Genomic DNA, 111409 nt, shown 5'->3' on the forward strand with positions numbered 1-111409 from the left:
GTCCTGGCCGTAAACAATGTCTGCTAGGTGTGGCTCCCACTACGAGTGGGTGCTGTGCCGTAGGGAAGCCGCTAAGCAGACCGCCTGGGAAGTACGTCCGCAAGGATGAAACTTAAAGGAATTGGCGGGGGAGCACTACAACCGGAGGAGCCTGCGGTTTAATTGGACTCAACGCCGGACATCTCACCAGCATCGACTGTAATAATGACGACCAGGTTGATGACCTTGTCCGAGTTTCAGAGAGGAGGTGCATGGCCGCCGTCAGCTCGTACCGTGAGGCGTCCTGTTAAGTCAGGCAACGAGCGAGACCCGCACCCTTACTTGCCAGCAGTACCGCGAGGTAGCTGGGGACAGTAGGGGGACCGCCGTGGCTAACACGGAGGAAGGAACGGGCAACGGTAGGTCAGTATGCCCCGAATGTGCTGGGCAACACGCGGGCTACAATGGTCGAGACAAAGGGTTCCTACTCCGAAAGGAGACGGTAATCTCAGAAACTCGATCGTAGTTCGGATTGTGGGCTGCAACTCGCCCACATGAAGCTGGATTCGGTAGTAATCGCGTGTCACAAGCGCGCGGTGAATACGTCCCTGCTCCTTGCACACACCGCCCGTCAAAGCACCCGAGTGAGGTCCGGATGAGGCGTTCCACGAACGTCGAATCTGGGCTTCGCAAGGGGGCTTAAGTCGTAACAAGGTAGCCGTAGGGGAATCTGCGGCTGGATCACCTCCACCGACCCGAGACTCGCCCTCTGGGCGAGCTCACCTTACGACCGTCACCACGACGGTCACTACTCATTCGCATTGGCCTGTGTACGTCCGCCCACCCATCGGCTTGGACACCTTAGAACGACCACGGCTCGCAACACAAACGCGACACACACCAGACCTTCCCCTCGCGGGAAGGTGGGCTCATAGCTCAGCGGTAGAGTGCCTCCCTTGCAAGGAGGATGCCCTGGGTTCGAATCCCAGTGAGTCCATGTCCGTTCGGTCCGAATCCGTCCCCTTATATGGGAGACGCGACTCGGATCGAACACGACGACCGATGCACCATCCCGGGAAACCGCGGATGGGAAGGGTTCGACGAACGCCCCGTCACACCCGGGGCGATTCAATGACAACCGTGTATACGTGCGATCCAGACGTCCACTGAACTCATCCGAGTTCGTGGAACGTCAGTGAACCATATACAGTCGGGTGACACTATGTCACTTGACACCGTCAGCACTCTCTTCTGGAGAGTTGGCTGACACACTACTGGCTACTGTGCCAGCTGGTGAATGGCTCGGCTCGAGAGCCGACGACGGACGTGCCAAGCTGCGAAAAGCTCGTGGGACCCGCATGGAGGGAAAGAACACGAGATCTCCCAATCGGAATCCGTTCAACAATTGCCACGCGCAATAGGGAACGCCCTGAATTGAAACATCTCAGTAAGGGCAGGAAAAGAACGCAAACGCGATGTCGTCAGTAACCGCGAGTAAACGCGACACAGCCCAAACCGAAGGTCTTCGGACCAATGTGGTGTTCGGGTTGACAATCAAAACGCGACACTCTCTCAGAAGTCTCCTGGAACGGAGCGTGAAACAGGGTGACAACCCCGTATGAGAGAACAGTACCGTTGGCGTCAAATCCAGAGTAGCAGGGGTCGGATATCCTCTGTGAACATCTCAGGCATCCCCTGAGAAGGCTAAACACTCCTCGAGACCGATAGCGAACAAGTAGCGTGAGCGAACGCTGAAAAGCACCCCGAGAAGGGCGGTGCAATAGGGCCTGAAATCAGCTGGCGATCGAGCGACAGGGCGTACAAGGCGATTCTCGAAACGACCGAGGAGCGATCCTCTAGTAGGAAGAGAGTCGAGCCGGCGTCGTGTCGTGCGTTTTGAAAAACGACCCAGGGAGTGCACTTGATTGGCGAGTCTAACCCGTGAACCGGGGAAGGCGCAGGGAAACCGATACGGCCGCAGCACATTCGTGCGAGGGCCACCGTGTTCAAGCGCGGGGAGTCAATTGGGTGCGACCCGAAACCAGGCGATCTACGCGCGAGCAAGGTGAAGCGTGGCGAAAGCCACGTGGAGGCCTGTTAGAGTTGGTATTCTACAATATCCTCTCGTGACTCGTGTGTAGGGGTGAAAGGCCCATCGAGCCTGGCAACAGCTGGTTCCAACCGAAACATGTCGAAGCATGACCTCTTCCGAGGTAGCCCGCGGGTAGAGCTACCGATTGGATGACCCGCCTCCGAGAGGAGTCGGCCATCCTGTCGAACTCCAAACCCGCAGGCGCCGCAGACGAAGGGAGTCCGGTGCGCGGGGTAAGCCTGTGTACCGTGAGGGGAACAACCCAGAGCCGGGTTAAGGTCCCAAAGTGTAGATTAAGTGCGATTCGAAGGTGGTCTCAAGCCCTAAACAGCCGGGAGGTGAGCTTAGAAGCAGCTACCCGCTAAGAAAAGCGTAACAGCTTACCGGCCGAGGTTTGAGGCGCCCAAAATGATCGGGGCTCAAATCTACCACCGAGACCTGGCCGTGCCCTTGACAGGGGCAACCGCGTAGGTTGGCGTACTGGTCGGATGGAAGCCCGGGCGAGAGCTCGTGTGGACCGTCCAGTAACGACAATCCTGGTCACAGTAGCAGCGATAGTCGGGTGAGAACCTCGACGGCCTGAAGAGCAAGGGTTCCTCGGCACTGCCGTTCAGCCGAGGGTTAGCCGGTCCTAAGGTGTACCACAACTTGACTACACCGACGGGAAGCTGGTTAATATTCCAGCGCCATCGTGCAGTAAACGCCGACGCCGTGTGGAACGCTGAGCCGGGCACTCGCCCGGTCGAATCGTGGAAACTCGTGGACGCCGTCACGGCACGAAGCGAGCGAAACGCGAGATAGCGAAAGTCAGCCGTACATAGGGCCCGTGAAAAGGCAAGCATGATGTCCGTACCGAGATCCGACACAGGTGCTCTGCCAGCGCAAGGCAAGGCCTGTCGGGAGAACCGACGTTAGGGAATTCGGCAAGTTAGTCCCGTACCTTCGGAAGAAGGGATGCCTGCTCTCGACGGAGCAGGTCGCAGTGACTCGGGCGCTCCGACTGTCTAGTAACAACACAGGTGACCGCAAATCCGCAAGGACTCGTACGGTCACTGAATCCTGCCCAGTGCGGGTATCTGAACACCTCGTACAAGAGGACGAAGGACCCGTCAACGGCGGGGGTAACTATGACCCTCTTAAGGTAGCGTAGTACCTTGCCGCTTCAGTAGCGGCTTGCATGAATGGATAAACGAGAGCGCCACTGTCCCAACGTTGGACCCGGTGAACTGTACGTTCCAGTGCGGAGTCTGGAGACCCCCAAGGGGAAGCGAAGACCCTATAGAGCTTTACTGCAGGCTGTCGCTGAGACGTGGTCGCCGATGTGCAGCATAGGTAGGAGACATTACACAGGTACGCGCGCTAGCGCGCCACCGAGTCAGCATTGAAATACTACCCGTCGGTGACTGCGACTCTCACTCCGGGAGGAGTACACCGGTAGCCGGGCAGTTTGACTGGGGCGGTACGCGCTCGAAAAGATATCGAGCGCGCCCGAAGATCATCTCAGCCGGGTCGGGAATCCGGCGAAGAGCGCAAGAGCACAAGATGGTCTGACAGTGTTCTTCCCAACGAGGAACGCTGACGCGAAAGCGTGGTCTAGCGAACCTACGAGGTTCCGGAATGGGACCCGTAGATGACAGAAAAGCTACCTTAGGGATAACAGAGTCGTCACTCGCAAGAGCACATATCGACCGAGTGGCTTGCTACCTCGATGTCGGTTCCCTCCATCCTGCCCGTGCAGAAGCGGGCAAGGGTGAGGTTGTTCGCCTATTAAAGGAGGTCGTGAGCTGGGTTTAGACCGTCGTGAGACAGGTCGGCTGCTATCTATTGGGGGTGTGAGGTACCTGACGTGAACGAACGTATAGTACGAGAGGAACTACGTTTGGTCGCCACTGGTGTATCGGTTGTCCGAGAGGGCAGATGCCGAGTAGCCACGCGACACGGGGTAAGAGCTGAACGCATCTAAGCTCGAAACCCACATGGAAAAGAGGTACCACAGAGGTCACTCGTAGAAGACGAGTTCGATAGACTCGGGGTGTACGCACCGAGGCAACGAGGTGTTAAGCCCACGAGAACTAACAGACCGAGCCACATTCATTGGCGCTGACGCGCCACGACTCGCATGAGTTCAGGCGGTATCTGGATCGCACGTATACACGGTTGGTATCGAACCAGACCGACACAGGAGTCTCACTGTAGGAGATACAGTGAGTCTCGGTTCAACTCCGAGAGTCGGCATGAAGGCGGCCAGAGCGGTAGGGAAACACCCGTACCCATTCCGAACACGGAAGTTAAGCCTACCAGCGTATCGTGAAGTACTGGAGTGAGCGATCCTCTGGGAACCACGAGTCGCCGCCTGCCCACTCATACGGGAGTATTCCCACCAAGCCCACGGACGTTGTGTCCGTGGGCTTTTTTCATATCCAGCGACCCACCGCGCTCGCATTTTACTCGCGTTCACAGACTGTCGACCGACGGTCTCGCTTGCGTGGTCCGCAACCGTTGCGAATTTACTGATCCTAGGGCTCGGTCGGGTCGGCACTGGTCCGCGGACAACTCACCGCGCTCGGCTGATCGTCTCGCGGGACGGCGTATCAGTACTAATAGTTCCATCCGTAAGTTTATCACTTTTGTCGATGAACCCAACGTATCGTGGATAGATCGAACGGTACGGTACGACTGTTCTGTGGCGACCAGCCGTCGGTTCGCGACGGAGTCGCCTCGGAGCGTGTCGTGTCCGTGTTGTTCGGAACCGACGTTGAGGCGTGGCGGAGCGGATGGGAGCGAAGGCCGGCGGGGCCGCCGACGCGGGAGGCGGTGGTGGACGTGAGCGGCGTCGCTCGGAGCGGGGCCGCCGCGTCGACGCAGGTAGTACCGAACAACGGGCTCGCGTACACCGTACTCGGCCGCGACGCCGAGAGCGAACGAATTCTCGACGCCGTCGACGATAACCTCGACGGAGTCCCTTCGGGAACGGTCGACCTGGTAATCGACGACATCGCGCCGGTCGCCGCTCGGGATGGCGTCGATGCCGCCGTCGCGTTCGCGGACCGGCTCCTCGGCCGGTTCGGGGACCGAGCGAACCGGGTCGCGATCGGGTGTTCCTTCGAGGGGCCCGTGGAGTTGCTGTCGCGCGTCGGCGATCGCGTTGACGCCGTCGTCGGTGCCGACGCGGACGCCACGGCGGCGGTCGAACGGCTCTCCCGCGACGACCCCACGACCTTCGGATACGTGCGCCGTCACTGGGCCGAGGCCATGCGCGGCATCGAGACGTGCGACCGGAACTATCCGCAGTCGAAACAGGTCCACGCCGCGCTGACCGACCCGGAGACGACACCGCGGACGCTGGGGGCGACCCTGTCGGGACTGGTCACGCTCGGCGCGCTGGAGACGTGGGGAGACACCGTGGGGCCGACCCGATACGACCTCACCGCGTACCGGCCGGAGCGGGCGTGGGCAGTCGGCGCCGCGCTCGAAGCGGGCGCCTCCGAGGAGTGAAACGGCCGCGGCGCTGACTCGGACCGTCAGTCGCCCGCATCGTCCCGACCGTCGGGCGGCGCGACGCGGTTGAGGTCGGTCTCGACCACGGTGCCGTCAGGTTCGAGCGTCACGCTCCCGAGAGCGGCAGTCTCGCCGGTGTCGTACCGCGCAGCGACGGCCTCAAGGGTCGGGCGGCGGTTGAGTTGCTCCCACACGGCCTCCGCGACCAGCGACTGGAACGCCTCGGGATCGGTCCACCCGGCGTCGATATCGGAAGGGACGCCGACGACGACTCGGAGCTCCGTCTCGGCGACGCGGATGCCGACGCCGAACGTGTCCGCACACATGAGCGGTGGTTCGCGCCGGGGTGTGAAATCTCCGTCGGCGTCGTCCATTGGCGTCGTCCGTCGGGGGAGAGCGAGAGGAGTACCTCGCCGTGCCGGCGGGTCAGCTCTCGAAACCGGTAAGCGCCTGTCGCTCAAACGACCACGAGATCCGATGAGTTCGAAGCCGGCGGTGTCGCCGAAGGCGGGACTGGCGGCCGCGGTCGTCGCGGTGAGCGCGGGCGCGATCCTCGTCCGTCTGAGCGACGCGCCGAGCTCGGTCGCCGCCTTCTACCGGGTGCTGTTCACGACTCTGCCGCTGGCTGCGATAGCGGCGTGGCGGTACCGCGGGGAGTTCGCGCGGATCCGGTCTCGCGACCTCGCGTTCGCGGTGCTGTCCGGAGTCGCGCTCGCGGTCCACTTCGCGGCCTGGTTCGAGAGCCTCCGGTGGACGAGCGTCGCCGCGAGCGTGACGCTCGTTCAGGCGCAGCCGGTGTTCGTCTCGATCGGCGCGTGGCTCCTGTTGCGCGAGCGCGTCACGCGCCGGATGGCCGCGGGCATCGCGGTCGCCGTCGGCGGGATGGCGTCGATGTCGCTCGGTGACTTTCTCGCCGGCGTGGCGGTCGGTCCTCGTCCGCTGTACGGCAACGCGCTGGCGCTTGCGGGCGCCGTCGCCGCCGCGGGCTACGTGCTGGCCGGTCGCTCGCTTCGGCAGCGGATCTCGCTGATCCCGTACGTCACCGTCGTGTACGGCGTCTGCGTGGTCGTTCTGCTCGCGTTCGTCCTCGCCGCGGGACACCCCCTCACGGGATATCCCGCTCGGGAGTGGCTCCTGTTCGCCGGGCTCGCGGTCGGACCGGGCCTGCTCGGTCACACCGTCCTCAACTGGGCGCTCGCGCATCTCGAGTCGAGCGTCGTCTCGGTCTCGCTGCTCGGCGAACCGGTCGGTGCGACGCTGCTCGCGTTCGCCTTGCTGTCGGAGACGCCGACGCCGATAACGATCGCGGGCGGATGCGTCGTCCTCGCCGGTATCTACGTCACTGCGACGGCGGCTCAGTCGTAGCGTTTTCAGCACCGATATTTTGGGGTGAACGTTGAAGCCATCCGAACGAGTGAACCGGATATGGACCGGCGAACGGTCGTCGCGTTCGTGGGCGAGGACCCGAGCGCGAGCGAACGCGTGTCCCGAGCGGTCGACGCCGTCTGGGGCGGCCCGAGGGGACCAGAACTCCGCGTGTTCGTTCCGACGGACTTGGACGACGACCGCGACGGCGAGGATCCGCTGAACGAGACGTGCGGCGTCGTCGTCACCGCTGCGGCCGCGACCGAGGACCGGGTAACGGAGCGGCTCGCAGCGCTCCCGTCGAACGTGCCAGTGATCGCGCTCGTCGAGGACGCGACGCCGACGACGGTCAGGGCCCTGCTCGCGGCCGACGCAGACGACATAGTCGACGCCGGCGACTGGGCGTCCGATCCAGACGAGATCGACGCGACCCACCCGCTCGCCGAACGGCTTGCGGGCCGACTGGACCCCGACCGCGTCCGACTCGGCGGCGACGATGTCGCCCGTCTCTCAGAGGTGTTGCTTGACGCCGGAACGACGCTGATGAGCACCCGCACCGACGAGGTCGGGACGAAGATCGAGTGGACGATGGAGAACGTCGGCGAACACGCCGAGCTCGATCGGATCGTCTGTTACCGGGAGGATGACGGGCAGTTCGTCCCCGCGTACGGCTGGTGTCCCGACGGGTCCGAGCCGGAACCGAGGCCGTTCGAGGCGTTTCCGGACCCCGAAACGCTGTCGACGTTCGGTAACGTCGCGCGCGGATCCCTCCCCGCCGGGAATGCGGACGGCGAAGGCGACGAGGTTCAGGTCGCGGAATCGCCGGCGACGGTTCACGTCCCGCTCGTCGTCGACTGGGAGCTGAGCGGGATCGTCGCGTTCGAGTCCGACGACCCCCGCGCTTGGACGGACGACGAGGTCGATCTGTACCGCACCCTCGGCGACCTGATCGCGCACACGATCGCGCGCAACGACCGCAGGACGGCGCTCCGCCGGCAGGCGGAACAGCTGGAACAGTTCAGCGCGGTCGTCTCACACGACCTGCGGAACCCACTGAACGTGCTCTCGGGCTACCTGTCGCTCTCCGAGGACGAACTCGCTCCCTCGCGGTACGACGCCATGAGCGGCGCGGTCGACCGCATGGAGACGCTGATCGACGACCTGCTCATGCTCGCGCGGCGAGGAGAGACGATCGGGGAGACCGAGCCGGTCCCGATCGCTGCCGTCGCGGAGGAGGCGTGGGGGTCGGTGCGCGCGCCCGACGCGACGCTCACGATCGCTGGCGAGGTCGGCCGCGTCGAGGCCGACCCGGGTCGGCTCCGGCAGGCCTTAGAGAACCTCTTCCGGAACGCCGTCGACCACGGCGGCCCGGAGGTGTCGATAGAGGTCGGCCCGCTCACCGCGAACGGCGGCGTCGGCGGGATGTACGTCGCGGACGACGGGCCCGGGATCCCGGTCGAACTCGCCGACACGGTCTTCGATTCGGGCGTCTCGTCGGCAGACAGTTCCGGGATCGGACTGGCTATCGTCGACCGGATCGTCGAGGCGCACGAGTGGGATATCGAGGCCCGAAACGACGACGGCGCCGTCTTCGAACTCACGTTCGGCGCTGACGCGACCCGGGTCGCGGCGCCGTGAGGATCGGACGGTCAAGCCGCCGCGGCGGTGTTCAGCTCTCGGAGAACCGCTCGACCGTCCGGCGGTGCCGGTCGCGGAACATCCCCTCGAACCCGACCTTCGCCATCGGTCCGACCGCGTCGCCGAGCGGGCCGAGCGGCAGCCGATAGGCGACCGTGTCGACGAGGAGGGTCTCGTCGCCGTCGGCGTAGAACGCGTGGGTGTGTTCCCACCGCCGGAACGGACCGCCTTCCATCTCGTCGACGAACCGAGCGGACCGCTCCGGCGACGCCGTGCCGTCGGGCTCGCGCTCGACGATCCGCGAGGTCCACCGCTGGCGCGGACCGGCCCCGAACGGCCGGATCGACATCGCTATCTCCGAGCCGGCGACGAGGACCTCGGGGTCGGGCGACCCGTCCGGTCCCTCGACGCCACCCACGCGGAGCCGCATCCAGTCCGGAGTGAGCTCTCGCAGTCCGTCGACCGTGGAGTGAAACGCCCACACGTCTTCGATCGGGGCCGGCACCCGAGTCGTCCGCCTGTACGTCGGCATACGTCAGATACGGGTCGCGCGGACAAAAACCCGTCCTCGGCGGCGGTTCGGGAGCGCGCCGATCGGTTACCGCGGCGGGACCGAAACCCGCATGCCCGCGGGCCTCCTGTCCCAAGACGATGGAACGCGGGGCGATCGACGTCGGCGACCTGGCTGGACCGTTCGACCTACAGGCGACCCTCGAGAGCGGCCAGAGCTACCTCTGGAACCGCGCGGACGGCGAGACGTACGCCGATCTCCACGCACACGGCGGCGACGCGTGGTACGAGACGGTCGTCGACCCGATCCCCGGCGTGACCGAGGAGCGCGTCGCGGTCCGAGTCCGACAGGAGGGCGGCGTCCACGACGGGACGCTCTGCTGGGAGGCGTCGACGGACGCCGAGCCGCTGTTGACGCACCTGCTCCGGCTCGACGACGACCTCGACGCAATCTTAGACGCCACGCCGGACCTCCCGCTCCTGGAGCGCGCGTACGACGCCTACGAGGGAATGCGGCTGACCCGCGATCCCGTCTTCCCCTGTCTGATATCGTTCATCTGCTCGGCGCAGATGCGGGTCGCCCGCATCCACGGGATGCAGCGACGGCTCCGGGAGACGTACGGCGACGCCGTCGCGCTCGGCGACGAGACATATCGGGCCTTCCCGACGCCCGAGCAGCTGGCCGCGCGCACCGAGGAAGAACTCCGCGACCTCTCCTTAGGCTACCGCGCGCCGTACGTCCGACGGACCGCGGAGATGGTCGCGAGCGGCGAGGCCGACCCCTTGGAGGCGGCTGACCTCCCCTACGAGGAGGCCCGGGAGTCGCTCACTCGGTTCGTCGGCGTTGGGGACAAGGTCGCCGACTGCGTGCTGCTGTTCTCGCTGGGGTTCCTCGAAGCGGTGCCGCTCGACACCTGGATCCGAACCACTATCGAGGAGTATTACCCCGACTGCGATCGCGGGAGCTACGCCGAGACCTCCCGGGCGATCCGCGAGCGGTTCGGCGGGGAGTTCGCCGGCTACGCGCAGACGTACGTGTTCTACTACCTCCGCGCCGGCGGTGAGTGATCGGGGTCGAGACGGCCGGCTCTCGGCCCGCCGAGGCCGATCCGGTCGCGGCCGAAGTTTGATACTCGTTCGCGTGGTATCCGCACGCGTGATGGACTGTCGAGTCGTCGTCGAGGCCGCGGTTCCGGTGTACGACGTGGAAACCGCCGACGAGGCGGTCCGGATCGCCATCTCGAAGACCGGCGAGATGCTCAATCCGGATCTCAACTACGTCGAGATCGACACCGGGACGCGAACGTCGCCGAGCGGCGAGGAGCTCGACCCGGCGTTCGTCGCGGCCGACGAGGCGCTCGTCGCCTTAGAGCTTCAGATGGACGTGTTCAACGTCGACCGCGACGAACACGCGAGCCGCGTCGCGCGCAAGGAGATCGGCAAGCGCCTCCGCAACATCCCGCTGAAAGTGCTTTCCGTCACCGAGATCGATTCCGAAGTGAGCGACCGCACGGAGGGAACTGGGGCCGCGGAGGAGGCCTCGTCCTCGGAGGAAACGTCCGAGTCGGACGGCCTCGGGGACGACGCCGGACACGGTACCGGAGAGGACGCCCAGTACTGAGCGACGGTCGCGACGCTGGTCGTCGATTGTGCGGTCAGCGAGGAGCAGCGCGCAGTAGACGTCTCAGTCGGCCGTCGGGGCCAGCGGCTCCGATTCGGACGATTCCATCGGCTCGGTGATTCCCTCTGTCAGCTTGAAAACGGCCGCTTTGTGGTCGGTCTTCGATTTGTGAATCGATGTCGGCTTCACGCCCAGTTCCTCGTAGGCTTCGAGGTCGACGTCGTCGTCCCAGAACTCGCACTGTTTTCGTACCTCCGCGAGGAGACCGTGAAGATGGATGAGCTCCTGCTTCTTCATGAGTACCAGTCCTTTGCTACCGGAGGTTTATATTATTATCTTGAGTCACGTTACCACATCGTTCGCGTATTTCGCGAGTAGCGGGGCGGAGAAGTGTGTTCTCGATAGATCGATCAGGATCGTTTTCGGAGGTTCGCGGCGACGCGCGAAGCGAGCGAAAGGCGTCACTGCGCAGTCAGTGAGTTCTCGATCTGGAGGGCGGCCCGTGGTCGGTTCGGCGGCGGCTGGCTCCGCCGCGCGTCACTGGAACTGCTTGACGGCCTCGAGGTCGCGTTCCGTTCGCATGAACTCGGTCAGGCGACGCGTCGCGTGACACGCCGGACAGCTGAAGTTAGACCGAAGATCCTGAAGTTCGGCGGGATTGTCCTGCCACTCCTTGCCGCACTCCGGACAGACGAGTCTGACGAACGCGTCAACCATGTCACCGTGTACAGCCGGCCGCGTTAAAAACGTAGGTGCCGACGAGGTGCCGGCCGTCGCGGCGAGGTCCGAGCGTCGAACATCCGACGTCGAATCGGCACGTTGCGGCGCGTCAGGCGTTCACGGTACCGCTCGCCTCGAGCAGCTCCTTGTATCGGTTCCGGATGGTGACCTCCGAGACGTCGGCGACCTCGGACACTTGGCTCTGGGTCACCTTCTCGTTCGACAGCAGCGCCGCGGCGTAGACGGCGGCGGCGGCGAGTCCGACCGGCGACTTGCCGCTCGTGATCCCCGCGCTCGCGGCGTCGTCGAGCAGTTCGCGGGCGCGCCGTTCGGTCTCGTCCGAGAGGTCGAGCCGGGAGACGAACCGCGGGACGTAGCTCGTCGGGTCCGCGGGCTGGACGCGCAGTCCGAGCTCGCGAACGACGTAGCGGTACGTCCGGGTGAGCTCCATCTTCTCCACCCGGGAGACCGCCGTGAACTCGTCGAGGCTTCGGGGGTTCCCCACCTGCCGCGCGGCGGCGTACAGCGCCGCGGTCGCGACGCCCTCGATGGAGCGTCCGGGCAGGAGGTTCTCGCTCAGCGCGCGGCGGTAGATGACGGAGGCGGTCTCGCGGACGTTGTCCGGGAGGCCGAGCGCGGAGGCCATCCGGTCGATCTCGCCGAGGGCCTGTTTCAGGTTGCGCTCCTTGGAGTCGCGGGTGCGGAACCGCTCGTTCCACGTCCGCAGTCGCTGCATCCGACGTCGCTGTCGCCCCGAGAGCGACTTGCCGTAGGCGTCTTTGTCCTGCCAGCCGATGTTCGTCGAGAGCCCCTTGTCGTGCATCATGTTCGTCGTCGGGGCACCGACCCGCGACTTGCTGTCCCGCTCGCCGGAGTTGAACGCACGCCACTCCGGGCCGCGGTCGACCGAGTCCTCCTCGACGACCAGCCCGCAGTCGCTGCAGACCGTCTCGCCGTGTTCCGTGTCCGTCGCGAGCCGGCCGTCGCACTCGGGACAGGTGGTGATCCGCTCGCGCTCGCTCTCCGTGCGCTCCTCGACGTCCGCCGACTCCTCTTCGGTCGCGTCCGCCCGCGTTCGCGTACGCTCGCCGTTCGCGGACGCGTCGCCCGGGTCCGCGAGTCGCTCTCGTTCCGTTCCGCCGTCGCTGTAAGTGTCTGTCTCTGTCATGGGTGTGGCTCCGACGATCCCCCGACGAAAATACAGCGAGGTCCGCAATCGCCAGTCTGTTAACGTATAGTTAGTCTCGAGGGAATATAAATGTATCTATTATATCGGGCGCGGATCTGGTCATCGAAAAAACCCACGAGAGGCGTTTTGCGGTCACAACCGCCGAAAACGGCCACGGATCCGCCCCCACCGAGACGGAGTGCCGTCCGGCGACCGAGACGGACGAGCGCATATATACTTCACTCCCGGATCGAGCCGGAGTAGTGAGTCCGGCTCGTGACCGCACTCGTCCCCGTGTCGAGGACACCGCCGCTGACGACCTATCGGCTCCGACTCACCGGGAACGCCACGCGGTCCGGGTTGTCGTTGAACCGCTCCAAGATCCGCTTGTACAGCCGGTTCTTCACGCGCTGCCCCCGCCTCGGGTGGGTGAGGTACCGGACGCGGAGTTCGACCCACGACTCCTCCTGCCGGACGTTGACCGTCGGGCCGTCGTGGACCTCCAGCTCGACGGGCGTCTCCGCGAGCGCCTCGCGGTAGGCGGCGATTCCCTCAGCCATGTCACGGCCGATCAGGTCGGTCGCCTCCTCGACCATCACCGAACGCGCGAACTCCAGGTCGGTCTCGTAGGCGACTTGGACGGAGACCTCGTTCCAGACGTACGGCGACCCGCCGCCGCCGAAGTTGACGACGTTCGACGAGAGGACGACGCTGTTCGGGACGGTGACCACCCGCCCGGAGGGCTGGTTCGTCGTCACCAGTTCGCCGTTGATCTCCCACAGCGTCGTCACCAGGAAGTCGACCCCGATCACGTCGCCCTTCGCGTCGTCGATCTTGACTCGGTCGCCGACGCCGAACGGCTGCTTGACGGCGATGTACACCCACGCGATCAGCGACAGGAGCGGCTGCTGGAGCGCGAAGGTGACCGCGAACCCGATGACGCCGAGCGAGAAGAGGAGGCCGATCCAGTTCTCCGTCGCCACCGCGAGCGTCGCCACCGTCCCGACGACGCCGAACGCCAGCCGCAGCAGGTTCCGGACGTTGTGCGCGCGGCGCCTGTTGGCCGACCGCGTCAGCACTCGGACCGCGAGCAGGTAGGCTCCGTACACCAGTCCCGCGACGGCGACGACGAGCAGCGACCGGCCGACGACGGTCGTTGCGGGGTACCCGCCGATCGGCGGCCAGTTCGCGAGCGCGTCGGTCGTGCCGGCGACCGTTCCGGCGACCCCCGCCAGCAGTCCAACGGCGAGCGACGCGAGTCCGAGCGGACGTCTCACGCTCGTCGCTCGCGGCGGACCGGCAAAACGGTTGTGCCGTCGCGGAGTTCGATGCCACCTGCGCGAGCGACCCTCACTCGCCGTCCGCGACCCGCGCGAGCGCCCCGGCGAGCACCTCGGTCGCGGCGGCGCAGTCGGCCCAGTCGGTCCACTCGCGGGGGTTGTGGGAGATCCCGTCGCGAGAGGGGGCGAAGAGCAGCGACGCGTCGGTGACGCGCGCGACCCGCATCGCGTCGTGGGCGGCGCCGGAGTGGAGGTCGATCGCCTCGCGCCCGGCCGCGTCGGCGGCGGCGTGGGCGGCCTCGCGGAGGCGGTCGCTCATCGGCGTCGGGGCGACGTCGAACGGCCGCTCGAACTCGGTCTCGATCCCTCGCTCGCGCTCCAGCCGGGCCAGCGAGTCGCGCGCGGCGTCGACGATCGCCTCCATCGACGCGGCCTCGACGTCGCGAATATCGACGCCGGCCTCGACGCGACCGGGAACCACGTTCGTCGCGTTCGGCTCGACCGACAGCGACCCGACGGTGCCGACCGCCGAGGGCGACGACGACTCGACGACCTCGTTCGCGGCGGCCTCGACGTCAAGCACGAACTCGCTCGCGGCCGCGAGCGCGTCCGTCCGTTCGTCCATCGCGGTCGCGCCCGCGTGGTTCGCCTCGCCCTCGACGGTCGCCTCGCAGTGGGTGATCCCGGTGATCGTCGTCACGACGCCGGCCGCCGCGCCCGCGTCCTCCAGCGTCGTGTCCTGCTCGACGTGGAGCTCGTAGAACGCCGCCCACGACGCGGGATCGAGCGTCGCAGGGTCGCCGTCGGCGTCGGTCGGCGTGGCGGCGTCGACCGCGCTCCCGCCGCGGTAGCCGATCCGGTCGAGCGCCTCGCCGAGCGTCTCCCCTTCCGGATTCGTCAGCGTGAGCGCCTCGTCGAGCGCCAGCTCGCCGGTCGCGACCGTCGAGCCGAGCAGGCCGTTGCCGAATGTCCCGCCCTCCTCCTCGGTGAAGCTCACGACGCCGACCGGGCGCTCGGGTTCGAACCCGTCGTCGCGCATCGCGCGAACGGCCTCCAGCGCGGCGTAGACGCCGAGCGGGCCGTCGAAGATTCCGCCCTCGGGGACGCTGTCGAGGTGGCTCCCCGAAACGACCGGCGCCGCGTCCGGGTCGGCGCTCTCCGGCGTCCACGTCCCGAGGACGTTCCCGACGGCGTCGACCGTCACGTCGAGGCCGGCCTCGCGGAGGCGTTCGACGAGCCGGTCCCTCGCCCGGCGATTGGCCTCGGTCCCCGTCCGATTCGTTCGCGCGTGCGCCTCGGCGTCGTCTGTCTCGACCCGACCGAACGCCGCGTTCGCCTCGATGTCCGCGCGGAGCCGGTCCGCGTCGACTGGGAGCGTCATACCGGCACCGGGCGCCGCGGGATCAAAACGGTTCGGTCTCCGGCGGGGCTCTGCGGGCCGCCCGGAGCGATGCCCGGCCCGGGTCCGCTACTCACCGCGCCGCGCGAGCCAGTAACCGGCCGACCCCGCTCCGAGCCCGGCCGCGAACGAACGCTTCGACGCCGGATCGTCGACGGATCGGTCGACCGCGACGCCGATCGCCGTCCACGCCAGCGCGACACCGACGCTCCGTACCGGCCCGCTCCGGAACCGCCGACAGCCCGCGACCGCTCGCGCGTGGCGGTAGAGGTAGCCGGTCGCGAAGCCGACCGCGAGCGGGACGGTCCGCACCTCGGCGTCGGCGGCCGCCGACACAGCGAGCAGAACGCCGCCGAGACACTCGCCCGCGGCGCCGACCGCACGCACCACGTTATTCATGTGACACGTTCGCACTCGACGCGAAAAGCGGTTTCGCCGAGTGCCCGGTGAGGATCCGAAAACACTTATCGGAGGGCGTGCTGATATCGGGCGGCATGTCCCCGTTGCTCCTCCAAGGCGCGGCCGCCGGGATCGCCCTCCTGATCAGCCTCCTCTTCCTCGCCGTCCACCTCGCGATGATCGTGTGGACCTACTCGGACGCGGAGTCGCGCAGCGACCACCCGCCGGTCCTCTGGGCGCTCGTGGTGTTCTTCGCGCCGATCCTCGGCCTGCTGCTGTACCTCATTATCGGTCGGAACTCCTACTGAGGAATCGCCGTCCGGCGACCGTCGGAGCGAGACCGCTCGTGCCGGGCCTCACACACCCTTCAGCACGCTCGTCGCCCCGATCGTCTCGGCGACGACCCACGCGACGAACAGCCCGTAGGCCGCGAGCAGCGCGTACGATTCGCGATCGGTGAGCGCGAGGCTCGTCCGCAGGGTCACGAACAGCAGGACGGTCGCGGCCGTCAATACGCCCAGCATCGGCACCGCGGTCGAGAAGTTGACGGCCACCTCGCCGACGATCAGCACGCCGAGCGGGATCGCGACGAGCAGGTCGAAGGTGTTCGACCCGAGGACGTTGCCGAGGCTCGTCGCGCCGCGGTTCTCGCGTGCGGTCCGGACGCTCACCAGCGCGTCCGGCAGGCTCGTCGCCGCCGCGACGACCGTGACGCCGGCGAGGAACTCGGGGACTCCGAACGTGGCGCCGAGCGATTCGACCGACGCGACGAGCCGCTCGACGGTGACGACGATGAGCCCGAGCCCGGCCGCCAGCTTCCCCCACTCGCGGCGGACGTCGACCTCGTCGCGCACAGGGTCGATCGCCGCGTCGTCGACGTCCTGGACCTGAATGAACAGGTAGAGGACGTACAGCGCGAGCGGGATGACCGCGAGCGAGCGCGGCATCGTCCCGACGATCGGGTCCGCCGAGACCGGGAAGTAGATGACCGCGAGCGCGAACGTCACGACCAGCGCCGACACCGCGAGCATGTAGAACTGCGCCTCCTTGTACACGATCGCTCGGTTGGCCTCCAGCTCGTCGTCGGCCCCGAGCCCGGCGACAGCGGGGATCACGAGGACGTTGAAGATCGCCGATCCGACGAGCGCGCCCACGCCCATGTCGAAGACGCCGGTGAGGGCGGTGACGAGCACGCTCGTCAGCTCCGGGAAGCTCGACCCGACTGCGACGACGATCGACCCCTGAACCACCGCCGGGAGCCCGTAGTACCCGGCGAGCGTCTCGGCGGCCTCTTCCAGCCAGCCGCTCCCGAGCCAGATGAGGCCGGTCGCCGCGGCGATCACGAGGACGTGGACGACCGGCGCGTCGGGCAGGGGTCCGATCACGGGTCAGCGCACGTGTTTCCCGCTCAGCTCCCATAGCCGGTCCGCGATTTCGTCGTCAAGCGCGTCGCGGGCGACGCGCCACTCCCAGTTGCCGTCGAGGGTGCCCGGCTCGTTGAACCGCGCCTCGCTGCCGAGCCCGAGCAGGTCCTGAAGCGTCGTCACCGCGAGGATGGCGTCCGAGCCCCACACCGCGTCGATGATCGCCCACTCGCTCGGCTCGTCGGGGTCGGAACCGACGTTGTACCGGAAGCAGTCCCGCTGCGCGGCCGGGAGGTCCTCGAAGTAGCCGGCCCACGTGTCCGTGTCGTGCGTCGAGGTGTAGCCCACGACGCCCTCGCCGTAGTGTATCGGCTGGTACTCGTTCCCCTCCGCGCACCAGTCCGCGTACTGCGGGACGCGCATGCCGGGGAAGCCGAACTCGGCCATCAGTTCGTCCATCGCCGGCTCCTCGAAACCGAGGTCCTCGGCGATGAAGGGGGCCTCACCGAGCTCGCGCTCCACCGTCTCGAAGAGGTCGCGGCCAGGACCGTCTCGCCACTCGCCGTCCGCGGGGTCGTCGCTGTCGGCCGGGATCGCCCAGTAGTTCACGAACCCGAGGAAGTGGTCGAGCCGAGCCACGTCCGCGAGCTCGAACAGCCGGCGGAACCGGTCGAGCCACCAGTCGTACCCGGTGTCGGCGAGGTGTTCCCAGTCGTACAGCGGGTTCCCCCAGCGCTGGCCGGAGTCGCCGGCGTTGGGCGGGACGCCCGCGACCGCAGTCGGGCGGTTCCCCTCGTCGAGCCGGAACGCCTCCGGGCTCGCCCACACGTCGGCGGAGTCGAGCGCGACGTAGATGGGCACGTCGCCGACGATCGACACCCCCTCCTCGGCCGCGACGGCGCGCAGGTCGCGCCACTGGCGGTCGAACGTCCACTGGACGAACTCGCGGAACCGGACCTCGCGAGCGTGTTCCTCGCGCGCGTCGGCCAGCGCCTCGGGGTCGCGCGTCCGCAGCGGCGCCGGCCAGTCAGTCCAGACGTCTTCCGGCCGCGCGTCGGAGAGCGCCCGGAACAGCGCGTAGTCGGCGAGCCACGGCTCGTGCTCGCGGAATTCGGCTACCGCCGCGCGGTCGTCCTCGCTCGCCCGCTCCTCGAACCGCTCGAACGCGGTCCGCAACAGCGGGAGCTTGTACTCGCGGACCGCGTCGTAGTCGACGCGGTCGGTCGGGAAGTCGGGAACCGGTTCGAGGTCGTCCTCGTCGAGCCAGCCGTCGTCGACGAGCCCGTCGGGGTCGACGAACAGCGGGTTGCCGGCGAACGCCGACGGCGACTGGTACGGCGACTCTCCTGCGGCGGAGATGGTCGGCCCGATCGGACAGATCTGCCAGTGGTCGACGCCGGCGTCGCCGAGGAACGAGAGGAACTCCCGGGCGCCCTCGCCGAGGTCGCCGATCCCGTACGCCCCCGGCAGCGAGGTGACGTGACAGAAGACGGCGTCGGAGCGGTCGAATCGCATACGCCACCCTGCGATCCCCACCGACTCAAGCGTTGCGTCCGGGGGCGTCGCGGCCGAGAGCGACTCCCGAAACAGACCGTCGTGCGAGGCGGCCGCCTACTCCTCCGTGACCGGCACGACCGCCACCTCGTCGACGCGGATCCGCTCCGTCCCCTCGCCGTCCTCGACGACGCATCGCTCGTCGGTCACGAGGTCGCGCTCGCCGTGGCCGACATCGACCGCGACGCTCGCGTCGGCGGGCGCGAAGTTGATGACGACGAGGAGGTCCTCCTCGCCGTCGTGCCGACGGAACGCGACCACGTCGTCCGGGTGGACGTCGCCGCTGGCGACGATCGGCCGTTCGGAGAGGTCGCCGCTCGCGACGTGGTAGCCGACGCGCGCGAGGTCGCCGTCCGGCCCGAGCGCGGGGTGGTCGCGCCGCGTTTCGAGCAGGCGCTCGTAGCGGTCGCGCACCTCTTCGCGCGCGTGGTCCCACGCGATCGCGTCCCGGCGGCCGCGCTGGCCGATCTCCTGGCCGGCGTACACCATCGGGACGCCCGGCAGCGTCATGATCGCCGCGCCCGCGGCCGCCGCGGCGGCGTCGCCGCACTCCACGCGGTAGCGCGTCTCGTCGTGGTTCTCGATGTACTGGAGGAACTCGGCGTGGTCGGGGAACCCGATCTCGGCGCGCTGGTCGACCGCGTCCAGCACGCTCTCTGCGGGCTCGGCCCCGCGGCCGACCTGCCGGAGCTGGAAGTACAGCGTCGCGTCGAAGTGGACGTCGAACATCCCCTCGTGGAAGCCGGGGATGTACGGGATCGTCTCGTCCATCAGGAGGAACTCCCGGTCGATGTCCTTCACGCGGTCGCGGAGTTCGCGCCAGAAGGAGTCGGGGACCGCCCACGCCATATCACAGCGGAACCCGTCGACGAGCGGCGCCCACTCGTCGATCACGTCGAGCAGGAACCGCCGCACGTCGAGGTTCGCGTGGTTCAGGTTCGCGATCAGCTCCCAGTCGAAGTAGGTGCCCGGCTCGCCCGACTCCTGCCACTCGTAGCGGTCGCGGAACGGCGAGTCAGGGTTCTTGTAGGCGTCCTGAAACCACTCGTGGTCGCGCGCGGTGTGGTTCGCGACGAAGTCGAACAGCACGCGCATCCCGTGGTCGTGAGCGGTCTCGACGAGCGCCTCGAACTCCTCGCGGTCGCCGAGGTCGTCGGCGGTGTCGAAGAAGTCGACGATGTTGTAGCCGTGGGGTTTCCCGTCGTGGCCGAGGACCGGCGTGAGCCACAGCGTGTCGACGCCGAGTTCCGCGATCCGCGGGATCCGCTCGGCGATGGCGTCGAACGCCTCGCCCTCCTCGGCGTCGGCGAAGGTGCGGACGAAGATCTCGTACACCGAGGCGTCCGCGGTCCACGCCGGCGGATCGTTGAGTCGGACTGTCTCGAACTCGGGCGTGGCCGGCGTCAACATGGCCTCGCCCTCCGCCGCGTCGTCGATCGCGGACGGGCTACTGTCGACGCGCTCGATCGCCGCCGCATCGGCGACGCTGACTCGCGGGTCCTCGCCCGGGTCCCGAGCGACCGAGACGGCGTGAACCCGGAGCCGGTCGGGCACCGCGTCGAGCGGCACGCGGAGCTCGCGGCCGTCATCGCTCACCTGGAGCGCGTCCCGCGGGTTCGCCCGCCCCGCCGCGACGGCGTCGGCGACGTCGCGGTCGTCGACGACGAACGTCACCGCCAAGTCGTCGGCGTCGAGCGATGACTCCGGATTCGGCGAGGGGACCGCGGTGAACACCGCCTCCCCGGCGTGTTCGCTCTCCCCGTCCGCCTCACCGTCGAACGCGACGCTCGCGTCGACCCGCACGCGCGGCCGGCCGACTCCCTCGTGTCGCTCACGGGCGGCGTAGTCGCGCGGCGCGTCGACGTCGCCCGCGTCGCGGTCGCGAATCGCGGTGCCGCTCCCGCCCGCGACGTCGACGCCCTCGTAGCTCGCCGGGAACGCGCGGACGGTGAGCAGGTGGTCGCCGTCCGGCGCGTCGAGGCCGATCAGGTAGCGTCCGGGGACGTCGGGCGTGAACTCGGTCACGGCGTCGTCGCCGACGGTCGCCTCGCTGTCGGGCGGCGCGTCCGCGACGCGCCACGCGTACGCGGCGTCGGGGTCGGGGTCTCTCGGCGCGAGTTCCGTCTGCTCGCCGGTCGCGAGGAAGCGCGGGGGTCCGGGGTGGTGCATGTGACGCCCATCGGCACCCGGGGCCTTCGGTGTTGCTCTTGTTTCGGTGGCGTCTGCGCGGCGACGACAGGCGCCTCGACGCTCCCGACCGGACCGCGGCCGGCGTCGCGCGGTGTCCGCCGCGGTCGTCAAGGCTTTTACTCCGGCCGGCGCAGACCGGGTATGCGACTGCGTACCGCCCTTACGGAGCACGAACGTCGGCGCGGGGAGCGCTACCCGGCGGAACACTCGATGACCGCCGGCGCGTTCACCGGCGACGACGGCCGACTGGTCCACGTGGGGCCGGACGGGACCGTCCACGACTGTTCGTACTCCCTCTCCGAGGTCGGCGGCGCCGACCGCCTCCGGATGGGGATAACCGCCGGGCGCGGCGTCCGCTGGTTCGACGACCTCGAGACGACTCGCCAGCACTACGACGGCGACACGCCGCTCGTCGAGACCGAGTACGACGCCGGCCGCTACACCATCCACCAGTTCGACCTCGTGGTGAGCGACACGCACCTCACCCACGTCGAGCTCCGCGGCTCGCCGCCGGCCGACGCCGAGCTCGTCGCCGCCTACGCGTTCTCGCCCGACATGGTCGAGGGGCGGGTCGGCAACATGGTCCACGACGGTGCCGGCCCGAACGACGGCGGCGTCGTCGAGGTGTACCACCGCACCGAACACGACTTCCTCACCGCCTCGACCGGCCTCTCGAACGCCCACGGGCAGCGCCTGCGGACGATCCCGGAACTGCTCGGCGAGGGCGGCGACGGGTTCCCACACCGCGGCGAGATCGACCGGCGCGAGGACTCGCGGCTCACTCCGGACGTCGTCGTCCGCGCGCCCTTCGAGCGCGACGGGCGCACGGAGCGCGTCACCCTCGCGGGCCGCGCCGTCGTCGACCGCCGGGCGACGCGCGACACCGGCGACGACGCGAAGGACGCGCTCACCGACGGGATCGACCGCCAGCGCCGCATCGAGGCGGTCTCGAACATCGCCACCGCCTACCCCGACGCCGACGATCTCCGGGAGGCCGCGGACGGTCGCGGCCCGGACGTGCCCGAGGACGCTCCCCGCCGGTCGGTGATCGCCAGCGACCTCCGCGCGCTCGACCTGCTCACCGCGGAGTCCGGCGGCCGGATCGCCGCCCCCGAGTTCGACCCCTTCTACTCCACCTCCGGCGGCTACGGCTACACCTGGTTCCGCGACGAGGCGACGGTGTCGACCGCGCTGCTCGGCGCGAGCGAGGAACTCGGCCTCGACGCCGACGAGGAGCTGCTCGCGGCCGCGAGCTTCTTCTGCCGCACCCAGGACGCCGACGGCTCGTGGCCCCACCGCGTGTGGGCCGACTCGGGCAAGGTCGCGCCCGGCTGGGCGAACGCCCGGATCGAGGGCGCGAACGCGACGCCCGGCCCAAACGACCAGCTCGACCAGCCCGCCACCGTGGTCGCCTTCCTCGCGACGCTGCGCCGCGAGGCGGACCTCCCGACCGAGTGGCGCGAGCGGATCGACGAGACGATCGCGGACGCCGTCGAGTTCCTCTTGGAGACGACCGAGGACGACGGGCTGCCGCGCCGCTGTCAGAACTGCTGGGAGAACGCGCTCGGCCGGTTCACCCACACCGGCGCCGAGTACCTCCGGGCGTTCGCCGCCGTTGCGCGCGCGCCGGTCGACGAGGACCTCCGCGCCGCCGCCGCCGACGCCGCGGACGCGGCGCTGTCGGGACTCGACGCGCGCTGGAACCCCGACACGGAGCGGTTCCTCCAGCGCGCCAGCGACGAGGGGCAGGACGCCCGCGCCGACGCCAGCACCTTCGCGCTCGCGACCGCGGCCGCCGAGTACGCCGCCCTGCTCGACGACGAGGCCGGAGCGGGAGACGACCCGAGCGCCGACGGCTCCGCGGCCGACGACGCCGCGACCGACGGCTCCGGCTCGATCGATCCCGTCGAGAGCAGCGAGTTCGACCGCTTCCTCGACCGCGTCAACACCCACGTCCGGCAGTCGATCGACGCGCTCCGCCGCGAGACCGCCTCGGTGGAGGGGCTCGTCAGGTTCACCGGCGACGACTGGCGCACGGCCGAACAGGGCGCCGCGAAGGTGTGGTCCATCGCGACGCTGTGGGGCGCGACCGCGGCGGCGACGCTCGCGGGCGTCGTCGAAGAGCGCGGCGGGGCCGCCGGGCCGCTGTTCGCCGACGCGCGCGAGCTGTACGCGCTCTGTGAACCCGACGGCCCCTTCGTCAACGAGGCGGGGCTGTTCGCGGAGCAGGCGTTCGACGACGGCGACCTCGACAGCGCGACCCCCATCGCGTGGTCGCACGCGCTCCGGATCGACGCGACGGTGACGCTCGCGAGCCACGGCGAGCTCCCGGTCCCGCACGACCGCGAGACCGGCCCCGAGGCGGCGCCCCACTGGACGACCGGTCGGAAGTTCGGCGTCGGCACGCCCGCGGACTACGAGGCCGACGAGCCGGTGCCGGTGTGGTTCACGCTCACCGAGGGGGCGCTCACCGAGGCGCGGTTCCCCCGGATCGACGTGATGAACGTCCGGACGTTCGACTTCCTCGTCGCCGACCCCGACTCCGAGTACGCGATCCGCACGTTCGACGAGACGGGCCACGTCACGGCGACGGAGACGATCGAGCGGACGACGGAGCCGGCGGCCGACGACGCGCTCGCGTACGTCCAGCGGATCCGCGAGACCGGCGACGGCCACGGCCACAGCTGGACGCTCCGCGTCGAGTACGCGGTCGACACCGACGGGACCGCGATCCTCGCGGACGTCCGGTTCGAGGGGAGCCGCGAGTACGACGTGTACGCGCTCGCGGACGCGACGATCGCCAACGTCGGCACGAACGACCGCGCCGAGCGCGTCGACGGCGACGCGGGGGCCCACCTGCTCGCGCAGAAGGATAACCCCGATCGCGACGCGGGGAAGCTCGTCGACGACGAGGGCGAACCGTTCGCCCCCGCGCTCGCGCTGGCGAGCGGCGACGGGTTCGACTGGGCCAGCGCGCTCGGGGCCGGCGGCGACGCGGCGGCCGCGCTGTTCGGCGACGGCGAGCGCGGCGAGGAGTCGTCGGAGGCGGTCGGCAACGTCGTTCTCGCCGGGCTCGTCGGGAGCGGCGAGTCGGTGTCCGACACCGTCGCGCTCGGATTCGCCGAGGATTCGGACACCGCGGCCGCGCTCGGCGAGGCGGAGGGGGCGCTCGGCCGCAGCTTCGACGAGGCCGCTGACGCGTACGCAGAGACGTGGCGCTCGTGGCTCGCGGAGCGAGATCTCCCGGACTCGGTCGCGGGCGACCCGGACCTCGCGGCGCAGTACCGCTTCGCCCTGATGACGCTGGCGGCCGTCGAGGACAAGGCCCACGACGGCGCAGGGATCGCCAGCCCCTCCGTCCCGTGGGGCGAGACGGAGTACGCCGCGGAGGACCGCGGCTACGGCTACAACTTCGTCTGGTCGCGGGACCTCTACCAGGTGTTCACGGCGCTGATCGAGATGGACGACCTCGAACGCGGCGCCGACGCCTTGGCGTACCTGTACAACACCCAGCAGGACGACGACGGGTTCCTCCCGCAGAACACCTACATCGACGGGCGGACCCGGTGGGGCGGCGAGCAGATGGACAACATCGGGTTCCCCTCGGTGATGGCCTGGCAGCTGTACGAGCGCGGCGTGACGCTTGACGACGCCGGCTACACCTACGACCAGGTCGCCCGCTCGCTCGACTACATCGCCGATAACGGCCCCGAGACCGCCCAGGAGCGCTGGGAGGAGGAGGCGGGCTACTCGCCGTCGAGCATCGCTGCCGAGATCGCCGGCCTGGTCTGCGGCGCGGCGCTCGCGCTCGCGGAGGCCGACCGGCGCGACGGAGACGTGTCTGGGAGCGAGACCGCGGCGTCGCCGGAGTCGCTCCGCGCCGACGCGCTCGCGTGGCTGGCGCTCGCGGACGACTGGACGGCCCGCGTCGAGGAGTGGTGCGCGACCGCGACCGGCACCGACCGCCACGACCGGACCCCGTACTACATCCGGATCACGGCCGACGGGAACCCCGACTCCGGGCGCCCCCGCACCATCGCCAACGACGGCCCCACCTACGACGAGCGGGAGATAGTCGACGGCGGCTTCCTCGAACTCGTCCGGCTGGGGATCAAGCCCGCCGACGATCCGGTCGTCCGCAACTCCGTCTCCGTCGTCGACGACTCGATCCGCGTCGACACGCCTCACGGCGCGGCTTGGTACCGCTACGTCGGCGACGCGTACGGCGAGATCGCCGTCGGCGACCCCGGCGCGCCGTGGGCCGGAACCGGCGACGGCCGCGGGCGGCTCTGGCCGATCTTCACCGGCGAGCGCGGGGAGTACGAGCTTCGCGCCCGCGCCGACGGCTCGGACGCCTTCGGCGGCACCGACGACGAGAAGCTCGAACCCGAGACGCTGCTGGAGACGATGGCCGGGTTCGGCAACTCCGGACTAATGTTACCCGAGCAGGTGTGGGACCGTGAACACCCGACGAAGTACGGCTGGGAGTTCGGCGAGGGAACCGGGGGGGCCACCCCGCTCGCCTGGTCGATGGCCGGTTTCGTCCGGCTGGCGCACGGCGTCGACGAGGGCGAACCCGTCGAGACGCCGACCGTCGTCCGCGACCGCTATGTCGAGCGCGACCGCCCTGCCGGCCCCGACCTGACGGCCACCGCCGAGTTCGTCGAGGATTCGGTCGTCGTCGCGGGCGAGACGGACGCCAAGACCGTCGCCGTCCACACCCGAACGACCTCGCGGCTCGTGACGCCGGACGACGACGGCGACTTCGAGGTCGACCTCGACGCCGACACCGACGCGGACACCGTCGTGGTCGCGGCCGCGACCGACGACGACTTCGAGGCCGCGGGCACCGCTGTCGAGCGGTTGCGGCTGTAGGCAGAACGGGGAACTCCGATTTTATGCGAGCGCGACCACGTCGACGGTGCGGGTCTCGTCGTCGACCTCGATCTCGACCGTCGAGCGGACGCGCTCCCGGACGCGCTCGCGCCACGCCGCGACGGCTTCCGCGTGTCGCTCCCGCCGCGTTTCGAGGTCGGCGTCCGGGTACTCGCTCGCGGTCTCGTCCGGTTCGGGGTACGGCGGCACCTCCGCGACGAGGTTTCGGGGGTCGATGTGAAGCGGCGCGGGCGAGTCGGAGGCGTCGGCGCTCCCCGCACCCTCGCCGTCGCCACCGTCCCCGCCCGCGTCGAGCGCGTGGAGTCGGGCGCGCATCCGCCCGGAGAACGGCGGGGTCACCCGAAGGACGACCTCGCGGTCGCTCCGGAGGCTGGCTTCGAGCGCGTTCGCCACGTCCTCGCGGTGGACCGCGATCGACCGGAGCCGGTCGGGCCCGGGGTCGTGACCACGCCCCTCCTCAGTCATCGTTCGCCGCCCACTCGGCGTCGGAGAGCGTGCGCTGGACTGCCTCCTCGCCGACCGCGCCCGCGAGGTGTTCGAAGCCGGCGCGGACGCCGCGGTCGCCCGCGTTCGCGACTAACCGCGAGACGATGAACTCCGGCGTGGACTTGCCGATCGTGCCGAACCGCGGCTGGTAGTCGACGCGGAGTTCGAGGTCGTTCGTCAGTCCCTCCGCGAAGATGCCGTCGATCCGGGCGGCGTCGGGCAGCGGGCTCAGGTCCTCGGCGAGGTGGGTGACGTAGACGCCGAGCGCGCCGCGGTCGACGGTGAGCGTCACCAGCCCGTTCAGCAGGTCGGCGGCGCGCCCCGGCTCCGTGATCGCCTCGAACTCGTCGACGAGCATGAGCGTGCGGCCGTCCGCGGTCAGCGGCGGGACGACCGACTTCAGCGTCGACTCCAGCACCCCGGCGTTGAACGAGGCGTGCCGGCGGTGGAAGACGATCCGGTCGAACGTCCCCACCTCGGCCGCGTCCGCGGGGACGGGCAGGCCCATCGACGCGAGCAGCGCGACCGCACAGAGGGTTTCGAGGAGCGTCGTCTTCCCGCCGGAGTTCGCCCCGGTGAGGACGCTCACGCGGTCGCCGGTCGGCGGCGCGTCCGCGCTTGCGACCCCCGGGTCGTCCGCCAGGGAGTGCGAGCCGACCCCGTAGGAGACGGGCTGGACCTCGCCGCCGAGGAAGGGGTTCCGCGCGCCGCGCACGGCGATACCGTCGTCGACGAGCGTCGGTCGGACATGCTCGTTCTCGGCCGCGAACCGCCCGAGCGACAGGAGGAACGCCGCGTCCGAAACAGCCGTCGCGGCGCGCGCGACGGTCGTGTCGCCGCCGTCCGCTTCCCCCTCAGTGCCGTCCTCGTCGCCCGCGTCCGCCGCGGGCTCGTCGCCCAGCCGCTCGCGGATGTCCGCCGCCACGGCGGCCTCGCGCTCGTCGACGGCCGCCTCCAGCTCGACGACGAGCTCCCGCAGCGTCCCGGAGACGAAGTCGGCGGCGTCGAGCGCCTCGTCGGGCGCCGCCGACCGGACCGTCGCCGGCTCGACGCCCGTCTCGCGGGCGACGTGCTCGATCGTCGCCGCCTCCAGCGCCTCGAAGTCCCGGAGGCTCCCGTCCCGGACCGATTCGAGCACGTCGAACGCGGAGTCTGCGAGGTCGCGCGCGGCCGACAGCTGCTCGCGCAGGCGGTCCAGCTCGTCGTCGGCGCCGGCCGCGATCTCGATGTCGTCGCCGTCGAGCCCGCCGGCCGGGTCGATCGACCCCCGCACGTCGGCGAGCGCGTCGGCCGCGTCGCGCAGGCGGTCACCGTCGAGCGCGCCCACGTCGGCGAAGGGGCCGTCCGTCAGCCCCGCCTCGCGAAGCGCGACGGCGGTCTCGACCGCGGCCAGATCCGAGCCGTCGGCCTCGTCGTACGCGGCGAAGGCGTCCGCGACGGCCTCGCGGTCCGCGCCGTCGAGGTCGCTCCACGCGTCGCGGGCGGCGACGACCCGGTCGAGTCGCTCCTCGACGGCGTCGCGGTCGAGCAGCGGGGTCAACACGCGGATCCGGTCGGCCGCGTGCGCGGTCAGCGCCGCGTCGGCCGCGAGCGAGAGGAGGTCGTCGTACACCGAGCGCGCGTCGCCCGTCGCGAGGACGTCCATGCCGGCCTCGCCGTTCGCTCTGCGGAGGATGCGGGTCGCGCGGCCGCGGTGGAGTCCGGCGTCGACGAGCGCGCGGACGTCGGCCGACTCGATCGCCTCGATCGCCCGCTCGGTCCCGAGCGCCTCCGTGAGCCGCTCGCTCGTCTTGGGGCCGATCCCCCAGTAGTCCTCCAGTCGCATACTCCGTGGTGTCGCCCCGGCGTCTTGGCGTTTTCGTCGCTCGGCCCGTCGTCGACGCGTAACTTTCGTCGTCTCGTCCGGTCCGCGACCGCTCGCTTCCGTCACGACAGCGTTCATTCGGCTCCGGATCGTACGCGCCGACATGGCGACGGAGATCGCGGACGGCGTCTGGCGGATCGAGTGTCGCGGCGTCAACGCGTACCTCGTCTTCGACGACGTGCCGACGCTCGTCGACGCCGGCACGCCGTGGGACGAGGAGACGATCCGACGCGGCCTCGACGAGGCGGGCGTAGAGGTCTCGTCGATCGGTCGTGTCCTCCTCACCCACTACGACCTCGACCACATCGGGACGCTGGCGGCGCTGGCTCCCGACCTCGACGCGCCGGTCCGCGCGTACAGGTTCGACGCGCAGCTGCTCCGCGGGGCGCGGTCGCCGCCGCTCGGGAACCACAAGGGACTGATCCAGCGGCTCGGCGGACTCCTCACGGACCTCCCCGACCTCGACGTGGTCGACGTCCGCGACGGCGAGGCGATCGGCTCGTTCACCGCCTACCACACGCCCGGGCACACGCCGGGCCACGTCGCGTACGTCAGCGAGGAGCTCGGCATCGGGCTGCTCGGCGACCTCGTCTCGGAGTCGGACAGCGACCTGAGCCCATCTGGCTGGCTTATCAGCTACGACACCGACGCGGTCGCGGCGAGCGTCCGCGACCTCGCCGAGCGCGCATCGCCGTTCGAGGTCGCCTGCGTCGGGCACGGCGATCCGCTCGCGTCGGGTGGGAGCGAAGCGCTGGTCGCGCTCGCGGCCCGGATCTGACGAGCGTCGAACCGCTCGTCCTACCGCGACTGCCGGTAGATGAGGTTGCGCTGAATGTCGTTCGCGCCCTCGTAGATCACCGGAATGCGCACGTCGCGATAGACGCGGGCGATCCGGCGGTCGGTGAGGATCGAGCGGCCGCCGTGGAGCTTCATTCCCTGCTCGGCGCAGTCGGTTGCGACCTCCGTCGACTTCGTCTTCGCCAGCGCGGCCCAGTAGCCGGCGTCCTCGTTGTTCGCGACCTTCTCGCAGGCGCGCCAGTTGAGCGCGCGGGCCGACTCGAAGCCGATCCGCATGTCGGAGATGGTGTGCTGGACGGCCTGGAACTCGTCGATGGTGCGGCCGAACGCCTCGCGCTCGTCGATGAACGCCTCCGCCTCCTCGATGGCGGCGGCGGCGAGTCCGAGGCCGTGGCCGCCGACGATGACGCGGCCGTGGTTGAAGAAGTCCGCGAGGGCGTAGAAGCCGCCGCCCTCGCTGCCGACGACGTTCTCCTCGGGGACGAAGCAGTCCTCGAAGACGATGTGGCCCTGCTTGGACGCGCGCATCCCCATCTTCTCGGGGATGTGCTCGGCCTCGTAGCCGTCGGAGTCGGTCTCGACGATGAACAGCGTGTAGTTCGAGTAGCGGTCGTCGCTCTCGCCGGTCTTCGCGTAGACGGTGAGCCAGTCGGCCTCGACCGCGTTGCCGACCCAGTACTTCTCGCCGGTGAGCTCGTAGCCCCCCTCGACCTTCTCGGCCTTCGTCGTCATCCCCGCCAGGTCCGAGCCGGTCTGCGGCTCGGAGACCGCGAGCCCGGAGATCTGGTCGTTCTCTGCGACAGGTCGGAGATATTTCTCCTTCTGCTCTTCAGTCCCGTAATCTTCGACCATCTCGGCGCCGAAGCTGGCGAGCTGGAGGGTGAGCGCGATGCCGGCGTCGGCGCGGTAGAACTCCTCCGCGATGGCGAGCACCTGCGCCAAGTCGAACCCCTTCCCGCCGTACTCCTCGCCGATGTCTTGGGCGACGAGCCCGGCGTCCATCCCCGCCTCGAGCACCTCCCACGGGTACTCGCCCGACTCGTAGTACGCCTCGGCGTTCGGGGCGATGTACTCGTCGGCGAACTCGCGGGCCTCCTGTTTGACGTCTCGCGCGCGTTCCGGCACGACGCTGTCGTCGAGCAGCTCCATACGACCCGTGAGGACTCCGCGGGCAAAACGTTCGTGGAACAACGAAGAACGCCGGGGGAGTTTACTCCTCGTCGACCGCATCCGCGTCGCGCCCTTCTTTCTCGCCGTCGTCTCCCCCATCGCCTCGCTCCTCCGCTTCGAGGGCGTCCGTGTCGCCGGATTCCGCGGTGTTGGCGTCGCCGTCGCTCGGTCCGGTCGCGACCTCCTCCGCGTCGGCGATGTCGACCCCGCCGGTGTCGCTCGGCTCATCCTCGTCGGCGTCGCTCGGCTCGTCCGCGGTCGCGCCGTCGTCCGTCGCGTCGTCGGAATCGAGTCCCGGGGCGCCCGCCTCGCCGTCCGTCCTCTCCTCCGACTCCGCCGGCGGCTCGTCCGATTCGGACGGCTCGGCGGGGTCGGCAGGCTCGAACCCCGCGGTTTCGAGGTCCGCGTCGGCGTTCTCGCGGGGGTCCGCGCCGCGCTCGCGGAGGAGCGCGCGCGTCGCCCCCCTGTCGACCGTCCCCGAAACGGTCCGCGGCAGCTCCTCGACGTACGCGATCGTCTTCGGGATCTTGAACCGTGCGAGTCGCTCCCGAGCGAAGTCGACGAACGCCGTCTCGTCGATCGGCGCGGGACCGATGCCGCCGGCTTCGACCGCAGGCGGTTCGGATCCGTCGCTCTGCTCCGCGTCGCCCTCAGCCGTCTCGTCGCCCGAGGCGGTCTGTTCCGAGGCGGCCTGCTCGGTGGCATCGCGTTCCGAGGTGGCTTGTTCCGAGGCGGCCTGCTCGGTGGCATCGCGTTCCGAGGTGGCTTGTTCCGAGGCGACCTGTTCCGAGGCGTCTCCCTCAACGGAGGCCGTCGCCGCCGACGGGAACCGGTCGCCGAGGGCCACGAGCGCCGCGACGCGCTCGCCCCACACCTCGTCGTCGAGCCCGACGACCGCCACGTCGTCGACCTCGTCGTACTCTCGGAGGACGCCCGCGACCTCTCCCGGCTCGACGTTCTCGCCGCCGCTGATGATCCGGTCGTCGACGCGGTTGAGCACGTGGAGATACCCCTCCTCGTCGAACCGACCGACATCGCCCGTGTGAAGTCCGTACGGGCCGAAATCGGATCGGTCGACGTCCGCGGGGTCGATCCCGTTCAGGTCGATCGCGTCGCCTGGGGACGCGTCGCCTTCGCCGACCGCGTCGGGGGAATCTCTCTCGTCTTCCACGAGGTACCCCGGCGTGATCGTCGGTCCGCTGACGACGATCTCGCCCGTGTCGCCCGGCTCGACCGGGTCGCCGTCGTCGACGATCGTCACGTCGGTGCCGAAGAGGGGTCGGCCCACCGTCCCGATCCGGTCTCGGGTCTGTCGCGGCGTCGCGGTCGTGATCTGTGAGGCGGCCTCCGTCATCCCGTACGTCGGGTAGACGGGGACCGAGTAGTCGCGACACCGCTCCAACAGCTCCGCCGGTGCGGGCGCGCCGCCGAGCAGGACCACGCGGAGCGAGTCCGACAGCGTCCCCCGTCGGTCGAGCATCCGCTTGAGCATCGTCGGGACGAGCGAGACGCCGGTCACGTCGTACGCGTCGATGTCGTCGGCGGTCCCGCCCGCGTCGAACCCCTCGCGCAACACGAGGGTGGTCCCGTACAGCACCGACCGGTACACCGGCGCCAGCCCGCCCATGTGGTGGAGCGACAGCGACACGAGCCACCGGTCGTCTGCCTCGACGCCGAGGCGGAACGCGGAGGCGACCGCCGAGCTGTACACGTTGCCCGCGGTCAGCGGCACGGGCTTGGGGTCGCCGGTGGTCCCCGAGGTGAACAGCACGCAGAGCGGGTCCGCGAACGACCACTCGGGCGGATCGAGCGACGCCGGGTCGACGTCGTGGATCCCCGCGACCTCGGCGCTCGTGGGGTCGTCGACGGAGTAGACCGGGACGCCGTCGATCTCCGCCGCCGCGTTGGTCGCCGTCGGCTCGGTCGGCTCCGCGCAGACAACGGCGTCGAGGTCGGTCCGGTCGATCCGCGCGGCGATCTCGCGCGGGGTCAGCTCCTGGCCGAGCGGGACGAACGTCGCCCCGATCCGCATCGTCGCGTGGACGAGTCCGACGGTGCCCACGTACGGGGGCGTGAGCACGCCGATCCGGTCGCCCTCCCCTAGGCCGTGCGCGACGAGCCGGCCGGCCGTTTCGGCGACGAGCCGGTCGAGGTCGGTGTAGCTCCACGCCTCGCCGTCCTCGGCGCGGACGAGGGCGGTGTCGTCGGGCGACGAGACCACGCGGTGAGAGAGCCAGTCGCGCATCGGTGTCACCCTCGTTCGCCGAGTACGCGGCTACTCATCCGTCGGCTGTCGCACGGTCAACACCGGGACGTCGGAGGTGCGGACGACTCGCTCCGTGACGCTCCCGAGCAGGTAGCGGTCGAGCCCCTTCCGCCCGTGTGTCCCCATCACCACGACGTCGATACCGTGTTCGTCGACGTAGTCGTGGATCGACCGGTAGGCCGTTCCCGACGTCACGCTGGTGACGCACTCGACGCCGGCGTCCGCGGCGGCGTCGGCCACGCGCCTCGTCGCCTCCTCGCCCTCAGATTCGAGCGCCTCGACGACGATCTCCGCGCCCGCCTCGAGGCTGGAGTACGCCGCGCCGTCGACGACGTACAGCGCGTGGAGGCGCGCGCCGTACTGGTCCGCGAGGTCGATCGCGTGTTCGATCGCGGCGTCTGACGCCGGACTGCCGTCGGTCGGAACGAGGATCTCTGAGTACATCTCACTCCGTAGTACAGCGGGTATCGATTAAAAACCCGATCAACTATCTCGAAGCCCGGCAAGGAACGAACACCGCGATTTCGAACGGGAGACCGCCCTAGCGGAAGCCCATCGCTTCGATCTGCTCCTGATACCGGTTGCGGATGGTGACCTCGGTGACCTGCGCGACGTCGGCGACCTCGCGCTGGGTCTTCTTCTCGTTACAGAGCAGCGAGGCCGCGTAGATGGCGGCCGCCGCGAAGCCGGTGGGCGACTTCCCGGAGAGCAGTCCCTGCTCGGCGGAGACGTCGATGATCTCGGTCGCCTTCGACTGGACCTCCTCGGAGAGCTGGAGCGACGAGGCGAACCGCGGGACGAACTGCTTGGGGTCGACCGGCTTCAGCTCTAAGCCGAGCTCTTGGGAGATGTACCGATAGGTCCGGCCGATCTCCTTCTGCGGGACCCGCGAGACGTCCGCGACCTCGTCGAGGCTGCGCGGGATCCCCTCCTGGCGGCAGGCGGCGTACAGCGCGGCGGTGGAGACGCCCTCGATGGAGCGCCCCCGGATGAGGTCCTCGTTGAGCGCGCGTCGATAGATGACCGAGGCGACCTCTCGTACCGAGCGCGGGACCCCGAGCGCGCTCGCCATCCGGTCGATCTCCGAGAGCGCGAACTGGAGGTTGCGCTCGCCCGCGTCTTTGGTCCGAATCCGCTCCTGCCACTTGCGCAGGCGATGCATCTGCGAGCGTTTCTCCGAGGAGAGCGACCGCCCGTAGGCGTCCTTGTCCTTCCAGTCGATCGTCGTCGTCAGCCCCTTGTCGTGCATCGTCTCCGTGATGGGGGCGCCGACGCGCGACTTCGACTGCCGCTCGTTGTGGTTGAACGCGCGCCACTCCGGCCCGCGGTCGATGTTCCGCTCGTCTAAGACGAGCCCGCAGTCCTCGCAGACGAGCTCTTGGTCGGCGTCGGTGACGATGTTCTCCGAGTCACACTCCGGACAGGAGACCGTCGATTCGTCCGTTTCCTGCTCCGTGTCTCGCTCCTGTTGCCGTTGGCGACTCGGACGTTCCATTAAAAGGTTTGTGGTCAGTCGCGTATTTAAGCCTTGTCCACGTCCATCATCGATCCTGAGGATTCTTGGGTCGGCCTCGTGTCCGGTTTATTCCGTTTAAAACGTCTGTAACGCCTGAAACGGGGACACAGATTCGAGTCGTCGACGACCTCGACGTGGTCCGCCGCGGTCCGGCACGACGCACGAAACGTGACCGCACATTGAGGTCGAAATTCGACATTGAGAACACCCGCCAAGGGCCGAAGACGCCATGTCGGCAGTGGAGCGTGTTCGATCCCGGAACGTCAACGGTGGAGTTCGTCCGGTTCCGGAACGTCAACGGTGGGGCGCGTTCGATCCCGGAGCGTGCCGTACGCGACCGCAGGACCTCTTATATTACTACTAAACATCTATAAAGACTTTTGTATAACCTCTGCCAATGGATTTGTATGAGCACTACTTCGTCTCCCGGCATCGAACGCACGCTGCGCGGCTGTCGCCCCGCCGATGTCGACCCCGTCGTCATCGACGCGGCGGACCTCGACAGCACCGCGCCAGAACACCTCCGCGACCTCAAGCGGGGGCTCGCGGCCCGCGGCTACCAGCCCGCTGCGGTCGCGACCGAGGCGGAGTTCGACGCCGAGAGCACGCTCGAACGCCAGCGCGAGGCCGACCGCCTCCGCGGGCTCGTCCGCGCGGCATCGTTCCTCGGCGCCGGTCGGATCGAGGTCAGCGTCGACGACGAGCCGTGCGAGGAGACCCGCACGGCGCTCGCGGCGCTCGCCGAGCGGGCCGACCGGGAGGGCGTCGAATTCGTCCGCGTCGAGGGCGACGGCGCGGCCTGACGATGGCGACAAAGCGGTCGCTCGCGACCAAGCTCGGCGTCGTCGCCGGCTTCGAGCGTCCCGACGCGGCCCTCGAACAGTACCCGACGCCCCCGGAGTTAGCCGCCCACGTCGTCCACCTCGCGGACCTCCACGGCGACGTCGACGGCCGAACCGTGATCGACTTGGGCGCCGGTACGGGGATGCTCGCGCTGGCCGCCGCGCTGCGCGGCCCCGCTCGCGTCGTCGGCCTCGAGCTCGATGGGAGCGCGCTCGCGACCGCCCGGGCCAACGAGCGGCGCGTCGCCGCCAGCGCCCCCGTTCACTGGGTCCGCGGCGACGCTACCCGCCCGCCGCTCGCCGTCGCGGAGCCCGCGACGGTCGTGATGAACCCCCCGTTCGGCGCGCAGGACGGGAACCGCAACGCGGACCGCGAGTTCCTCGCGGTCGCGAGCGACCTCGCGGCCGTCTCCTACTCGGTCCACAACGCCGGCAGTCAGGAGTTCGTCGAGGCGTTCGCCGCCGACGAGGGCGGCGAGGTGACCCACGCGTTCGCGGCCGAGTTCCGGATCGACGCGCAGTTCGACCACCACACCGACGCGGCGCGCGAGATCGACACCGAAGTGTACCGGATCGAGTGGGAGTAGCGCGGAGCTCGCCGGCGCCCCAGTTCGAGCGCCGAACCGAGCTACTGCCGCCCCTCGTACCGCTCCCGCTGCGCGATCCGTACGCGCGTCTCGCCGCGCTGCGCGTACACGCGGTCGCCGCCGCGGACGATGGAGACGCCCTGCGCCTCCAGGGTCGTGCCCTCCTCCGGCAGCGGGACGGTCACGGTCGCGTTCTCGTGGGTAACGCGGATCTCGAACCCCCCTTCGACGGCGGCGACGCTGATGTTCCGCCCGTCGATCTGCGGCTCCGCTTGTGCCGGATCGCTCACGTACAGCGTCCGTCTGGTCTCGTTTCGCACGGCGTCGACCCGGTAGGTCGGGCCGCCGTTCGCGGCGACCCACCCGACGCGCTGGACCCAGACGGTCTCGCGCCAGCCGGTGCCGCCCACGTCGACCGCGCGGTACCCCCAGAACGCGAGGTTCCCCTTCGAGACCGCCGTCGTCCATATCTCGCGGTCCGGGTCGCTGACGATCACCCCTGAGGTGTTGACCGACGTCGAGCGCCCGAACGCCTCGACGTCAACAACGCCCACGAGCTGGTCCTCCACGTCCTCCGCGTACGTCACCTGGTACCCCTCCACCTCGATCGGGTCGCCCGGGAGGTCGCCGTCGTCGACCGCGACGAGGTTCGGGACGACGGCCGGGCCGGCGACGGCCGCCAGCGCCCCGACGAGCAGGAGGAGTCCGACCGTCGCCGGCGTCGCCGACCGGATTCCCCCTCGGAGCGTTTCGGGCTCCGGAACCGCCCGAGTCGGCCACAGGGGATCGTCGCGCGAGACGGCCGCGACGGCGACGACCGCGGCCAGCAGCGCGAGCAGCCCGACGCCGACGGCGCGGTACAGTTCGTACCGCTCGTTGCCGAGGTACCAGTAGAGCGCCCACAGCCGACGGGAGGCGCCGAACAGCAGCAGCGCGCCGAAGACGAGGAGCGCGGACCGCTCGGTCGCGTCCGCGCGGGAGCCGTCGTCGCCGACTGCGGTCGAGAGGGGGTGGTAGCGCCACCGCCCCGCGGTTGCGTCTGGGTCCGCGTCCGAGCCCGCGCCGCGGCCCTCGTCGGGCTGTTCTCGGGCGCGACGCCGCAGGAGGACGACGGCGACCAGCGCGCCGCCGATGAGCCCGAGCGCGTGTCCCTGGATCGCGACGTTCGCCCACCCCGGCACGCCGTAGGAGGGGGAGGCTTCGGCGAACGCCACCGGGACGCGGAGGGCGTCGTAGAGGACGCCGACGAGCGTCGTCCCCGCCATCGCGACGACCGCGGCGACGGGACGCGAGACGAGCGCGAACCCCCAGTACCCGAACACGACGACGGAGAAGCCGATCACCGGACCGAGCGCGAACAGTGCGGAGAGGAGCCCGAACGCGACCGCGGCGCCGGGGACGATCAGGAACGCCCGCACGTAGGGGCTCTCGGCCGGCGACTCGACGGCGGCTATTCGGCTCAGCACCTCCCGGACCCGTCGGGGGAGCCTACGGAGCCGGCTCGGGAGTTGTCGGGGGCGACTGAGCAGCCGCCGGAGGCGGACGACGAGGCCGTCCCCGCGGTCGACCTCGCGCCCGTCGGGGAAGTGGCCGTACGCGTACTCCGCGAGTCCGCCCGCGACGAGCGCGGAGAGGAGGTTCCCGGTGAGGTGTCCGCGGCCCGCGTGCGCGAAGCTGGACCAGACGAGCCCCTCGGGGTAGAAGTACGACCACGACCGGAACGGGATCACCACCGGTCGGTTCGGGTTCTCGATCCCCGACTGGACGAACAGGTACACCCCGATCACGCCGGCGATCACGAGGAGCGTCCCCCACGGGACGCCGAGGAGGAGCCGCGACCGGGGCGCCCGCGTCCAGTCGTCGCTCGGGCGGTCGACGAGGTACACCGCGGCGAGCGCGACGACGACGCCGACGCCTCCGGCCGCGAGATGGACGGCGTCCGACGTCAGCGCTTCCGCGACCATGTGGGGTTCGAGGGGGCCGCGCACACATCAATACGGGGGTCCGGCGCGTCGCGTCGCGATCGAAATAAGAGGAAGAGCGCGCCTCGACTCGTGACCGGAGCCTTCGGCCTCAGATCTTGTTCTCGGCGTCGTCAGCGAGCTCCTCCATCCGCTTGCCGACGCGGCCGGCGGGCGAGAACTCGTCTTCGCTCATCGCGTTCGCTAAGGCGTTACCGAGGACGAACACGGCGTGTTTGTGCTCGCTTTTCGACTTGTGGACGTGGGAAGGGTCGACCTCAAGCTCGTCGTAGGGGTCGAACAGCGAGCCGTCGACGGTCTCCTGCGCGCGGAAGTGTTCCATAATCGTCACCATCTGTTCGTGGAGTTCGAGCAGCTCGTCCTTGTGCATATCCACGGATACGGGTTGTATACCCTATAAGGGTTGTTGAGGGCGGTACGCACGGATCCGTGCCGCGCGCGGTTCGACGCGGGGGTCGTTCGCTCAGAAGACGTACTCGTCTTCGTGGCCCATCATCCCCTCCTCCTCGAACCCGCTGTTGGAGTCGTCGTCGTCCCGGGGACCGCTCGTCTTGTACGCCTTGATGCCAGTCGACAGCAGCTCCTCGACCGCCTCCTCCCGGTTGAGGAACTCTCCCTCCTCGACCATCTGGGCGATCTGCATCTCCAGATGCTCCGGCACGGTTATCTTCACTCGTGGCATTTGCTGTCCGGGTCTTGTGGCATGGCGTATATAAAATTGGCGTCGGAGATCCGCGTATATGAAAATTCAAGACGACGACTCAAAAGCTCATTTTTGATCTTCTGAATACGCGTTAGAGATGTACGAACCCGGGCCGCACTCCTTCCAGCGCCGGGGGCGTTCCCGTCGAGCGCGGCGCGCTCGGACGCCCGACCGGCTCCGAGAGCGACATTCATACGTCGGTCCGGGCCGAACAGAGCCGCATGACAGAGTCCGGCGTCGAGGCCGCCGAGGATCTCACCGACCTCTACCGCGAGTACGGCGACGACCGGCTCCCGCCGGGGCAGCGCGAGACCGACGGTTTCCCGGTCCTCTCGAAGAGCGGAACGCCCTCGTGGAACCCGGAGACGTTCGAGCTCGAGCTGTGGGGCGCCGTCGAGGAGCCGCGCTCGTTCACGCTCGACGAGTTCCGCGACCTGCCGGCCGTCACCCAACGGCAGGACTTCCACTGCGTGACGGGGTGGAGCAAGTTCGACTGCGAGTTCACCGGGGTCGCGTTCGCGGACCTGGCCGAGCGCGCCGGCGTCCGCGACGAGGCGGAACACGTGATGTTCCACTCGCTGGACGGCTACACCACCGACCTCCCGCTCGACGAGTGTACGAAGCCGGGCGTCCAGCTCGCGTACGGCTTCGACGGCGACGACCTCCCGGCCGACCACGGCGGGCCGATCCGGGTCGTCACGCCGCACAAGTACGCGTACAAGGGCGCGAAGTGGGTCTCGGGCGTGGAGTTCCTCACCGAGCCCGAACTCGGCTACTGGGAGAAGCGCGGGTACAGCGACACGGCGAACCCCTGGAACGAGGAGCGGTACAGCTAATCGCGGGCCGCTCGCCGTTCGAGTTCCGTTCTCCACTCTCACCGCGTCGATTTCCCCCGTCCGCTCCGCCCCGATAGTCAGGATAAAGGGTCCCCGGTCCCGACTCGATACGCATGGAACGGGCGCGCTCTCGGTCGTCGCCGCCGCTGGTCAGCCGGACTACGGCGGTCGACGAACCGGCGTTCGCGGGGGCGTTCGACGCGCTCCCGTCGCCGCGCACGACCTGGAGCGCGCCCGACGACGCGCTGGTGCTCGGCGGCGGCGCGGCCGCGACGCTCACCGCCGACGGCGGCGACCGGTTCGGGGCGATCCGGGAGGCAGCGACCGAGCTGTTCGAGTCGGGTGATGTCCACGCCGGCACCGAGGCGGCTCGTCCCCGCGTCTTCGGGGGGTTCGCCTTCCACGAGGGCGCCTGCGACGGCGACCCGTGGGGGCCGTTTCCGGAGGCGCGGTTCGTGTTACCGCGGGTCCAGCTGACGATAGCGGACAACGGCGCGTGGCTCACCGTCAACGCGGTCGGCGCCGACGCGGACGCGTCCGCCGTTGAGGACCGCTTGGCGCGCGAGGTCGACCGGTTCGCCGCGCTCGACCGACGCGACTCCGGGGAGACGGGCGAGAGCGCGGCCGCCTCTCGGCCGCCCCGCCCGGGGATCAGCGAGAGCCGCCGGACGACGAGCCGCGAGGCGTGGCGCGAGAGCGTCGGCGCCGCGGTCGACCGGATCCGCGACGGCGACCTCCGGAAGGTGGTGTTGGCGCAGGCGCTGGAGGCCGACCTCGCGGCCGACTTCCCGCGCGCGGCGACGCTCGAACGCCTCGCGGAGAAGTACCCGGACTGCCACCGCTACTGGTTCGAGCCGGACGGGGGGGACAGCGCCTTCTTCGGCGCCACGCCGGAGCGGTTAGTCTCGCTCCGCGGCCGCACCGTCGAGACCGACGCGCTCGCCGGGACGACCGGGCGCGGCGAGACGCCGGCAGAAGACGAGTGGCTCGCGCAGGAGCTCCTCGACGACGAGAAGAACGTCCACGAGCACGAGCTCGTCGCTGAGACGGTCCGCGACCAGCTGGAGCCGTTCGCGGCGTCGGTCTCCGCGGGCGAGCGCCGCGTCCGGCGGCTCGCGACGGTCCAGCACCTCCATACGCCGATCACCGCCGAGCTCGACGCGGACCGCCACGTCCTCGACCTCGTCGAGGCGCTCCACCCGACGCCCGCGGTCGGCGGGCTCCCGCCGGACCGCGCGCTGGCGACGATCCGCGAGACGGAGCCGTTCGACCGCGGCTGGTACGCCGCGCCGGTCGGCTGGATCGACGCCGCGGGCAACGGTGCGTTCGCGGTCGCGATCCGCTCGGCCGTGGCGAGCCGCCGGCGGGCCACGCTGTTCGCCGGCGTCGGCATCGTCTCCGACTCCGACCCCGACCGCGAGTGGGACGAGGTCCAGCTGAAGTACCGGCCGATCCTCGACGAACTGGAGGGCGACGGCGAGGAAGACGCCGACCGGGGCGGTCGGTAGCGCGCCCCGCCGCGAACGGGACGCCGCTACTGGAACATCTTCAGCGGCTCGGCCTGCGAGCTCTCCTCTGTCGCCTGCCGCATCCGCTCGGCGAGCTGCTGTTTCGCGTTCCGGATCTCGGTCGCCTGCTCGACGAGCCCGTCGGTCGGCGTCTCGATCCCCGCGATGGGGTCGATACCGTCGGCGATGAGCACCCGCGCCGCCTCGGGGTCGGGGAACTTCGGGTCCGACTCGACGACGAGCCCGACCGCGTCGCGGTCGTTTTCGAGCGCCGCCGCGAGCATCGCGCCCGTCGGGCCGGAGACGAGCCCGGACTCGGACGGTTCGGACACTTTCGCGCGCCCGAGCGCCTCGGCGCCGTTTCCGGTCGCGATCCCGTACAGGTCCGGCGGCGCCTCGCCCTTCTCGCGGCCGAGCCCCGACAGGAAGACCGGGAACAGCTCGGCCTCGTCGAACCACGAGCCGAGGCACGCCGCGACCTCCGTCGCCGCGGCCGGGTTGACGGGCACGTCGCTGCGGAGCGCGACGAGGTCGTTCTCGGGGTCCGCGTACAGCCGCACGGGCGTCGTCGCGGCCGTCTCGGACTCGCGGTAGACGGCCACCGGCGGGAGCCCGTCGCAGTGGACGTTCGCGTAGTGGGTCATCTCGTGAACGTCGATCATGTGGTCGGTCGCGATCTTCCCGACGAGGCCGACGCCGGGGAACCCCTCGATCAGGGTGGGCTCGTCCAGCGAGACGTCGTCGTCAAGGACGGAGATGCGTGCCATGCGCGCCCCTACGCCCGGGGCGGACCTAAAGGTGCGGCGCGGGGCGGTTCCGGAGGCGGGACACGCGGCGGAGATACAGGCGAGATGCGGGGCGACGGCGCGCGAGTCCCGAAACCGTCTAACGGCCCGCCGCGAAAGTGGAGCCATGAATCCGCTCGACCGATACGAGCCGCTCGTCGACGACGTCGACGCGTTCCGGGCGGCGTGCGACCGGCCCCTCCCCTCGGTCGTGCGCACGAACGGCATCGCGGCGACCCCGGACCGCGTCCGTGAGGCGTTCGACGACGAGGGCGTCGCCTACGAGCCGGTCGACTGGCACGACGGCCTCTTCCGGCTCCCGGACGGGAACCCCGGCGGCAACTGGCCGTACGTCCACGGCTGGACGCACGGCCAGGAGGAGGTGTCCGTGCTGCCGACGCTCGCGCTCGACCCGCAGCCGGGCGAGCGCGTCTGGGACGCCTGCGCGGCGCCCGGCAGCAAGACGACCCAGATCGCGGACGCGATGGACGACGAGGGAACGGTCGTCGCCAACGACAACAACCTCGGGCGGCTCTCGGCGCTCCGGCACAACGCCGAGCGGCTGGGGATTACGAATACGATCGTCACGAACCAGGACGCCCGCAACTTCTCGACGAAGCCGCTGGCGTTCGACGAGTTCGACCGCGCGCTCGTGGACGCGCCCTGCTCCTGTGAGGGCACCTGCCGCAAGAACCCGGACGTCTTAGACCAGTGGACGCTCGGCCACGTCGACGCGGTCGCGGGGATCCAGAAGGGGATCCTGGCCCGGGCCGTCCAGGCGACCCGGCCGGGCGGCGTCGTCGTCTACTCCACGTGTACGTTCGCACCCGAGGAGAACGAGGCCGTCCTCGACCACGTCCTCGCGAACGAGGACTGCGAGCTGGTGGAGTTCGACCTGCCGCTCGAAACCGACCCCGGCGTCACCGAGTGGGACGGCGAGGCGTACGACGAGTCGGTGACGCGCGCGAAGCGCATTTATCCGCACCGCAACGACACGGGCGGGTTCTTCTGTGCGAAGTTACGCGTGGGCGGCGAGGCAGATGAGAGCGCGAGCGACGGCGAGGTGGCCGCATGAGCGACGACGAACCGGGAGCGGCACCCACCAACGACGGGCAGCAGTTCGATCGCCTCCCCGAGACGCCCGCCGACCGAGAGATCGAGGGCCGCGCGAGCCGCGCGGAAGTCCTCGATTGGTGGGACGAGCGGTTCGGGATCGAGAAAGAGGTGTTCGAGGAATACAGCTTCTGGGAGAAGGGGGCGGGGAAGATCTGGATCTTCAACGGCGAGGCGACCGACCCGAGCGAGGTGGAGGCTGTCGGAATGACGTTCCTCCGGACGCGGCAGGAGCACTGGAAGCCGACCGGGCGTGCGGTCTCGCGGTTCGGATCGCGCGCGACGAAGAACGTGATCGAACTGGATCCGGCGCAAGCGGCTACCTTCGCGGCGGGGGATGATCAGGACATCCCCGAGTGGGACGGCGACTGGGGATACCTGATCGCGACTCACGAGGTTGCTGGTGAACGCGTGCCGATCGGGGTGGGGCTGTATTTATACGACGAACTGCGCTCCGTGGTCCCGAAGGGCAGTCGGGCCGACCTGCCCGTCGTGGAGTGACGGATCGCGTTCGCACGTCGATTTACTACTTATAAATGGCTGATCGCGGATCGGCGGAGAACACCTCCAAAGCCATAGCCGCTCGCTTATAAATGGCTGATCGCGGATCGACGGCGAACACCGCCAAAGCCCCAGCCGCTCGCTTATAAATGGCTGATCGCGGATCGACGGCGAACACCGCCAAAGCCCCAGCCGCTCGCTTATAAATGGCTGATCGCGGATCGACGGCGAACACCGCCAAAGCCCCAGCCGCGAGGCCGCCGTACGCTCGTTGCGCTCCTCAGTCGCTCGCTTCGCTCGCTCCCTCCGGTGCTTACGTCGCCTACGGCGGCCTCGCGGCTGCCCCTTTGAGTCCCACCCGCCCGCACAGCGACCGCACCTCACGCCTCCCCAGCCTCGTCAGTCGCCGTCGCTTCGCTCCGGCGACTGACTCCCTCGCACGCGCTCCTCGCGGTCGCCGGGGGCGACCGCTCGGAGGCGCGCGCCACCGCATCGGTTTAAATAGCTTATTCCGATTTCTCCCGAACTGTCCCGCCGCCGAGCCCCTCCCACTCGACCCGATAGCCGAGCCGCGAGAGCGCGGCGCTCGCGTCGTCGACGCCGTACTCGTCGAGGGTCGCTTCGGCCTCCGAGAGCGCCATCCCGGCCTCGATTTCCTCGGCGAGCGTCTCTATCACCGCCGGCCGCACGAGCGTCCGCCCGATTCGCTCGTGGTCGGGGAACGACTTGTCCGCTAGCGCCTCGACGCTCACGCCGCGCTCGTCAGCGAGGTTGTCAAGGCCGATGGCGTCGGCGTCGGGCGAGAGGGTGTCGGGGAGGTCGGCGGCCGCGTCCGCGACGAACTCGGCCTCGTACTCGCGGAGCACGTCGACGACGTCCTTCACGCGCACCGTCCCGGAGTAGGTGACGACGCGGTGGTCGCGGGCCGCGATCTCCTCGCCGACGCCGAGGCTCTCGTCGACGGCCACGAGGAGGTCAACGTCCTCCACGTCCGCGAGCTGGCCGAGCTTCTTTTCGACGTACTCGGGCGTCCAGAAGCCCATCACCTCGAAGAAGAGCCTGAAGTCGGCATGGTCGTAGTCGAAGGCGAAGTCCGGGATCATCACGCTCGCGCCGGTTTCGAGCGGCTCCGGCTCGCGAACCAGGGTCCAGTCGAGGTCGAGCCCGCGGACGCGCCCGGCGAAGTCTGCCTCGACCCCGCTGTCGAAGTCGGGCTCCGCGACGGGCTCAACGTCGGGCACCGTCACGTCGCCGTCCGAGAGGCGCATCGTGCGCTCGCGGCCGCGGTCGTCGATCGTCGCCTCAAGCGACCACTCCGCCGACTCCGCGGCCGTCCGGAGCAGCCGCGCGAAGGCGGTCCCGTAGCGTCGCGTGCGCGAGAACAGCCGGTCCGGGCCGGTGACGACGAGCTCGCGGCCCTCCGGCGTCTTCTCGACCTCGTACATCAGTCGGAGTCGCTTGACGGCGGAGACGAGCCGTTTCGGGTCGTTCGACCGCACGCGGACCTCGGTGGCGTCGAACAGCGCGGTCTGGGCCAAGGAGAGGTCGTACTGCGCCAAGAGCGCGTCCGGGTCCCACCGCACGTCGGCGTCGACGAGGACCTGCTCGACGTCGCGGTCGGCGTACAGCGAGGCGTCCACCGCCTCGGACTCGATCCCGAGCGCGTCGGCCGCGCGCTCGACCGCGACCTCCCGCTCCGCCTCGCTCGCGACGCCGATCGCCTCCGCCGCCTCGAACGCGGCCCGGCGGACGCGACGCGGCGGGACCGGCGCGCGCGTCTCGAACTCGCACTCGCGCTCGACGAGCGCCGCGAGCCCGCGGACGAGCTTGAAGTCGCCGTTCCGCGCGGCGGCGTCGGCCTCCAGCTCCGCCAGCGCGTCGTCGAGGTCGCCGCGCCGCTCGCCGACGTGCGACTCGAACGCCCCGAGGACGCGGGCCGCGAGCGGACGGTGTTCCCGGCCGGTGAACTGCGGGCGGTAGCCGCCGCCCGCCCGGGAGACGCGCAGGAGGTCCTTCCGTAGCACGAGGCGGGGTACGCTGCGCCCGGCCTAAAACGAGCGGGTTCGGTTCCAACCCCCGAACCTGTGGTCGCGGTGGCGCGTGCCCGCGAGGCCGCATCGCGGCCGAGCGGCACGCGCGAGGGAGTCGGCGGCGACCGTCGGGAGCCGCCGACGAGGCTGGGGAGGCGCGAGGTGCGGTGCGGTCGCGGGGCTGTGCGGGGCGGGATTCAAAGGGGCAGCCGCGAGGAGACCGTAGGCGACGCAAGCACCGCAGCGAAGGAACGGAGTGACTGAGCGAGGAGCACAGCGAGCGTACGGTCTCCTCGTGGCTGGGGCTTTGGAGGTGTTCGCGGCCGATCTACGGTTAGTCATCTGTAGCCGAGCGACTGGGGCTTCGGTGGTGTCGCTCGCCGAGTTGTCTGATTTAAACCCCTGTACAGCCGATCGGCCGAGGGGTTGGAGTTCGTTTCGTCGAGGCGGGAGACGAGGTGTCGTGTGCTCGGATCCGTGGTACCGACTCTCGCTCTGCTGCCGACGCGCACCCCTCTCACGTATTGGTGCGACACGCTTAACTCCGAAACCCGTCGATCGGAGCGTAATGAGTACCGACGCGGCGGGCGACGCCGAGTCCGACGACGCCGCCGGAGACGCCGACCCCGCTGACTCCGAGGCGTTCGTCCGCACCTGCGAACACCTCGTCGACCGCATCCTCGACGGGGAAATCAAGCGCGACGACCTCGAACGCGCCAAGCTCGACGCCTGCTCGGAGTTCGGCTCGCCGAAGGTGCCGAAGAACACCGAGATCCTCGACCACGCGCCCGCCGAACACCGCGACGACGTGATCGAGGTGGTCCAGCGGAAGCCCGTCCGGACCGCCTCGGGCGTCTCGCCCGTCGCGATCATGACCTCGCCGGAGCTGTGTCCGCACGGGAAGTGCCTCTACTGTCCCGGCGGGCCGGCCTCGGAGTTCTCCTCGGCGCAGTCGTACACGGGCCACGAGCCGGCCGCCGCCCGCGGCGAGCAGAACGACTACGACCCGTACGGGCAGGTCACGCTCCGGCTCGAACAGCTCCGGAAGATCGGGCACCCGGTCGACAAGGTCGAGCTAATCTTGATGGGCGGGACGATGACGGCCCGCTCGCACGACTACCAGGAGTGGTTCGTCAAGCGCGCGCTGCAGGCGATGAACGACTACGACCTCGACAAGGAGCCGGAGCCGGCCGAGGGGGAGTCGTTCGCGCCGGACCCCGAGGCGACCGAGTTCGAGTACCTCGAGGACGTGATCGCCGAAAACGAGACCAACGAGATCCGCAACATCGGCACTACCTTCGAGACGAAGCCCGACTGGTGTGACCCGGAGCAGATCGACCGGATGCTCGATCTCGGCGGCACGAAGGTCGAGGTCGGCGTCCAGACCACCTACGAGCGCATCAACCGCGAGATGCACCGCGGGCATGGTAACGAGGCCTCCCGCAACGCGAACCGCCGCCTGCGCGACGCCGCGTTCAAGGTCGGCTTCCACATGATGCCGGGCCAGCCGGGGATGACCCGCGAGATGTGCCTGGAGGACTTCCGGCAGCTGTTCGAGAACCCGGACTGGCGCCCCGACTACCTGAAGATATACCCCACCCTCGTCGTCGAGGGGACCCGCGTGTACGACCGCTGGCGCCGCGACGACTTCGACCCGCTCACGAGCGAGGAGGCGGCCGACCTCGTCGCCGACGCCATGGACCACATCCCGAAGTACACGCGGCTCCAGCGCGTCCAGCGCGACATCCCCGCGGACTTCATCGACGCGGGCGTCCAGAAGTCGAACCTCCGCCAGCTCGCGGCCCAGCGCGCCGAGGAGAAGGGGATCGTCCAGCGCGACGTCCGCGCCCGGGAGGTCGGGCACAACGACGCCGATCCGGACCCCGACGACGTCGAACTCGACGTGCTCACCTACGAGGCCGGCGGCGGCACCGAGCACTTCATCTCCTTCGAGGACCCGGTCCGCGACCTGCTCGTCGGCTTCTGTCGCCTGCGGTTCCCCTCCTTCGCCCCGGACCAGCCCGGCGCGCCGGGCACCGAGGGCGACCCGATCCGCCCGGAGCTCGAAGACGCCGCCTTGGTCCGCGAGCTCCACGTGTACGGCAACGAGGTCGGCATCGGCGGCGACGGCGACTGGCAGCATCAGGGGTACGGGACGAAGCTCTTAGAACGCGCCGAGGAACTGTCCCGCGACGCCGGCTACGAGAAAATCGCGGTCATCTCCGGCATCGGCGCCCGCGAGTACTACCGGAACAAGCTCGGCTACCGACAGGACGGGCCGTACGTGTCGAAGCGATTGTAGCCCCCAAAATCGGGGTTCGGTGACCGGCGCTCAGAGTGCGTCGACGACGTTGAGGTAGCCGGCGCCGTAGTACTCCTTCCCGTAGTCGTCGGGCACCTCGGCGGCCTTCTTCAGCGCGGCCTCGACCTGGTTCGCGTTGTAATCCGGATTCGCCGATTTGACGAGGGCCGCCGCGCCCGCGACGTTCGGCGCCGCCATCGAGGTTCCGGCCTTCCAGCCGTATCCTGGGACCTGCTCTGATTCGCCGTCCTCGTCTGTTTCTACCGAGAACACCGTGTTGAACACGAGGTCGTACGCGTACGCCGGGACGCCACCGACCGGATCCCCTATGGAGAGATCGTAGTCGCCGCCGGGAGCGCCCAGCGTGACCGCGTTGGTCCCGTAGTTGGTGTAGACCGCCGGGCTCTCCGCGGGGCTGTTCACGTCGTCGAGGTCGAACGAGAGGCCGTAGCCGATCGGGCCGGTAGAGGCGACCGACACCGCCTGCGCGCCCTCGTTCGGGAGGCTGATGAGGTTCTTATCGTGCTGGAGATCGGCGCTGTCGTTGCCGGCAGCGATGACGAGCAGCGTCCCCTCCTTATTTGCGTACGTCATCGCGCTGTTGAGGACCTTTCCGTAGAACTGCCCGTTCGCCTGTCGCGGCACGGGATACGCCCCCAGCGAGAGGTTCGCCACGTCCGCGTCGATGTTCGCGCTGTAGACGACCGCCGCGAGGATGTCACCGAACGACGCACCGTCTCCCGCCGAGAACACCCGACAGTCGACGAGGTCGGTCTTCGGGGCGGTCCCGTTGACACCGGTCCCGCCGCCGTTGTCCGCGGCGACGATACCGGCGACGTGCGTCCCGTGATCGTCGCCGCCGACGGGGTTGTGGTCGCCGCCGTCGTCGGTGAAGTTCCGGGAGAGGTCGAGGTTCAGGGGTCCCTCCAGATCGGGGTGCGTTTCGAGTACGCCCGAGTCGATTACGGCGACCCGTGTCCCTTCGCCTTCGGTTGTCTCGTGAGCTTCTGGGACGTTTTGGTCGATTTTGTCCCACTGTAGGACATCGTTGGGGCCCTCGTAGTCGGCCTCATCGAGCGTTGGAACGTCGTCGTTCACGCCCGGCGAGTCGAGTTCGATCTGTACGTCCGCCTCGTAGCTCTTGACCGACCGCTTTACCGCCGACTCGTCGCCTCGGACGACAGAGTAGTTGATCCCGGGCATCTCGTGGACGACCGTCAGGTCGCTCAGGTCGGCCTTGCCCTTCGTCGAGACGATGAACCGATCGGTCCGCTCCGCGGCCGTGACCGTCGTTCCGGCCGCTATCCCGCCGATCAGCGATCCGCTCACCTTGAGAACGTCACGCTTGGTAACGTTGAGCATATGAGCGTTGATTGTACCAAATTAACATATAATTTTCTCACAACTCTTATGTAGGATAATATCAACTGCGGCGCGAAATCGCGCTGGTGTCCGCAACGCCTGGCTCGCTGCCACAACGACACGCCTTTTTCCGGCCCGCCGGTTGCTATGGAGTATGGACCAGAAGCGGGAGCTGTCGAGCATCGACCTCGCCGCGCTCGTCACCGAGCTGAATCGGTACGAGGGCGCGAAGGTCGACAAGGCGTACCTCTACGACGACGACCTGCTCCGGCTGAAGCTGCGCGACTTCGACCGCGGCCGCGTCGAGCTCATGATCGAGGTCGGGGACATCAAACGGGCGCACGCCGCGGACCCAGACCACGTCGCGGACGCGCCGGGGCGCCCGCCGAACTTCGCGAAGATGCTGCGGAACCGGCTGTCGGGCGCCGACTTCGCGGGCGTCGAGCAGTACGAGTTCGACCGCATCCTCACCTTCGAGTTCGAGCGCGAGGACCAGAACACGACGCTCGTCGCGGAGCTGTTCGGCCAGGGCAACGTCGCCGCGCTCGACGAGACGGGCGAGGTGATCGGGGCGCTGTCGACGGTGCGGCTCAAGTCCCGCACCGTTGCGCCCGGCTCGCAGTACGAGTACCCGGCCTCGCGGCTCAACCCGCTCGACGTGAGCCGCGGCGCCTTCGACCGCCACATGCGCGAGTCGGACAGCGACGTCGTCCGGACGCTCGCCACGCAGCTGAACCTCGGCGGCCTGTACGCCGAGGAGGTGTGTACCCGGGCCGGCGTGCCGAAGGAGACGCCGATCGAGGAGGCGACCGACGACCAGCTCGGGGCGCTCCACGACGCGCTCGCCCGGATCGACGAGCGGCTCCGCTCGGGCGACGTCGACCCCCGCGTGTACGAGGAGGAACTGTCCGGCGACGAGGCGGACGACCGCGACCCCCGCGTCGTCGACGTGACGCCGTTCCCGCTCGCCGAGCACGAGGGCCTGCCGAGCGTCGGGTTCGACTCCTTCAACGCCGCCGTCGACGAGTACTTCCACCGGCTGGGGAGCGAGGAGACCGACGACGGCGAGGCTCCGGCGGACGCGAGCGCATCCCGCCCGGACTTCGAGGAGGAAATCGCCAAACAGGAGCGGATCATCGAACAGCAGAAGGGAGCGATCGAAGGGTTCGAGGAGCAGGCGCAGGCGGAGCGGGAGCGCGCGGAGCTGCTGTACGCCCACTACGACCTCGTCGACGAGGTGATCTCGACGGTGCGCGAGGCCCGCGCAAACGAGGTGCCGTGGGACGAGATAGCCGAGACCCTCGACGCCGGCGCGGAGCGAGGCATTCCGGCCGCTGAGGCGGTCGTCGACGTCAACGGCGGCGAGGGCACGGTGACGGTCGAGCTCGAAGAGGAGGGCGACGACGGGGGGACGGTGACGGTCGAACTCGACGCGAGCGAGGGCGTCGAGGTCAACGCCGACCGCCTCTACCGGGAGGCGAAGCGCGTCGAGGAGAAGAAGGCGGGCGCGCAGGAGGCGATCGAGTCGACCCGTGAGGAGCTGGAGGCCGTCAAAGAGCGCAAGCGGGAGTGGGAGGAGCAGCAGGCGGCCGACGACGGAGGTGATGGCGACGGGGGGAACGGCGAGGACGAGGAGGACGACGAGGAGTACGAGACGGACTGGCTTGCCCGCTCCTCGATCCCGATCCGGAGCCCGGACGACTGGTTCGAGCGGTTCCGCTGGTTCCACACCTCCACCGGCTACCTCGTCATCGGCGGGCGCAACGCCGACCAGAACGAGGAGCTGGTGAAGAAGTACATGGGGAAACACGACCGGTTCTTCCACACGCAGGCGCACGGGGGGCCGGTGACCCTGTTGAAGGCGTCCGGTCCGTCGGAGTCGGCCGACCCGGTCGATTTCTCGGAGGAGACGCTGCGGGAGGCCGCCCAGTTCGCCGTCTCGTACTCGTCGGACTGGAAGGACGGCCGCGGCGCGGGCGACGCGTACATGGTCGAGCCTGACCAGGTGTCGAAGACGCCCGAGAGCGGCGAGTACATCGAGAAGGGGAGCTTCGTGATCCGCGGCGACCGCACCTACTTCGAGGACGTCGCCTGCCGGATCGCGGTCGGCGTCCAGTGTGAGCCGGTCACCCGCGCCATCGGCGGGCCGCCGTCGGCGATCGTCGATCGCGCGGCCGCGCACATCACCTTCGAGCCGGGGATGTACGCGCAGAACGACGCCGCGATGATGGCCTACCGGAACCTCAAAAAGCGGTTCAACGACCAGTCGTTCGTCCGCAAGGTTGCCAGCGCGGACCAGCTTCAGGAGTTCCTCCCACCGGGCGGCTCTGACATCGTCGACTGAGGCTCGTCGTCGGCTGGGGCTCGTCGGCAGCGAGGCCCCGTCGTCGACCGTGGATCGACTCCCCTCTCCCGAGCGCGACGTTTTCAAGCCTTGGCGACCGAGGCGGAGCCATGAGCTTCGAATCGCTGCCGGAGGGGTGGCGGGTGTGGAACGAGGAGCCCAGCGGGCGGGCGATCCTCGTCTACCGCCCCGACGTCTTCGGGAGCGGCGACCTCCCCGACGAGTGTCTCCCGACTATCTACCTGACGAACGGCGCTCGGAACGCGCGTCCCGGCTCCGGTCAGTACGCGACCGAGGAGTGGCACGTCGTTCTCTTCTTGGAGCCCGAGGTCGAGGCTGTCTCTGAGACCTACGAGAGCCGCGAGGCGGGCGCGGCCGGCGCGGTCGACGTCGCCGAGCGGTTCGTCGCGGGCGAGGTGGACTACCGGGGCGCGTATCAGGTGCCGCGGGAGGACTACTTCACGCGCCTCGACGAGTTCGTCGGCGGCGAGGAGCCGGCGTGAGCGGCGGCGGTCGAACCGCGTGACCGCGCGGCGACGCGAGGGCGTTTGTATCCACGATTACGCATAACTCGGCCCAACGTAGCGGCCGATACGCCACGAACACGAGGATTTTTATCGCCGCCCGCCCCACCGTCGCGTACATGAACGCCGGTGGGGACTACGGCGGCGACGAACCGCGGGAGAAGTGCGGCGTCGTCGGCGTCTCGCTCGAGGACCGGGAGGCCGCGCGACCGCTGTACTACGCGCTGTACGCGCTCCAACACCGCGGCCAGGAGTCGGCCGGGATCGTCACGCACGACGGGTTCCAGCAGCACAGCCACGTCGAGCGCGGCCTCGTCGGCGACGCCTTCGAGGCGGGGGACCTCGCGTCGCTGTCGGGCGGCACCGGCATCGGTCACGTGCGCTACCCGACAGCGGGGAGCCTCGACAAGAGCTGCGCGCAGCCGTTCTCGGTCTCCTTCAAGTCCGGCTCGCTCGGGCTCTCGCACAACGGGAACCTCGTCAACGCCGACGAGGTGCGCGAGGAGTTAGCGGCGGCGGGCCACGCGTTCACCTCCGACGGCGACACCGAGGTGATCGCCCACGACCTCGCGCGCAACCTCCTCGAAGAGGACCTCGTCCGGGCGGTCAAACATACGATGAACCGCATCCACGGCTCCTACTCGCTGGCGATCACCCACGACGACACCGTCCTCGGCGTCCGGGACCCGCTCGGCAACCGCCCGCTGTGTCTCGGCAAGATCGACGGCGGCTACGTCATCGCCAGCGAGTCGGCCGCCATCGACACGCTCGACGGAGAGCTGATCCGCGACGTCCGCCCCGGCGAGCTCGTCGTCCTCGACCCCGACGGCACCGGCTACGACACGTACCAGCTGGTCGAGCGCGAGTCGACCGCCCACTGCTTCTTCGAACACGTCTACTTCGCCCGCCCCGACTCCGTCATCGACGAGAGCCTCGTCTACGAGGTGCGGCGGAAGCTCGGCCGGAAGCTCTGGGAGGAGTCTGGCGTCGAGTCCGACGTGGTGATGCCTGTCCCCGACTCCGGGCGCGCGTTCGCCTCGGGCTACGTGGACGCCGCGGGCGAGACCACCGCCGACGGCGAGCCGCGGGCGGCCGACGACGGCGGCGTGGAGTTCGCCGAGGGGCTGATGAAGAACCGGTACGTGGGCCGGACGTTCATCATGCCGACGCAGGACGAACGCGAGCGCGCGGTCCGGCTGAAGCTGAACCCGATCCGCTCGACGGTGGAGGGGAAGTCGGTCACCATCATCGACGACTCCATCGTCCGCGGCACGACCTCGACCCAGCTCGTCGAACTGGTGCGCGAGGCGGGCGCCGAGGAGGTCCACCTCCGGATCGGCGCGCCGCCGATCCTCGCGCCCTGCTACTTCGGCATCGACATGGCGACGCGCGACGAGCTGATCGCCGCCGACGCCTCGACCGAGGAGATCCGGCAGGAGGTGGGCGCGGACTCGCTGTCGTACCTCTCGATCGACGCGGTCGCGGAGGCGCTCGGCGAGAGCCGGGCCGACCTCTGTCTCGGCTGCGTCACCGGCGAGTACCCGTTCGACGTCGAGGGCGAGGCGACCGACCGCGACGTCGACGCGCCGGTCTCGGACCCGACACCGGCGGACGATTAGCGCTCCTTTTCCGCGTCGATCCTACACACGTTCGCCGCCGGTCTGACCGCTCGGAACGTATCGGGGGCTTAAATACGCTCACGGCCAGACGTGGAGCTATGACACGGAACGCCGACGCTGCCGAGGACGACGCCGCGTCGATGAGCCGCCGCGGGTTCTTCCGCGCCGGGGCCGCCGGGGCGGCGGTCGCCGCGGGCGTCGCGGCCGGAAGCGGGACCGCGGCCGCCCAGTACGACGGGTGGCTGGAGGGCGTCAGCAACTACGACGGCACCCACGACTACCGCGGGCAAGACGAGGTCACCGTCGAGGTCGGCGCGGGCGAGAACGGACTCCGATTCGGCCCCGCCGCGATCCTCATCGACCCGGGCGCGACCGTCGTCTGGGAGTGGACGGGCGCGGGCGGCAATCACAATGTCGTCGCGAGCGACGAGACCTTCGACAGCGGGTCGCCGGTCGGCGAGGAGGGGTCGACCTTCGAGTACACCTTCGAGGACGCGAGCGACGGCGACGCGTTCAACTACCTCTGCGAGCCGCACGAGGCGGTGGGAATGAAAGGCGTCGTCGCGGTCGGCTCCGTCGACGACGACCTCGTCGATCCGCAGGCGGAGGGCGGGTCCGGTGAGGGCGGCTCCGGCGAGAGCGGAGGCGGCGGAAGCGGAAACGGCGGCCTCTCCGCGAGCGACATCGGGACGCTGGCGCTCGGCTTCGGCTTCGCCGGCGCGCTGCTCGTCCCGCTGTTCTACGCGGCCCACCAGATGGCCGAGCGGAACGCGTAGTCGACCGGCGTCTGTCGCGGCTTTTCGGTCAGTACAGATGGTACAGCAGCAGGTACACGCCGATCCCCATCGTGAAGGAGATCAGCCAGAGGACGGCGCCGACGAACCCGACCTGCGAGTGCCGCGTGTGGTAGAGTTCCTCGTACGGGCGGGTCACGGCGAGGAAGAGCGCGTGGAAGACGAACGGGACGCAGACGATCGCGAGCAGGATGTGGACCGCGAGGAACGGGAGGTAGACGTACGAGTAGACGAGCTCCGGACCGGGGAACTCGGTCGTGCCGACGTGGATCAGCCGGTAGAGGTACGCGCCGAGGAACGCGGCGAACAGCGCGAAGGAGGTTACCATGAAGTTCCGGTGGCGCTCGACGTTCCCGCGGGAGATCTCTCGCCAGCCGAGGAGGATCGTGGCGATGGCGGTCGCGGAGACGGCGGCGTTGAAATGGGGGATCGCGGCGAGGACGGCGTCGCTCGCGCGCGGCAGCAGCGAACTCGGGATGACGCCCCCACCGCGCCGAACACAAGCGCGAGCGCGACGCCGGAGGCGACGGCGGTCAGGACGGAGACGTTCTCGCGGGCCCAGTCGGACATACTCGTGGGGTAGGACGCGACCCCCAAACGCGTGCCGGTTGCGGTCGCCGAGTCGCGGCCGCGTCCGGCCGCTCGGCGGTCTGCGAAACCCCGCCACGCTCCCACCAAATGGAAGGGCTTTTAATTAGGGGAAGGGTACGTGGAGACGCGACAGAACACCGCGAGCGTGGGTAGCCAAGCCAGGCCAACGGCGCAGCGTTGAGGGCGCTGTCCTGTAGAGGTCCGCCGGTTCAAATCCGGTCCCACGCATCGCACGGGGTACACCCCCACGATGCACGGTGTTGTCTACACGACAGCACCCACGCACAATTCCTTTCGATGCTACGCGAGAAGTGACAAGTACGATCGGAACGCTGTGGTCGTGAACACCGCCGACGTCCCAGTCGATTGTTTATAAATGATTACTCGCGGATCGGTGGTGAACACCGCCAAAGCCCCAGCCGGGAGGGCGGCGCACGCTCGCTGCGCTCCTCGCTCAGTCGCTCACTCCGTTCGCTCCTTCGCTGTGGTGCTTGCCTCGCCTGCGCCGCCCTCCCGGCTGCCCCTTTGAGTCCCGCCCCGCCCCGCACAGCACCACCGGAAGACGGTCCTGCTTGCTCGCTCCGCTCGCTGCGCGGGCTGCGACTTCCGTACTCCCGTTCGCTCCCTCCGGTCGCTCACGGGACCGCAGCCTCACGCCTCCCCAGCCTCGCCGCTCACGCCCTGCGGGCGTTCGCGGCGTCCCTCGCGGGCTGGCTCGCGGCCGCCGGTGGCGGCCGCTCGCAGGCGCGCCACCGCACTGTGGTTTATAAATAACGTCGCAGATTCCGGTCCCCATCGCTCGCGCGAACTGCCACCCTTTTAGTCGCGCGCCGTCGGAGTGAGGCGTAATGAGTACGGACGCGACCCCCGAGTACGACTACGAGGAGCTGGGGCTCGTCGCCGGGCTGGAGATCCACCAGCAGCTCGACACCGAGACGAAGCTGTTCTGCGACTCCCCGACCGTCGAGCGCGACCCCGAGGAGTCCGACCGGTCGATCACCCGCAAGCTCCACCCGACGAAGAGCGAGTTGGGCGAGCTCGACGACGCCGCGATGGAGGAGAGCCGCGTCGACCGCGAGTTCACCTACCTCGCGTACGACACCACCTGCCTCGTCGAGGAGGACGACGAGCCGCCGCGGCGCGTCGACGGCGAGGCGCTCGCGGTGGCGCTCCAGATCGCCGACCTGCTCGACCTCTCCGTCGTCGACCAGGCCCACGTCATGCGGAAGCTCGTCATCGACGGCTCGAACACCTCCGGGTTCCAGCGCTCGATCCTCCTCGGACAGGACGGCGAGATCGAGACGGAGTCGGGGTCGGTGTCGGTCGTCGACCTCATGCTCGAAGAGGAGTCCGCGAAGCGCGTCGAGGAGACCGACGACGGCGTCGTCTACTCGCTCGACCGGTTGGGGGTGCCCCTCGTCGAGATCGGCACGGGGCCGGACATCCGCAGCCCCGAGGGCGCGCGACAGGCCGCGGAGCGGATCGGGATGCTGCTGCGCTCGACGGGCGCGGTGAAGCGCGGGCTCGGCACGATCCGCCAGGACGTGAACGTCTCCATCGCGGACGGCGCCCGCGTCGAGGTGAAGGGGGTTCAGGACCTCCAAGGGATCGAGGACATCGTCCGCGGCGAGGTCGGACGGCAGGCCGAACTCCTGGAGATCCGCGAGGAACTCCGGGAGCGCGACGCGAGCGTCGGCGACGTCGCCGACGTGACCGACGTCTTCGCCGACACCGAGTCCGGCGTCATCCGCGGCGCGCTCGACTCCGGCGGGAAGGTGACGGCGGTCCCCCTCTTCGGCTTCGACGGGCTCGTCGGCCGCGAGCTCCAGCCGGACCGCCGGCTCGGCACGGAGCTCTCGGACCACGCGAAGCGCCACGGCGCGGGCGGAGTCTTCCACACCGACGAGCTGCCGGCGTACGGCGTCACCGAGGCGGAGGTCGACGCCCTCCGCGACGCGGTCGGCGCGGGCGAGGACGACGCGGTCGCCCTCGTCGCGGCCGACCCGGAGACCGCCGACCTCGCGATCGAGGCGGCCGCCGAGCGCGCCGAGACCGCGATCGAGGGCGTCCCGGAGGAGACCCGCGGCGCGAACGACGACGGGACCACGCGCTACCTCCGCCCACTCCCGGGCGCGGCGCGGATGTACCCCGAGACGGACGTGCCGCCGGTCGAGCCGGACCCCTCCGACGTGGAGACGCCCGAACTCCTCGACGAGAAGGCGGAGCGGTACGCCGAGGAGTTCGGGCTCGACGCCGGCCTCGCCGAGCAGGTGGCGTTCGGCCAGCGGTTCCCCCTCTTCGAAACCGCGGTCGAGCGCGGCGTCGACCCCACCTTCGCGGCCTCGACGCTGGAGTCGACGACGACGGAGATCCGTCGTGAGGGGGCTCCCGTCGAGACCCTCACCGACGACCACTTCCTCGCCCTCTTCGACCTCGTCGAGGACGGCGACCTCGCGAAGGAGGGCGTCCCCGAGGTGCTGACGACGCTCGCGGAGAATCCCTCGCTGTCCGCGGCCGAGGCCGTCGAGGAGGCGGGCCTGTCGGGCGTGAGCGAAGAGGAGGTCCGCGAGGCGGTCGTGGAGGTCGTCGAGCGGAACGCCGACCAGATCGAGGCCGAGGGGATGGGCGCGTTCTCCGGGCTGATGGGCGAGGCGATGGGCGCGCTCCGCGGGAAGGCCGACGGCGAGGTCGTCTCCGACGTGTTACGCGAGGAGATCGGCAAGCGGTCGTAGCGCGCTCCCCGTCCGTTAGGCCCGCTTTTTACGTGTCGCGAGGTCCTGCTTCGATCCGAGAACCACGATGGCAGACTCGTCTCCGACCGACCCGTCAGACGGGCCGTCCGAGTCGGACCGGACGCCGAACCCGTCAGTCGCGAAGACGCGCGGCGACCGCGTCTCCGACGCGACGAACCGCTTCATCCACGGCGTCGAGCTGGCCGCCGCGGCGCTGTTCGCGCTCCTGTTTGGCATCGGCGTCGTGGACCTCGCCATCCAGATCGCCGAATCCGTCCCCACCGGCGAGATAACGGACCCGAACACGGTCATCGGGTTCATCGAGACGGGCCTGCTCCTGCTCATCATCGTCGAGGTGTACGAGACGGTCGTCGCCTACATCGAGCAGAGCGACACCCGGCGGATCGTCAGGCTGGTGATCTACACCGGCGTCATCGCGATGGTCCGGAAGGTGATCATCTTCCGCACCACGGAATACCCCTCGACGCAGGACGCGCTGTTCGCCGCGGTGTCGTACACCATCATCATCGGCGGGCTCGTGGCGCTCCTCTACGTCGAGCGGTCCGTCGGGTCCTCGCTGGTCCCGAACGCGGAGTGAGTCCTGAGCGCGGTCCGTGACCCTCGCCGTCAGTCCGTCAGCTCCTCGATCAGCGTGTCAAGGTCGTACGTCGCCGGCGCGCGCGGCTCGTCGCGCAGCGCCGCGATGGTGAACGTCGAGTTCGTGCGCTCGACCTCCGGGATTGCCTCGAAGTCGCTGATCAGCCGCTCGACGGTGTCCGACGAGGAGAGCCGCGCGAGGACGACGAAGTCCGTCTCGCCCATCGTGAAGAACGCCTCCGTGACGCCCTCGACCGCCAGCAGCTCCTCCGCGAACTCCTCGTAGGGCCCCTCGTAGCTCGCGAGCACCTCGACGATGACGGTGACGCCGAGCCCGAGCGCCTCGTGGTCGAGGTCGTACAGGTCGTTCTCGATGACGCCGTCCTCGCGGAGGTTGTTCAGCCGGTAGTGGATCGTCGACACCGGGATCCCGGTCTCCTCGTGGAGTCGCTCCGGGCTCCCGGTGCCGAGATCGGAGATGGCCTTCAACAGCCGCACGTCGCGCTCGTCCATACGACTCTTTCCCGTGTCGATCCGTTATATATTGCGACCGATACGGTTGGAGTCGAGTTCAAGATTCGCTCTCATTTCGGAACCGTATCGCACGCAGTTCGTATGTGTGATTGTTCGTTTTCGATCTCGGGGTATCTGAGAGACGTGTTTAACTATCCGCGGTAATTCTGAACTGGTAGTCAATGAACTTGCGGAACCTCCTCTCTACTCCCGAATCGATCCTCGCGGCGTTCGTCCTCCTCGCGACGCTGTGGGGCACCTCCTTCGTCGCCATCGAGGCCGGGTTACACTACTTCCCGCCGCTTTTGTTCGCCGGCGTCCGCTACGCGATCGCCGGCGCGATCGTGTTGGGCGTCGCCGCGGTCGCCTCCGGCAGAACGATGCCCCGAGGCCGCGACGAGTGGCTCGGGGTAGCCGTCGCCGGGACCTTCGTGATCGCCGCGTACCACGGGCTCCTCTACGTTGCGGAGCTCCGCATCTCGGGCGGGGTCGCCGCCGTGGTCGTGAGCCTCGCGCCGGTGTTGACCGCCGTGTTCGCGGCCATCCTCCTCCCGAACGAGCGCCTCGGTCCCTTCGAGATCGGCGGGTTCGCCCTCGGAATCCTCGGCGTGATCGTGATCGCCGACCCGATGGAAGCCGGACTCGGGAGCGCCGCCCTGTTCGGCGTCGCGCTCGCGTTCGCCGGCGCGGTCGCCTTCTCGCTGGGCGCCGTGCTGCTCCGCCCGCTGCGGACCGACCTCCCGATCGCCGCGCTCCAGGGGTGGGCGATGGTCTCGGGCGCCGGACTCCTGTTCGTCGGCGCCGCCCTGCTCGGCGAGTCGCCCGCGGCGATCGTCTGGAACGCGACGTCGATCGTGTCGCTGTCGTATCTCACGCTGCTGTCGGGCGTCGTCGCGTTCCTGATCTACTTCGCGCTGCTCGACGAGGTCGGACCGGCCCAGCTCCACCTCGTCGGCTACGCGGAGCCGGTCGTCGCCGCGGTCGGGAGCTGGGTCCTGCTCGGCAACCTGATCGAGGCGGAGGCGATCCTCGGCTTCGTCGCGATCCTCGCCGGCTTCCTCGTCTTGGAGCGCCACGAGATCGCCGCCTACGTCGGCGTCGAGGACGCGTTCCGGGCGCACTGAGAGGTCGCCTCCGACGGGTTCTATCCTTCACTCCCCGATATCCTGACTCAGTCCCGCGCGTAGGTCCCGACCGAAGTAGTGGCCGAGCAGCGCGAGGACGAGCCCGACCCCGCCGCCGACCGCGACGAGCGGGAGCCCCCACTGCGAGAGGTAATCGATCCCGATCGGGAGGAACCCGACGCCGAGGACGCTCGTCACCGCGCTCGCCGCGCCCGCCGCGCCGCCGGCGATCCCCGTCTCGACGTACCGGCGCGTCGAGAGGACGAGCCCGAGCAGGAACGCGGCGAGGAACACGCCGCCCGCGGTCCCGATCGTCCCGCCGATGAGCGGGATCAGGCCGCCGACGAACACCCCGACCGCGACGGTCACGAGCGCGAGTCCGAACGCCTTCGCCGAGAACCACCGGCCCGAAACGCCGATTCGACCGGAGTCGGCGGAGCCACCGGTGTTCCCGGCGCTCCGCGCGCTCTCGGTGCCCGTGCCGGCCGCCGAGGCGTCGCCGGAATCGGCGCCGGACGACCCCTCGCCGCTCGCAAGATCATCGTCGAGGAGGTCGTCGAGGTCGTCCATCGGATCGTCGTCGGACGACTCGGACTCCTTGGAGGGTTGCATACCGGACCGTTCGGGCCCGCGGACTTGGCTTTTGTGCCGCGGCGGGCGTTCGCGCTCCCGATCGCCGCGCGGTCGCGTGTGACGCGGTAGCGTTCGCCGTTTCACCGGAAACGAGGTGTGGGGCCCGTCGGTTCGCCGCGCTCAGCGGCTGCCTTCCGGATTCTCCTCGTCCCGTCCGTCGGACCGACGTCCGCCCCACACGCGCTTGTCGACCAGCGCCACGGTCATGGGGCGGTCCACCGCGATCTGACAGGAGAGCCGCGGGTACCCGAACCGGTCGGCGAGCCGGTCGTGCCAGTGGTCGGCCGACGGCCCCTCCCGGACGCGGACGCCGCAGGTGGCGCAGAGCCCCCGCCCGCCGCAGTTGAGGCGACGGGTCGCGGCCGTGTACGGCGACACCCCGGCGTCGAGTAGGACCCGCCGGAGGTTGCGACCGCGTTCGATGTCGAGTTCGACGCGCTCGTCGCCGTCGACGACGACGAGCGGGACCGTCTCGGAGCCGCCGGCGGGCCGATCGTCGCCGGCTTCGCCGCTGTTGCCGCCACCACCGCGGTCGCCGTCCCTCATCGGCTGCTCTTCGCGCGCCGGACACAAAGCGTCCCGGACCCGACCGGGCGTTCGAGACCCGGAACGGCTTTCGGCGCGGCCGCCGGATCGGGAAGCATGGACACGCGGCGCGCGCTGCTGGACGCCCTCGCGGCCGACGACGCCCCCGTCTCCGGCCCCGAGCTCGCCGAGTCGCTCGGCGTCTCGCGGGCGGCCGTCTGGAAGGCCGTCGAGGGGCTCCGCGAGGAGGGGTTCGCGGTGGAGTCGACGTCCGAGGGGTACGTTCCGCCCGACGACCCGGGCTACTCCGGGCCGGGAATCGCCTTCGGGCTCGACGCCCCCTACTCGGTGGAGTACCGCGACCGGATCGGCTCGACGAACGAGCGGGCCCGCGAGCTCGCGGCGGAAGGGAAAAGCGACGTCGCCGTGGTCGCCGACGAGCAGACCGGGAGCCGAGGGCGCCTCGACCGCGAGTGGATGGCGCCGAGCGGCGGCGTCTGGCTGTCGATCTTGACCCGCCCCGACGTACCGACCGCGCGGGCCCCGCTCTTCACCCTCGCGGCCGCGGTGGCGACGACCGACGCCGCCCGCGAGGTCGGCGTCGACGCGCGGATCAAGTGGCCGAACGACGTGCTCGTCGAGCGGGAGGGCAGCGCGGCGGGCGCGGACGACTCGGACGCGACCGGCCGCGGCGGTCGGAAGCTGGCGGGGATCCTCACTGAGATGGAGGGAGAGGCCGATCGCGTCGGCTGGCTCGTCGTCGGGGTCGGCGTCAACGCCAATATCGACCCCGAGACGCTGCCCGCGGGCGCGACGTCGCTGTCGGACGAATGCGGCGCCCCGGTCGACCGCCGCCGCTTCGCGGCGACGCTGCTCGAACGCTACGCGGAGCTGACCGACTCGCCCGAGGCGCTCGACGGCGTCCTCCCGGCGTGGCGCGAGCGGGCGAGCACGCTCGGGCGGCGCGTTCGCGTCGACACCGCCGACGGGATCGTTGAGGGAACCGCGGTCGACGTGGCGGAGCCGGGCGCGCTCGTGGTCGACACCGACGAGGGGCGGCAACGCGTCCACGCGGGCGACTGCGAACACCTCCGCGACGCGGAGTGACCCGGGGCGGAGCGGGAGTCGCGGCCGCCCCTATCCGGTCTCCGTCGCGTCCGAGACCGAACTCTCGACGTCGGTCCCCGCCGCGCTCGTCTCGCCCGCGCTCGCGGATTCGGCGGCGCTCGGCGGCTCCTCCCCGTCGCCGATCCGGACGGTCAATACCGGGACCGACGAGCCCCGGACGACCTTCTCCGCGACGCTGCCGAGGAGCAGTCGGTCGATCCCGCCTCTCCCGTGGGTTCCCATCACGACCAGGTCGCAGCCCGTCTCCTCGGCGTGCGTGATTATCTCGCGGCTGGGCGACCCCTCGACGACGGCCGTCTCGACGTCGACGTCGCGGTCCGCGGCCAGTTCCTCCACCGTTTCGAGCGCCGCCTCCGCGTCGTCGTACAGCAGGTCGCCGACGCCCTCCCAGGTCGTCTCCATCGGCATCCCGGCGTACCGCGCGGTGTCGACCACGTAGATCGCGCGGACCGAGGCCCCGTGGACCGCGGCGAGATCGAGCGCGTGGCACACCGCTAGCTCCCCCTCCGAGGAGCCGTCGGTCGGAACCAGAATTCGGTCGTATAGGGGCATGTTCACATGTACCGTGTCACCGACGACTGATAACCCTTTGCGGTTCTTGCCGGTTTCTCGCCGCCGGAGATCTCGCCTCGCCCGGCGTCAGAACGAGGCGCGCGTTTATGCCCTATCCCGCCGAGAGGACGGTATGACCGACGAGATCAACCTCTCCCGGCTCGAACCGACGCTCGAAGACCACGAGTACCCCGCCGACCGCGAGGCGCTCACCGAGTCGTTCGCGGGCACGACGGTGCTGTTCGCCGACGGCGACGCCGACCTCGGCGACCTGATCGCGGACGTCGACCAGGAGACGTTCGCGAGCGCCGCCGACGCCGTCGCCGCGCTCCAGAACGTCCTCCCGATCGAGGCGCTCGGCGAGCCCGGGCAGTCCGACGGCGACGCCTGATCGGCGCGAACAGGGGACGGACTCCGACCGGCGCGGCCGGAACCTCGCCCTCGCTCCTCGTCACCGCATCCCACGCCACGGCGCGTCTCGCATCGCTTTTTACCGCGGATCGCGCACTGGTGGTAATGAGCTACCGGATCGGTCTCGTCGGCAAGCCCTCGGTGGGGAAGTCGACGTTCTTCAACGCCGCGACCATGAACGACGTGCCGGAGGGCGCGTACCCGTTCACCACCATCGACCCGACCGTCGGCGAGGCGTACGTCCGCGTCGACTGCGCCGCCCCCGAGTTCGACGAGACGTGCACGCCGAGCGTCGGCGTCTGCCGCGAGGGGACGCGGTTCGTCCCCGTGAAGCTCGTCGACGTCGCCGGGCTGGTCCCGGGCGCCCACGAGGGCCGCGGGCTCGGCAACCAGTTCCTCACCGACCTCAACGAGACCGACGTGCTGATCCACGTCGTCGACTTCTCTGGCAAGACGGACATCGAGGGCGAAGCGACCGAGGGCCACGACCCGCGCGAGGACATCGACTTCCTCGAGGAGGAGCTGGACGCGTGGTACCTCGACGTGTTAGAGAAGGGGTTAGAGAAGTTCGAGACGCGCTACCACGGCGCGGACGCCGCCATCGAGGCCGAGCTCGCCGACCAGATGTCCGCGTTCGGCATCGACAAGGACCGGATGAAGCGGGTGATCCTCGCCGAGGAGCTCGAACTCGACCCGGAGACGTGGGACGAGACGGACCGGATCGAGCTGGCCCGCGAGATCCGCAAGCGGACGAAGCCGATGGTCGTCGCCGCCAACAAGATGGATACGCCCGAGGCGCAGGCGAACTGGGAGGAGATAACGACCGACTCCGACTACGATCACCTCTCCTTCGTCCCCGCGAGCGCCCACGCGGAGAAGGCCCTCAAGAACGCGGACGACGCCGGCGTCGTCGACTACACGCCCGGCGAGAGCGGCTTCGACGTCGTCGGCGACGTCTCCGGCGAGCAGGAAGCGGGCCTCGACCAGATCGCCGAATTCGTCGACGAGTACGACGGGACCGGCGTCCAGGGCGCGCTCGAAGCCGCCGTCTTCGACGTGCTCGGCTGTATCGCCGTCTTCCCCGGCTCCGCGAACGGGAGCAAAGACGAGAAGGGCGTGTTCCGCGACTGCTTCATCCTCCCGGAGGGGTCGACCACGGAGGACTTCGCGTACCACATCCACTCGGACATCGGCGAGGGGCTCCTCCACGGCACCGACTGCCGGAGCGGCCGGCAGGTCGGGACCGACAACGAGCTCTCCCACCGCGACGTGATCGAACTGGTCTCGACGAAGCAGGCGGCGCCGTAGTCGGGCCGACTGCGGCGCCGATCCCGTAGCTCTCCGGCGCTCTTCGAGAACTCCGATCAGCTATTACCCGCCGGGGTCCAACTCTGACTCATGGAACGGACCGTCACGGTCGAACCCGAGGCCGGCCTCCACGCGCGACCCGCCTCGAAGTTAGTACAGACGGCGAACCGATTCGACGCCGACGTGTCGATCGGCCGCGCGGACGACGGCGACGACGGCCTCGTCCGCGCCGACAGCATGCTCTCCGTCAGCGGGCTCAACGTCGAACACGGCGAGTCGGTCCGCGTCGTTGCCGAGGGCCCCGACGCCGACGCGGCGCTCGACGCGGTCTGCGACCTGCTCACGAGCCCGGTCGAAGAGTCCGCGGACGACGACGCGGAGGACGCGCCGTGAGGACGCTCACCGGCGTCGGCAGCACGCCGCGTTCAGGGGTCGGGGCGGCGCGCTGGTACCGCCCGGACGCCGACCTGACGCTCCCCGACCGCCCCGACCCGGAATCCGTCGACGTCGACGCGGAACTGGACCGCTACGAGGCGGCTCGCGACGCCGTCAGATCGGCCCTGCGCGACGCCCGCGACCGGACGGCCGAGCGCGTGGGCGAGGAGGAGGCCGCGGTGTTCGAGGCCCACGAGAGCTTCCTCGACGACCCGACAATAGTCGAGGACGTCGAGGCCGCGATCGGCGACGGGACGCCCGCTGTACACGCCGTGGCTGACCGCTTCGACGAGGCCGTCTCGCAGTTCGAGGGGATGGAGGGGCGGATGGCCGAGCGCGCCGACGACCTGCGCGACGTCCGCGACCGGCTGCTCCGCGCGCTTCTCGACGCCGACGACGACGGCGGACGGGTCGCAACCGACCTCGCCACGCTCCCCGAGGGGACGATCCTGCTCGCGGAGCGGCTCACGCCGAGCGACACCGCCGCGCTCGACCCCGACGCGGTCGCCGGGATCGCGACGGTCGAGGGGGTCGCACCTCCCACGCCGCGATCATCGCGCGGTCGCTCGCGATCCCCGCGGTCGTCGGCGTCGGCGAGGCCCTCGAATCGGTCGCGGACGGCGAGACGGTCCTCGTCGACGGCGAGGCCGGCGAGGTCGTCGCCGACCCGGACGATGAGCGGCGAGAGGCGGTGCGGGAAGCCGGTCCGGACGCGATCCGCGAGCGCGTCGAGACGACCGACGGCCGGCCCGTCGAGGTCGCAGCCAACGTCGGTGGCGAGACCGAACTGGAGCCGGCCGCCGAGCGCGGCGCGGACGGGATCGGGCTGTTCCGGACCGAGTTCCTCTTCGTCGACCGCGAGACGCCGCCGACGGAGGACGAGCAGTACGAGGCCGTCAGGGCCGCGCTGTCGGCGTTCGACGGCCCGGACGACCGCGTCGTCGTGCGGACGCTCGACGTCGGCGGCGACAAGCCGGTCCCGTACCTCGATCTCCCCGACGAGGAGAACCCGTTCCTCGGGCGGCGCGGCATCCGGCTGTCGCTCGACGAGCACGCGGACCTCTTCGAGACGCAGCTCCGGGCGCTGCTCCGCGCCGCCGCGACCGACGCCGGCGACGGGCTCGCGGTGATGTTCCCCCTCGTGACGCGCGTCGAGGAGGTCGAGCGCGCGGTCGCCCGAGTCGAGGCGGTCGCCGACGACCTCGCGAGCGAGGGCGTCGACCACGCGGTCCCCGAGCTGGGCGCGATGGTCGAGACGCCCGCCGCGGCGTTCCTCGCGGACGCGCTCGCCGAGCGGCTCGACTTCCTGAGCGTCGGGACGAACGACCTCGCGCAGTACGTGATGGCGGCCGACCGCGGCAACGACGCGGTCGCCGACTACCACGACCCGCTCCACCCGGCGGTGTTGCGCGCGCTCGACCGAACGACCGCGGCCGTCGAGGGGACCGACGCGTGGGTCGGGATGTGCGGCGAGATGGCGGGCGACCCGGCGCTGACGGAGCTGCTCGTCGGGCTGGGCTTCGACGAGCTCAGCATGAGCGCGGTAACGGTGCCGGACGTGAAGGCCCGCGTGCGCGAGGTCGACGCCGACGACGCCCGGTCGCTCGCGGCCGACGCGCTCGCCTGCGAGACGCGCGGCGAGGTGCTGGACGTACTCGGACTCGACGACCGCGCTGCGTAGACCGATCTTAAAAAAGAGGACCTCGGCCTACAGCTTCTCGATGTCGCGGGCCGCCTCCGCCTGCTCGCGGACGGACTCGACCGTGGCCGACGGGTCGGTGGCCGCGACCGCTGCGTTGACCGCGCCTTCGAGGACGGGCGCGTCCGCGATCACCGCCTCCGCGTCGCTCAACTCGACCGCGACGTCCGCGTTCATCACCGCGCTGCCGAGGTCGACGAGGACGACGACGCCGTCGCCGTCGCTTCTACCTCCCTCGTCCGTCTCTCCCCCGGCCGCGGCGTCGATGGCGTCTTCGATGGCGTCCGGGACGGTGCCGATCCCGCCCTTCCCGTCGCCGCCGACCGGCTCGATTCGGGTATCGCCCGCCATCTCGGCGGCGACCTCCGCGATCCCCTCGGCGGCGCGCTCGCTGTGCGAGACGACGACGATCCCGACCATCAGTCGCCCCCCGAGTCGGCACCGGGGTCGCCGCCCGCCTCGTCGGGATCCTCGTCCGGGATCGTCGGCGAGGTCGCGTCCTTCTCGGGGACGTCGACGCCGAGCCGGTCCGCGGCGACGTCGAGGACCTCTTCGAGGATGAACAGCGTGCTCGTCGCGCCGGGGTCCTGGTGGCCGACGGAGCGCCAGCCGAGGTAGGAGGCGCGGCCCTTCCGCGCGCGGATCGGGACGGTGAACGCCACGCCGCGCTCGGCGGCGTCGACCGCCTTCGCGAGCGCCTCGATCGGCGGGAGGTCGTCGACCTCGATCGACTTCTTGAACGTGTGGACCGCGGGCGTCAGCGCGTCGACCATCGTCTGGTCGCCGACGCGCGCGTCGCCGCGGTCCTCGACCTTTTCGAGGTAGGTCTCCGCGAACGCCACCGCGGTCTCGGGGGTGATACCCTCGTCGAGCTCGCCCGCCGCGAACACGAGCGACCCGCCGAACAGCGGGCCGGAGGCGCCACCGACCTCGGCCATCAGCGTCTTTCCGACCGTCTTTGCGACGGTCTCGGCGTCCGGGTCGTCGAGGTCGCCCGCGGCGTCGGCCGCCTCGGCCCAGCCGCGCGCCATGTTCCCGCCGTGGTCGGCGTCGCCGATGGCGGAGTCCAGTTGGGTGAGGTGGTCGCGCTCGGCCTCGATGCGCTCGGCGACCGCCTCGACGGCCGCGACGACCGCCGCGCCGTCGTCGGCCGCTCGGTCGCCGTCCGTCGCCGCGTCGTCGTCGCTCATTTGACAGTCAGCGCCGGGGTGTCGGCCGGCGCGTCGAACAGCTCCTTCAGCTCGTCGTCGACCGCGCACACCGTGATCGACGCGCCGGCCATGTCCAGCGAGGTCATGTAGTCGCCGACCCACGCGTCGTAGGTCTCGAGGCCGCGCTCGCCGAGCAGCTCCTGGAGCCGGCGGTTGAGGACGAACAGCTCCATCTGCGGGGTGGCGCCCATCCCGTTGACGACCGTGAGCACCTCCTGGCCCTCGTCGAGGTCGAGGTCGTCGAGGACCGCCTCGGTGAGGTGTTCGGTGACCTCGTCCGCGGGCATCGCCTCAGTGCGCTCGGTGCCGGGTTCGCCGTGGATCCCGATGCCGAGCTCGATCTCGTCGTCGCCGAGGTCGAAGGTGGGCTCGCCCTTTTCTGGGGTGACACAGGAGGTGAGCGCGGTGCCCATCGTGCCGACGTTGTCGACCACCTTCTCGGCGACGCGCTTCACCTCGTCGAGGTCGGCGCCCTGTGCGGCCTTCGCGCCGGCGGCCTTGTGGACGAGGATCGTCCCGCAGACGCCGCGGCGCCCGGAGGTGTACAGCGAGTCCTCGACGGCGACATCGTCGTTCACCACGACGCTCTCGACCTCTACGCCCTCCATCTCCGCGAGCTCGATAGCGGTCTCGAAGTTCATCACGTCGCCCTCGTAGTTCTTGATGATCGCGAGGACGCCGTCGCCCGCGTCGCAGGCGCCGATCAGTTCCTCGAACTCGTCGGCGGTCGGCGAGGAGAACACGTCGCCCGCGGCCGCCCCGTCGAGCATCCCGTCGCCGATGTACCCCGCGTGGGTCGGCTCGTGGCCGCTGCCGCCCCCGGTCACCAGCGCCACCTTGTCGTCGACCGGACCGTCGTCGCGCACGAGCACCTGCGTGTCCGGCAGGCGCCGCAGGCGGTCGGGATGCGCCGCGGTCATCCCGTCGAGCATCTCGTCGACGACGTCGTCCGGGTCGTTGATCAGCTTCTTCATGATCGTTGGTACCGACTCGCGCTGACCGGTTAAACGTAGTGGGGGCCGGCGACCGCCGCACCGCCCGCAGCGGGTTAGTTCGGTTCGATATCGAAGGTACCGCACTCGCGACAGCGGAGCACGCCGGCGTCGCTCCGGTCGGGAACGCGGAATTCGTGGCCGTTCTCGCAGACGCCGCCGTCGTCGAACGCGTCCGCGACCGGGTCGAGGTCGACCGACTCGCAGGCCGGGCACGCGTACGTTCCGTTCCCTAACTCGGTCGGCGCGGCGAAGTAGTGGCCCTTCAGACAGCGGCCGCCGTTCCGGATCCCCTCGGCGCCCGGCGAGACGTTCTTCCCGTTACACCGCGGGCAGTAGTAGGTGCCGCCCCCGGTGCGTCCCGCGGACGCGAAGTAGTGACCGTTCGAACAGGTCCCGCCGTCCTCGAACATGTCCATACCCCGGCGCACGGCGAACTGCGGTATAAATTCCCGGCCTCGATTCGTTCAATTATCCCGAAACGAGTCGCGGCCGCTTGCCCTTGTGACGTCGAGGGAGGCGTCGGGTTACAGGGCCCAACTGGCGATGACGCCGAGCACCACCACCGCGCCGAGGACGGTCAGCGCGCCGCCGAGGAGCGGCGAGTCGGCGAGCAGCGGGACGCCGACCGCCACCGCCACGAGGCCGGCGAGCAGGAGGAGGATTTTCAGGATTATCGTGGGGACCAGTTCCAAGATAACGTCGAAGACGAGTTCGACTATCTCGTCAAGCATGGTTTGAGGGCATCTTTCGATGGTTGTTGACTGATAAAAGGATTCGGTGGTTCGGACTCGGAACTCGTAGATCAGGTTCCGATGTCCGTCGACTCGCAGGCCGGGCAGGCGAACGCGCCGTGGCCCAGCTGCGTCGGCGCCTCGAAGTAGTGGCCCTTCCGGCAGCGCCCGCCGTCCGTGACGCTGTCCGTGCCCGGCGCGACGTTCTTGACGTTGCACTTCGGGCAGTAGTAGGTCCCGTCCCCGGCCTGCTTCGGTGACGCGAAGTAGTGGCCGTTCGCGCAGCTACCCCCGTTGTCGAAGGGATCAATACCCCGTTCGACGGTAAAATGCGTGTAAACTGCTGTGGTCGGGAACGTTGCGGGGATTCGAAATGAACGCGATCCAAAATATCGGCGACTAACATACTATTATTTATCGGGGAACTGTTGAATATATAACTCAGCCCCCCGTCGGAGCATCGATGTCTCCGTACAGTTCTTCTGCCTTATTTATTAGACCTCTATTAAACGACTTGCCATCACGTCCATAGTGAACTCGTCGGTGACAGTTCGGGCATATGGCGATAACATTTTCAGGATCATCTGGACCTCCGTCACCGCGGTTGTGTAAGTGGTGTACCTCAAGATAAGGTTCCCCATCAATATCCTCAAACGGTGCCGGGTTTTCACAGCCCATACAGACGCCATCGGCGACACGGCGGGCAAATTTCTTCACAATTTCAGAACGCACGTATGTTCGTCCTGAAGACGTCGTTCCATCGGTACTCCGCTTCGGTGCGCTTCTTTTTGCTGCCTCGAACAAATCTGGTAGAGATAGTTCGTCAGGATCGCCATCAATCGTGATTTCACGGCCTCCAACTGGTGTGAGGGTGAACCTAATCGCTTCGCGGAGGTTATTGTTTTTATCAGGCAGCGTCTCCCAGTGGTGGTCCTCGTATTGGTATTCACCACGATACGTAGCTATCCAGGGATACTCTGTATCAGCAAAAAGATAGAGATTTTCACCGTTTTCCTGGTGGTCACGGAGAGCGATGTTCCCTTTATCCATCGTCATATCCCCTTCTTGTCCCTCTCCGGTGTATTTGAAGGATCCATCTTCCTGAAAACCGTCAGCGTAACCGTACGCATCGCCCGAGTCGCCAGTGAACGCGAGAATGAAATCCTGATCGGAGGGAGTTGCTATGCCATAGTAGCGTTGACCGCCATAGATGTCGTGAAGTTCCCACCGGTTATACCGTGACCCGATAGTGAATTGCGTAGGGTCGTCTGGTATATCCGAGACGTCCGTCTCAATTGGTTCATAGAACCAACCCTTACTAAGACGCTTTATACGCGATCCGTCCTCTTCGAGAAGACTCTGTTGGACCGTTCGCAGTCGATGCTTCCACTCTGGTTGTGTTGAATTGCTGGAACAGACCTCTCGACAAAGAATTGAATCATCGCATAATTCTGGATACTCTGTTTCAACCAGATCGTACACGTCTGACGTATCCTGAAATCCAGGAGGAACACATGCTAACTCTGTCTCTCGGAGTTGCTGATAGAGAATCTTGTATGACTCCGGCATATATCTGAATTGAAAAGAGCGTGTATATAATTAGGGGCGAATTCGGGGTTCCGACAAACACGAACGCATCGGACAGTAAACGCGCCAACCCGCCGCTTGCACTTCACATCCATATGGCTCATCCCCTATCTCTCGCTCACTCCGGCTGATACGGATTCGTCGCGACGTCGAGGCGGGAGACGCCCTCGGCGGCGTCGAAGTCGTCGTCGAACGCGTAGCAGTAGTCGAGCCCCTCGACGCGCATGTACGCGACGAGACAGGCGTCGACGAGCGAGAACCCCTCGTACCGCCGGAAGAGGCCCTTCGCCGTCGCGAACGCGTCCGCCGTCAGCGACTCGACGTGGAGCCGCGCGTTCTCCTCCACCCGGTCGAGGAAGTCGACGGCGGCGTCGTGGCCCGCGTGCGTCGTCAGGCCGTTGAGCGTCTCCGCGAGTACGTAGTCCAAGATCACCGCCTCCGGGAGCTCCCCGGCGTCGATCCCTCTGAGGATCGGGAGCGCGTCCTCGTGCGCGCCGTCCCGACGGTACGCCGCCGCGAAGAGCACGGTCGTGTCGACGAGCGCCCGGGGCATCTACTCGGGGTCGACGCCCCACGCGTCGTGCTCGGTCTCGACGTCGGTCTCCCGGTCGCCGTCGTACCCGTCGAACTCGCCGAACGTCCCGCTGCGCTGCTGAACGACCCGCACGCGAAGCGTCCCGTCGTCTTCGATCTGCCAGCGAAGCGTGTCCCCGTCGTCGATATCCATCTCTCGACGGATGTGGGCCGGAATGTTCGCCTGATTTCCCGAGACCGTGCTCTCGGAGTCGACGCGCTCGCTGCTCATACATGTGCGTACGTGGCCGTTTTGATAAATGTAGTGTGCGTTCACACTACTCTCAGCCCCTCAGCTACTCCTCTGCGTCCAGCGCGACGTCCGTAGTGAGCGACTCGCTTGCGTCCGGCTCGGCCCAGATATCGTCGTTCGCCGCTCCGCTCGTCTGTCCAGGGAGCGTTTCTGAAATCCCTCGTGAACCACGACCCGGGCTTTCTATCTGGACTCGTACTTGCTGAGTCCCATCCGACAGAACGCTTATTCGAGCTGTCCCCGAAAGACGGGTATGGCGAGTGCGACGCGCGACGCCCACGACGGAGAGGGCGTCGAGTTCATCCACGAGGACGACGGCTCGATAACCGCCAAGGACATCGAGACCGGTCTCGCCTCCTTCGGCGACACGAAGGCCGAAGCCCTCCGCATGCTCGCGGAGGCGATCGAACTCCATGAGGGCGGCGGCGAGCCCGTCACCGAGGAGGACCTCGAAGAGTGGGGTCTCGAAGACTCGGAACCCGGTGACGAGGAGCTTCCCGACTTCATGGAGTGAATGGTCCGGACGAGCTTCTCCGGGCGCGAGATCGCGTCTGTGCTTCACGACTTCGGCTACGGGCGCGTCGGTCGGGTCGGAAGCCATCTGAAGATGCGATACGAGTCACCGGACACGGACGAGGTTCGAGTCGTGACGGTACCGATGGCGTCGGAAGACGAGATACCGACCGGGACGCTCCAGTCGATCGCAGACCAGTGCGGCGCCGACGATTTCCACGCGTGGTGCGAGTGGATCGACGAGCATCGGTGACCGGGGGTCACGCTCGTCGACGTCGACCACGACCTCGGCGCCACGCCCGTCCGGGCGCTGCTGCTCGACCCTGTGATCGGGTGCGACACCCCGACGTTATGGGTCAATGGCGCGAACTGGGCGAACGGACGGCATCTCTCCGACACCAAGACGAGCCGGTAGCGACCGACTGAGGGGCCGGCGCGCCGGCGAGAACCGAGCGGACCGACAACCGACCGCCGCTCTCCTGATCGGCCGCCCGCTCGTCGACGGCTCACGGCACCGCGTCGCGGACCGCGTCGGGGACGTCCGCCCGGTCGACCTCCCGTACCGACGCGGCGTCGACGGCTGCGCCCCCGTACTTGTACCCCGACCCGGTCAGTATCACGGCGACGTCGTCGTCGGAACCGAACTCCCCCGACGCGGCGAGCTCCCGGACCGCGGCCGTGGCCACGGCGCAGGACGGTTCGACGGAGACGCCGGCGTCCGCCGCGAGGCGCTCCGTCTCGTCGAGCATCGCCTCCTCGGCGACGGAGACGACGCCGCCGTCCGTCGCCGCAACGGCGGCCAGCGCCCGGTTCCCGCTCGGCGGGTCGGCGTTGTTGATCGAGACGGCCGCCGTCGGCTCCCCCTCGATTGACTCGACGCGCGACGCGCCGCGTCGGTACGCCTGCGCGATCGGGTCACAGCGCGCAGCCTGCGCGAGGTAGATCCGCGGCATCGCCGAGAGCAGTCCCGCCGCGTTCAGTTCGCGGAGCGCTTTCCAGACCCCGCTCGCCTGTCCGCCGCTGCTGACAGGTAGGACAATTGCGTCGGGCGCGTTGGGCGCGAACGCCTCGCAGATCTCGTACGCGACCGTCTTCTGGCCGGCCACCCGAAGCGGGGTGTCCGAGTTGAGGAACGCGACGCCGAGGTCGCCGTCGAGGGTGTCGTCGTAGAGCCGGCCGTAGTCGCCGCGGACCCGGAACAGGTGCGGGTCGTGTTGGGCGATCATCGCGAGCCGCGAGTCGGGCGTGTCTTCGGCCACGAGGATGATCGCTTCCCGGTCCGCCGCGGCCGCGTGGGCGGCGACGCTCAGCGCCATGTTGCCGTGCGAGACGGTGCCGACCGGACCGTCTACCCGACAGATACCGACCGCGGTCCCCCGGTCCTTGAAGCTCCCCGTCGGGTTGACGCCCTCGATCTTGAGATGGATCCGAGGCCCGTCCGCCGGTTCGATCGACGGCGCGCGGAACAGCGGCGTCCCGCCCGCGGCGGCAGCCAATCCGGTCGGCGTCGCAGCGGGAAGCACGGACTCGTAGCGCCAGAGGGTGTCTCGCCCGAGGGAGACCCCGCTCCCCGTCGTACCGCTCGCGTCGGGCCAGTCGAACCCGGCGGTGTCGGTCTCGAACCAGAGCGGTTCGCCGCAGCGGCAGCGGGCCGCGTCGCCGAACGCGTACGTCTCGCCGCAGTCGTAACACTCCAGCTGCTCCATACCCCTCCCTCGCGGGCGGTGTACAAATGACTGGTCACGGCTCAACGACCGAGGAGCTCGGTCGACTAACGCGGATCGGGAGACAGCGGCGACTACCGACGCAATTCTTTGCTCAGACAAGACGCGGTAGTGGTGCCACTATCGGGGTAGAACGACGAAATTGGGTGGCTGGGGAGTCCCAGCCCACCAATCTCGCCCGGTCGGAGACCGAGCGGGCAGTAGGTGGGCCAACACGGATTTGAACCGTGGACCTCCCGGTTATCAGCCGAGCGCTCAACCTGACTGAGCTATTGGCCCAGGTGAGCGCATTCAGTCGTTGCGCGGGTAGGATTTTAAGGGTTTCCTTTCGGCAGTCCGCCGCCGTGTTGCGGTTTCACGGGGAACTCACGACGCCCGCGCCGTCAGTCGGTTCGCTGCTCTCCCTCGTCTTCGACCGTGTAATCAACGTCGACGACGTCGTCGTCCGTCGACGCGCTCCCGCCCGAGCCGTCCGCGTTCCCGCCGGCGCCCCCGTCGGGGTCGGCACCGTTGCTACCGTCGAATCCGTCCGGGCCGCCACCGGGGCCGCCGGGACCGCCGCCGGGGAACCCGCCGCCGCCCATCGAGAAGTCGCCCTCACCGTCGTTCGGGAAGCCGCCGATGTAGACGTTCCCGGAGAGGAACCCGTCCGTCTCGCGCTCGATGTAGGGGACGACGACGTACTTCTTCAGGGCCACGCGGATGGGGACCCGCGAGAGCGGGAGCGCGAGCAGGAAGCCGACGGCGTCGGTGACGAGCCCGGGCGTGAGCAGGAACGCGCCCGCGGCGATGAGCAGCCCGCCGTCGAGCAGCTCGTCGGTCGGGGGCTTCCCCTGCGCCGCCTTGCGCTGGATACGGGCGAGGGTCGCGCGCCCCTCGGCGCGCAACAGGAGCATCCCGAGGACGGCCGTCAACACGACGAGCGCGACCGTCGCGGGCCACCCGAGCCGCGTCGCGACCACGATCAGGAACAGCGCGTCCACGAGGGGGACGACGAGTAGCAGCGCGAGCAGCGTTCGCGGGCGCATACCCCCGCCTTTCCCCCGGGCGCCCATAGCCCTTTTCGTCGCGGCCGCGGGTCGGGTGGGGGTCGGTCGCTCGGTTCCTCCGCGCGCCCGCCGGCCGCGCCGGCCGCGACCGCCACGGCTTTGCCCGCCCGGTCCGAGCCGGCGGTATGGACATCGTCGGCGCGCTCGGCCGCGACCCGCCGGACCGCGAGTCGCTCCCGCGGTGGGTCGCGCCGCTCCCGAAACGGCTGGAGGACGTCGCCTTCCGGTTCGCGTGGGTCATCGTCGCGATCAACCTCGTCGGCACCGCGTTCGGCTTCTGGTACTACCGGTTCCAGTTCCAAGAGCTCCCGACCGAGATGTGGATATTCATCCCGGACAGTCCCGGGGCGACGCTGCTCATCGCGCTCGCGCTCGGCGCGTGGGCGCTCGGGCGGTCGAGCGACACCCTTGCGGCGCTGGCCTTCTTCGGGAACGTCAAGCTCGGGCTGTGGACGCCGTACGTCCTCGTCGTCTTCTGGCCGGAGTTCCTCGCGGTCAACGGGCCGGCACTGTACGCGTTCCTCCTCTTCAGCCACCTCGCGATGGTGGTTCAGGCGTTCGTCCTCCACCGAATTACCGACTTCCCGCTGAAGGCGGTCGCGGTCGCGACCGCGTGGTACACCGTCGACCTGCTGATGGACTACTTCGTGCCCGTGATCGGCGACGTGACCCACACCTCGCTGCCGTACGCCGACGGCGCGCCGTGGTTCACCACGACGGTCCTCCAGGTCGCGGCCGCGGGCGCGGTCGCGCTCACCGTAGTTCCGCTGTTCTGGGCGCTCGGCACGCGGATCGCGACGCTCCGAAACCGAGCGGGCGACGCCGGAGAGTGATCGGAGGGCGCCGCGGTCGCGCTCACCGATTTAAGTGATCGGGCGACCTCGACGAGAGCATGAGCCACTACGAGCGGATCGCGGACCTGTCGGTGACGATCGAGTCGGTCGCGAGGCGCCGACAGACGGCGAACACGACGAGCGGGTTCGAGCGGACGACCACGGAGTATCGGCTCTCGGGCGACGGCCTCGTCGGCCGCGGCGAGGACGTGACCTACGAGACCGCCGACCACGACGCGCTCGCCGGGACCGATCCGATCGACGTCGAGGGTGAGTGGACGATCGACGCGCTGTCGGACCGCCTCGGAGAGATCGATCTCTTTCACGGACACGAGCCCGAGAGCGAGACCTCGCGGAACTACCGCCGCTGGGCGGTCGAGAGCGCGGCGCTCGACCTGGCGCTCCGCCAGCAGGAGGAGTCGCTCGGCGAGCGGCTCGGCGTCGACCCCGAGCCGGTCCGCTTCGTCGTCTCGACGCGGCTCGGCGACCCGCCCTCGACCGACCGCGTTGAGGCGCTGCTCGCGCGCAACCCCGATCTGGAGTTCAAGCTCGACCCCACGCCCGAGTGGCCAGAGGCGGCGTTCGAGACCCTCCGGAAGACCGACGCCGTGCGCGTCCTCGATTTAAAAGGGTGGTACGAGGGGACCGACGTCGACGTCGAGCCCGACCCCGAACTCTACCGGGACGTGTTCGCGGCGTTCCCGGCCGCGGTCGTGGAGGACCCGGCGTTCACGCCGGCGACGAGCGCGCTCGTCCAGCCGCAGGCCGACCGCCTCTCGTTCGACTACCCCATCGACGGCGTCGAGAGCCTGAAGTCGCTCCCGGTCGAGCCGGGGTGGTGTAACGTCAAGCCCTCGCGGTTCGGCACGCTCGAGTCGCTGTTCGAGACGATCGCCTACTGCGAGCGGGAAGGTATCGAGATGTACGGCGGCGGGCAGTTCGAACTCGCGAGCGGCCGCACCGCGATCCAGACGCTCGCCGCGCTCTGTTACCCGGACGGCCCGAACGACGTGGCGCCGCGGGCGTACAACGACCCCGACACCGAGCCGCCGTACCCGAAAAGCCCGCTCCGACCGAGCCGCGACGCTGTCGGCTTCGAGTTCTGAAACGACGGGATTCGGTCAAGTGACAGAATCGGACATTTATAAATGGATCCGCGGTGGCGCGTGCCTGCGAGCGGCCGCCGCCGGCGGCCGCGAGACAGCACGCGCGAGGGAGTCGCTGGTCCGGAGCGCAGCGGAGGACCAGCGACGAGGCTGGGGAGGCGTGAGGTGCGGTGCCGTGCGGTCGGGCGGGACTCAAAGGGGCAGTCGCGAGGCGGGCGCAGGCGACGTAAGCACCACAGGGAGCGAACGGAGTGAGCGACCGAGGAGCGCAGCGAGCGTGCGCCCGCCTCGCGACTGGGGCTTTGGAGGTGTTCGCCGTCGATCCACAGTCATCAATTTATAAGCAAGCGGCTGGGGATTTGGAGGTGTTCGCCGTCGATCCACGGTCGACTATTTATAAACGGACGACCGAATTCACGGAGCAATCGATCCCGCGACTAAACACGACTATTTAAGAAACGAACTTCAGCAGGTCGTCGCGGTTGTGGTCGTGGAACCGGGTCCGCAGACACTCCTCCAGCGCTTCGATGTCGCCTCGCTTCGCGCAGATAGGGGCCACGCGGTCGGACCACTGCTGCCACGGCGGGTAGAGCCCCAACCGATCACAGATCGCGTCGAGCCGCTCGTCGACGTCGTCGATCTTGTCGGTCTTGTTGACCGCGACGATGGGCTCGACGCCCACGTCCTTCAAGAAGCCGAACATCTCTACGTCGTGGGGGATGTTCCCGCGCTCCGCGTGGCGGTCGATGATATCGACCGCGGCCTTCCCGTCCATCACGACGACCCCGGCCAGAATCGAGTCGGCGTTGTCCTCTAAGTACCGCACGATGTTCGTCTTGATCTGCTCGCGGTGCTCGTCCTCGACGCCGGACATGAAGCCGAAGCCGGGGAGGTCGGTGAACATGAAGCTCTCGCTGGCCCAGTCGAAGTGATTCGGCTGGCGGGTGACGCCCGGCTTGCCGCCGGTCGAGAAGTCGTGGCCCGTCAACTCGCGCATCAGCGTGGACTTGCCGACGTTCGAGCGCCCCACGAGGACGACCTCGGCGTCGCGGTCCGGCCGGTCTTCGAACATACCCGACCGTGCGCGCCTGAGCCGTTTAAAAGGCGCGTCGCGGAGCGGACCGCGACGCCCCCCGGGCCCCTCAGTCGGTCGACGGCGTCATCGACCGGCCCTTGGCGACGCCGTCGGCGATCACCTTATAAATCGCGCCAAAGATGCCGGCAAAGACGACCACCGCGCCCAAAAGCCCCACGAGCAGACCGAACAGCGCCAGCCCGAAATTCGGCTCCTGCCTGAAGCCGGTCTCGGTCGCCGCGGCGACCATCCCGCCGCCGACGGCAGCGATGACTTGGCCGACGATCACCACCGCGACGTAGTAGATCATGATTCGGAAGCCGTACGTGATCCCCTCGGTCACCGAAACGGTGTCCATGGGTGCGAAAAACATCAGTCACACATAGTGTTTGCTTCAAGTACATGTAATATCCGGGCGGCTCACCCGTCGGCGGAACGTTGATGCCCGCGAGCGGACAGGTCGACACATGGACAAGCAGGCCGTCCGCGAGGCGGTGTGGGACGCCTTCGACGAGGGCGACCAGGCGCGGTTCCCGTTCCCGCCCCACGACCGGATCCCGAACTTCGCCGGCGCCGACGAGGCAGCGGCGCGGCTCGCGGAAACCGAGGCGTGGGACTCGGCCGCGACGCTGAAGGCCAACCCGGACGCGCCGCAGCTCCCGGTGCGCCGGGCCGCGCTCCGCGCCGGAAAGACCGTCTACGTCGCGCAGCCGCGGCTCCGCGACCCGGACCCGTTCCTCCGGCTCGATCCAGCCGAGATACCGCCCGACGAGATCGACGACGCCACCACCGTCTCCGGAATCTCCGAGTATGGGACGCCGACCGCGCCCGAAGCCGTCGCGCACGTCGACCTGATCGTCGCCGGCTCCGTCGGCGTGACGACCGACGGCGCCCGGATCGGGAAAGGCGAGGGGTACAGCGACTTGGAGTGGGCGGTCCTCCGCGAGCTCGACGCGGTCGACAGCGAGGCGCAACGCGCCTCTGGCAGCGAGGGACGGAGTCCCTCGGGCAACCGGGCTCCGCCCGGTGACAGCCGGACGCAGTCCGGCGATGCCGACACGACGGTCGCGACGACCGTCCACGAGCTCTCCGTCCTCGACGGGCCCGAGTCAGCGGTCGGCGCCGCCGCCGACCTCCCCGACTCCGACGACGACCTCCCAGAGCCTGACGCCCACGACGTGCCCCTCGACCTCGTCGTCACGCCGGCGCGAACGATTCGGACCGACACGCCGTACGCGCGGCCGGATGGTGTCGACTGGGACGCGCTCGACGCGGAGAAGCTGTCGGAAATCCCCGTCCTCGCGGAACGGGCGCCGGAAGAGAAGTGATTAGTCCGCGTGTTGCGGAGTCGGCGCGGACCGCTCTGACCGGTGGTCGGCGACGTGGCCGCACTCCGGACAGACGACGGTGCGCTCGTCGCCGTCGCTGACGACGAGCCATCCGTCCGACAGGGCGCTCTCGAAGCGACACTCCGGGCAGAAGAGGACCGACTTCCCGCGGGAGGGCGGGGAACCGCTGGCGTCTGCGTTCATGGGAACCGGTAGGTGCCGGAGCTATAAGGGTCTTGTTCGACCTGATCGTTCAGTATGATCGGGTTTCACACGCGTGTATGTCACGCGTTTTCAGGGATAATAGATCGATTATTTCAGAATTTAGAAGAATATTGATCGATATCTATCACCATCGTTCGGGAGTGTCCGACCGCTCGCGTCATCGGACCACTCGCGTCGATCTGATCGTTCGCGTCGGGCGTCTCGTGTGTCCGCGAGCTACCGCGCCAAGGGCATATTGTAGCTCGTCTCCTCGTCCATCACGTACTCCCAGGTGGCCTCGCACTCGCAGGACACCTGCTCGAAGACGCTCGGGTCCTGCCGCTTGTCGAAGTCTTTGATCGCGGTCTGGACGCGGTCGTCGCACTCGCCGCAGTTGTGCGCGCCGCGGTCGGAGCCGTGGCCGACCGGGTCGGAGACGACGATGGCGTCGACGTCGGCGGTCTCTTCTAAGACGTGCGCGACCGACCAGAGCCACGGCGGCCGGTAGCCCCCCTCGAAGAACAGCTCGTCGACCATCGTGTACCGCTGGACGTTCGTCGGGTTCATCGAGACGGTGTGACAGCCGTCGACGTCGGCGCAGCGGCGGATCGAGTCGATCATGTCGGCGGCCGCTTCCGGCTCCGCGAGGAACGGCGGCTTCATCAGGAGGTACGCCTTGATCCCCACGTCGGCGTCGAACTCGTCGTCGGCCGCGGCCGCCTCCGCGCAGGCGTCCTCGAAGTCGGCGAAGTCGAAGTACTTGTTCACGCAGTCGTGGCGCACCCGGTCCGTCGCGGTCTCTAACCCGACCGCCACGTCGGTGGCGATGCCGTGGTCCGCGAAGTCCGCGATCTTCTCGCGGTCGACGAAGTCCGGCAGCGACTCGACGACGATCCGGTCGCGGTCCGCGAACGTCTCGGCGATGGCTCGGCGAGTCTCCGCCGGCACCTCGCGCTCGTCGAGGAAGGAGCCGGAGGTGTAGATCTTGATCAGCTCGGCCGGCTCGTCCGCCTCCTCCGCCTCGTGGTCGAGGCACGCGTCGATCTGCGTCATGAGGTCCTCGTGGGCGACGCTGCCGCCCTCGACCGACTCGGCGACGTAGCCGCACATCGTACAGCCGCCGGCGCGGGCCCACCGGCAGCCGCCTGTGTTCAGGATGATCGTGAGGGAGTTCACCACGCCGTCGGGCGTGTTGTCCTCGTCGATCCACACGCGGGTGGGCTCCGTCGGGTCGTACGTCTCCGAGCGCTCGGCGCGGATGTCGCGCATCACGGCGTTGTGCGCGTCCATCCCGCGCCCCTGCTCGTACGCGTCGGGGCTCGGCTTGCTCATTGTCGGGGGAAGCGCCCGAGCGCGTAAAGCGGTGTCGTCATCGCGGACCGGCCCTGTCCCGTCGTTCCGGGATCGCGGTTCCGGATAGATGGTTCGAGTAGCGTTGTAAAAAGTCCCGTCAATATAAATATATACTAATCTATAGAAAGATTTTATAAACACCGCTAAGTGGAAGAAACTGATGTCACGGGACCGTGACTACGGACGGCGTGACGTGCTTCGAGCGGGAGGAATCGTACTCGGCGGGTCGCTCGTTTCCGGGTCGGCGACGGCCGCGGGCGGCGACGGGTCGACGACGCTGACGCTTCTGTCGTACAACGACATTCAGACCGCGGCCGCGGAGGACAAGAAGTTCCCGCGGTTAGTGACGCTCATCGAACAGCGCCGGGCGGCGGCCGACGGCCCCGTCGTCGTGGTCGGCGGCGGCGACGAGGTGGGACCGCACGCGCTCAGCCCGATCTCGCAGTGGCGCGCGCCGGTGGACGTCCTCAACAAGGTCGGGCCGGACGCCGACGTGATCGGCAACCACGAGTTCGACTACGGCTTCGACGCCATCTCGAACGTCACGGAAGACTCCGAGTTCCCGTGGCTCGCCACGAACCTCGTCGACAGCGAGACGGGCGAGGCGTTCGACGGCACCGAGTCGGAGCGGATCGTCGAGCGCGGCGGCGTCAAGGTCGGCCTCATCGGCCTCGCCGACGAGGGCGCGACGACCGGGAAGACGAACATCGACTTCGAGGCGGAGGGCGTCACTATCGAGGACTTCACCGAGACCGGCCCCGCCGAGGCGAAGCGGCTCAAGGAAGAGGAGGACGTTGACGCCGTCGTCGCGCTCGCGCACACCGGGATCGACGACGCGGAGAACCTCGCCGAGGCCGACGCGGACGACGATATCGACGTCGTGGTCGTCGGCGACGACGAGCAGTTCTACCCGCCCGAGGCGGTCGACGGGTCGATCATCTCCGAGGCGCGAGCCCGCGCGGCCTACCTCAGCGAGATCGAACTGACGATCGAGGGCGGCGAGGTGACCGCGTTTGACGGGCAGTTGATCGAGGTCACCGACGACATCGAGAAGGACCCGACCGCGTCGAGCATCATCAACGACTACCGCGCGGACGTGGGGCTCGACGAGGTGATCGTGGAGGCCGAGACGCCGCTCGACGCGACGTTCGGCTCGAACTACCACCGCGAGACCGGCTACGGCAACCTGATCACGGACGCGATGCGCGACCGCGCCGAGGCCGACGTCGCGATCACGAACGCGGGCGGTATCCGCTCGGACTCGGTGTACGGACCCGGCGAGATCACCGGCGGCGACATCTTCAACACGCTGCCGTTCCCGAACACGCTCGTCACGGTCGAGCTGACGGGCGAGGAGCTGGTCGAGACCTTAGCGAGCCAGATCGTTACGCTGGAGAGCGGCACCGGACAGGACCTCGGCGAGGAGATCTCTCAACAGACCAGCGGCGTGCGCTTCGAGTGGGTCCCCCACGAGGGCGTCGACGAGCAGATTCGGGACGTGCGCGTCGGCGGTGAGCCGCTCGACCCCGACGGGACCTACGATGTCGCCGTCAACAGCTTCATGGCCAACGGCGGGAGCGGCTACCCGCTCGAAGACAAGCCCGTGATCGAGGCGACCGACGAGCTGCTGGTGACGCTCGTCGTCGACTACCTGCGAGAGCGCGACACCGTCGCGCCGGAGCCCGAGGGTCGGGCGCAGCGCGTCGACCGCGACCTCCCCGACGCGTCGGTCACCGTCGACGGGAACGGCAAGGTCGTCACCCAGTTCGACGCGCCCGACGATGTCCAGTCGGTCGCCGACGACACCGTCGCCGTGTGGACGCCCGACGGCGAGCACGTCGACGCGGAGCACGTCGCCTTCGGCGAGGGAGACGAGACCCTCGTCGTCCGCCTCGACGACGGCGACCTCGCGGACACGATCGAAGACGCGGCCGACGGCGACGAAGTCTCGCTTAACCTCTACGCCGAGTACGAGTCGAGCGAGTACGACCACGTTTACTTCGAGCGCTCGCGGCTGAACGCCGACGTGGCGGCGACCGTGCGACGTCGGGGTCGCGGCGCTTCCGGACGCGGCCGCGCCGCTCCGCCCGGGCGCTGACGCCGACGACGCGCCCGGTTCAGCGGCACTCCCGGCTCGCCGACGTCGGAGGGATCAACGCTCGGCCTCGCGGTCGTTCGCCGACGCCGGCCCGCGGCCACGAACGACCGCGACCGCCGCTCCGATCACCGCGCCGCCCGCGTTGACGGCGGCGTCGCCCCACGCGAACGAGCGCCACGGGATCGGCGCCTGGACGAGTTCGATCCCGAACCCGAACGCGACCGCGACGGCCGCCGCGAGGAGCGGGCCAAGCCGGAACTCCAGAGTCACCGGAACGAGCAGGGCGGCGAGCACAGCGTAGCCGACGAGGTGAAACGGATCGGTGAGACCGATTCCGGCGGGGAGGACGTCGAGGGCGCCGGCGAGCGCGCCGCCGCCTCCGCCGGACGACGACGGAACCGGAACCACCGATCCGACGAACACGACGAGCGCGAACGCGAGCGCCCTCGTTCGGTCGCGGGCGGTCAGCTCCGGGGCGCGGGCGGTCGGCTCCGGGCCGCGTCCGGTCGCCCGCGGCCGCTCGTCTCGGTCGGTCACGGTCGCGCTTCGTCTCGCCGCTAATTATGGGCTGCGGCTTCGGGAGATTCGGCTACTGACCCGTGATACCGACCGAAACCGGTCGTTCACACCACGACGTTGCCGAGCGATGTGTGTTGTTCACACACCGCCGCTGTCTCCGAATATTTCCGCGGCGGACGGGCGCTTTATTTATAAACATCGGCCGGACGACACGCCCCGTTCCGTAACCGGTACTAGTTGCGTTCAGAGGTGAACAACTAACACGCTGTGGGCCCACTATAATGAACGAGCATTACATGACTGAAATGGGCGGCTACAGAGACCGTGTGGCACAGGTCGATCTCGGCGGTGGCGAGGTCAGCTACCGCGGGATCGACGACGAGGACGCGGAGAAGTACATCGGCGCGCGCGGGCTCGGCGTCAAGTACGTCTTCGATAAGGGTCCCGACGTGGACCCGCTCGGACCGGAGAACCGACTGGCGTTCATGACGGGGCCGCTGACGGGTACCCAGACCGTGATGAGCGGTCGGATCGCCTTGGTGACGAAGTCCCCGCTGACGGGGACGGTCACCGACTCGCACCACGGCGGCTGGTCCGGCGCGCGGCTCAAGTGGGCCGGGCTCGACGGCATCCTGCTCGACGGCGCGAGCGACGAGCCGGTCTACCTGTTCGTCGAGGACGGCGACGTGGAGGTACGCGACGCCTCCCACCTCTGGGGCCAGGGCGTCCACGACACGATCGACCAGCTCGGCGAGGAGGTCGACGGGAAGGTCGGCCGCGACGTCTCCGTGATGGCGATCGGCCAGGGCGGCGAGAACGAGGTGCGCTACGGCTGCGTCATCAACGAGGACGACCGCGCCTCGGGCCGCGGCGGCACCGGCGCCGTGATGGGCTCGAAGAACGTGAAGGCGGTCGTCGTGAAGTCGGGCACCGACATGCCCAAGCCCGCCGACCCGGAGACCTTCCAGGAGGGCTACCAGCAGGCGATGGAGGTCATCCGCGAGTCCGACGTCACCGCGCCCAACGAGGGCGGGCTCTCGATGTACGGGACGAACGTCCTGATGAACGCGACCGAGGAGATGGACGGGCTCCCGACGAAGAACGCGCAGCACACCTCCACGGAGGCGTACAGCGAGACCGACGGCATCGACGTGCAGGCCGAGCGCGTCTCCGGCGAGAACGTCCGCGAGAACATCCTCGTCGACGAGCCGACCTGTCACTCCTGTCCGGTGGCGTGTAAGAAGGAGGTCGAGGTCGACGTGACCCACAAGGGCGAGGACCTGAACGTCCGCATGGAGTCGTACGAGTACGAGTCCGCGTGGGCACTCGGCCCGAACTCCGGCCACGACGACCGCGACGAGATCGCGGTCATGCTCGACCGGTGTAACGACCTCGGCATCGACACCATCGAGACGGGCAACATGATGGCGATGGCGATGGAGATGAGCGAGGAGGGCAAACTGGAGGGCGTCGGCCACCTCGACTGGGGCGACTCCGAGACGATGATCGACCTCATCGAGGAGATCGGCCACCGCTCCAGCGACCTCGGCGACCTCCTCGCGGAGGGCCCCGAGCGCGTCGCCGACGCGAAGGACGCGCACGGCAACAAGCTCTCCGTCAAGGGCCAGACGATGGCCGCCTACGACCCGCGCTGCATGAAGGGCATGGGGATCGCGTACGCGACCTCCAACCGCGGCGCCTGCCACCTGCGCGGGTACACGCCGGCCGCCGAGATCCTCGGCATCCCGGAGAAGGTCGACCCGTACGAGTGGGAGGGGAAAGGCGAGCTCACCGCCACCTTCCAGGACCTCCACGCGGTGTCGGACTCGTTCGACATCTGTAAGTTCAGCGCGTTCGCGGAGGGAATCGAGGAGTACGTGCTCCAGTACAACGGCATGACCGGCCGCGACCTCTCGGAGGACGAGCTGTTCGAGGCCGGCGAGCGCGTGTACAACCTCGAACGCTACTTCAACAACCTCGCCGGCTTCGACGGCGCGGACGACACGCTGCCGAACCGGTTCATCGAGGGGCACCCGGACGCCATTCCCGGCACGGGCGCCAGCGAGGGCGAACTCGTCGAACTCGACCAGCTGAAGGCCGAGTACTACGAGACCCGCGACTGGGTCGACGGCGTCGTCCCCGACGAGAAGCTCGAGGAGCTCGGCATCGACATCGGCCCCGGAACCGGCGTTTCCGCCGGCGACTCCGCGGCACCGGCCGACGACTGAGCGAGACCGCACCGCGAACGCGGTCCGCTCCGCGCTCGCGGTCCGCCCGCACGGTCCGGTTATTTTTAAGTGAATTCCGGCGGTAGCGCCGTCCATGGCGCACGACCCGCTCTCGCCCTCCGAAGCCCTCCGCACGCCGATCGGTGCCGTCCTCGCGTCCGTGAGTCTCCTCGTGTTCGTGTACTCGATCCTGATCGTCGGACAGATCCTGTTCGGCGTCTGGGTCGTCCTCGTGCTCGCCGCGGGGCCGTACCTCTCGTACCGGCTGCTCGCCGCGCTCGATTCGCTGGCCGACGGCGCGCAGCGGATCGCCGACGCCCGCGAGCGCGAGGTCCGAGGCGACGACGGGGCGCGGTTCGACCGCCCCGTCGACCGCGACGCCTCTGAGACGCGCGAGCGGTCCGGGGAGCGCGCGACCGAGCGCGAGCGCTGACGCGACCGTTTATCTCCCCTCGCCACGACCGGACGGGCATGAACTGGCGACTCGTCGCGACGGTGGGCGTCGGAGTGACCGCGTTCCTGGTCGCGGCCGCTGGCGTCACGGAACTGCTCGGGGCGTCGATCGAGTTCTCCGCGCTCGTCGGGCTCCCGGTCGGGGTCCTCGTCGGCGCCGCGTCCGCGGCCGCGACGCGGCTCCGACTCTGGAAGAATCCGGGCGCTCGCCCCGCGCTGCTCGGCGTCGCCGCGGTCGGCCACGCCGTCCTCGCCCTCGCGGCCGCCTCGTACGCGATCTCGTCGGTCCGGGGCTTCGTAACCGTCGAGCGCGCGCTCGTCATCGCCCTCCTCGTCGGCGTCGTCGTCTTCGCGCTCGCGAGGCGCAGCCCGGACCGGTTCGACTGACTCGGGCCAGTTTCTCCGGTCCGGAGTCGCTTCGCGCCCCTCACGCGAACACGACGAACCGGAAGAGCCACAGCGTGACCATCCCGGTCGCGATGGTCGCGAACACGTTCTCCGTCCGCCACGCGACGGCGCCGGCGACGGCGCCCGCGATCAGCCGCTCGTCGAGGAGGGTCGCGGCGACAGAGGGGCGCAGCGTCACGAGGTCGGGGAGGACGAGCGCCGCGAGGACGGCCGGGGGGACGTACCGCAGCGGCCGCTGAACGCGCGTCGGGACCCCGTCGATCCGCCCGAACAGGTGGATGAAGGAGAGCCGAATCCCGTAGGTGACGACGCCGATGACGACGATGGCGACCCAAGCGCGCGGCGAGGCGACGACCCCGGCGAGCGCGTCGGTCACGACGCCGTCACCTCCGTCACCAGGCCGGCCGCGATCCCGCACAGCGCGCCGACGAGCAGTCCGAGGTTGAGCGGGAGCCCGGCCGCGACCACCGCGACCGTGCCGCCCGCGACGCCCGCGACGGTGGTCGGCCGGTCCTTCATCGCGGGGACGAGGAGCGCGAGGAAGACGAGCGGCACCGCGAACGTGAGGCCCCACGCGTCGGGGACGCCGGCGCCGAGGACGACGCCGGCGACCGTCCCGATCTGCCAGACGATCCACAGCGACGCGGCCGCGCCGAGGTAGTAGCGCCACCGGCTGCGGTCCGGGTTCTCGTCGAACTCGGCGACCGAGAGCGCGTACGCCTGGTCGGTGAGCAGGTACGCGAGTCCCGCGCGGAGGCGACGCCCGTAGTCGGCGAAGTGCGGCGCGATGGAGGCCGAGTACATCAGCATCCGGAGGTTGATCACGACCGCCGTGCCGACGACGACCGCGAGGGGCGCGTTCTCGCCGAGCAGCTCCAGCGCCGCCAGCTGCGAGGCGCCCGCGAACACGATCACGGACATCCCGACCGCCTCTGCGAGGCCGAGCCCGGCGTCGACCGTCGCGATGCCGGCGACGAGCGCGAACGGCGCGATGCCTAACATTAGCGGCGAGACGTCCCGCACGCCGGCTAACAGGTCCTCGTCGAGAACGGAGCGGGCCACGCTATTGCTCCGTTGGGTACGGCGGCTCGTCGTACTTCGCCGCGAGGTGGTCGGCGTGCTCTAACTTCGCGTTCGCCTTCCGGAAGGTGCCGAGCAGCGAGTGGATCTCGCGCTCGGTCGGGTGCGCGCGGCCGAGCAGGCGGCGCACGAGCAGCGCGTTCTTCTCGCGGACGTGGTCGCGCTGGCCGGTCGCCGCGAGGAACTCGTCGAAGAACTCGTGGAAGCGCTCGACGTCGGCCTCGGGGGCGCGGGTCACCTCCGTGTCGGGCAGTTGCGTCTCGTCGACGGTGAGGTCGCGGAGCTCGTACAAGAGCACGGTCGCGGCCTGCCCGAGGTTCAGGACCGGGTAGTCGTCGTCGGCCGGGATCGAACACACCTCGTCGAGCCGCGAGAGCTCCTCGTTGTTGAGCCCGCGCCCCTCGCGGCCAAAGACGATGGCGGTGGGCGCGTCGACCGTCTTCAGCGACTCGCGCAGTTCGGCGGGCGTCTTGAACGGGAAGCGCTCGTGGCTGCGGTCGTCCTCGCCGGTGATCGCGGTGGTGCCGACCGTGTGGTAGTTCGCGACGACCTCGTCGAAGGTGACCTCCTCCGCGTTCGGGAGCACGTCCTCGCGCGCGTGGCCGGCGAAGCCGTACGCCTCGCCGTCCTCCTCTATCTCCGGCGGGTCCACGAGCTTGAGGTCGGAGAGCCCGAAGTTCTTCATCGCTCGCGCGATGGTGCCGACGTTGCCCGGCGTCTCGGGCTCGACGACGACGACGACGGGCTTCCGGCGGCCGCCGCCGGAGTCGTCGCTCCCCTCGTCGGTCGCGGTCGCGCTCACCTCGCTTCCCTCGCCGCCGCTCATCGGTCCGACGGGTAGTCGGCCGAGAGGTCGATGTCGGAGTCCGCGAGCTCCGCTTCGGAGATATCCTCGCCGTCGCGCTCCTCCTGGCCGGCGAGTTCGAGGATGTCGATCCGCTCGCCCTCGAAGTCTTCCTCCAGTCGCTCTTGGACCTCCTGCTGGTCCGGCAGGTCCGGCAGCCCGTCGGGGTCTTCATCGACGTGCTCGACGGAGGCGTACCCCTCGGGGCCTCGTTGCCGGCGGCGACCCACTCGTGGAAGCGGTCGGCGAACTCGACCGACCCCTTGTACTCGCTGCCGCCTTCCTCGCGGAACCAGTAGAGCAGGTCCGGTTCGTGTTCGGGGCAGAGGAGCACCTCGCCCTCCGGCTCTCCGTACACGATCTCCGCCTGGTTACAGCGGTTGATCTCCTCTTCGCCGTAGTCGAGGTAACAGACGTCGCAGGGCTCCTCGACGAGGCTGACGAGCCGCACGAGTCGCTCCCGGGGATCTTCCGGAATCTCGTCGAGGGGCTTCAGTTCCTCGTCGTCGGTGAATATCTCGTCCTCCTCGAAGCGCCATCCGCGGAGGCCGATGCTCACTTTCGCCATGTCGTAGGCTACGCTCCGGCGGCGATAAAAGCGCGTCCTTCCCGGCACGAAGCCGGTCGCTCCGCCGTCCGGCGAAACCGGCTTTTTAAATCTACGAATCACTTCGGTGTGTGTATGAGACGCCGTCGCCTTCTCCGAGTGACTGCCGTTGCGACCGCGGGTGCCGCGGCTGGCTGTCTCGGGGGCGGGAACGTGGGGAACGACGGCAGCGATTCGGACGAAGACGATACGGGTGACGGAACCAACGGTGATATCGAGTGGCCCAGCGAACCGTACGCAGACTACGAGACGACGACCGTAACCGTCGAGAGTCCGGACGGCGAGGCTCGCGGCTCGGTGACCGCCGCGATCGCGGATTCCGGCCCTAAGCGTCGGCTCGGCCTCAGCGACGCCGAGGCGCTGCCCGAGGACGGCGGGATGCTGTTCGTCTACGACGCGCCCCTACAGAGCCTGACGTACGTGATGCGTCGGATGAGCTTCGGCATCGACATCGTCTTCGTCGACGGCGATCGGGAGATCGTCCGGATCCACAACGCGCCCGAACCGGGACCGAACGAGGACGGCGAGGAGCAACAGTATGACGGATCCGGCCAGTACGTGCTCGAGGTCCCCTACGAGTGGACCGACCGCCACGGCGTCGAGGTTGGCGACTCGCTGGCGTTCGACCTCTGATCGCGCGTCTCAGCGAGGTCGTTCGGTCGCGGTCGCGTCGAGCGCGCTCAGATCCGAGCCACGGGCGACGCTCACCGCGAGGACGACGCCCATGACCGCGAACAGCGCCACGACCGCGAGGGCGAAGACGCCGACGCCGACCGCGACGAGGAGTTGACTCCCGAGGAGTTCGGCCCCTATCGTCGTGAGCAGGGCGGCCAACGCGAGTCCGAGCAGTCGATTCTCTGATTTCGAGTACATGCTTCAGATACGTTCTCGACGGCATTAAGACGTGTCCGACGACTGCCGTCGTGTCTCATACTGACACGTCTCGCGACGTTTTCGGGGGAATCTACGGACTGTCTCCGACCGACGCTCGGGCGTCGCCCTGCGCCGACCATCACTTGGTCGTCCTGCCTCGACGCCGGCGGTCACTCCCCCAGTTTATGTCGCTCGCGCCCGTGTTGATCGTATGCGAAACGTGGACGCCGCGGGGCTGGGGATCGGCGACGACCACCCGCCCCGGATCATGGGCGTGCTCAACGTCTCGGAGGAGTCGCCGTACGACCCCAGCGTGTACGACGACCCGGGAGAGGCCGCCGCGTACGTCGACGACGAGCTGATCGGCGAGGGCGCCGACATCGTCGACGTCGGCCTCGAATCGGCCAACAAGGACCTCGACGTGCTCTCGGCCGAACAGGAGCTCGATCGGCTCGACACCGCGGTGGAGACGTTGGAGTCGACTTCCGGCGACGCCGTCTGGTCGATCGAGACGCGCTACCACGAGGTCGCCGACGAGGCACTCTCGCGCGGCTTCGACATGGTCAACGACATCTGCGGCTTCGCCGACCCGGAGATGCCCCGCGTCTGCCGCGAACACGACGCCGCCGTCTCGAAGATGGCCTCTCCCCCGACTTAGAGCGGCCGGGCGCCGTCGAAGACGTCGACGACATCTACGAGGCGCTCTCGATGAACGGCTTCACGGACAAGACCATCCTCGACCCCGCGTTCGGCGGCTGGTCGGAGGCGAAGACCCACGACGACGACCGCGAGACGTTCCACCGGCTGCGCGAGTTCCGCGGCTACGGCCGCCCCCTGCTCGTCTCGATCAACCGCAAGAGCTTCCTGAAGACCATCGCCGGCCGCAGCACCGAGGAGGCGCTCCCGGTCTCGCTCGCCGCCACGTCGATGGCGGTCGAGCGCGGCGCCCACGTGATTCGCACCCACGACGTGGCAGAGACGCGCGACGCCGCCTTGGTCGGCGCCGAGTTCGCTCGCGACCGCCACAGCTCCGGCGGCGACTCCGACGCCGTGAGCGTCGAGGAGCTCGACGTGACGACGGTCCGCGAGGCCGAGCGCCACCTCGACCGGATCGGCGCGGCGGGGGCGAGGCAGGGCGACCGCGACGCGGCCGGCAACGCGGTCGTCCGCACCTACGAGCTCTCCGGCCTCGACGACGCGGCGGTCGGCGCCCTGCGCGCCGCGACCGTGGGCGGCGACGCGAGCGGCGCCGCGTTCGCGCTGGGCGATCCGAACCGCGCTGAGGCGCCGTCGCCCCCGTCGGCGACCGACGGCGGCACCGGCGGCTCAGCCGGTCCAGCGGGCGACGGCTCCCCCGACGACGGCCCCGCGAGCGGCCGCCGCGGACTCCTGATCGGGACGCCCGCCGCGATCGAGTCGGTCAGAGAGGCCGTATCAGGCGTCTCCGACCCGCTCGACGCCGCGATCGACGAGATCGCCCGCGACGTGAATTAAGAGAAAGTTTATGCCCTCGTGTAGACAACCGATCGACCGGACGCCGGAGGGGCACGCGGGTAGGGGTACTCTGTGCCACTCCGGTCCATACCATAATTCGCCCGGCGAGCGGCGGCGCCGTTCTGCGCCCGGCGCGACGGTTTCCCGGAGCGTGGTCCGCCCGTGAACTTCGACACCTTCGAGCCCGTCTACGAGGCGATCCTCGCCGACTTCGGGTTCGATCGGACGGGCGACGAACGCGCCCGCGACGTCGCCGCCGACCTCGCGACGCCGTTCCCGCTCGACCGCCTCGGCGACTGGGAAGGGGAAACGGTCGCCGTCGCGGGCGCGGCGCCGTGCCTCGCCGACGAGGTCGCGCTCGCCCGCGACGCCGATGTCGTCGTCGCGGCCTCGACCGCCGCCGACGTCCTCGTCGACCGCGGCGTCGCCGTCGACTGTATGGTGACCGACCTCGACAAGAACCCGGAGACGGCGGCCGAACTGACCCGCGAGGGCGTCCCCGTTGCCGCCCACGTCCACGGCGACAATATCCCCGCCGTCCGCCAGTGGCTCCCGCGCTTCGCCGACGAGTGGACGCTGGCGACGACGCAGGCGGCCCCCGTCGGCCCGGTCCAGAACACGGGCGGGTTCACCGACGGCGACCGCGCCGCGTTCCTCGCCGACCACGTCGGCGCCGGCGAACTGGTCTTCCCCGGGTGGAACTTCGACGACCCGGACGTCGATCCGATGAAGGCCCGGAAGCTCGATTGGGCCGCCCGCCTGCTGCGCTGGCTCGAACGCCGTCGCGGCGAGGAGTTCGATATTCTGGACGGCCGGCGGGAGGCGGCCGACGCCGCGCTCCGGGAGGCCCTCGGCGACCGGTTCGACGACTAAGTCGACTCCCGCTCGACTCGGGGCTCGGGGAACAGCTCCGCCTCGTCGCGGTCGCCGATCCACTCCGCTAACTGGACGAGCTGGTCCGCAGCCGCCTCGAACAGGCGCTCGCTCTTCTCCGGCGTCACGTCGGTCGGGTCGCCGAACGCGCCGTTCGCGGAGTTGTCGACCGAGTCGTAGAACGTCCGGGCGCCGTGGACCATCGTCTCTGCGCTCTCAAGGTCGACGAGGCCGCCGTCGCGGGCGTCTTCGAGCCGGTCCTCGCGGACGAGCTCGGGCGCGAGGTGGGTGATCATCGCGGTCTCCTTCGGCCCGGCGTGCGGGCCGTTGCGCTCGAAGAGGTCGTCGACCAGCTCCGGGATCGACTCGTCCCACATCCACTCGACGGCGTAGGCGACCTCGTCCTCGTGGAGGCGGCGGCCGACCTCCCGGAGGTGCTGGACGTTGCCGCCGTGGGCGTTGACGAACACCACGCGGTCGATCCCGTGGTACGCGAGGTTCCGCGAGAACGACTCGACGTAGTCGCGGAACTCCGGCGGGTCGACCCACATCGTCCCCGGGAACTGCCGGTGGTGCGGGCTGACGCCGACGTTGATCGTGGGCGTCCGGAACGCGTCCGATCGCTCGGCGGCCGCCGTCGCGAGCCCCTCGGCGATCAGGTGGTCGGTCGCCAGCGGCAGGTGCGGGCCGTGCTGTTCGGTCGAGCCGAGCGGGACGAGCGCGACGGAGCCGGGGTCGAGCGCGTCGCCCAGTTCCGGCCAAGTGTGGTCCGCGAGGTACATACCTCCGCCTCGCGCGCGACACGTATCAACCCAGCCGTCTCGGTCGAGTTCGCCGCGATCGGGCGGAGCGGATCCTTCCGGCATCGAGCGCGCCGGTCCTCGCCGCCGCGCCGACTCTGCGCCCCGTGTCGACACCCTTTTTGTGTCGTCCGGCCGAACCGAGGACCATGTTCGGAGGCGGCGGCATGAACCCGCGGAAGATGAAACAGATGATGAAACAGATGGGGATCGACGTCGAGGAGCTCGACGCCGAGCGGGTCGTCATCGAGACGGCCGACGGCGACGACCTCGTCTTCGACGGCGCCCAGGTCACCAAGATGGACGCCCAAGGGCAGGAGACCTACCAGATCGTCGGCTCGCCCGACGCGGTGGCCGACGCGGGCGCCGGCGGCGCGACCGCGGTCGAGGGGGACGAGGCGGACGACCCCGCGCTCGACGACGCTGACGACGCGGACGACGGCGACGACGGCATTCCGGAGGAGGACGTGAAACTGGTCGCCCAGCAGGCGGGCGTCTCGAAGGAGGCCGCCCGCGAGGCGCTGGAGGCGGCCAACGGCGAGCCCGCGCGAGCGATCGCCGACCTGCAGTGACGGACGCCGCGTACCTGCTCGTCCACGAGGACCGTGAGTACCTGCTGGAGCCCGGCGAGGAGTTCGGCACCGACCTCGGCGTGATCGAGGTCCCCGAAGACGTCGCGGCCGGCGACGAGGTCGAGACCCACCTCGGTACCGCCTTCGAGGTCCGCGCGCTCCGCGGTCCCGACCTCTTCAACCACCTCGAACGCACCGGCGCGCCGATGATGCCCCGCGACGTGGGGCTCGTGATGGGTCACACCGGCGCGTCAGGCGGCGACCGCGTCCTCGACGCCGGCACTGGCACGGGGATCCTCGCGGCGTACCTCGGCCGGGCCGGCGCCGACGTGACGACCTACGAGGTCGACGCCGAGTTCGCCGAGGTTGCCCGCGACAACATGCGGACCGCTGGCGTCGCCGACCGCGTCGAGGTCCGGACCGGCGACCTCACCGACGAGTTAGACGACCTCGCCGACGCGGAGCCGTTCAACGTGCTCACGCTCGACACCGGCGACGCCCCCGCCGTCGTCGAGCGCGCGGACGACCTGCTCGCGCCCGGCGGTCGCCTCGCCGTCTACTCCCCGTTCGTCGAGGGGACCCGCGAGGCCGCCCTCGCGGCCCGGGAGGCCGGCTTCGCCGAGGTCGAGACGCTGGAGACGATCCAGCGCGAGATGGACTTCTCCGACCGCGGCTCGCGCCCCTCCACCGCCGGCGTGGGCCACACGGGGTACCTCGTGTTCGGGCGGGCGCCCTGAGTTCGGCGTTCACGACACCTCTCTCCCGTCGATTTCCCCCGTCGCCCTCACTCCCAGCGCTCTCCTCCCCCAGCGGCGCCCCCGTGATCGGCGCAATGCTCATTCGGATCGCGGTCGTCACCGATCGGTGTGACCGCGGACGACGCCGGAGCCGAGACCGACGCTGGCGCCGCCAGCGACGACGCCGCGGCGGCGACCGACGGGTCCGTGGCCGCGAGCGACGACCTCGGCGGGACATCCGAGGTCGCAGACGTCCTCCCGCGTCCCGCCGACACGCTCGCCGAAGCGGTCGAGGCCGCGCTGGCGGGGCGGTCCGCCGTCGTCGCGGTCGGCGTCCCGATACGACTGCTCCCGGCGGTGCTGGCGGCCCGCGAACGGTCGTCGGGCCCGCCGTGGCGGATCGCGTGCCGCCCCGGCGTCGTCGACGCGCTCTCACGCGCGCTCGTCCTCGGCACCGCGGTCGCCGAGGCGGTCGAGAACGACGAGATACGGGTCCGGACCGGCGAGCCGCTCGGGCACGGGACGGGCGGGACGCTTTTCGCGAGCCCGGACCGCGTCGACGCCGTGGTCGGCCCCCGCGGGGACCGCACGCTCGCGGCGACTGCGGTCGACACCGATTCGGCGGCGGCCGACACCGACCCAAAGGCAGTCGACGGCGCCCGCACGACGGCCGAGGCGCGGTACGACGCGGCGTCGCCGGCGACCGTCGAGATGCCCTCGCGGACTCGGCTGCTCGCCGACGCGCGCGAGGTCCTCGACGACCGGTTCGCGGACGACCTGGAAGCCCTGCTGGCGTCGCTCGAACCCGGCGAGTTCGGCCGTACGACCGAGGTGCCGGACCGAACGCTCCTCGTCGCGCTCGCGGCGCGACACGACCACCTCTTCCGGGATCTGCGGACGTGGGTCGGGACCGATGGCGTCGGGATCGCCCCGGCACAGGAGTTCACCGGCGACCGGCAGGCCCTCGTCGATCGGGAGCTGATCGAGTCGATCAAGGTGCCGATGGGGCCGGGGCGGCCGATGCTCCGCCTCCGCGCGGTCGACGACGCGCTGTTGCGCGCCCGCGCCGAGGAGGTGCCGAGCGTCCTCCGGGGACGGTTCGCGCTGCCGACCGACGCGGACGGGCGGATTCGAGAGGACGCGAGCCGCGAGGGGCGGCGGCCGGTCTGGGAGCGGCGTCGGTGGTGACAAGAACTAACCCGCGGCGGCGCTCCCTCACTGGTATGACGACGTTCTCCGACAGGGTCGAGCGGATTTCGATAAGCGGGATCCGAGAGGTGTTCGAGGCGGCCGGCGACGACGCGATCAACCTCGGACTCGGGCAACCTGACTTCCCGACGCCGGACCACGCCCGGCAGGCCGCGGTCGACGCCATCGAGTCCGGGAAGGCGGACGCCTACACCGAGAACAAGGGAACCCGCTCGCTCCGGGAGGCCATCGCCGAGAAGCACCGCGCGGATCAGGGGATCGACCTCGACCCCGGGAACGTCGTCGCGACCGCGGGCGGCAGCGAGGCGCTCCACATCGCCCTCGAAGCCCACGTCGACGCCGGCGACGAGGTGCTGATCCCGGACCCGGGGTTCGTCTCCTACGACGCCCTGACGAAGCTGACCGGCGGCGAGCCGGTCCCCGTGCCGCTCCGCGACGACCTCACCATCGACCCGGCCGCGGTCGAGGACGCCATCACCGAGGACACGGCGGCGTTCGTCGTGAACTCGCCCGGCAACCCCACGGGCGCGGTCTCCTCCGAGGAAGACGTGCGCGAGTTCGCGCGCATCGCCGACGAACACGACGTGCTCTGTATCTCCGACGAGGTGTACGAGTACACCGTCTTCGACGGCGAGCATCACTCGCCGATCGAGTTCGCGGAGACGGACAACGTCGTGGTCGTCAACTCCGCCTCGAAGCTGTTCTCGATGACGGGCTGGCGGCTCGGCTGGGTGTACGGCGCCGGCGAGCGCGTCGAGCGCATGCTCCGCGTCCACCAGTACGCGCAGGCGTGCGCCTCGGCGCCGGCGCAGTACGCCGCGGAGGCCGCGCTTCGGGGCGACCGCGACGTCGTCGACGAGATGACCGCCTCCTTCGAGCGCCGCCGCGACATCCTCCTCGACGGCTTCGACGACATCGGGATCGACTGCCCGACGCCGCAGGGGGCGTTCTACGCGATGCCGCGCGTGCCCGACGGGTTCGTCGACGAGTGTCTCGACCGCGGCGTGGTCGTCGTCCCCGGCGAGGCGTTCGGCGAGGGCGGCGCCGGCCACGCGCGCATCTCGTACGCGACCGACGAGGACGAACTGCGCGAGGCGCTCGACGTGATGGCCGAGGCGTACGCGGCGGTCCGCTGAGGCGGCCGCGAAACGCCGGGTCCCTCAGTTACCCTCTTCGTCCAAAATTCGGAGGTAGCGCTCGTAGTAGTCGTCGCCGTACCGGATCATCTCCTCTCTGTCCTCACCGACGCCGGCGTCTTTCCGAACGTTCCCGTCGATGAAGGGCCGCGCGTCGATCGCGCGGAGCAGCTCGACGTACGCGTCGGAGTACGGGTGCGTCTCGGCGTACTCCTCCATATCCGCCTGCTCGACGATCCGCCGAGATTCCGCGGACAGGTCGTCCGGTGCGACTCTGGGTCCGACGAACGTCGCTCGGAGGATCGCCTCCATCCGCTCCGGGCTCTCGGCGACCGCCTCCGCGATCGGCCGGTACACAGCCTCGTGGAACCGCTCCCGTTCGATCTCGACCCGGTAGGTCGTGTCTCGGTAGGCGACGCGTTCGGGGCCGCCGTCCGCGAGCAGCGCGCTCTCCCCTCGCGCGGTCTCGTTGCGGTACGCGTAGCCGCCGCGTTCGACCAGTCCGACGGGGTAGCCGCCCGCGTCTCCGCGGGATCGGGCCGCAAAGTGGGCGATGTGGACCGCACGCTGGTCGGCCTGCGGCAGGTCCCCCTCCTCGCCGCCGTCGACCGCCGACTCGCCGCCGTCGTCGCTCCCGGACCCCTCGTCGTCGACGTCGAAGAGTCGGAGGACCGGGTAGGTCTCGGCGACCTCGTCGACGACGACGGAGCCGAGCCGGTGGTAGGTCCCGTCACGGAGGACGTACGCCGGGTCGTCGGGGCTCGCGAAGAACGGCTTCCGGTGCTGGGTCGTGTACGACTCGCCGGCCAGAACCGCGTTGAGGGCCGCCTCGTCCCACTCCTCGGGCGGGTCGTCGCGGCTGTGAACGTAGCGGTCGCGCAGCGACCCGTCGACCCGCGAGAGTGAGAGCCTGAGCTCCGGTCCGTCGGCCGCGTCGCCGTCGCTCTCGGTTCCGAGACAGCCGGCCGCGGCGGCGCCGATTCCGCCCGCGAGCGCGCCGACGAGGAGGCGACGACGAGAGGATGCGAGTTCGTCCATACGGACCGTACAGACAGGCGACTGAAAGGTATTGCCGAGACGCAAACGCTGGCTTGAGTCACCGGGATCGACGCCGACGGAGTGGGTCCGTCGACGCGGTTATAAATTACTCTTAGTTATTCGATGTCCGCGAAGAGTTTCCGCAAGTTATACCGTCGCCCGCGGCGTATCCGGCGGTAATGGACCGGAACATACAGGTCAGCCGTCTCGACCGGCAGGCGGTCGAGGATCAGGAGGTCGAGATCGTCGAGCGAAAGGGGATCGGTCACCCCGACTCTATCTGCGACGGGGTCGCGGAGTCCGTCTCGCGGGCGCTCTCGCAGCTCTACTTGGACCGCGTCGGCAAGGTGCTCCACTACAACACCGACGAGACGCAGTTAGTCGCCGGCCGCGCGGCCCCCGCGTTCGGCGGCGGCGAGGTCGTCGAGCCCATCTACATCCTCATCGTCGGCCGCGCCACGAAGGAGTACGACGGCGAGCAGCTCCCCGTCGACTCGACCGCGCTGGCGGCCGCCCGCGACTACCTCTCCGAGGCGATCCCGGAGCTGGAGTACGGCACCGACGTGGTCGTCGACGTGCGGCTCGGCGAGGGGTCGGGCGACCTCCAGGACGTGTTCGGCGAGGAGACCCAGGAAGTGCCGATGGCCAACGACACCTCCTTCGGCGTCGGCCACGCCCCGCTCACCGAGACGGAGACCATCGTCCACGAGGCCGAGCGCGCGCTCAACACCACGTACCACGACGACCATCCCGAACTCGGCCCCGACGTGAAGATCATGGGGAAACGCGAGGGCGATCGGATCGACATCACCGTCGCCGCCGCGATGGTCGACGCCTACGTCGACGGCCTCGACGAGTACGACGACGCGGTCGCGTCCGTCCGCGAGTACGTCGACGACCTCGCCCGCGAGTACACCGACCGCGAGGTGGGCGTCGACGTCAACACCGCCGACGACTACGACGAGGGCTCCGTCTACCTCACCGTCACCGGCACCTCCGCCGAGCAGGGCGACGACGGCTCGGTCGGCCGCGGCAACCGCGCGAACGGCCTCATCACCCCGAACCGCCCGATGTCGATGGAGGCGACCTCCGGGAAGAACCCCGTCAACCACATCGGGAAGATCTACAACCTCCTCTCGACCCGCGTCGCCGAGTCCGTCACGAGCGAGGTCGACGGCATCCGCGACCTCCAGGTCCGACTGCTCTCGCAGATCGGCCGCCCGATCGACGAGCCCCACGTCGCGGACGCGCAGATCGTCACGGAGGAGGGCGTCGCGCTGGACGACATCGAGGCGGACGTGCTCGACATCGTCGACCGCGAGCTGGCCGACGTGACGGACGTGACCCGCAGCGTCATCGAGGGCGACGTCTCGACGTTCTGAGTCGAGGGTGAACGCCGTACCGCGTCACCCCGCGACCGCAACGGATTTGCGCCGGCCGCTCCGAGACACATTCATGACGCGGGTGTGTCTCCTCGGCGACCCTGACGTGGAGCTCTCCTACGAGCTGCTCTCCCGCGAGACGGCTCGCGACGCGCTCGCGACCTACGACATCGAGGAGCCGTTCGAGAACAGCGTCGCCGTCGACACCGTGAGCCTCGGCGCCGCCGTCTCCCTCCTCAACGACCTCGACTGGTACCTCGTCCGCTTTGTCGAGGAGGCGCTCGTGTTAGAGCCGTCCGTCGCGACCGACGAGTGGCTCTCCCGGGACCTCGCCCGCGAGGTCCGCGACGGCGACGTGCCCCCCGAGGAGACCGACCAGCGCCTGAAGGTGTTCGGGCTCGTCGACGGCCGGCCGGTCGAACCCCTCTTCGTCCGGCGGCGACAGGGCGAGACGCCGGAGTACGACCTCCGCGACGTCGACGAGACCGTGATCGTCCGCGTGAGCGAGTCGGAGTTCTCCGGGTGAGGCGACCGCGGCGCGCCCCGACTCAGCCCTCCTCGTCGACTTCCGCGAGAATCCGCGTCCGAACCGGGTCCACGTCGACCGGCGCCCACGCCTCCACGTCGTAGGTCACGTCCGCGAGCGTCTCCAAGCGGTCGTCGTCGCCCTCGCCTATCGCCTCGACCGCCTCCTCGCGAAGCCGGTCGAGCACCGCGTCCGCGAGCGTCTCGCGGTCGACCTCGCGGTCCGGCACGTCGAGGATGTGCGGCAGGTCCTCCGCCCCCTCCGGGAGCGTCGGGAACGCGGCCGGACCGACCGCGAGGGCGGTCGACTTGTCGGCGGGGTCGGTTTCGGCGTCCGCGACGTCGTCCGCGCCGCCGCCCGAGAGCGCGTCCGCCGGCGCCGGCACGAGCGCGTACTCCGCGACCGCGAGGTCGATGGCGGCGTCGATGGCGTCCTCGTCGACCTCGGTCCGCTGCTTGAACGCCAGCTCCGAGAGCGCGTTCGACAGCTCCGCACGCGTGAGCCAGCCGAAGAGGTCGACGACGCCGGCGAGGTCGTCGCGCGCGGCGACGCTCGGTCCGTCCGCCATCTCAGTCCTCCCCCGGGGCGGGCTCCGCCTGTCCGTCGTCGGTCGGCCGGGCGCCGACGGCGTCGATTCCGCCGGTCGCCCCGTCGCCGCGAACCGCGTCGAGGTCCTCGCGCGCCGCCTCGCGGACCTCGTCGGGGTCGACCGGCGCGTCCTCCCACGCCGGGAGCCGGGTGTCCGGCCCCGGCTCCCCGAGCGCCTCGGCGTACGTCGCCACCTGCGAGCGCTCGTCGGCCGCGTCGTACGAGAGGCCGTTGAACGCGGCGTCGGTCGCGTAGCCGTCGACCAGCGTCTCCGCCGCGTCGCGGTACCGCTCTGCGAGCCCGTCGTAGTCGACGTCGACGCCGGCGTCCTCGACCGCGCGCAGCGTCGCCTCGCCGACCGCCCGGCTCATGTCGGCGAGGCCGGTCGGTCCGTCGACGGAGCGGTGGTCGTGTTCGTACCGACCCAGGTCGACCTGCGCGCTGTCCGCGAAGCCGGCGTGGCCGAACGCCTCGCCGAGCGTCCCGACCTCTAACCCCCAGCCGCGCTGGACGCGGAGCCGCGAGACGAGGTCGCTCGTCGCCGCGAACTCGCCGGCGAGCGCGTAGCGGAACGCGGAGAGGTACTCTAAGACGTCGGGCGTCCGGCCGGGCGCAGCGTCACCGAGCGCGCGGACGAGCGGCCGGAAGAACAGCCTGAACAGCCGCCCGTACAGCGAGCCGTCCTCGACCCGGGCGTAGTACCCCTTCGAGAACCGGTACCCCTGACCCAGCGGGAACAAGAGTCGGTTGACGAACGCCGGCGAGTAGGTCTTCGTGTCGGCGTCGTGGACGACGACGAACTCCTCGTTGAGCGCACGACCTAAGGCGAGCCACACGTCTCGCCCCTTGCCGCGCTCGCCGTCGAGCCCCCGCGCCTCCAGCAGCGACGCGAGCCGGGGGCCGTCGCACCACAGTGTCTCGACGTCGAGGTCGAACTCGCCGAGCCACTCCGCGAACGGGCCGGCGCGGTCGGCGGCGGCCCGCAGCGGGACGATCACGCGGGCCGGGTCGACCGTCTCCAGCGTCGAGAGCACGCGCTCGGCCGCAAGCGTCCCGTACTCGCGCTCGGTCATCGGCACGACGACCGCGGCCCGGTCCGTGGGGGCGTCGGGCCGGTGGTCGGTCAACGCGTGAAGGGTCGTCACGCGTTCCTGAACGTACTCCATTTACCGATCACACGGGAGCGACGCCCAAAACAGGTGCGGTACCACCAACCGGACCGGGACGCTCTTCGCGAGCCCTTGCTTCCCGGGTCCACGCTACCCGGATCCGTCGCCGTTTCCGCGTCACGCCGCCCGCGTCGCGCCCGCCGCGCCGCCGGGGACGCGCCCGAGCCGGTACAGGGCCGCGTACGCGGCGACGAGGACCACTAAGCCGCCCGCGAGCGCGAGGAAGACGGCGTCGTACCCCGCGCCCGCCTCGACCGCCTCGCCGACGACCCACGATCCGGCCGCCTGCGTGGTCATCATTCCGGCCGAGAACATCGCGTACGCCGACGCGCGCGACTCGTCCGGCAGCGACGCCAGCAGGTACGTGTCGCCGGCCGGGAACAGCATGTGAATGGCGAAGCCGACGACGACGCTCGCGGCGATCACCGCGGCGAGCCCCTCCGCGACGACGACGAGGACGACGCCCACGACGAACGAGGAGACGATGCCGAGCAGGTACGGCACGTGCGGGAGCCGGTCCGCGAGGTCGCCGGAGACGAGGAACGCGGGCACGCCGGCGGCGAAGATCACCGTCAGGAGGTTCCGCGCGGTCGCCCGCGGCAGCCCCTTGTCGATCATGTACAGCTCGTAGAAGTTGAACAGGCCCTGCCAGACGAAGCTCGTGAGTCCCATCAGCACGACGCCCGCCGCGATCAGCTTCCACTCGCCGCGGGCGGCCGCGAGGAAGTCCGTGTCGCTCGCGCCGGCGTCGGGGAGGTCGGTCCGCTTCGCGAGCGCGACGAACAGGACCGTGCTGGCCGCCGCCGCGAGCGCGAGCGCGTAGAAGGCGTACCGCCAGTCGTACCACAGCGCGACGGTGACCGCGGGCGCGGCGATGACGGCGGAGAGCTGGCTGGCCATGCCGTGGACGCCCATCACGCGCCCGACGCGCTGCGGGAACAGCTCCGAGATGAACGGGTTCGCGGCGACGAAGTAGACGCCGGAGGCCAGGCCGACCGCGAAGGCGGCGACCATCAGCGCGAGGACGCCGGGGGCGAGCGCGACGCCCAGCGCACCGGCGGTCAGCATCGCGCCGGAGACGACGATCACGCGGCGCCGCGTGAAGCGCGTGAGCGCCCAGCCGGCCGGGAGCCGCGGGGCGGCCGAGCCGAGCCACGCGAGCGTGACGATGAGCCCGGCGGTCCCCTCGCGGATCCCGAACGCGTCGATGAACTCGCCCACGAGGGGGGCGAACACGACCCGCGCGAAATTGACGAGGAAGACCAGCGCGCAAAGCGATCCGAACAGCCTGGTCCGTGACACGGCGGCGATTCCGCGCGCCCGGACACAAGCGTTGCGAAAGCGGCCGCGCTCGGACCTCGAACCGCGATCGTCGGGACGACGCCGGTTTCGGTCCGCCTGACGCCGATTTCGGCCGATCGTCTGACCGATGTCGTACGGGGTTTTTATCCGCCCCGACCCCGAACGGCGGGGTATGAAATCCACGCGCAAGGGGCTCCGCGACGGCGACCTGATGAAGGACACCTACGAGCGGCTGAACTGCGCCGACTGCGAGCAGGTGTTGAAAAAGGAGAACGACCCCGACGAGGTGTTCTCGGTCCGCATCTGCCCGGAGTGCGGCGCGCGGTTCAAGGAGCTTCGCTGAGCGGTCCCCGCTGCCGTCGCCCTCTCTTCTCTCTCCCGCCGCGGTCGATTCGTCCGCGGCCGACCGCGCTCAATTCGACTCGAACGAGTCACTGACCGATTCAGTTACCGTCCGCGCTTCTCCCGTGACCGTCTCGATCCACCGGTACGCGGTGTACGCCTCGACCGTCGACCGCGCGCTTCGGTCGTCCGCCGCGAGCGCCCCGTCCGGCTCCGCGAACAGCGGGAGGAACTGCGTCGCCAGCCACCGGTCCAGCGGGTTCTCGCTCCCCGCGAGCGCCGCCGCCGATTCGATCGCTGCGCTCCGCGCCGCGCCGACCGCGGCCGCGTCGTCGGGGAACATCGCCTCACCGTCCTCGATCCGCGAGGCGAGGGCGTCGAGCCCGCGGAACCGCACGCGCGCGAGGAGCGTCCGCGTGAACGCGGTCGCCGGGTGGTCAGGCTGGTAGTCGTCGAGCGGTATCGGGTCGAACCGGAGGTCCTCGAACGCCCGGTAGCGGGCCGTCGAGAGCTGCGAGACGCTCGGCGCGTCCCGCGCGACCGGCCGAGTGTCGAGGAACGCCTCGGTCCCCGGGCTCGACCGGAGTCGGTCGGTTTCCTCCCCGTGGAGCTCACGGAGTCGTTCCCCGATCTCGGCGCCCACCCGCTCCGCCTCTCGACGGAGCGGCTCGGCGACTGCTTCCGGATCGGCGAGCGAGCTCCGGTACCGATCGCGGAGGTACCGACCCGCCTCGACCAGCGACTGGACACGCTCGACCTCCCCCACCGACTCGCCGGTCCGGAGCGGGTTCGCTCGCGAGGCGGGGCCCGCGTTCCCGCCGACCAGCGTCCGCCGCCGCGACTCGTCGTACCAGCGCTCGATCGGCCCGTAGACGGCGGCGCCGGCGGAGGGATCCGCCGCGGTCCCCGGCAGCTCGTCCAGCGTCTCGGACGCCCGCTGTAGCACCGTCTCGATGTCGGCGGCCACCGCTTCCGGGTCGCCCTCGACGGTCACGGCCGCCCACGTGCCGACGACGGTCGCGGCGTGGCCGCGCGCCGCGGCGTACCGCTCGGCGGCTCGGAGCGGCGGGAGCGACTCGTCGGGCCCCGGAAGCGCCTCGCGCGCCGCCGCCCGCTCCGTCTCGATCTGCTCTCGGATTTCGCCGTTCGGGAGCCGCTCCTCGGTCAGCGGCTCTGGGATCGGGGAGAGCAGGCGGTCCACCCGGTCGGCGAACGCGCTCTCGACCGCGGGCTCGACGTCGACGGGGACGAGCCGCGGCGGGTTGGGGACCGGCTGATCGAACTCGCGCGGGACGCCCTCGACGTCGAGCGACGGTGGGTCGTCCCAGAACCGCGGTTCTCTCCCCCTCCTGGAGCACCCGACGAGCGAACCGAGCGCAACCGCGCCGGCGGCGGCGAGCGCACCGCGCCGGGTCGTCCGACGCGTCATCCGTCGTCACCCCACGTGTCGATCGCCGTCTCGTTCCCGGGAACTGTCGCGTTCCCGTCGATCACCGCGTACTCGGTGTCCGTCGTGCGACACGGCGAGTGCCCGCTGGCGCCGGTACGGGTAAGCCGAGCGTCGAGGACGGCCGGGAGCCGGAAGAGGAGTGCCAGCGCGACCCGCTCGTCGGCCTCGCACGACTCGTCGGGCGGGCGAAGCTCGCTACAGTACTCGTACTCGACGCGCCCGGGCTGCCAGGACACCGACTCGATGTCGAGCCGCTCACACGACTCGACGCCGGCCGGCGAGACGTACACGGTCTCCGTCTCGTAGTCCGTCTCGTCGAGGAACGACCGGACCCGCTCGCGGTCCGCGTCGGAGACGCCCTCGGCGACCAACAGCTCGTCCGCTCGGTCCGCGCTCGTGACGAGCTCGCGACCGATCCGGGCTGGCTTGTTCTCGTCGTTCGCTTCGCTCCCGTCGAGGAGGACGCTCTCGCCGGACGGGTTCCGCGGCTTCACGACTGTCGGGTCCATCTCCGTGCCTCTCGTCTGCGGTCGGGCGGACTCCGCCTGCGGGTCGCTCGCGCCGGAACAGCCGGCGAGCGCGCCGACGACGCCGAGGGCGGCGCTCCCGAGGAGGGCTCGTCGCGTGGGGGCCATGGAACGGGCTTGGACCGGTTCCGACAAACGCTTTGTGGCGTCCGTCGCCGGTGCCGGATCCGCGGCGTCGTGGTCGACGGGGCCGACTCCGCGGCGTCCCGTCCGTCGCCCGTGTTCACTCGAAGACGGCGTCGAACGCCGACGCCCCGAGCGGGTCGAAGGTGCCGGCCGCAACGTTCTCGCGGACGTGGCCGGGGTCGGTCGTCCCCACGAGCGACGAGGTGACGCCCGGGGCGCTCCGGGCGAAGTTGAGCGCGCGCTGGGCCGGCGTCTCCCCCGCGAGCGTCGCGTCGACGTCCGCGGGGATCCCGCCCTCGACGGCCAGATCCCCCTGCCCGATGCTCGCGCTCGTCACGACCGAGAGCCCGGCCTCGTGGGCGAATTCGAGGGCCGAGACTGGGCCGTCGGCGTCGGTGCCGGGCGGCGCGGGCTGGTTCCGCCGCGTGAACGCGTCTGCCATCGCGACGTTGAAGGGGAGCTGAATCGCCTCGAATCCGTGGTCGTCGTCGGGACCGACCGCCTCGCCGGCGGCCTCGGCACGGGCGAGCACTTCGGCGAGCGAGAGGTAGTCGTCGGCGTCCTCGGGGACACGGAACGCGCTCCACGACGCGACGCCGTACGCGCCGACGTCGCCCGCGGCCCGCCGGCGTTCGAGGGCCTCGAAGGCGGCTTCGAGCGCATCGTACACGTCCGCTCGCGAGCGGGCGGCGAGCTGGGTCTCGGGGTTGTGGACGTAGAAGCAGTCGACGGAGTCGAGGTCGAGCCGGTCGAGCGAGCGGTCCAGCGACCACTCCAAGTAGTCGGGCGTCATCGCGTGCGCCCCGTTCGCGAGGTCGTCGGGGTCGACGATCTCGGGCTCGACGAACCGCTCGCGGACGTACGCGCTCGGGTCGTCCGGGCGCTCCCCGTCGAACGGGAGGAAGCCGCCCTTCGTCGCGACGACCACCGACTCGCGGTCGACGGGGGCGTCACGGAGCGCCTCGCCGACGACGCGCTCGGCGCGGCCGCACCGGTAGTTGGCCGCGGTGTCGACGTGGTTCACGCCCGACCGGAGCGCCAGTTCGATCGACTCGCGCGAGGCCGCGTCGACTGCGGGCGTCGGCTCGCCGAGGTACGTCCCGATCCCGACGCTGGAGACGACGCCCGGTCCGAAGCGACGGAAGTAGGTGCGCCCGAAGGCGTCGCCGAACCGGTTCCGGTACCCCCAGAGAGCCTCGCGAGTCGCCATGTGGTCGAGGTAGTCGGCTCGCGGGTAAAAGTCGCGCGGGAGATCGGGTCGCCGCGGTCCGTCCGCCTCTGTCGAGGGCGCCGGTCAGTCGGCCACGCGGAAGGTCCGCGTCGTGTCCCTGTCGCCGTGGACGACGTTGACCTCGACGAGGCCCAGCGAGGTGAATATCTCCCCCCAGTCGCGGTAGTACAGCGGCGTCTCGTCGTCGACGTAGTTCACGTCCGGGTCGGCCGACGCCGACCCGCGCGTCGGGTCCTCGATTTCGGCCGTGACGAGCACGTCGTCGGTGATCCGCGCGATCTCCGCGAAGGCCGACTCGACGTCCGGATGGAGGTGTTGGAGCGTCTCGACCGAGTACACCGCGTCGAACGCGCCGTCGTCGAACTCCTCCACGAGGTCCTCGATCGCGCCGCAGTAGAACGTGCCATGCGCGGCGAGTTCGGGGTAGGCGTCTCGCATCGTCTCGAACGCCTCGGCGTTGATGTCGATCCCCGAGAGGTCCTCGAACCCGTGGTCGGCGAGGTGTTCGAGGTGTCGGCCCGAGCCGCACCCCAGTTCGAGGACGGCGGCGTCGCGGTCGAGGTGTGCGTCGAGCGCCTCGCGGATCAGCTCGCTCGTCTCGTTCGGCCCGTAGTGCGCGTAGTACGCCGGTGAGTATTCGCCCGCCCGGTTCGTCCACGACTCTCGGACGGAATCTGGTTCCACGTCTGTCAACGCGGGCAGAGAGGGAAAACGTCGTCGGACGGCGTTCCGCCGGCGGTGCGCGGCGGTTCGCGTGTCGTCTCGTGTTTCGGTAGCACGGCTCTGCTGAAATCCTCTTCTTCAGACATATTCTCGTCTGTAACGTCTGGTCGCTGAAGCGTGCTTCTTGATCTATCGCGGGAGTTGGTGTCGTACGTCGCTCAGTGTGATGGCGTGGGTATTTATAAGCCAGATCGCGGTGTTGCTGTCGGCTATTTATAAGTGGTCGACGCTGCTGCGGTGAACGTCTTCAAAGCCCCAGTCGCGAGGCGGCCGCACGCTCGCTGCGCTCCTCACTCAGTCGCTATCGCTCCCTCGTTGCGGTGCTTACGTCGCCTGCGGCCGCCTCGCGACTGCCCCTTTGAGTCCCGCCCCGCACAGCACCGCAACCGCACCTCACGCCTCCCCAGCCTCGCGGTTCGCTCGGGGCTCCCTCCGGTCGCCCACGTCGCTCACCGCGTCCCTCGCGGGCTGGCTCGCGGCCTCCGCTTCGCTCCGGCCGCTCGCAGGCGCGCCACCGCACCGGCTGCCATTTGTAAGCGTTCGTCGCCGTTGATCACGGCCATTTAAATACTGAATCGCGCCCGGCGATCTGCGATACTCACTCGCGCTATCGCTCGCCGCTACCCCTGTACTGAGCGATTAGGGTGCGAAAATATCAATTTCTGAGGATTTTAACAAAGCCGGTAGCACGGGTACACTTAATTGTCCGACCGTCCACGACTTTCCATGACAAGCACGGAATACGACTTCGTCGTGGTCGGCGCCGGGTCGGCGGGCTGCGTCCTCGCGAACCGACTCACCGCCGACCCGGAGACGAGCGTCCTGCTCTTGGAGGCGGGTACGCCCGACGACGACCGGAACATCTCGATTCCGGCGGCGTTCCCGGAGCTATTCAAGACCGACGCGGACTGGGAGTACTACACCGAGCCGCAGGACGGCTGCGCCGGCCGGGAGCTCTACTGGCCGCGCGGCAAGACGCTCGGGGGGTGTTCCTCGACCAACGCGATGATCTACGTTCGGGGCCACCCCTCGGACTACGACGGCTGGGCCGAGCTGGGCAACGACGGGTGGGCGTACGACTCGATGCTGGAGTACTTCAAGCGCGCGGAGACGTTCGAGCCGGGGGACTCGTCCTACCACGGGGACGAGGGGCCGCTCAACGTCACCGACCAGTCGTCGCCGCGGCCCGCCTCCGAGGCGTTCGTCCGCGCCGCGGCGCAGGCCGGGTACGACCGCAACGACGACTTCAACGGGGCCGAGCAGGCCGGCGTCGGGCTCTACCACGTCACGCAGAAGGACGGAAAACGCCACAGCGCGGCCGACGCGTACCTCAAGCCCGCGCTCGATCGGCCGAACCTCACCGCCGAGACCGGCGCGCAGGTGACCGAGGTCACCATCGAAGACGGTCGAGCGACGGGGGTGGAGTACAGTCAGGACGGCGAGATCCGGTCCGTCGACGCGACCGAGGAAGTCGTCCTCAGCGCCGGCGCGGTCAACTCCCCGCAGCTGCTCATGCTCTCGGGGATCGGCGACCCCGACCACCTCGCGGACCACGGCATCGACGTGGAGGCGGCCTCGCCCGGTGTCGGTCGGAACCTCCAGGACCACCTGTTCGCGTTCACCGTCTACGAGACGGACGACGACGTGAGCACGCTGGACGACGCCGGGAGCCTCCGGGACCTGTTCAACTGGTTCGTCTTCAAGCGCGGGAAGCTCACCTCCAACGTCGGCGAGGCCGGCGGCTTCGTTCGCACCGACGAGGGCGAGCCCCGGCCGGACCTCCAGTTCCACTTCGCGCCCTCCTACTTCATGGAACACGGGCTCGAGAACCCCGAGGAGGGGCGAGGGCTGTCGATCGGCGCGACGCAGCTCCGACCGGAGAGCCGCGGCCGCGTCAGGCTCAGTTCGGACGACCCGTTCGAGGCGCCCGCCATCGACCCGAACTACCTCGACGAGCGCGCGGACCTCGAAACCCTCGTCGAGGGCGTCAAGCGTGCCCGCGAGATCGCCGACCAGGACGCGCTTTCGGAGTATCTCGACCGCGAGCTGTGGCCCGGCGAGGACGTCGAGACCGACGAGGAGATCGCCCGACACGTCCGCGAGGAGTGTCACACCGTGTACCACCCCGTCGGGACGTGTAAGATGGGCGACGACGACGCGGCGGTCGTGGACGACGAGCTCCGCGTCCGCGGGGTCGAGGGGCTCCGCGTCGTCGACGCGAGCGTGATGCCCACGCTCGTCGGCGGGAACACGAACGCGCCGACGATAGCGATCGCCGAGCGGGCGGCGGACCTGATTCGAGAGGATCGGACGGCGGCCGCCGAGGGATCGGTCTCGGCCGCCGGCGACTGAGCCGGCTCGCTCCGTTTCGGTACTGATAGGCCGACCCAGCCGCTCTCCGTTCGGAACCGACGGACCTCGTCACGCACCCTCTAACGCGGGCCACGCGTCGATCCAGCCCGGGCGTCAGACGCCCGCACGACGCAACGACTATACGGACTCCGGGAGTCACGTGTGATAATGGCCTCGCTCACCGACCACCTGGCGGACCTCGTTGAGGACGTCGACGCCGCCCTGCTGTTCTCCCCGACGAGTTCCTTCTACGAGCGATTCGCGGACGCCGACGCCGAGGTCGAGGTCGTCGTCGTCGCGCCCGACAACGACGTCGACGCGGAGACGTTCGTCGAGCTCCCCCTCCCGTTCGACAACGTCAAAGACCGGATCCGGTTCGGTATCGAGGGCGCGATGGACGAGGGGCTCCTCGCCGAGGGCGACGAGGTCGCGTGCGTCGCCTCGGTGTTCGACGCCGGCTCGGACGCGGTGATCCGGGCGACCGTCGACGAGGGGGTCCACACCGGTATCTACGACCTGTTCACCAACTCGCGGGCGGAGCCGAGCGTGATCCGCGACGTGTTCGAGGTCGCGATCGAGCTCGGACAGAAGGGGCAGAAGGGGAAGCCGGTGGGCGCGCTGTTCGTCGTCGGCGACGCGGGGAAGGTGATGAACAAGTCGCGGCCGCTCAGCTACAACCCCTTCGAGAAGAGCCACGTCCACGTCGGCGACCCGATCGTGAACGTCATGCTCAAGGAGTTCTCGCGGCTGGACGGCGCCTTCGTCGTCTCCGACTCCGGGAAGATCGTCTCGGCGTACCGCTACCTCGAACCCGCCGCCGAGGGGGTCGACATCCCGAAGGGGCTCGGCGCGCGTCACATGTCCGGCGCGGCGATCACCCGCGACACGAACTCGACCGCCATCGTCCTCTCCGAGTCCGACGGGCTCGTCCGGGCGTTCAAGGCCGGGGAACTCGTCTTGGAGATCGATCCGGAGGAGTACTGACCCATGTCCGCGGCTCAGATCTCCGTTCCCGAGTTCCTCCTGAACGTCCCGTATCGGATCTGGCTGGCGCTCGGCGTCCTCCTGTTGGGACTCGTGTTAGCGTACCTCACCGGCGTGATCAACCGCCGGCTGCTCCGGCGCGCCGGCGTCCCCGAGGTGATCGAGGGGACCGCCTTCGAGCGGACGGCCCGCGAGTTCGACACCTCCACGGTGCGAATCTTGGCCAAGCTGTCGAGCTACTTCATCCTCGCCGTCACCGTCATCGTCGCGCTCACCGTCGCGGACGTGAACTACCTCGAACAGTTCTGGTCGGGCGTCGCCGCCTTCCTCCCGCGGCTGTTCGTCGCCGTGGTCGTGTTCATCGTCGGAATCGTCGTCGGCGACAAGGCCGAACTGCTCGTCGCCGAGCGCCTCCGGGGGATAAAGCTCCCCGAACTCGGCGTGCTCCCGACGCTCGTGAAGTACAGCGTCGTGTACGTCGCGACGCTCATCGCGCTCGGCCAGGTCGGCGTCCAGACGCTCGCGCTCATCGTGCTGCTCGCGGCGTACGCGTTCGCGCTCGTGCTGTTCGCCGCGCTCGCGACGAAGGACTTGGTCGCCTCGGCCGCGGCCGGCGTCTTCCTCCTCCTCCGGCAGCCGTACGGCATCGGCGACGAGGTGCGGGTCGCCGGCGAGCGCGGCGTCGTTCAGGAGGTCGACCTGTTCGTCACCCACATCGAGACGGACGGCGAGGAACACGTCGTCCCGAACCACGCGGTGTTCCGCGAAGGGATCGTGCTGATCCGGGATTAGCCCCCGATCCGACCACGTTGCGGCAGACGCCGACTCCGTTACCGATTCTCACGCTGTGAAAGTCGTTGTCACCCTATAACACGACGCGGCGCCAACGTCGAGACATGACCCCCGATACCGCGAGCGTCGCCTGCGACGGCTGGGACGGCAGCGAGTGCGAGGGGACCCCCCACTGTCCGCCGCGCTGTCCGCGGTTCGTCGACAAGGAGGGCGCGCGCTGGACGATCCGGCCCGCGACCGACGCGGACGAGCCGTTCCTCGCAGAGATGTACGAGCGGTTCGACCGCGCAGACCGCGCGCAGGGGCTCCCGCCGGTGAGCCGGCGCCGGCGCGTCGACTGGATCCGATCCATGCTGTCGGAGGGGAACAACGTCGTCGCCGAGCGGAACGGCGAACTGTTCGGCCACGCGATGTACACCCCGACCGACGCCGACACCCCCGAACTCGCCGTCTTCGTCCACCCGGACGCGCAGGACCGCGGCGTCGGGACGGAGCTGTGCCGTCACGTGATCGCCAACGCCGCCGCGGCCGGCCGCGAGGGGATCGAACTCCACGTCG

At 69.5% G+C, this 111409-nt stretch carries 104 protein-coding genes, 3 tRNA genes, 3 rRNA genes and 4 pseudogenes (2 of these 114 only partly in view); 55 read left to right on the forward strand and 59 right to left on the reverse strand.

The features are described 5' to 3' along the window. The 5 genes from J7656_RS07520 to J7656_RS07540 all read left to right on the forward strand — a co-directional run. A 16S ribosomal RNA gene (locus J7656_RS07520) occupies window positions 1–729 on the forward strand; it begins 740 nt to the left of the window's first position. Window positions 730–904: 175 nt separating this feature from the next. Then, window positions 905–976 (forward strand) — tRNA-Ala (locus tag J7656_RS07525). A gap of 272 nt (window positions 977–1248) precedes the next feature. Beyond that, window positions 1249–4165 (forward strand): 23S ribosomal RNA (locus tag J7656_RS07530). A 142-nt stretch (window positions 4166–4307) separates the two neighbouring features. Next, window positions 4308–4429, forward strand: a 5S ribosomal RNA gene (gene rrf, locus J7656_RS07535). The 16S, 23S and 5S rRNA genes sit together here with 1 tRNA gene alongside, the layout of an rRNA operon. Before the next feature lie 465 nt (window positions 4430–4894). Next, window positions 4895–5566, forward strand: coding sequence for a hypothetical protein (locus J7656_RS07540; protein ID WP_026046235.1), 672 nt, complete (start codon window positions 4895–4897; stop codon window positions 5564–5566). Between the two features lie 26 nt (window positions 5567–5592). Here J7656_RS07540 and J7656_RS07545 read toward each other — a convergent pair whose 3' ends face one another. Beyond that, entirely contained in the window at window positions 5593–5895 is a 303-nt protein-coding gene (locus tag J7656_RS07545; RefSeq protein WP_017343480.1) for a DUF8124 family protein, read from the reverse strand. Between the two features lie 151 nt (window positions 5896–6046). Here J7656_RS07545 and J7656_RS07550 point away from each other — a divergent pair, with 151 nt between their 5' ends. After that, entirely contained in the window at window positions 6047–6934 is an 888-nt protein-coding gene (locus J7656_RS07550; RefSeq protein ID WP_017343479.1) for a DMT family transporter, read from the forward strand. A gap of 60 nt (window positions 6935–6994) precedes the next feature. Continuing rightward, a complete protein-coding gene (locus J7656_RS07555) occupies window positions 6995–8572 on the forward strand; it encodes a sensor histidine kinase (RefSeq protein WP_017343478.1) in 1578 nt (525 codons plus the stop codon). Window positions 8573–8603: 31 nt separating this feature from the next. Here J7656_RS07555 and J7656_RS07560 read toward each other — a convergent pair whose 3' ends face one another. Then, window positions 8604–9104, reverse strand: coding sequence for an SRPBCC family protein (locus J7656_RS07560; RefSeq protein ID WP_017343477.1), 501 nt, complete (start codon window positions 9102–9104; stop codon window positions 8604–8606). Window positions 9105–9223: 119 nt separating this feature from the next. Between J7656_RS07560 and J7656_RS07565 the strand changes: the two genes are divergently transcribed. Together J7656_RS07565 and J7656_RS07570 are read left to right on the forward strand one after the other, a co-directional pair. After that, window positions 9224–10150 (forward strand): DNA-3-methyladenine glycosylase family protein, encoded by a 927-nt coding sequence (locus J7656_RS07565; RefSeq protein WP_017343476.1) that lies wholly within the window; start codon window positions 9224–9226, stop codon window positions 10148–10150. Window positions 10151–10241: 91 nt separating this feature from the next. After that, window positions 10242–10703, forward strand: coding sequence for a DUF555 domain-containing protein (locus tag J7656_RS07570; RefSeq protein ID WP_017343475.1), 462 nt, complete (start codon window positions 10242–10244; stop codon window positions 10701–10703). A 63-nt stretch (window positions 10704–10766) separates the two neighbouring features. Here the strand turns inward: J7656_RS07570 and J7656_RS07575 are convergent, their stop codons facing one another. The 6 genes from J7656_RS07575 to J7656_RS07600 form a co-directional block, all read right to left on the reverse strand. Further along, the gene (locus tag J7656_RS07575) at window positions 10767–11000 is read right to left on the reverse strand and encodes a UPF0058 family protein (RefSeq protein WP_004598519.1); all 234 of its coding nucleotides are present in this window, start codon (window positions 10998–11000) and stop codon (window positions 10767–10769) included. A gap of 240 nt (window positions 11001–11240) precedes the next feature. Further along, window positions 11241–11420, reverse strand: a complete 180-nt coding sequence (locus J7656_RS07580) for a DUF7836 family putative zinc-binding protein (protein WP_121595903.1) — start codon at window positions 11418–11420, stop codon at window positions 11241–11243. Between the two features lie 112 nt (window positions 11421–11532). Further along, the gene (locus J7656_RS07585) at window positions 11533–12591 is read right to left on the reverse strand and encodes a transcription initiation factor IIB (RefSeq protein WP_211552959.1); all 1059 of its coding nucleotides are present in this window, start codon (window positions 12589–12591) and stop codon (window positions 11533–11535) included. A 320-nt stretch (window positions 12592–12911) separates the two neighbouring features. Continuing rightward, the gene (locus J7656_RS07590; RefSeq protein WP_211552961.1) at window positions 12912–13868 is read right to left on the reverse strand and encodes a mechanosensitive ion channel family protein; all 957 of its coding nucleotides are present in this window, start codon (window positions 13866–13868) and stop codon (window positions 12912–12914) included. A gap of 73 nt (window positions 13869–13941) precedes the next feature. Further along, window positions 13942–15252 (reverse strand): Zn-dependent hydrolase, encoded by a 1311-nt coding sequence (locus J7656_RS07595; protein WP_017343471.1) that lies wholly within the window; start codon window positions 15250–15252, stop codon window positions 13942–13944. Window positions 15253–15339: 87 nt separating this feature from the next. After that, window positions 15340–15669 carry a hypothetical protein gene (locus J7656_RS07600; protein ID WP_017343470.1) on the reverse strand — a complete coding sequence of 110 codons (330 nt, stop codon included), beginning with the start codon at window positions 15667–15669 and terminating at the stop codon, window positions 15340–15342. A gap of 95 nt (window positions 15670–15764) precedes the next feature. Here J7656_RS07600 and J7656_RS07605 point away from each other — a divergent pair, with 95 nt between their 5' ends. Beyond that, window positions 15765–15977: a PLDc N-terminal domain-containing protein gene (locus tag J7656_RS07605; RefSeq protein ID WP_017343469.1), complete on the forward strand. Its 213-nt coding sequence runs from the start codon at window positions 15765–15767 to the stop codon at window positions 15975–15977. Window positions 15978–16025: 48 nt separating this feature from the next. Here J7656_RS07605 and J7656_RS07610 read toward each other — a convergent pair whose 3' ends face one another. The 3 genes from J7656_RS07610 to malA form a co-directional block, all read right to left on the reverse strand. Next, window positions 16026–17054 carry a sodium:calcium antiporter gene (locus J7656_RS07610; protein WP_017343468.1) on the reverse strand — a complete coding sequence of 343 codons (1029 nt, stop codon included), beginning with the start codon at window positions 17052–17054 and terminating at the stop codon, window positions 16026–16028. A 3-nt stretch (window positions 17055–17057) separates the two neighbouring features. After that, window positions 17058–18548 (reverse strand): 4-alpha-glucanotransferase, encoded by a 1491-nt coding sequence (gene malQ / locus J7656_RS07615; RefSeq protein ID WP_017343467.1) that lies wholly within the window; start codon window positions 18546–18548, stop codon window positions 17058–17060. A gap of 96 nt (window positions 18549–18644) precedes the next feature. Next, window positions 18645–20756 carry an alpha-amylase MalA gene (gene malA / locus J7656_RS07620; RefSeq protein ID WP_017343466.1) on the reverse strand — a complete coding sequence of 704 codons (2112 nt, stop codon included), beginning with the start codon at window positions 20754–20756 and terminating at the stop codon, window positions 18645–18647. A 162-nt stretch (window positions 20757–20918) separates the two neighbouring features. On the opposite strand from malA, the gene J7656_RS07625 reads away from it, so the two are divergent. Further along, window positions 20919–25652, forward strand: a complete 4734-nt coding sequence (locus J7656_RS07625; protein ID WP_017343465.1) for a DUF7997 domain-containing protein — start codon at window positions 20919–20921, stop codon at window positions 25650–25652. A 21-nt stretch (window positions 25653–25673) separates the two neighbouring features. Here the strand turns inward: J7656_RS07625 and J7656_RS07630 are convergent, their stop codons facing one another. Both J7656_RS07630 and J7656_RS07635 read right to left on the reverse strand, forming a co-directional pair. Further along, the gene (locus J7656_RS07630) at window positions 25674–26138 is read right to left on the reverse strand and encodes a DUF8009 family protein (RefSeq protein WP_211552963.1); all 465 of its coding nucleotides are present in this window, start codon (window positions 26136–26138) and stop codon (window positions 25674–25676) included. Then, window positions 26131–27984, reverse strand: coding sequence for a MutS-related protein (locus J7656_RS07635; RefSeq protein WP_211552965.1), 1854 nt, complete (start codon window positions 27982–27984; stop codon window positions 26131–26133). Before J7656_RS07635 ends, J7656_RS07630 begins: the two co-directional genes overlap by 8 nt. A 142-nt stretch (window positions 27985–28126) precedes the next feature. On the opposite strand from J7656_RS07635, the gene J7656_RS07640 reads away from it, so the two are divergent. Continuing rightward, the gene (locus tag J7656_RS07640) at window positions 28127–28801 is read left to right on the forward strand and encodes an MBL fold metallo-hydrolase (RefSeq protein ID WP_211552967.1); all 675 of its coding nucleotides are present in this window, start codon (window positions 28127–28129) and stop codon (window positions 28799–28801) included. 20 nt (window positions 28802–28821) lie between these two features. Here J7656_RS07640 and J7656_RS07645 read toward each other — a convergent pair whose 3' ends face one another. The 4 genes from J7656_RS07645 to J7656_RS07660 form a co-directional block, all read right to left on the reverse strand. Then, window positions 28822–29970, reverse strand: coding sequence for an acyl-CoA dehydrogenase family protein (locus J7656_RS07645; protein WP_017343461.1), 1149 nt, complete (start codon window positions 29968–29970; stop codon window positions 28822–28824). A gap of 61 nt (window positions 29971–30031) precedes the next feature. Beyond that, window positions 30032–32236, reverse strand: a complete 2205-nt coding sequence (locus J7656_RS07650; RefSeq protein ID WP_211552968.1) for an AMP-binding protein — start codon at window positions 32234–32236, stop codon at window positions 30032–30034. 30 nt (window positions 32237–32266) lie between these two features. After that, window positions 32267–32701, reverse strand: coding sequence for a universal stress protein (locus J7656_RS07655; protein ID WP_017343459.1), 435 nt, complete (start codon window positions 32699–32701; stop codon window positions 32267–32269). Window positions 32702–32798: 97 nt separating this feature from the next. Further along, window positions 32799–33752: a transcription initiation factor IIB gene (locus J7656_RS07660; protein ID WP_004598548.1), complete on the reverse strand. Its 954-nt coding sequence runs from the start codon at window positions 33750–33752 to the stop codon at window positions 32799–32801. A 428-nt stretch (window positions 33753–34180) separates the two neighbouring features. Between J7656_RS07660 and J7656_RS07665 the strand changes: the two genes are divergently transcribed. Next, window positions 34181–34576 (forward strand): DUF7961 family protein, encoded by a 396-nt coding sequence (locus J7656_RS07665; RefSeq protein WP_017343458.1) that lies wholly within the window; start codon window positions 34181–34183, stop codon window positions 34574–34576. 2 nt (window positions 34577–34578) lie between these two features. Then, on the forward strand, window positions 34579–35202 hold the full coding sequence (locus J7656_RS07670; protein ID WP_017343457.1) for an METTL5 family protein: 624 nt from the start codon (window positions 34579–34581) through the stop codon (window positions 35200–35202). Window positions 35203–35243: 41 nt separating this feature from the next. Here the strand turns inward: J7656_RS07670 and J7656_RS07675 are convergent, their stop codons facing one another. The 3 genes from J7656_RS07675 to J7656_RS07685 form a co-directional block, all read right to left on the reverse strand. Beyond that, window positions 35244–37166, reverse strand: a complete 1923-nt coding sequence (locus J7656_RS07675) for a rhomboid family intramembrane serine protease (protein WP_211552969.1) — start codon at window positions 37164–37166, stop codon at window positions 35244–35246. Between the two features lie 109 nt (window positions 37167–37275). Further along, window positions 37276–37554, reverse strand: coding sequence for a UPF0058 family protein (locus tag J7656_RS07680; RefSeq protein WP_008442749.1), 279 nt, complete (start codon window positions 37552–37554; stop codon window positions 37276–37278). A gap of 93 nt (window positions 37555–37647) precedes the next feature. Continuing rightward, on the reverse strand, window positions 37648–37866 hold the full coding sequence (locus J7656_RS07685; protein ID WP_017343455.1) for a ribbon-helix-helix domain-containing protein: 219 nt from the start codon (window positions 37864–37866) through the stop codon (window positions 37648–37650). A 242-nt stretch (window positions 37867–38108) separates the two neighbouring features. On the opposite strand from J7656_RS07685, the gene J7656_RS07690 reads away from it, so the two are divergent. Continuing rightward, entirely contained in the window at window positions 38109–38723 is a 615-nt protein-coding gene (locus tag J7656_RS07690; RefSeq protein ID WP_017343454.1) for a sulfite oxidase-like oxidoreductase, read from the forward strand. 113 nt (window positions 38724–38836) lie between these two features. Beyond that, entirely contained in the window at window positions 38837–40231 is a 1395-nt protein-coding gene (locus J7656_RS07695; RefSeq protein WP_211552970.1) for an isochorismate synthase, read from the forward strand. Window positions 40232–40257: 26 nt separating this feature from the next. On the opposite strand, the gene J7656_RS07700 is transcribed toward J7656_RS07695, so the two are convergent. Further along, window positions 40258–40998, reverse strand: coding sequence for a proteasome assembly chaperone family protein (locus J7656_RS07700; RefSeq protein ID WP_211552971.1), 741 nt, complete (start codon window positions 40996–40998; stop codon window positions 40258–40260). A 145-nt stretch (window positions 40999–41143) separates the two neighbouring features. Between J7656_RS07700 and J7656_RS07705 the strand changes: the two genes are divergently transcribed. Both J7656_RS07705 and J7656_RS07710 read left to right on the forward strand, forming a co-directional pair. Further along, window positions 41144–42091, forward strand: coding sequence for an RsmB/NOP family class I SAM-dependent RNA methyltransferase (locus J7656_RS07705; RefSeq protein WP_017343451.1), 948 nt, complete (start codon window positions 41144–41146; stop codon window positions 42089–42091). After that, complete coding sequence (locus J7656_RS07710; RefSeq protein ID WP_211552972.1) at window positions 42088–42630, forward strand: DUF7122 family protein; 543 nt, start codon at window positions 42088–42090, stop codon at window positions 42628–42630. The genes J7656_RS07705 and J7656_RS07710 overlap by 4 nt, the downstream gene beginning before the upstream one ends. Window positions 42631–42655: 25 nt before the next feature. Here the strand turns inward: J7656_RS07710 and J7656_RS07715 are convergent, their stop codons facing one another. Next, the gene (locus tag J7656_RS07715; protein WP_192812434.1) at window positions 42656–42808 is read right to left on the reverse strand and encodes a hypothetical protein; all 153 of its coding nucleotides are present in this window, start codon (window positions 42806–42808) and stop codon (window positions 42656–42658) included. Between the two features lie 328 nt (window positions 42809–43136). Next, the gene (locus tag J7656_RS07720; protein ID WP_211552976.1) at window positions 43137–44654 is read right to left on the reverse strand and encodes a DUF790 family protein; all 1518 of its coding nucleotides are present in this window, start codon (window positions 44652–44654) and stop codon (window positions 43137–43139) included. 574 nt (window positions 44655–45228) lie between these two features. Between J7656_RS07720 and J7656_RS07725 the strand changes: the two genes are divergently transcribed. Then, window positions 45229–46962 carry a tRNA uridine(34) 5-carboxymethylaminomethyl modification radical SAM/GNAT enzyme Elp3 gene (locus J7656_RS07725; protein WP_017343448.1) on the forward strand — a complete coding sequence of 578 codons (1734 nt, stop codon included), beginning with the start codon at window positions 45229–45231 and terminating at the stop codon, window positions 46960–46962. A 30-nt stretch (window positions 46963–46992) separates the two neighbouring features. On the opposite strand, the gene J7656_RS07730 is transcribed toward J7656_RS07725, so the two are convergent. Next, complete coding sequence (locus J7656_RS07730) at window positions 46993–48324, reverse strand: S8 family peptidase (RefSeq protein WP_211552977.1); 1332 nt, start codon at window positions 48322–48324, stop codon at window positions 46993–46995. Window positions 48325–48478: 154 nt separating this feature from the next. Here J7656_RS07730 and rqcH point away from each other — a divergent pair, with 154 nt between their 5' ends. The 4 genes from rqcH (at window position 48479) to J7656_RS07750 (ending at window position 53587) form a co-directional block, all read left to right on the forward strand. Beyond that, window positions 48479–50668 carry a ribosome rescue protein RqcH gene (gene rqcH / locus J7656_RS07735; RefSeq protein WP_211552978.1) on the forward strand — a complete coding sequence of 730 codons (2190 nt, stop codon included), beginning with the start codon at window positions 48479–48481 and terminating at the stop codon, window positions 50666–50668. A 110-nt stretch (window positions 50669–50778) separates the two neighbouring features. Then, on the forward strand, window positions 50779–51171 hold the full coding sequence (locus J7656_RS07740; protein WP_017343445.1) for a DUF5820 family protein: 393 nt from the start codon (window positions 50779–50781) through the stop codon (window positions 51169–51171). A 140-nt stretch (window positions 51172–51311) separates the two neighbouring features. Further along, the gene (purF, locus tag J7656_RS07745) at window positions 51312–52811 is read left to right on the forward strand and encodes an amidophosphoribosyltransferase (RefSeq protein WP_017343444.1); all 1500 of its coding nucleotides are present in this window, start codon (window positions 51312–51314) and stop codon (window positions 52809–52811) included. Window positions 52812–52909: 98 nt separating this feature from the next. Next, window positions 52910–53587 (forward strand): halocyanin domain-containing protein, encoded by a 678-nt coding sequence (locus J7656_RS07750; protein WP_017343443.1) that lies wholly within the window; start codon window positions 52910–52912, stop codon window positions 53585–53587. A 28-nt stretch (window positions 53588–53615) separates the two neighbouring features. Here the strand turns inward: J7656_RS07750 and J7656_RS07755 are convergent. Continuing rightward, window positions 53616–54175: pseudogene (locus J7656_RS07755) on the reverse strand (DUF420 domain-containing protein). A gap of 164 nt (window positions 54176–54339) precedes the next feature. Between J7656_RS07755 and J7656_RS07760 the strand changes: the two are divergent. The 3 genes from J7656_RS07760 (at window position 54340) to J7656_RS07770 (ending at window position 57526) form a co-directional block, all read left to right on the forward strand. Next, window positions 54340–54424 (forward strand) — tRNA-Leu (locus J7656_RS07760). Window positions 54425–55044: 620 nt separating this feature from the next. Next, window positions 55045–56928: a Glu-tRNA(Gln) amidotransferase subunit GatE gene (gatE, locus tag J7656_RS07765; RefSeq protein ID WP_017343441.1), complete on the forward strand. Its 1884-nt coding sequence runs from the start codon at window positions 55045–55047 to the stop codon at window positions 56926–56928. 67 nt (window positions 56929–56995) lie between these two features. Further along, window positions 56996–57526, forward strand: a complete 531-nt coding sequence (locus J7656_RS07770; RefSeq protein ID WP_017343440.1) for a phosphate-starvation-inducible PsiE family protein — start codon at window positions 56996–56998, stop codon at window positions 57524–57526. 29 nt (window positions 57527–57555) lie between these two features. Here J7656_RS07770 and J7656_RS07775 read toward each other — a convergent pair whose 3' ends face one another. Beyond that, window positions 57556–58038, reverse strand: a complete 483-nt coding sequence (locus J7656_RS07775; protein WP_017343439.1) for an Lrp/AsnC family transcriptional regulator — start codon at window positions 58036–58038, stop codon at window positions 57556–57558. A 182-nt stretch (window positions 58039–58220) separates the two neighbouring features. Here J7656_RS07775 and J7656_RS07780 point away from each other — a divergent pair, with 182 nt between their 5' ends. After that, entirely contained in the window at window positions 58221–59162 is a 942-nt protein-coding gene (locus tag J7656_RS07780) for a DMT family transporter (RefSeq protein ID WP_211552979.1), read from the forward strand. Window positions 59163–59189: 27 nt separating this feature from the next. Here the strand turns inward: J7656_RS07780 and J7656_RS07785 are convergent, their stop codons facing one another. Together J7656_RS07785 and J7656_RS07790 are read right to left on the reverse strand one after the other, a co-directional pair. Beyond that, entirely contained in the window at window positions 59190–59774 is a 585-nt protein-coding gene (locus tag J7656_RS07785) for a hypothetical protein (protein ID WP_211552980.1), read from the reverse strand. Window positions 59775–59915: 141 nt separating this feature from the next. Next, a complete protein-coding gene (locus J7656_RS07790; RefSeq protein WP_211552981.1) occupies window positions 59916–60341 on the reverse strand; it encodes a 2Fe-2S iron-sulfur cluster-binding protein in 426 nt (141 codons plus the stop codon). 96 nt (window positions 60342–60437) lie between these two features. Here J7656_RS07790 and J7656_RS07795 point away from each other — a divergent pair, with 96 nt between their 5' ends. After that, window positions 60438–61427, forward strand: a complete 990-nt coding sequence (locus J7656_RS07795; protein ID WP_211552982.1) for a biotin--[acetyl-CoA-carboxylase] ligase — start codon at window positions 60438–60440, stop codon at window positions 61425–61427. 30 nt (window positions 61428–61457) lie between these two features. Here the strand turns inward: J7656_RS07795 and J7656_RS07800 are convergent, their stop codons facing one another. After that, window positions 61458–62000: a universal stress protein gene (locus tag J7656_RS07800; RefSeq protein WP_211552983.1), complete on the reverse strand. Its 543-nt coding sequence runs from the start codon at window positions 61998–62000 to the stop codon at window positions 61458–61460. A gap of 133 nt (window positions 62001–62133) precedes the next feature. On the opposite strand from J7656_RS07800, the gene J7656_RS07805 reads away from it, so the two are divergent. From J7656_RS07805 to ptsP, 4 genes and pseudogenes are all read left to right on the forward strand, one after another. Then, window positions 62134–62391 carry a DUF5789 family protein gene (locus J7656_RS07805; protein ID WP_017343433.1) on the forward strand — a complete coding sequence of 86 codons (258 nt, stop codon included), beginning with the start codon at window positions 62134–62136 and terminating at the stop codon, window positions 62389–62391. Window positions 62392–62516: 125 nt separating this feature from the next. Continuing rightward, window positions 62517–63719, forward strand: a complete 1203-nt coding sequence (locus J7656_RS07810) for a redox-regulated ATPase YchF (protein ID WP_017343432.1) — start codon at window positions 62517–62519, stop codon at window positions 63717–63719. A 90-nt stretch (window positions 63720–63809) separates the two neighbouring features. Beyond that, complete coding sequence (locus J7656_RS07815; RefSeq protein ID WP_017343431.1) at window positions 63810–64112, forward strand: HPr family phosphocarrier protein; 303 nt, start codon at window positions 63810–63812, stop codon at window positions 64110–64112. Then, window positions 64109–65835, forward strand: a pseudogene (ptsP, locus tag J7656_RS07820) (phosphoenolpyruvate--protein phosphotransferase). Before J7656_RS07815 ends, ptsP begins: the two are co-directional and overlap by 4 nt. A 27-nt stretch (window positions 65836–65862) precedes the next feature. Here the strand turns inward: ptsP and J7656_RS07825 are convergent. The 8 genes from J7656_RS07825 to J7656_RS07860 all read right to left on the reverse strand — a co-directional run bounded on the left by J7656_RS07825 (window position 65863) and on the right by J7656_RS07860 (window position 71182). Next, window positions 65863–66273, reverse strand: coding sequence for a PTS-dependent dihydroxyacetone kinase phosphotransferase subunit DhaM (locus tag J7656_RS07825; RefSeq protein WP_211552984.1), 411 nt, complete (start codon window positions 66271–66273; stop codon window positions 65863–65865). Further along, entirely contained in the window at window positions 66273–67043 is a 771-nt protein-coding gene (gene dhaL / locus J7656_RS07830) for a dihydroxyacetone kinase subunit DhaL (protein WP_211552985.1), read from the reverse strand. Before dhaL ends, J7656_RS07825 begins: the two co-directional genes overlap by 1 nt. After that, the gene (gene dhaK, locus J7656_RS07835) at window positions 67040–68038 is read right to left on the reverse strand and encodes a dihydroxyacetone kinase subunit DhaK (protein WP_017343427.1); all 999 of its coding nucleotides are present in this window, start codon (window positions 68036–68038) and stop codon (window positions 67040–67042) included. The genes dhaL and dhaK overlap by 4 nt, the downstream gene beginning before the upstream one ends. Before the next feature lie 74 nt (window positions 68039–68112). Next, window positions 68113–68475, reverse strand: a complete 363-nt coding sequence (locus tag J7656_RS07840) for a hypothetical protein (RefSeq protein ID WP_211552986.1) — start codon at window positions 68473–68475, stop codon at window positions 68113–68115. A 108-nt stretch (window positions 68476–68583) separates the two neighbouring features. Then, a complete protein-coding gene (locus tag J7656_RS07845) occupies window positions 68584–68790 on the reverse strand; it encodes a hypothetical protein (RefSeq protein ID WP_211552987.1) in 207 nt (68 codons plus the stop codon). A gap of 441 nt (window positions 68791–69231) precedes the next feature. Further along, window positions 69232–70359: an HNH endonuclease gene (locus J7656_RS07850; protein ID WP_082224255.1), complete on the reverse strand. Its 1128-nt coding sequence runs from the start codon at window positions 70357–70359 to the stop codon at window positions 69232–69234. 136 nt (window positions 70360–70495) lie between these two features. Continuing rightward, complete coding sequence (locus J7656_RS07855) at window positions 70496–70930, reverse strand: type II toxin-antitoxin system VapC family toxin (RefSeq protein ID WP_017343423.1); 435 nt, start codon at window positions 70928–70930, stop codon at window positions 70496–70498. Beyond that, window positions 70931–71182 (reverse strand): AbrB/MazE/SpoVT family DNA-binding domain-containing protein, encoded by a 252-nt coding sequence (locus tag J7656_RS07860; protein WP_017343422.1) that lies wholly within the window; start codon window positions 71180–71182, stop codon window positions 70931–70933. It abuts the gene before it with no gap. A 274-nt stretch (window positions 71183–71456) separates the two neighbouring features. Between J7656_RS07860 and J7656_RS07865 the strand changes: the two genes are divergently transcribed. Both J7656_RS07865 and J7656_RS07870 read left to right on the forward strand, forming a co-directional pair. Beyond that, window positions 71457–71717, forward strand: coding sequence for a type II toxin-antitoxin system HicB family antitoxin (locus tag J7656_RS07865; protein ID WP_017343421.1), 261 nt, complete (start codon window positions 71457–71459; stop codon window positions 71715–71717). Then, entirely contained in the window at window positions 71718–71969 is a 252-nt protein-coding gene (locus tag J7656_RS07870; protein ID WP_211552988.1) for a type II toxin-antitoxin system HicA family toxin, read from the forward strand. A 253-nt stretch (window positions 71970–72222) separates the two neighbouring features. Here J7656_RS07870 and J7656_RS07875 read toward each other — a convergent pair whose 3' ends face one another. The 3 genes from J7656_RS07875 to J7656_RS07885 form a co-directional block, all read right to left on the reverse strand. Further along, the gene (locus J7656_RS07875; RefSeq protein WP_017343419.1) at window positions 72223–73422 is read right to left on the reverse strand and encodes a threonine synthase; all 1200 of its coding nucleotides are present in this window, start codon (window positions 73420–73422) and stop codon (window positions 72223–72225) included. A 223-nt stretch (window positions 73423–73645) separates the two neighbouring features. Beyond that, a tRNA-Ile gene (locus J7656_RS07880) sits at window positions 73646–73719 on the reverse strand. Window positions 73720–73823: 104 nt separating this feature from the next. Then, on the reverse strand, window positions 73824–74468 hold the full coding sequence (locus tag J7656_RS07885; RefSeq protein WP_017343418.1) for an FxsA family protein: 645 nt from the start codon (window positions 74466–74468) through the stop codon (window positions 73824–73826). Between the two features lie 146 nt (window positions 74469–74614). Between J7656_RS07885 and J7656_RS07890 the strand changes: the two genes are divergently transcribed. After that, window positions 74615–75322, forward strand: a complete 708-nt coding sequence (locus J7656_RS07890; protein WP_017343417.1) for a DUF1405 domain-containing protein — start codon at window positions 74615–74617, stop codon at window positions 75320–75322. A 59-nt stretch (window positions 75323–75381) separates the two neighbouring features. Then, window positions 75382–76428 carry a hypothetical protein gene (locus J7656_RS07895; protein ID WP_017343416.1) on the forward strand — a complete coding sequence of 349 codons (1047 nt, stop codon included), beginning with the start codon at window positions 75382–75384 and terminating at the stop codon, window positions 76426–76428. Between the two features lie 451 nt (window positions 76429–76879). Here J7656_RS07895 and engB read toward each other — a convergent pair whose 3' ends face one another. Beyond that, entirely contained in the window at window positions 76880–77500 is a 621-nt protein-coding gene (gene engB / locus J7656_RS07900) for a GTP-binding protein EngB (RefSeq protein WP_211552990.1), read from the reverse strand. Window positions 77501–77570: 70 nt separating this feature from the next. Further along, window positions 77571–77861: a hypothetical protein gene (locus tag J7656_RS07905; RefSeq protein ID WP_096392902.1), complete on the reverse strand. Its 291-nt coding sequence runs from the start codon at window positions 77859–77861 to the stop codon at window positions 77571–77573. Between the two features lie 109 nt (window positions 77862–77970). Here J7656_RS07905 and J7656_RS07910 point away from each other — a divergent pair, with 109 nt between their 5' ends. Continuing rightward, a complete protein-coding gene (locus J7656_RS07910) occupies window positions 77971–78831 on the forward strand; it encodes a 5-formyltetrahydrofolate cyclo-ligase (RefSeq protein ID WP_211552991.1) in 861 nt (286 codons plus the stop codon). Here J7656_RS07910 and J7656_RS07915 read toward each other — a convergent pair whose 3' ends face one another. Together J7656_RS07915 and J7656_RS07920 are read right to left on the reverse strand one after the other, a co-directional pair. Next, window positions 78832–79035, reverse strand: a complete 204-nt coding sequence (locus J7656_RS07915) for a DUF8106 domain-containing protein (RefSeq protein WP_017343413.1) — start codon at window positions 79033–79035, stop codon at window positions 78832–78834. Window positions 79036–79272: 237 nt separating this feature from the next. After that, window positions 79273–80367 carry an archaeosine biosynthesis radical SAM protein RaSEA gene (locus tag J7656_RS07920; RefSeq protein WP_211552992.1) on the reverse strand — a complete coding sequence of 365 codons (1095 nt, stop codon included), beginning with the start codon at window positions 80365–80367 and terminating at the stop codon, window positions 79273–79275. 214 nt (window positions 80368–80581) lie between these two features. Between J7656_RS07920 and J7656_RS07925 the strand changes: the two genes are divergently transcribed. Next, window positions 80582–82486, forward strand: coding sequence for a bifunctional metallophosphatase/5'-nucleotidase (locus J7656_RS07925; RefSeq protein ID WP_211554555.1), 1905 nt, complete (start codon window positions 80582–80584; stop codon window positions 82484–82486). Window positions 82487–82540: 54 nt separating this feature from the next. On the opposite strand, the gene J7656_RS07930 is transcribed toward J7656_RS07925, so the two are convergent. Then, the gene (locus tag J7656_RS07930) at window positions 82541–83023 is read right to left on the reverse strand and encodes a hypothetical protein (RefSeq protein WP_017343410.1); all 483 of its coding nucleotides are present in this window, start codon (window positions 83021–83023) and stop codon (window positions 82541–82543) included. A gap of 278 nt (window positions 83024–83301) precedes the next feature. Between J7656_RS07930 and J7656_RS07935 the strand changes: the two genes are divergently transcribed. From J7656_RS07935 to J7656_RS07945, 3 genes are all read left to right on the forward strand, one after another. Then, a complete protein-coding gene (locus tag J7656_RS07935) occupies window positions 83302–85233 on the forward strand; it encodes an aldehyde ferredoxin oxidoreductase family protein (RefSeq protein WP_026046231.1) in 1932 nt (643 codons plus the stop codon). Between the two features lie 94 nt (window positions 85234–85327). Further along, entirely contained in the window at window positions 85328–85666 is a 339-nt protein-coding gene (locus J7656_RS07940; RefSeq protein ID WP_017343408.1) for a DUF8066 domain-containing protein, read from the forward strand. A gap of 38 nt (window positions 85667–85704) precedes the next feature. Continuing rightward, window positions 85705–86073 (forward strand): DUF8147 domain-containing protein, encoded by a 369-nt coding sequence (locus J7656_RS07945; RefSeq protein WP_017343407.1) that lies wholly within the window; start codon window positions 85705–85707, stop codon window positions 86071–86073. Between the two features lie 40 nt (window positions 86074–86113). On the opposite strand, the gene J7656_RS07950 is transcribed toward J7656_RS07945, so the two are convergent. The 4 genes and pseudogenes from J7656_RS07950 to J7656_RS07965 all read right to left on the reverse strand — a co-directional run bounded on the left by J7656_RS07950 (window position 86114) and on the right by J7656_RS07965 (window position 88586). Further along, window positions 86114–86470, reverse strand: a complete 357-nt coding sequence (locus J7656_RS07950) for an AzlD domain-containing protein (RefSeq protein ID WP_026046230.1) — start codon at window positions 86468–86470, stop codon at window positions 86114–86116. After that, the gene (locus J7656_RS07955) at window positions 86467–87156 is read right to left on the reverse strand and encodes an AzlC family ABC transporter permease (RefSeq protein ID WP_017343405.1); all 690 of its coding nucleotides are present in this window, start codon (window positions 87154–87156) and stop codon (window positions 86467–86469) included. Before J7656_RS07955 ends, J7656_RS07950 begins: the two co-directional genes overlap by 4 nt. Window position 87157: 1 nt before the next feature. Further along, window positions 87158–88000, reverse strand: a complete 843-nt coding sequence (locus tag J7656_RS07960; RefSeq protein ID WP_211552993.1) for an RNA methyltransferase — start codon at window positions 87998–88000, stop codon at window positions 87158–87160. Then, window positions 87997–88586, reverse strand: a pseudogene (locus J7656_RS07965) (DUF8114 family protein). Before J7656_RS07965 ends, J7656_RS07960 begins: the two are co-directional and overlap by 4 nt. Window positions 88587–88700: 114 nt before the next feature. Between J7656_RS07965 and J7656_RS07970 the strand changes: the two are divergent. Then, complete coding sequence (locus J7656_RS07970) at window positions 88701–89258, forward strand: DUF192 domain-containing protein (RefSeq protein ID WP_211552994.1); 558 nt, start codon at window positions 88701–88703, stop codon at window positions 89256–89258. A gap of 9 nt (window positions 89259–89267) precedes the next feature. Here the strand turns inward: J7656_RS07970 and J7656_RS07975 are convergent, their stop codons facing one another. Continuing rightward, the gene (locus J7656_RS07975; protein ID WP_017343401.1) at window positions 89268–89498 is read right to left on the reverse strand and encodes a hypothetical protein; all 231 of its coding nucleotides are present in this window, start codon (window positions 89496–89498) and stop codon (window positions 89268–89270) included. A gap of 211 nt (window positions 89499–89709) precedes the next feature. Between J7656_RS07975 and J7656_RS07980 the strand changes: the two are divergent. After that, window positions 89710–90992 (forward strand): annotated as a pseudogene (locus J7656_RS07980) (dihydropteroate synthase). A gap of 162 nt (window positions 90993–91154) precedes the next feature. Continuing rightward, complete coding sequence (locus J7656_RS07985; RefSeq protein ID WP_211552995.1) at window positions 91155–91865, forward strand: 6-hydroxymethylpterin diphosphokinase MptE-like protein; 711 nt, start codon at window positions 91155–91157, stop codon at window positions 91863–91865. On the opposite strand, the gene J7656_RS07990 is transcribed toward J7656_RS07985, so the two are convergent. Then, entirely contained in the window at window positions 91862–92647 is a 786-nt protein-coding gene (locus J7656_RS07990) for a creatininase family protein (RefSeq protein WP_017343398.1), read from the reverse strand. The two genes, J7656_RS07985 and J7656_RS07990, sit on opposite strands and share 4 nt — an antisense overlap. Before the next feature lie 167 nt (window positions 92648–92814). Between J7656_RS07990 and J7656_RS07995 the strand changes: the two genes are divergently transcribed. From J7656_RS07995 to J7656_RS08010, 4 genes are all read left to right on the forward strand, one after another. Continuing rightward, window positions 92815–93237, forward strand: a complete 423-nt coding sequence (locus J7656_RS07995; RefSeq protein ID WP_017343397.1) for a nascent polypeptide-associated complex protein — start codon at window positions 92815–92817, stop codon at window positions 93235–93237. After that, window positions 93234–93974 (forward strand): methyltransferase domain-containing protein, encoded by a 741-nt coding sequence (locus tag J7656_RS08000; RefSeq protein ID WP_211552997.1) that lies wholly within the window; start codon window positions 93234–93236, stop codon window positions 93972–93974. The genes J7656_RS07995 and J7656_RS08000 overlap by 4 nt, the downstream gene beginning before the upstream one ends. 129 nt (window positions 93975–94103) lie before the next feature. Next, window positions 94104–95162 carry a transcriptional regulator TbsP domain-containing protein gene (locus tag J7656_RS08005; RefSeq protein WP_017343395.1) on the forward strand — a complete coding sequence of 353 codons (1059 nt, stop codon included), beginning with the start codon at window positions 94104–94106 and terminating at the stop codon, window positions 95160–95162. A gap of 35 nt (window positions 95163–95197) precedes the next feature. Beyond that, complete coding sequence (locus J7656_RS08010) at window positions 95198–96319, forward strand: pyridoxal phosphate-dependent aminotransferase (RefSeq protein WP_211552999.1); 1122 nt, start codon at window positions 95198–95200, stop codon at window positions 96317–96319. A 24-nt stretch (window positions 96320–96343) separates the two neighbouring features. Here the strand turns inward: J7656_RS08010 and J7656_RS08015 are convergent, their stop codons facing one another. Then, the gene (locus tag J7656_RS08015; protein WP_211553001.1) at window positions 96344–97357 is read right to left on the reverse strand and encodes a hypothetical protein; all 1014 of its coding nucleotides are present in this window, start codon (window positions 97355–97357) and stop codon (window positions 96344–96346) included. A gap of 179 nt (window positions 97358–97536) precedes the next feature. On the opposite strand from J7656_RS08015, the gene J7656_RS08020 reads away from it, so the two are divergent. Both J7656_RS08020 and J7656_RS08025 read left to right on the forward strand, forming a co-directional pair. Then, a complete protein-coding gene (locus J7656_RS08020; RefSeq protein WP_017343392.1) occupies window positions 97537–98739 on the forward strand; it encodes a methionine adenosyltransferase in 1203 nt (400 codons plus the stop codon). A 73-nt stretch (window positions 98740–98812) separates the two neighbouring features. Beyond that, window positions 98813–99265, forward strand: a complete 453-nt coding sequence (locus J7656_RS08025; RefSeq protein ID WP_211553003.1) for a DUF5804 family protein — start codon at window positions 98813–98815, stop codon at window positions 99263–99265. A gap of 22 nt (window positions 99266–99287) precedes the next feature. Here the strand turns inward: J7656_RS08025 and J7656_RS08030 are convergent, their stop codons facing one another. The 3 genes from J7656_RS08030 to J7656_RS08040 all read right to left on the reverse strand — a co-directional run bounded on the left by J7656_RS08030 (window position 99288) and on the right by J7656_RS08040 (window position 102324). Continuing rightward, window positions 99288–99833 (reverse strand): DUF7109 family protein, encoded by a 546-nt coding sequence (locus J7656_RS08030; RefSeq protein ID WP_211553005.1) that lies wholly within the window; start codon window positions 99831–99833, stop codon window positions 99288–99290. Between the two features lies 1 nt (window position 99834). After that, the gene (locus J7656_RS08035; protein WP_211553007.1) at window positions 99835–101019 is read right to left on the reverse strand and encodes a glycosyltransferase family protein; all 1185 of its coding nucleotides are present in this window, start codon (window positions 101017–101019) and stop codon (window positions 99835–99837) included. 120 nt (window positions 101020–101139) lie between these two features. Continuing rightward, window positions 101140–102324 (reverse strand): MFS transporter, encoded by a 1185-nt coding sequence (locus tag J7656_RS08040; protein ID WP_017343388.1) that lies wholly within the window; start codon window positions 102322–102324, stop codon window positions 101140–101142. 172 nt (window positions 102325–102496) lie between these two features. Here J7656_RS08040 and J7656_RS08045 point away from each other — a divergent pair, with 172 nt between their 5' ends. Beyond that, on the forward strand, window positions 102497–102667 hold the full coding sequence (locus J7656_RS08045; RefSeq protein WP_004595617.1) for an HVO_0758 family zinc finger protein: 171 nt from the start codon (window positions 102497–102499) through the stop codon (window positions 102665–102667). Between the two features lie 69 nt (window positions 102668–102736). Here the strand turns inward: J7656_RS08045 and J7656_RS08050 are convergent, their stop codons facing one another. The 4 genes from J7656_RS08050 to J7656_RS08065 form a co-directional block, all read right to left on the reverse strand. Further along, window positions 102737–104095, reverse strand: a complete 1359-nt coding sequence (locus J7656_RS08050; RefSeq protein WP_211553009.1) for a hypothetical protein — start codon at window positions 104093–104095, stop codon at window positions 102737–102739. Beyond that, window positions 104092–104751 carry a hypothetical protein gene (locus J7656_RS08055; RefSeq protein WP_017343386.1) on the reverse strand — a complete coding sequence of 220 codons (660 nt, stop codon included), beginning with the start codon at window positions 104749–104751 and terminating at the stop codon, window positions 104092–104094. The genes J7656_RS08050 and J7656_RS08055 overlap by 4 nt, the downstream gene beginning before the upstream one ends. A 115-nt stretch (window positions 104752–104866) precedes the next feature. Then, a complete protein-coding gene (locus J7656_RS08060) occupies window positions 104867–105979 on the reverse strand; it encodes an aldo/keto reductase (protein WP_211553010.1) in 1113 nt (370 codons plus the stop codon). Between the two features lie 84 nt (window positions 105980–106063). Continuing rightward, window positions 106064–106684: a class I SAM-dependent methyltransferase gene (locus tag J7656_RS08065; RefSeq protein ID WP_017343384.1), complete on the reverse strand. Its 621-nt coding sequence runs from the start codon at window positions 106682–106684 to the stop codon at window positions 106064–106066. Between the two features lie 765 nt (window positions 106685–107449). Here J7656_RS08065 and J7656_RS08070 point away from each other — a divergent pair. From J7656_RS08070 to J7656_RS08085, 4 genes are all read left to right on the forward strand, one after another. Beyond that, window positions 107450–109075 (forward strand): GMC family oxidoreductase, encoded by a 1626-nt coding sequence (locus J7656_RS08070; RefSeq protein ID WP_211553011.1) that lies wholly within the window; start codon window positions 107450–107452, stop codon window positions 109073–109075. Between the two features lie 168 nt (window positions 109076–109243). Beyond that, complete coding sequence (gene dacZ, locus J7656_RS08075) at window positions 109244–110059, forward strand: diadenylate cyclase DacZ (RefSeq protein WP_211553012.1); 816 nt, start codon at window positions 109244–109246, stop codon at window positions 110057–110059. Between the two features lie 3 nt (window positions 110060–110062). Further along, window positions 110063–110851 (forward strand): mechanosensitive ion channel family protein, encoded by a 789-nt coding sequence (locus J7656_RS08080; protein ID WP_017343381.1) that lies wholly within the window; start codon window positions 110063–110065, stop codon window positions 110849–110851. 104 nt (window positions 110852–110955) lie between these two features. Then, window positions 110956–111409, forward strand: partial view of a GNAT family N-acetyltransferase gene (locus J7656_RS08085; RefSeq protein WP_211553013.1) — the 5' portion only. 212 nt of this gene lie beyond the right edge of the window; the window shows 454 of its 666 coding nt (coding positions 1–454); it begins with the start codon at window positions 110956–110958; the stop codon falls past the right edge of the window.

Source organism: Halorubrum ruber (assembly GCF_018228765.1).
In the GTDB taxonomy this organism is placed as follows: Archaea; Halobacteriota; Halobacteria; order Halobacteriales; family Haloferacaceae; genus Halorubrum; species Halorubrum ruber.

Excerpts from the sequence above, each read along its gene's own strand:
- J7656_RS07545 (WP_017343480.1), bottom strand. The coding sequence starts at position 5,895 with ATGTGTGCGGACACGTTCGGCGTCGGCATCCGCGTCGCCGAGACGGAG.
- J7656_RS07550 (WP_017343479.1), top strand. The coding sequence starts at position 6,047 with ATGAGTTCGAAGCCGGCGGTGTCGCCGAAGGCGGGACTGGCGGCCGCG.
- J7656_RS07555 (WP_017343478.1), top strand. The coding sequence starts at position 6,995 with ATGGACCGGCGAACGGTCGTCGCGTTCGTGGGCGAGGACCCGAGCGCG.
- J7656_RS07560 (WP_017343477.1), bottom strand. The coding sequence starts at position 9,104 with ATGCCGACGTACAGGCGGACGACTCGGGTGCCGGCCCCGATCGAAGAC.
- J7656_RS07565 (WP_017343476.1), top strand. The coding sequence starts at position 9,224 with ATGGAACGCGGGGCGATCGACGTCGGCGACCTGGCTGGACCGTTCGAC.
- J7656_RS07570 (WP_017343475.1), top strand. The coding sequence starts at position 10,242 with ATGGACTGTCGAGTCGTCGTCGAGGCCGCGGTTCCGGTGTACGACGTG.
- J7656_RS07575 (WP_004598519.1), bottom strand. The coding sequence starts at position 11,000 with ATGAAGAAGCAGGAGCTCATCCATCTTCACGGTCTCCTCGCGGAGGTA.
- J7656_RS07580 (WP_121595903.1), bottom strand. The coding sequence starts at position 11,420 with ATGGTTGACGCGTTCGTCAGACTCGTCTGTCCGGAGTGCGGCAAGGAG.
- J7656_RS07585 (WP_211552959.1), bottom strand. The coding sequence starts at position 12,591 with ATGACAGAGACAGACACTTACAGCGACGGCGGAACGGAACGAGAGCGA.
- J7656_RS07595 (WP_017343471.1), bottom strand. The coding sequence starts at position 15,252 with ATGACGCTCCCAGTCGACGCGGACCGGCTCCGCGCGGACATCGAGGCG.
- J7656_RS07600 (WP_017343470.1), bottom strand. The coding sequence starts at position 15,669 with ATGAATAACGTGGTGCGTGCGGTCGGCGCCGCGGGCGAGTGTCTCGGC.
- J7656_RS07605 (WP_017343469.1), top strand. The coding sequence starts at position 15,765 with ATGTCCCCGTTGCTCCTCCAAGGCGCGGCCGCCGGGATCGCCCTCCTG.
- malQ (WP_017343467.1), bottom strand. The coding sequence starts at position 18,548 with ATGCGATTCGACCGCTCCGACGCCGTCTTCTGTCACGTCACCTCGCTG.
- malA (WP_017343466.1), bottom strand. The coding sequence starts at position 20,756 with ATGCACCACCCCGGACCCCCGCGCTTCCTCGCGACCGGCGAGCAGACG.
- J7656_RS07625 (WP_017343465.1), top strand. The coding sequence starts at position 20,919 with ATGCGACTGCGTACCGCCCTTACGGAGCACGAACGTCGGCGCGGGGAG.
- J7656_RS07630 (WP_211552963.1), bottom strand. The coding sequence starts at position 26,138 with ATGACTGAGGAGGGGCGTGGTCACGACCCCGGGCCCGACCGGCTCCGG.
- J7656_RS07635 (WP_211552965.1), bottom strand. The coding sequence starts at position 27,984 with ATGCGACTGGAGGACTACTGGGGGATCGGCCCCAAGACGAGCGAGCGG.
- J7656_RS07640 (WP_211552967.1), top strand. The coding sequence starts at position 28,127 with ATGGCGACGGAGATCGCGGACGGCGTCTGGCGGATCGAGTGTCGCGGC.
- J7656_RS07645 (WP_017343461.1), bottom strand. The coding sequence starts at position 29,970 with ATGGAGCTGCTCGACGACAGCGTCGTGCCGGAACGCGCGCGAGACGTC.
- J7656_RS07650 (WP_211552968.1), bottom strand. The coding sequence starts at position 32,236 with ATGCGCGACTGGCTCTCTCACCGCGTGGTCTCGTCGCCCGACGACACC.
- J7656_RS07655 (WP_017343459.1), bottom strand. The coding sequence starts at position 32,701 with ATGTACTCAGAGATCCTCGTTCCGACCGACGGCAGTCCGGCGTCAGAC.
- J7656_RS07660 (WP_004598548.1), bottom strand. The coding sequence starts at position 33,752 with ATGGAACGTCCGAGTCGCCAACGGCAACAGGAGCGAGACACGGAGCAG.
- J7656_RS07665 (WP_017343458.1), top strand. The coding sequence starts at position 34,181 with ATGAGCACTACTTCGTCTCCCGGCATCGAACGCACGCTGCGCGGCTGT.
- J7656_RS07670 (WP_017343457.1), top strand. The coding sequence starts at position 34,579 with ATGGCGACAAAGCGGTCGCTCGCGACCAAGCTCGGCGTCGTCGCCGGC.
- J7656_RS07675 (WP_211552969.1), bottom strand. The coding sequence starts at position 37,166 with ATGGTCGCGGAAGCGCTGACGTCGGACGCCGTCCATCTCGCGGCCGGA.
- J7656_RS07680 (WP_008442749.1), bottom strand. The coding sequence starts at position 37,554 with ATGCACAAGGACGAGCTGCTCGAACTCCACGAACAGATGGTGACGATT.
- J7656_RS07685 (WP_017343455.1), bottom strand. The coding sequence starts at position 37,866 with ATGCCACGAGTGAAGATAACCGTGCCGGAGCATCTGGAGATGCAGATC.
- J7656_RS07690 (WP_017343454.1), top strand. The coding sequence starts at position 38,109 with ATGACAGAGTCCGGCGTCGAGGCCGCCGAGGATCTCACCGACCTCTAC.
- J7656_RS07695 (WP_211552970.1), top strand. The coding sequence starts at position 38,837 with ATGGAACGGGCGCGCTCTCGGTCGTCGCCGCCGCTGGTCAGCCGGACT.
- J7656_RS07700 (WP_211552971.1), bottom strand. The coding sequence starts at position 40,998 with ATGGCACGCATCTCCGTCCTTGACGACGACGTCTCGCTGGACGAGCCC.
- J7656_RS07705 (WP_017343451.1), top strand. The coding sequence starts at position 41,144 with ATGAATCCGCTCGACCGATACGAGCCGCTCGTCGACGACGTCGACGCG.
- J7656_RS07710 (WP_211552972.1), top strand. The coding sequence starts at position 42,088 with ATGAGCGACGACGAACCGGGAGCGGCACCCACCAACGACGGGCAGCAG.
- J7656_RS07725 (WP_017343448.1), top strand. The coding sequence starts at position 45,229 with ATGAGTACCGACGCGGCGGGCGACGCCGAGTCCGACGACGCCGCCGGA.
- J7656_RS07730 (WP_211552977.1), bottom strand. The coding sequence starts at position 48,324 with ATGCTCAACGTTACCAAGCGTGACGTTCTCAAGGTGAGCGGATCGCTG.
- rqcH (WP_211552978.1), top strand. The coding sequence starts at position 48,479 with ATGGACCAGAAGCGGGAGCTGTCGAGCATCGACCTCGCCGCGCTCGTC.
- J7656_RS07740 (WP_017343445.1), top strand. The coding sequence starts at position 50,779 with ATGAGCTTCGAATCGCTGCCGGAGGGGTGGCGGGTGTGGAACGAGGAG.
- purF (WP_017343444.1), top strand. The coding sequence starts at position 51,312 with ATGAACGCCGGTGGGGACTACGGCGGCGACGAACCGCGGGAGAAGTGC.
- J7656_RS07750 (WP_017343443.1), top strand. The coding sequence starts at position 52,910 with ATGACACGGAACGCCGACGCTGCCGAGGACGACGCCGCGTCGATGAGC.
- gatE (WP_017343441.1), top strand. The coding sequence starts at position 55,045 with ATGAGTACGGACGCGACCCCCGAGTACGACTACGAGGAGCTGGGGCTC.
- J7656_RS07770 (WP_017343440.1), top strand. The coding sequence starts at position 56,996 with ATGGCAGACTCGTCTCCGACCGACCCGTCAGACGGGCCGTCCGAGTCG.
- J7656_RS07775 (WP_017343439.1), bottom strand. The coding sequence starts at position 58,038 with ATGGACGAGCGCGACGTGCGGCTGTTGAAGGCCATCTCCGATCTCGGC.
- J7656_RS07780 (WP_211552979.1), top strand. The coding sequence starts at position 58,221 with ATGAACTTGCGGAACCTCCTCTCTACTCCCGAATCGATCCTCGCGGCG.
- J7656_RS07785 (WP_211552980.1), bottom strand. The coding sequence starts at position 59,774 with ATGCAACCCTCCAAGGAGTCCGAGTCGTCCGACGACGATCCGATGGAC.
- J7656_RS07790 (WP_211552981.1), bottom strand. The coding sequence starts at position 60,341 with ATGAGGGACGGCGACCGCGGTGGTGGCGGCAACAGCGGCGAAGCCGGC.
- J7656_RS07795 (WP_211552982.1), top strand. The coding sequence starts at position 60,438 with ATGGACACGCGGCGCGCGCTGCTGGACGCCCTCGCGGCCGACGACGCC.
- J7656_RS07800 (WP_211552983.1), bottom strand. The coding sequence starts at position 62,000 with ATGCCCCTATACGACCGAATTCTGGTTCCGACCGACGGCTCCTCGGAG.
- J7656_RS07805 (WP_017343433.1), top strand. The coding sequence starts at position 62,134 with ATGACCGACGAGATCAACCTCTCCCGGCTCGAACCGACGCTCGAAGAC.
- J7656_RS07810 (WP_017343432.1), top strand. The coding sequence starts at position 62,517 with ATGAGCTACCGGATCGGTCTCGTCGGCAAGCCCTCGGTGGGGAAGTCG.
- J7656_RS07815 (WP_017343431.1), top strand. The coding sequence starts at position 63,810 with ATGGAACGGACCGTCACGGTCGAACCCGAGGCCGGCCTCCACGCGCGA.
- J7656_RS07825 (WP_211552984.1), bottom strand. The coding sequence starts at position 66,273 with ATGGTCGGGATCGTCGTCGTCTCGCACAGCGAGCGCGCCGCCGAGGGG.
- dhaL (WP_211552985.1), bottom strand. The coding sequence starts at position 67,043 with ATGAGCGACGACGACGCGGCGACGGACGGCGACCGAGCGGCCGACGAC.
- dhaK (WP_017343427.1), bottom strand. The coding sequence starts at position 68,038 with ATGAAGAAGCTGATCAACGACCCGGACGACGTCGTCGACGAGATGCTC.
- J7656_RS07840 (WP_211552986.1), bottom strand. The coding sequence starts at position 68,475 with ATGGACATGTTCGAGGACGGCGGGACCTGTTCGAACGGTCACTACTTC.
- J7656_RS07845 (WP_211552987.1), bottom strand. The coding sequence starts at position 68,790 with ATGCTTGACGAGATAGTCGAACTCGTCTTCGACGTTATCTTGGAACTG.
- J7656_RS07850 (WP_082224255.1), bottom strand. The coding sequence starts at position 70,359 with ATGCCGGAGTCATACAAGATTCTCTATCAGCAACTCCGAGAGACAGAG.
- J7656_RS07855 (WP_017343423.1), bottom strand. The coding sequence starts at position 70,930 with ATGCCCCGGGCGCTCGTCGACACGACCGTGCTCTTCGCGGCGGCGTAC.
- J7656_RS07860 (WP_017343422.1), bottom strand. The coding sequence starts at position 71,182 with ATGAGCAGCGAGCGCGTCGACTCCGAGAGCACGGTCTCGGGAAATCAG.
- J7656_RS07865 (WP_017343421.1), top strand. The coding sequence starts at position 71,457 with ATGGCGAGTGCGACGCGCGACGCCCACGACGGAGAGGGCGTCGAGTTC.
- J7656_RS07870 (WP_211552988.1), top strand. The coding sequence starts at position 71,718 with ATGGTCCGGACGAGCTTCTCCGGGCGCGAGATCGCGTCTGTGCTTCAC.
- J7656_RS07875 (WP_017343419.1), bottom strand. The coding sequence starts at position 73,422 with ATGGAGCAGCTGGAGTGTTACGACTGCGGCGAGACGTACGCGTTCGGC.
- J7656_RS07885 (WP_017343418.1), bottom strand. The coding sequence starts at position 74,468 with ATGCGCCCGCGAACGCTGCTCGCGCTGCTACTCGTCGTCCCCCTCGTG.
- J7656_RS07890 (WP_017343417.1), top strand. The coding sequence starts at position 74,615 with ATGGACATCGTCGGCGCGCTCGGCCGCGACCCGCCGGACCGCGAGTCG.
- J7656_RS07895 (WP_017343416.1), top strand. The coding sequence starts at position 75,382 with ATGAGCCACTACGAGCGGATCGCGGACCTGTCGGTGACGATCGAGTCG.
- engB (WP_211552990.1), bottom strand. The coding sequence starts at position 77,500 with ATGTTCGAAGACCGGCCGGACCGCGACGCCGAGGTCGTCCTCGTGGGG.
- J7656_RS07905 (WP_096392902.1), bottom strand. The coding sequence starts at position 77,861 with ATGGACACCGTTTCGGTGACCGAGGGGATCACGTACGGCTTCCGAATC.
- J7656_RS07910 (WP_211552991.1), top strand. The coding sequence starts at position 77,971 with ATGGACAAGCAGGCCGTCCGCGAGGCGGTGTGGGACGCCTTCGACGAG.
- J7656_RS07915 (WP_017343413.1), bottom strand. The coding sequence starts at position 79,035 with ATGAACGCAGACGCCAGCGGTTCCCCGCCCTCCCGCGGGAAGTCGGTC.
- J7656_RS07920 (WP_211552992.1), bottom strand. The coding sequence starts at position 80,367 with ATGAGCAAGCCGAGCCCCGACGCGTACGAGCAGGGGCGCGGGATGGAC.
- J7656_RS07935 (WP_026046231.1), top strand. The coding sequence starts at position 83,302 with ATGACTGAAATGGGCGGCTACAGAGACCGTGTGGCACAGGTCGATCTC.
- J7656_RS07940 (WP_017343408.1), top strand. The coding sequence starts at position 85,328 with ATGGCGCACGACCCGCTCTCGCCCTCCGAAGCCCTCCGCACGCCGATC.
- J7656_RS07945 (WP_017343407.1), top strand. The coding sequence starts at position 85,705 with ATGAACTGGCGACTCGTCGCGACGGTGGGCGTCGGAGTGACCGCGTTC.
- J7656_RS07960 (WP_211552993.1), bottom strand. The coding sequence starts at position 88,000 with ATGAGCGGCGGCGAGGGAAGCGAGGTGAGCGCGACCGCGACCGACGAG.
- J7656_RS07970 (WP_211552994.1), top strand. The coding sequence starts at position 88,701 with ATGAGACGCCGTCGCCTTCTCCGAGTGACTGCCGTTGCGACCGCGGGT.
- J7656_RS07975 (WP_017343401.1), bottom strand. The coding sequence starts at position 89,498 with ATGTACTCGAAATCAGAGAATCGACTGCTCGGACTCGCGTTGGCCGCC.
- J7656_RS07990 (WP_017343398.1), bottom strand. The coding sequence starts at position 92,647 with ATGTACCTCGCGGACCACACTTGGCCGGAACTGGGCGACGCGCTCGAC.
- J7656_RS07995 (WP_017343397.1), top strand. The coding sequence starts at position 92,815 with ATGTTCGGAGGCGGCGGCATGAACCCGCGGAAGATGAAACAGATGATG.
- J7656_RS08010 (WP_211552999.1), top strand. The coding sequence starts at position 95,198 with ATGACGACGTTCTCCGACAGGGTCGAGCGGATTTCGATAAGCGGGATC.
- J7656_RS08015 (WP_211553001.1), bottom strand. The coding sequence starts at position 97,357 with ATGGACGAACTCGCATCCTCTCGTCGTCGCCTCCTCGTCGGCGCGCTC.
- J7656_RS08020 (WP_017343392.1), top strand. The coding sequence starts at position 97,537 with ATGGACCGGAACATACAGGTCAGCCGTCTCGACCGGCAGGCGGTCGAG.
- J7656_RS08025 (WP_211553003.1), top strand. The coding sequence starts at position 98,813 with ATGACGCGGGTGTGTCTCCTCGGCGACCCTGACGTGGAGCTCTCCTAC.
- J7656_RS08030 (WP_211553005.1), bottom strand. The coding sequence starts at position 99,833 with ATGGCGGACGGACCGAGCGTCGCCGCGCGCGACGACCTCGCCGGCGTC.
- J7656_RS08035 (WP_211553007.1), bottom strand. The coding sequence starts at position 101,019 with ATGGAGTACGTTCAGGAACGCGTGACGACCCTTCACGCGTTGACCGAC.
- J7656_RS08045 (WP_004595617.1), top strand. The coding sequence starts at position 102,497 with ATGAAATCCACGCGCAAGGGGCTCCGCGACGGCGACCTGATGAAGGAC.
- J7656_RS08050 (WP_211553009.1), bottom strand. The coding sequence starts at position 104,095 with ATGACGCGTCGGACGACCCGGCGCGGTGCGCTCGCCGCCGCCGGCGCG.
- J7656_RS08055 (WP_017343386.1), bottom strand. The coding sequence starts at position 104,751 with ATGGCCCCCACGCGACGAGCCCTCCTCGGGAGCGCCGCCCTCGGCGTC.
- J7656_RS08060 (WP_211553010.1), bottom strand. The coding sequence starts at position 105,979 with ATGGCGACTCGCGAGGCTCTCTGGGGGTACCGGAACCGGTTCGGCGAC.
- J7656_RS08070 (WP_211553011.1), top strand. The coding sequence starts at position 107,450 with ATGACAAGCACGGAATACGACTTCGTCGTGGTCGGCGCCGGGTCGGCG.
- dacZ (WP_211553012.1), top strand. The coding sequence starts at position 109,244 with ATGGCCTCGCTCACCGACCACCTGGCGGACCTCGTTGAGGACGTCGAC.
- J7656_RS08080 (WP_017343381.1), top strand. The coding sequence starts at position 110,063 with ATGTCCGCGGCTCAGATCTCCGTTCCCGAGTTCCTCCTGAACGTCCCG.